This window comes from Aeromonas sp. s7(2024) (assembly GCF_040907825.1).
GTDB classification, from domain to species: Bacteria; Pseudomonadota; Gammaproteobacteria; order Enterobacterales; family Aeromonadaceae; genus Aeromonas; species Aeromonas veronii.
Genome location: NZ_JBFOCM010000016.1, coordinates 57,036 through 171,486 on the forward strand (window position 1 = coordinate 57,036; position 114,451 = coordinate 171,486).

The window sequence follows — 114,451 nt, forward strand, 5'->3', positions numbered from 1 at the left end:
GTCGTGGGCCTGCACCGATGCCTGATACCAGAGCTCGACGGCGACATCCAGATCGGTTGTTAATAATGGGCGGATCATAGTGGCCTTAATAACAAAGAGTGGAAGTAACGCAGGCTCGATAAGCGCAGCGTAATCGGGCATTCGCGGTAGGGAGAGGGGGGAGAGTTCTGCGCCACTCCCGGTTCGCCACCTTGGCCAAAATGGCAAGGCTGTGATTTATGCAATCCCAGTTACCGTATAGTGTCGCTCGACATTGACGGTTATTTTCCTCCAGCGAGAGGATTTGACTCTGGCTTGGTGCGCTTGAAAAGCCGCCTGATCAACAAACTCTTCATAGACATCGAATCGGCAGGGATTGAGAGGGTCTTGAGTCACCTTAAAGATCAGGCAGCCTGTTTCAGCGCGTGTGAGCTGGATATGGTTATCAAGCTCATCCTTGACCGCAGCCAAATCGTTGGAGGGGACGATAATAAATCCTTTTAATATTACTCTGCTCATTATTCACCTTGAAGGTTGAGAGGCGCCATTACTTCATGTTGAATATTTTATTAGCATTCATTTCGGCAAACTGTCCTGATAAAGTCTGCGCCAAACTTTGTTAAAGTAAGTTCTTTTCTCTCTAGTCTTGTTGATGTTTGCTTGTCTTTTATAATTGTATTTTTCAGCGTTTGAATGTCATTTATTAAATCCACCATTACTCTTGGATAGTCTTCAAATCTACGAGGGACAGAGTAATGTTTTTTCCCCACAAACTTTACTAGATCTTCATTAGTGTAATCTCGATCTTGCCATGTTATTAACCCCAGGCGAATAAGGCTAGAATATGCTTTTTCCTTTGTGGAACTTTCAAGAATTTCTTGCTTACAGAAATCACCAAACTCAGTGTAAAGCACCTTTGCATCCAGTGCCGTCATTTCACTAATCACTGAAGCATAGCTTGGGTGAACATCAGATTCATATTGCGTATCCGATGCGGACAATAAAAGCTGTGCGAATAGTTTTTGAATTTCAGGTTCTTCGGCAGAGTAGGCTACATTTTTTAATATGTTGCAGCCAAGGCGAAGTGTTGGCTCTATACGCTGTTTAAGAGGTATTTTTTCGTACCCTTCAGCATAAGTATCTCGAAATGTTTTTAAATGAAAATTTAAAAAATCTGCAGGTAAACCAACAAGGTTGTCAACAACCTTCAATATCGTGTCTGCAGTTTTGCACATGGTTGAAATAGGTGCTGAAACAGCATCAACAATATCGCCTTTAAGTACAAGACCATCAGTTGTAATACTTATCTCTTTTTCACCCATTGAGTTTACCATCCTTGAACTAAGTCTTTTATAAATTATTGTCTGTTGGGCTTCATGGGTATCAGCACCGACAAGTAAATAAGGTGTATCGCCAAGTTAATCAAGCCAACGCTACCGCGCCACCATGATACCGATTGAAGCCGGTGGTGGAAGGGCTGAGGGGCGATAATCAGTGCCGGATCAAAAACAACTTGGGTGGCAAAAACCACAAGGCCCCCGAGGTCGGGGGCCTTGTGATAGGGCCATTACTGGCGAGGTTGAGCAGGGCAATGCCGATCAGGGCAGGTCTAGCGTAAAGCGGGCGCCGCCGAGGGGGGATTCATCGACCCGGATCTGGCCGCCATAGCTGTGGACGATTTCAGTCACCACCGCCAGACCTATACCCTGACCGGGTGAACTGTCTGCCCGCACGCCGCGTTGGAAGATCTGCTCCGATTTGGCCGGGTCGATTCCCGGGCCATCATCTTCCACTTCGATACGCAGCCGCTCGAGATGGCGGCGCACCGTCACCTTCACTTCGCTGATGGCAAACTTGCAGGCGTTGTCGAGCAGGTTGCCCATCAGCTCCATCAGGTCGCCCTGTTCGCCGTGGAAGAGGGCGTCATCATCGAACTTGAAGTGGGTTTGCAGCTTCTTGTGGCGATAGACCTTGGTCAGGCTGGCCAGCAGTTTTTCAATCAGCGGCACCGGCTCGGTACCCTTGCTGGCAAGGCGCTGGCGGCCGGTCACGGCTCGTCTGAGCTGATACTGGATCATCTGATCCATGGTGAGGATCTGCTCGTTGATGTTGTCGTGGATCTCCCGCCCCAGCTTCACTTCGCGGGTGGTGATCTGGATCAGCGCCAGCCGGGTTTTCAGGCTGTGGGCGAGATCGTTGAGGGCGTGCTGGTAGCGCTGGGTCTGCTGGCGTTCGTTTTCCAGCAGCTGGTTGATGGAGTCGGTCAGCGGGGCCAGCTCCCGCTCAAAATCGCTCGAGAGGTCATCGCGCTTGCCGGCCCGGATATCGTCGATCTGACGGGCGATGGTGCGCAGGGAGCTGAGGCTCCAGAAGGTGGTGAGCAGCAGCAGCCCGGCCAGCAGCATATAGGCGAGCAGCGCCTGTTTGGCGGTCTGGTAGAGGTAGGTGCGGGACTCTTCGTGGTAGCGTTTGGCCGAGTCGATCATCACCACGTAGTAGGCGGTGGTGCCGCTGCCGGGATTGCGGATAAACCGCAGGCTGTAGACGAAGTAGCTCTCGCCGTTCTTGATGGTGTGCTTCTTGAAGAAGTAGTCGAGATCCATCCCCCCCAGATACTTCATCAGATCGCCGCAAATGGTCTGTTTGGCCTTGATCACCTCCGGCATATGGAGGCTCGACCAGACCAGATCGCCATCGGCGCGGCAGATCAGGGTATCGAGGTTGCGATCCCCTGCACCACGGGATATCCGCCCCAGCTCGACGTTCGACCCCTTGTCATCCGGCTCGGTGGAGGAAAACAGCTTGGCCAGGTTCTCCTGCATCCGGGCGCTGGCCTTCTGGGTCTGCTCCTCGACGTGGCCGAGGTAGAGGGCGTAGACGGCAAACCCCATGATCAGCGCGATGACCAGCAGCGAGCTGAGCAGCAGTTTGATGTGCAGTGAGCTGCGGATCATCTTGATGGGGCGCGGCAGATGAAACTGCATCAGTTACAGGAGAGGTTGAAGATGTAACCCTGACGCCGGATGGTGGAGATGGGTTGAATCGTCCCTTCCGGATCCAGCTTCTTGCGCAGGCGGCTCACCATTACCTCGATGGTGTTGGGATCCCCTTCGCCGTCGCCGTAGAGCTGGTCGAGCAGTTGCTGCTTGGAGACCACCTGACGGGCGTTGCGCATCAGGTACTCCAGAATGAGGTATTCAAAGCTGGTGAGCACCGCCACTTCACCGGCGATAGTCAGCTCCTTGCGGGAGAGATCCAGCTCGTAATCACCGGCCTTCACCTTCGGCGAGATAAAACCGGCGCTGCGGCGCACCAGCGCATTGAGTCGGGCCAGCAGCTCATCTTTCTGGAACGGTTTGACCAGATAGTCATCAGCACCTGCTTCCAGTCCTTCGACCTTGTCCTGCCAGTTGCCACGGGCGGTCAGCACAATGATGGGGAAGGGGATCTGCCGTTCACGCAGTTGCCGGATCAGTTGCAGGCCGTCCATATCGGGCAGACCGAGGTCGATGATGGCCACATCAATGGGATAGTCGGCGGCGTAGTGCAGTGCAATCCCGGCCTGGTCGGTGCTGTAGACCTGATTGTCGGCTTCGGTCAGCAGAGAGGAGAGGTGGTGATTGAGCAGCTTGTCGTCTTCGACCAACAGAATTTTCATGATGTGAGCGGTCATAGGGATCCAGGCTGTCAATTAGAAAGTGTATGTCGCTTCGAGTCAATTCGAATCCTAATGCATCCCGGCTGTATCGGGACTGAATCAGCGGGACTTCAGAGTTCGCGCCAACTGGTCGTTTAACCATGGTCCGGGTTGTCGATGGCCTGCTGGTCGGCAGTCATGTTGCGAAAGGTTTGATGCGATGAGAGAGATGGCCGGAAGGCTGCTGGCGCGACTGCAACAGCGTGAGCGCAGCGACCTCCTCTATATTGTCTGGCTCTGCTGGGGGGCAGCCTTGCTGCTCTACGTGCTGGGGTCGCCCTGTTTTCTGTGGCCAGTGGCGCCGATGCCGCTGGTTCTGCTTGTGTGGTTTGTGGAGAGAGTACGGATGTTTGGAAGAAACAAAGGTGGTGCGGCTACTGCGTCGGCGGGAGCCACCGTGATTGCAGCCGGTGCCCGCTTCAAGGGGGAGTTGCAGGTGGAGGGGGATCTGGAGGTGCGCGGTCAGATCAACGGCACCATCCAGCTCATCGGTGGTGTGCTGCGCATCATGCAGGGCGGCAGTGTTGAGGGGGATGTGAGTGCGCCCCAAGTGATCATCAATGGTCTGCTGGAAGGCACCTGTACCTCCGCCGAGGTGGAGATCCTGGAGAGCGGCAAGATGCAGGGGATCTTCAAGGGGGGCAGTCTTTCCATCTGCAAGGGCGGCAACTTTGTTGGCCAGTCCCAGCCCACCGTGGCCGGCAAGGCTGATCCTGTGTTGCAAGCCTTGTCTGAAAACAGTTCGTCCGGGAGCAAGCAGCCGGAGAGCAAGAGCAATGTGAAAAAGCTGCCGCACGAGCCGAAAGGCAAGCCGGCTGAGGAGCTGGCCAAGCAGGAGTGATGCCGTTTGCCAGCGGTGCAGATAACGGTTGTTAAGGAAAACAGAGAGGGGGCCACGATGGCCCCCTCTGCATTTCCCCGTTACCCGTTAGCTGCGGCGCGGCGGCAGCATATTGGTGAGGGTGTTGTCTTTGAGAATATGGTGGTGATAGAGGGCCGCCACCGTGTGCAGGCCGATCAGGGCGTAACCGATATTACCCAGCGTCTCGTGCACCTCCTTGATCAGCCCCTTGAGATCCGGACTGGGGGAGAGCAGGGCAGGCAGCTCAAGCCCGAAGAAGGGGATGGGCTTGCCCGCGGCGCTCAGCAGCAGCCAGCCAAACAGCGGGGTGAGAATCAGAAAACCGTAGAGGGCGAGGTGGGCCAGTTTTGCCAGCTTGTGCATGATCGGGGAGAGCTCGGGCACGATACGCGGCGTCGGGCTCATCCAGCGCAGGGCCAGTCTGACAAAGACCAGGGCGAAGATAAGCAGCCCCAGCATAAAGTGCCACTCCTTCATCAAATCACGGCCAGGGTCCCCTTTAGGGAAAATATCGCGAAATTCGATCAGGGCGTAGACGGCGATCATGGCCCACAGGGTCAGCCAGTGCAGCCCGATATTCAGGGTGCCATAACGTTGTTCACTGTTCATCAGCATAGGTTTGTTCCTTCGAAGTGCTGTCACATCCGTTTGGCATCCCCGCACTCAAACGTGTCGGGGCGAGGCCAGATCCTTTGGCGGCAATAGCAGAGCTACCATGCTTGCCATACATCGATAGCCTGCTTCTGACATCAGTCAGAGAGGAGATGCCCTCTGCTGTCTGCATGGTATCACTGGCAACCGGGTGGATAGTCTGATCAATGCCACACAATTTACAGGCTCATTAAGCCCCTTGTGACGTGAAGAAGGCGTGAAATAGCATCAGCGATGTCAGCCCCCCCAGGTTCAGGCAGGCTCGATGGCCAGCACCAAGCAATCCGGCTCGCTGATGCGAAAACGGACGTTGCAGTCAAACAGCCGCACCCCGTACTCCTTCTCATCGGGCTTGCCCTTCTTGTAGGCGGGGCGCGGATCTTGTGCCAGCACTTCGCTCACCAGCTGGCGCAGCTCGGGATGGGCCTTGAGCCAGGGTTGCAACTGCTGCTCGGCCTCGGCACTGAAGTTCACCGCCAGCGGCGGGGTGGGTGCGTCGGGGGCAAAGCCACCACGGGCATCCGGCAGGCTGTCGGCATAGGGAATATAGGGTTTGATATCGACGATGGGGGTGCCATCGAGCAGATCCACCGCCCCCAGCTCCAGCCACAGCTTGCCCCGCTCGCGACCGACCCCGTGCAGCTCGACCACCGAGAGCCCTAGCGGATTGGGGCGGAAGGTGGAGCGAGTGGCAAAGACGCCGACCCGTTCGTTGCCGCCAAGGCGCGGCGGGCGCACCGTTGGGTGCCAGCCCTGCGCCATGGTCTGGTGAAAGACGAAGCTGAGCCACAGATGGGAGAACTGCTCGATGCCGCGCAGCACATCCGGCTGATCGTAAGGGGGGAGCAGCTCGAGGCGGGCGCGGGCCGATTTGACCAGTCCGGGCTGGCGGGGGATGGCGAACTTCTCCTTGTAGGGAGAGCGGATGATCCCGAGGGTGTCGATTTCGAACTTCATGGCGGATCCTGACTGAAAACCCCGGCAATTTAGCACAGACGGCCCCAAAACGCAGGCTTGGCCTCATTACGCCCTTTTCTGCGGCGCTGCCGTGATCCCTGTCCCATCCCGGCCAGTCGGGGGCTGTGCCCGCGCGCCGAGTTGCGTAGGGTGGAGGCAACAGGCGTGTCAGGATGAAATGTGCGCACTCGCGCCGAAGGGGGAGGGAGAGGGATGAAACTGCTGATTATCGGTGGCACCGGCTTTTTGGGGCGTCACCTCACCGCGCTGGCGTTGGATTGGGGCCATGAAGTGACGCTGTTCAATCGCGGCCTGCACCAGCATCCGGATTGGCGCGATCTGGTGCAGCTCACCGGCGACAGGGACAAGAGCCTGAGCGCCCTGCAAGGGGCCGGGTTGCAGTGGGATCTCGTCATCGATACCTGCTGCTATCGCCCCGAGCAGGCGGCGAGCCTCTCGGCAGCTTTACTCGGGCGCTGCGCGCGGCTCATCTTTATCTCCACCATCAGCGTCTATCGCGATTTCTCAATGCCCGGGATGGATGAGTCGGCGCCGCTGCATGCTATCCCCGAAGGGGAAATGCCCACTGACTATGGCCCCCTCAAGGTGTTGTGCGAGCAGGAGTATCGCGCCCGCTGGGGCGAGCGGCTTTGCATCCTGCGCCCGGGCGTGCTGTGCGGCCCCCATGATCCTACCGGGCGCATGGCCTGGTGGATTAAGCGGGTGCAGCAGGGCGGGCCCTGGTTGCTGCCGGGCAGTGGCGAGGATCGCTTGCAGTATCTCGATGTGCGCGACTGCGCCGAGTTTGTACTGCGGGCCGCCGAGCAGCAGTTGGGGGGCATATTCAACCTGCTCAAACCCGGTATTACCTTGAGTGACTGGCTGGAGCGGCTGAGCGCTAGGTTGCAGCCAGCTCGCTCCATCCAGCCCGAGTGGCTGCCTTGGTCGACCCTGATGGCGGCCGGAATCGAGCCCTGGCAGAGCTATCCCACCCTGCTGCCCTGCGCGCAGGCGGAGTTTGCCGGTTACGGCTCTATAAGCGCCGAGGCGGCCATCGTCCACGGGTTGAACTTCCGGCCGCTGGAGGAGACCGCCGCCGACCTTGCCCACTGGCTGGCCATCGAGCCTGCCGCCGGGGTGGCGGAACATGCCATGACTCAGGCCGAGGAGACCTCGCTACGGCAGCAGCTGCTGGAGCCCAGTCTGCAATAGGCGAGGTGCATCGAGCCGCTGCTGCCGAGCGTGGCGCGGCAGGTGTGAATACAACGAGAGAGGGCATCCCGCGGGATGCCCTCTCTGTCTATCCAATGTCTGATGGTTGCCGAATACAGGCTGACGCGATTCCCCATCCCATCGCTGTCGCTCACCGAGTTAGCGGATGGCGGCGCCTGCGGCTACCAGCAGCTCTTTCAAGATAGCGCGATGGCAGCGGGACTCCTGCTCGCAGTAGCAACCGACCGAGAGGTTGGTGGTATGAGAGAGGGCGGCCAGCAGAGCCAGATCGTGCCTGGCGGCAGGTTGCGCCATCTCGGCCTTGTACTGTTTGCCAAACGCTGCCCACTGGGCGGGTGTCTCGGCTGCCTGCCCCAGCTTCATGGTCTCGCTGCTGGGGGCCAGGATGGGAAACCAGACATCGTACCAATGCTGGCTGGCAAATTCGCTCTTGGGGACGCCGCGGGGCGGGCGGCGCACCGTGCCGATCCGCAGCCCCTCATCGGGCAGGCGCGGGCTGCCAAGGCGAACGATAGCGAGGGCCATGACAGTGAGTTACTTCTCTTCGGCCACTTTCAGCGCCTGCCCGTAGCAGATCACCTGTTTCAGGCAGCCCGGGGTGTCGCTGAACTCGGCGCACTTGTCGATGGTGACGCCGTTGCCACCCATGTCGGCGGCACGGCGGCGGGCCAGGGTGCGCGCTTCACCGGCGTTGGGCACCGGCTGGTTGGCATCGGCCTGGCAGGATTCACCCTCGATGGTGCCGAGGTAGAGGTAGTTGAGGTCAGCCAGCTCATCCTGTTCATAGATGCGCACGCTACCGGGTTTGAAGTATTCGTCGAAGTTCTCTTTATCCAGATTGCTGTTGAAGGCGTAGTTGGCACAGCCGGAGGCAATCAGGGGCATCATCAGGATCAGGCGTTTCATCGTCTCGTATCTTGTGTCGGTGATGAGGACAGTAGAAATGCGCAGGCGCTCCATGTCGGCATCTTGTTGAATAATGAGGGGGACATTATAGGGGCCAGCCGCCTGCGGCGACCAGCCCCGTTTTGCGCCCGTTTGTCAGGGTGTGACCCCCATCAGCCTGATATCAAACAGGAGCCAGCCGCTGATAGAGGCTGCGGTAGTAATCATCCGCCAGCAGCTCGTTGTGAGGGGCGCAGAGGCGGATCTGTCCCTCTTCCATCAGGGCAATCCGGTCCATCTGTTCCATCCCCAGCAGGCGGTGGGAGATGAGCAGCAAGGTGCGATCTGCCCCGAGCCGGAACAGCAGATCCATGATCTCCCGCTCTGTCTGACTGTCGAGCCCTTCGGTCGGCTCGTCCAGCAGCCAGAGCGGCGCATCGTGCAGCAGGGCGCGGGCGATGCCGATACGGCGACGCTCACCACCGGAGAGGGGGCGGCCGCCGTCACCGAGCCAGGCGTCGAGGCCCGCCTCATCTTCCAGCAGATTGGCCAGTCCGACCTGGGTCAGCACCTCGACCAGCTGCTCGTCAGTGGCAGTCGGCGCTGCCAGTTTGAGGTTACCGCGCAGGTTATCGGCAAACAGATGCACCCGCTGGCTCACCACCGAGATGGAGGCGCGCAGCGCCCCTTCGCTGTAGTCGGTGAGCGGCTTGCCATCGAGCAGGATCTTGCCTGCTTGCGGGCTCCACTCCCGGGTCAGCAGCCCCATCAGGGTCGATTTGCCGCAGCCGGTCTGGCCCAGCAGCGCCAGCTTCTCACCGGCGTGCTGTTGCAGGGTGCAGCCACGCAGCACCGGCTGGAGGTTGCCGGGGTAGCCAAAATAGAGGTCATTGATCTGCAGCGCGCCAGCGGTGGCATGGGTCTGCTCGTCGCCCCACACGGGGGCTTTGGCCTCTTGCAGGATCTCGTTCAGGCGGCGTGCCGAGGTAAGGCTGGTGGAGAGGTGCTGGAAAGCCCCCGCCAGCGGCATCAGTGCCTCGAAGCTTGCCAGGGTGGCAAAGACCATCAATGCGGTAATGGGGTCGGGCACCGCACCCGCTACCCCATGACCGGCCAGCCAGAGCATCAGGGTCAGGGTCCAGCCGCTCAGCAGTTGCACCGAGAAGTTGGCCAGCCCGCTCACCTTGGCCATCCGGGCCTGCGCGGCGAGCAGCGCCTGTTCGGCTTGTTGCAGCTCAACCAGCGCCTTGGGGGCGGCGGCAAACATCTGCAGCTCGGCCTGACCATCCAGATAGTCCACCATCCGGGTACGCAGGGTTGATTTTTCGGCAATCAGCGCCTGACCGGGGCGACGGCCGAGGAAGTAGAACACCAGCGGCAGGGCAATCATGCCAAACAGCAGAATGGCACCCAGGGTGAGGGCGAGACGGCTGTCGAAAAACGACAGGAAGAAGACCAGTCCGGCGGTGCTGAGCAGGGCCGCGCCTATGGGGGTGATCAGCCGCAGATAGACGTGGTCCATCGCATCGATGTCGGCCACCAGTCGGTTGAGCAGATCCGCCTGACGGAAACCGGCCAGGGTACCGGTGGAGAGCGGCGAGAGTTTCTGCCAGAACCAGACCCGTAGTCGGGTCAGTACCCTGAAGGTGGCGTCGTGGCTCACTACCCGCTCACCCCAGCGACCGGCTGTGCGGACGATGGAGAAGAAGCGCACCCCGCCCGCGGGGGTCATGTAGTTAAAGGCATGGGTCGTCGCAACGGTCATTCCCGCCACGGCGGCGGCGGAGAGGAACCAGCCGGAGAGGGAGAGCAGCCCCATGCCGGCGGCCAGGGTCACCAGCGCTAGCAGCAAACCAATGGTGAGGCTGAGCCAGTGTTGGCGATAGAGGCGCAGAAACGGCAACAGATCACTCATCGAGAGAACCTCCGGAACGTTGGGAGAGCAGGCGGGCAAAATGCCCCTGCCCAGAACTAAGTTGCTGGAAGCTGCCTTGCTCCACCAGCTGGCCGCGGGCCAGCACCATTATCTTGTCCATCTTGGTAAGCTGGTCGAGGCGGTGGGTGATCATCAGCAGGGTCTGGCCAGCCATCGCCTGCTCAAGGGTGGTCATGATGGCGCGTTCGGAGTGGCGATCCAGACTGGCGGTCGGTTCATCGAGCACCATCAGCTGGGTTGATTTGAGCAGGGTGCGCGCCAGGGCGAGGCGCTGGGCCTGACCGACCGAGAGGCCGCCTGCCTGATCGCCGACCGGATAGTCGAGCCCCTTCTCCATGGCAAATTCCCACGCTTGCGCCCGTTTCAGGGCATCTTCCAGCTCGGCGTCGCTGGCCGTTGGTTTGGCCAGCAGCAGGTTGTCGCGCAAGGAGGCGTGGAACAGCTGCGGGTTTTGCGAGAGCCAGCCCAGCTGCAGGCGCCACTGGCTCATGTCGAGGGTGGCAAGCTCCTGCCCGTTGACCTTGAGCTCACCGCGATAGGGGGCAAAGCCGAGCAGGGCGTTGACCAGCGAGCTCTTGCCTGCGCCGCTGACGCCGATGAGGGCGGTACGCGAACCGGCTTCCAAAGTGAAGTCGATAGGGCCGACCAGCACCTTCCCTTCGGCGCTCAGTACTTCAAGACCTCTGGCCTCTACCTTGACCGGGCTGTCGGCATGGAACGGCGCCGTGCCTGCGGCCGGTTCGCTCACCTCGGCTTCTAGAAATTCAAGCAGCTGCTCGGCAGCGCCGATAGCCTGTGCCTTGGCGTGGTAGTGGGCACCCAGTTCCCGCAGCGGGGCGTAGAACTCGGGGGCGAGAAACAGCACGAACAGGCCGGTAAAGAGGGTGACCTTTACCCCATAGCTACCAAAGTTCAGATGGTCGATATAAGAGAAGCCAAAGTAGACGGCAACCAGAGCCACTGAAATGGCTGCGAAGAACTCCAGCACGGCGGTGCTCAAAAACGCCAGGCGCAGCACCTCCATGGTGCGCTCGCGAAAATCTTCCGAGGCGTCGCGAATCGCGTCACCTTCCGCCTGGGTACGCATAAAGAGTTGCAGGGTACGCAGCCCCTTCAGGCGATCGAGGAAGTGGCCGGAGAGACGGGCCAGCGCCTGAAAATTGCGGCGGTTGGCATCAGCGGCGCCCACACCCACCAGGATCATAAAGATGGGGATGAGGGGCGCAGTGCCCAGCAGGATCAGACCCGCCGCCCAGTTGACCGGGAACACGGCCACCAGAATGACCACTGGAATAAAGACGGCGATGGCCATCTGCGGCAGATAGCGGGAGAAGAAATCCTGCATGTTTTCAATCTGTTCCAGCAACAGGCTGGCCCAGCTACCGGCCGGACGGCGCTGGATATAGGCAGGGCCGAGGCGACTCAAGCGAGTGAGCACCAGCTGGCGGATGGTCTGGCGCACCGCGCTGCCCGCCTTGAAGCTGGCCACTTCGCGGCCGTAGGCCAGCGCCGCTTTGCCTAGCGTCACCAGCAGCAGGGTAATAAAGAGCGTGATGGATTGCTCAGGCGTTGAGCCTTCGATGATAAAGCCGTGCAACAGGGTCGCCAGCAGCCAAGCTTGCGCCACCATCAGAATGCCCTGGCCAAGGCCAAAAGCGATGGATATCGTGATCCAGCGGCGACCGTGACTCGATTGCTTGCGCAACCAGCCATAGAGACGTTTTTGCGTTTTTTTATCCATTACCACCATCCTCGCGTCGAGTGACGCAAGACTATCCTTGCCGTTTGGCCTTGGCAACCTTGTAAATTATCTGTGTTGAAAATGTTTGATTGAAAAAGCAACCGTCTGTTCAATCCTTGTCCGAACAGGTTGATTTATTGAAAAAAGTGGCAAAGGCGCCATTGCGCTCAGCGGCAAAATGCATATAGTAGGAGCCCTGACGCGGGTGTAGTTCAATGGTAGAACGGTAGCTTCCCAAGCTGCATACGTGGGTTCGATTCCCATCACCCGCTCCAAATTTCAGATGCCAGGCGGGCATCGTATAATGGCTATTACCTCAGCCTTCCAAGCTGATGATGCGGGTTCGATTCCCGCTGCCCGCTCCAGCTTAAAAACAAAAAGCCCACTCCTGCGAGTGGGCTTTTTGTTTTTCATCTGCCTTGTGCGGCGTTCGACGTCACGCTCACCGTTTCTCAGCTTTAAGGCAAACCGCAGAGACAGAAAAGGCGCCCGAGGCGCCTTTTCAGATCAACAGCGTCGCGGGAGCTTATTCCTGCTCCAGCTCACCACAGAAACGGTAGCCTTCACCGTGGATGGTGGCGATGATCTCCGGAGTATCGTTGACGCTTTCGAAGTGCTTGCGAATGCGACGGATGGTCACATCGACGGTACGGTCGTGGGGTTTGAGCTCACGGCCGGTCATCTTCTTCAGCAGCTCGGCACGGGTCTGGATCTGGCCCGGGTTTTCGCAGAAGTGCAGCATGGCGCGGAACTCGGAGCGCGGCAGCTTGAACATGTCGCCAGTGGGGCTGACCAGGGCGCGGCTGTTGATATCCAGCGCCCAGCCGTTGAACAGGTAGCGCTCAACCAGCTTCTTCTCTTCGCCACCGGCAGCCACGTTCATGGTGCGGCTCAGCAGGTTGCGGGCACGGATGGTCAGCTCGCGCGGGTTGAACGGCTTGGTGATGTAATCATCGGCGCCGATCTCCAGACCCAGGATCTTGTCCACTTCGTTGTCACGACCGGTCAGGAACATCAGGGCGATGTTGTCGTTCTCACGCAGCTCACGGGCCAGCAGCAGGCCGTTCTTGCCTGGCAGGTTGATGTCCATGATCACCAGATTGATGGTGTGGGAAGTGAGGGCCTGGTGCATTTCGTCGCCGTTGTTGGCTTCGAGCACGATGTAGCCTTCGGCTTCAAAAATGCTTTTCAGGGTATTGCGTGTGACCAGCTCGTCTTCGACGATCAGAATGTGTGGTGTTTGCATGAGTATTCCCAGATTCTTATCAGTTAATTATCTTAAATTTAACACTCTTTGGCGTTTCAAACCGATTTCCTGACTGATCCTGAAAATTTATTACGTCATCCTGGGTATGAGAGTCAGGTCGGAATATCGCGAATTAGGCATCAGTACCGGCAAGTATCCCTGTGCCACTTATAGGTTCCCGACAAGTCTGGTCGAGCAGAGCCTGGAAAGGTCGTCCATTACGAAAGTGGCCGCATTTTATCAGTTAACAGGAGCATAACAACACTCTTTGCCGTCAGATAGCAACTTTTTAACTCTGATTTGATATAGGTCAAACCCTGGTACAGCTGCATCATACTTGGCCTGAACCGGGTTTTCGCCCCTACAAAATGTAATGGAATGTAACATGTGATTGACATGAATTTGTGGGAAAACTACAAGAAAATCTGCTTTATCGCGCCATTTGAGCCACTAGACTGGTCTGCTTTTGCCATCATCACAGCCTGGAATCCGGCCAGCCAGTGGGTCACACAACGACGCAATATACGGCGGGAACGGGCACTGTGGCGCCATCTGACCGTGGATTTGCAGGTACCCGTGGTGGGGCCGTTTTGGGGATCTGACCCGGACGAACGCTGGCAGGAGTCATCGCTGGCGGTGGCGCTATCCCTGCCACAAGCTCGTCAGCTGGCAGCGAGTTTTGGCCAGAACGCCATCTACTGGGTGGAGGATGGCCAGCTCTGGCTGACACCAGTATTGATGGATAAATCAGCAGTTTGTCTGGGCAATATTGAATCCTTCTGGATTGCCAGAAACCTTGCCTGATGAAAGAATGAACACCTTCATGTATCTGAAAGGAATCAAATCATGCTGGATCTCCTGCCCGACCTCTGCGATCAACATGGCGACTTGCTGCAAGTGGCCGACCCGGTGTTTCAGGATTTTGGCGGCAAGGCCCTCTTTTATGGTCGCGCCGTAACGCTCTCCTGTTATGAAGACAACAGTCTGGTGCGGGATCTGGTGACCCGCCCCGGTCACGGCAAGGTGATGGTGATCGACGGCGGCGGCTCGCTGCGCCGTGCGCTGCTTGGCGATCAACTGGCGGTCAAGGCGGTGGAGCAGGGGTGGGAGGGGATCCTGATCCACGGCGCGGCGCGGGATGTGGGCACCCTGGCGACATTGGCGCTCGGGGTCAAGGCGCTGGCGGCCTGTCCGGTCAAGACCGAGAAGCGGGGATTGGGAGAGCTGGGGGCTGTGGTCAGCTTTGCCGGGGTGACCATCCACGAAGGGGATTATGTCTATGCGGATCGCAACGGCGTGGTGGTGAGCGCCACGCCGCTGTTGTGATCATCAGAAATTGAAGCCGACGCCCAGGCTCAGCGCCTGATCGGCAGTGATGGCGCTGACGCCGTAGTTGGCGGTGAGGGAGAGTCTGGGGGTCAGCAGCAGGCTGGAGTTGAGCTCCAGCAGGGTGCTGGCCTTGTCGAGATCGAGATGCTTGATCTGGCTGCCGATATTGAATGCCGGAGAGAGCTGGTAGCGTACCCCCGAACTCATATTGAAACCGGATGTGCGATTCTGATCCGCCACCGCCGGGCCCGCTTCCATAAAGAGGGTCACATCATCCACCACCGGATATTGATAGCCGCTATTGACCAGCCAGAGATCAAAACTGTCGCTGTGATGGCTATGGCCATTGAGCAGCACACCCGAGTAACTTTTGACATAGAGAGACGGGTTGGATTGCGGCTGAACCACTGCCCAGTCGGCGGCCTGTGCGGCCATGCTGGCGCAGGTTGCAAGCAGTGTGATGATGAGCGATTTGACCATTCGTTTCCCCTCCCTGGGTCCGGAACTGAGCCTAAGCATGGCACATGCCAGCTGGTAGTAAAGTGAAGGGAGATCACAATAAAATCCTTTGGCATGGGCGTCAGCCATGTTAAACAGGCTGCCGTATTGATGGCTCTAATCATTAAGAGGTGAATCCATGAACAAGAAACTGACTCTGCTGGCCGCGCTGGCACTGGGAGGCTGCGCAATGGCAACAGGTTCCAGCATGGCTCAACTGCAAGCATCCAGCTGGCAGCTGCAAGGCGCCACCGGCGATACCTTCACCCTGCAAGTGGTCGACGGCAAGGTGGCGGGCAAGGGCGGCTGCAACCGCTATTTTGGCGGTATTACCAAGCAGGGTGACGGTGTCTTGACGCTGGGCGCCATGGGCTCCACTCGCATGATGTGCATCGGCGACGCCATGAACAAAGAGACCGAGTTCCTGCAAAAGCTGGAGAAGGTGGCAACCTACTCCATCAACGGCAACCAGCTGACTCTGAGCGATGCCAACAAGGCGGCCCTGCTCACCTTCAACGCTGTGCCAGCTGCCAAATAAGGCACGCGTTCGTCTGATTGCCCCGGCAGCGCTGACTGTGCTGCCGGTCAAATACTCTGATACGCCCTCCCTCTGGAGGGCGTCTGTTTATCTGCGATGACCCCTGTGTGGTCGTCCTCAACGGTTGTTCACTCGTCGATTCTCCAGTCAGCCTGGTTTGATACCAGCACCTCGTATCTTCGCTTCGGTACGTATCTTGATCATTTCAATAATTCTTGTATAGTTGAAATAAAAGGTCACACCAAGGGGAGTGAAGATGAACAAAGAGATGGCCACCAAGGTCTTTGAATCGCTGGCATCCGGCATCCGGCTCGATGTATGGCGGCTGCTGGTGAAGGCCGGGCTGGAGGGGCGGGTCGCCGGTGAACTGGCCAGCGAGCTCGATATTGCCCCCAATACCCTCTCGTTTCACCTCAAGGCGATGCTCAACACCGGTCTGCTGTCGGTGGAGCAGGAGGGGCGCTTTCTGCGCTACCGCGCCAATATTCCCCTGATGCTGAATGTGATCGCCTACCTCACCGAGGAGTGCTGCGCCGGTCATCCCGAGGCGTGCGGCGTGATGCGTGCCGAGTCAGCCTGCTCCCCTCATGTTCTGCCTGCGCAGCCCTGCTGCAACAAGGAGTAATGCCATGTCCTCCATTCAGATTTTTGATCCCGCCCTCTGCTGCTCCAGCGGTGTCTGCGGTACCGAGGTTGATCAGGCACTGGTCACCTTCGCAGCCGACCTTGCCTGGGCCAAAGAGCAGGGAGTGGCCATCGAGCGTTTCAATCTGGCCCAGCAGCCGATGCAATTTGCCGAGACACCTGCCGTCAGCGCTTTTCTGACCCACGCCGGGGAGGAGGGGTTGCCGCTGGTGCTGGTGGAAGGGCAGGTGGTGTTGACCGGCCGTTACCCGAGCCGCAGCGAGTTGGCTCGTTATGCCGGGCTGCCAGCGCCGCAAGCGGCCATCAAGGGGATCGTCAAGGGCGGCTGCTGCTCTGGCAGCGGTTGCTGCTGAGTCGTGATGCACCATTCGGGAGAGGCTATGTACTATTTTCTGACCAATCCACCGCCGTTTCTCTTTTTCACCGGCAAGGGCGGGGTGGGCAAGACCTCGCTGGCCTGCGCCAGTGCGGTGGCGCTGTGTGATATTGGCAAGCGGGTGCTGCTGGTGAGCACAGACCCTGCCTCCAACGTGGGGCAGGTGTTTGCCACCGAGATCGGCAATCGCGTCACCGTCATCGCCGCTGTGCCCGGTTTGTCGGCGCTGGAGATAGATCCCCCCGCGGCGGCCAAAGCCTATCGGGAGCGGATTGTCGGGCCGGTGCGCGGCAAGTTGCCCGAGAGCGTGGTGCGCAGCATCGAGGAGCAGCTCTCCGGCGCCTGCACCACCGAGATCGCCGCCTTTGACGAGTTCACCGCGCTGCTGACCGACCCGGCGCTGCTGGCCGAGTATGACCATATCGTCTTTGATACGGCCCCAACCGGCCACACCATCCGGCTGCTGCAACTGCCGGGAGCCTGGAGCGAATTTCTGGAGCAGGGCAAGGGGGATGCCTCCTGCCTTGGCCCGCTGGCGGGGCTGGAGAAGCAGCGCAGCCAGTATGGCGAGGCGGTCGCCGCCCTGGCAGATGCTGCCCGCACCCGTCTGGTGCTGGTGGCGCGCGCCCAGCAATCCACTCTGCGGGAAGTGGCCCGCACCCATGAGGAGCTGGCCGCCATCGGCTTGTTGAATCAGCAACTGGTGATCAATGGCCTCTTCCCCGAAGGCGCCATTGCCGGAGATCCGCTGGCAATGGCGCTCTGGCAGCGTGAGCAACAGGCTCTTGTACAGATGCCGCAGGGGATAAAGGGGCTGGCGCAGGATCATATCCCGCTGCTGGCCACCAATCTGGTGGGGGTCGACAGTTTGCGCCAGCTGCTGCAATCAGAGGGAACCGCCGCTCAATCTCCGGCAGTAGAGTCCACTGTCAAGCAAGCCCAGCCCGAGTTGAGTTCGCTGGTAGACGAGCTGGCCGCCGACGGTCACGGCCTCATCATGCTGATGGGCAAGGGCGGGGTAGGCAAAACCACGCTGGCGGCCGCCGTGGCGGTGGAGCTGGCCAGCCGCGGTTTGCCGGTGCACCTCACCACCTCGGATCCCGCCGCGCACCTGAGCGAGACGCTGGCAGGTAGCCTGCATCATCTGGAGGTGAGCCGCATCGACCCCCACGCCGAGACCGAGCGTTACCGCGCCCAGGTGCTGGCCACCAAGGGAGCAGCCCTGGATGAGCAGGGGCGGGCACTGCTGGAGGAGGACTTGCGCTCCCCCTGTACCGAGGAGATCGCCGTGTTTCAGGCCTTCTCGCGCATTATTCGCGAGGCGGGCAAGCGCTTCGTGGTAATGGATACTGCCCCCACCGGCCACACCCTGCTGCTGCTCGACGCCACCGGCGCCTACCACAGGGAGATCGCTCGCCAGATGGGAAGCAAGGGGCTGCACTTCACCACCCCCATGATGCAGTTGCAGGATCCCAAGCAGACCAAGGTGTTGATTGTGACGCTGCCCGAGCCGACCCCGGTGCAGGAGGCGGCCAATCTGCAAGCCGACCTGCGCCGGGCCGGTATCGAGCCCTGGGGCTGGCTTATCAACCACAGCTTGCAGCAAGCCGCGGTCAGCTCACCGCTGCTGCAACTGCGGGCCGAGCGCCAGTTGCCCCATATCGAGGCGGTCGAGCAGCAACACGCCAGCCGCTACGCCGTGGTGCCGCTGCTCGCCGAGGAGCCGGTGGGGCCCGATGCCCTGCGCCGCCTCTGCCAGCATCATTGAGTCGTCGCCCCGGCCTGCTGCCGGGGCGGCTTGAATATGCCGTTACTTGTTATAAACCCGTGTTTTGAACCAATAGAAGATGCGAAATTGCGCCGCATCGGGAGCTGTGATGTCTGCAACATGTGATGCCAAGGCCGTGCCTGCCATCGGCTTTTTTGAACGTTATCTGACCGCCTGGGTCGCCCTCTGCATTCTGGTGGGGATTGGTCTGGGGCAGGGTTTGCCGGATCTTTTCAAGGCGATCGGCGCCATGGAGGTGGCCAAGGTCAACCTGCCGGTGGGGCTGCTGATCTGGGTGATGATCATCCCCATGCTGCTCAAGATCGACTTTGGCGCCTTGCATCAGGTGAAGGGCCACATGAAGGGCATTGGGGTCACCCTCTTTATCAACTGGCTGGTCAAGCCCTTCTCCATGGCCTTCCTCGGCTGGCTCTTTATTCGCGTGCTGTTTGCCGACTGGCTGCCGGCGGATCAACTCGACAGTTACGTAGCGGGCCTGATCCTGCTGGCGGCGGCCCCCTGCACCGCCATGGTGTTTGTCTGGAGTCGCCTCACCAACGGCGATCCCTACTTCACCCTGTCGCAGGTGGCGGTGAATGACCTCATCATGGTCTTTGCCTTCGCGCCGCTGGTGGCGCTGCTGCTCGGGGTCTCCAGCATCATAGTGCCGTGGGATACCCTGCTCACCTCTGTGGTGCTCTATATCGTCATCCCGGTCATCATTGCCCAGCTGCTGCGCAAGGCTTTGCTGAAAAAGGGAGAGGCCCATTTTGACGGCGTCATGACCCGCATCCAGCCCTGGTCGGTGGCGGCCCTGCTGCTCACTCTGGTACTGCTGTTCGCCTTTCAGGGCAACGCCATCATTGAGCAGCCGCTGGTTATCGCCCTCTTGGCGGTGCCGATCCTGATCCAGGTGCTGTTCAACTCTGGCTTGGCTTACTGGCTTAATCGCAAGGTGGGGGAGAAGCACTCGGTTGCCTGCCCTTCCGCCCTGATCGGCGCCTCCAACTTCTTCGAGTTGGCGGTGGCCGCCGCCATCAGCCTGTTCGGCTTTCACTCCGGCGCGGCGCTCGCCACCGTGGTCGGGGTGCTGATCGAGGTGCCGGTCATGCTGCTGGTGGTGCGGGTGGTTAACGCCAGCAAACCCTGGTACGAAGCTGGGCTAAGCCGCTAACTGATGACCGCTAACAGCTGGCCGCGAACTGATGCTATCGATTTTCTATTCACTTGATTAATGAGAGACACGCAAATGAGTGCAATCACCATCTATCACAATCCGGAATGTGGTACCTCCCGCAACACCCTGGAGCTGATCCGCAACAGTGGCGTGGAACCCACTGTCATCCACTATCTGGAGACGCCACCCTCCCGTGACCAGCTGGTGGCGCTGATCGCCGCCATGGCCATGCCGGTGCGCGACCTGCTGCGCAAGAACGTGCCCCCCTACGAGGCGCTCGGGCTGGCGGAAGATCGTTTCAGCGATGATGAACTGATCGATGCCATGCTGGCCCACCCCATCCTCATCAACCGGCCTATCGTGGTCACGCCTCTTGGCACCAAGCTGTGCCGTCCGTCGGAAGTGGTGCTCGATATTCTGCCCGATCAGCAAAAAGGGGCCTTCGCCAAGGAGGATGGCGAGCAGGTGGTGGATGCGAGCGGCAAGCGCCTCAAGTAATCATCTGAACGCTCAAGTACGGATTGAAACAGGGCCAGCGTCACGCTGGCCCTGTTTCGTTGTGTGAACAAGTTGAAAAAGTTACTCCGGCCAATCGTTTTACCGCTTTTTCTGTGACGATGATCACTGTACCATCGCCGCCCGACCTGCCACCCGGCCGCATCTCCCCCTGCGACGGCGCTGGCGTCACCCGATACATGCTGTCACCCGGAACGTGAATGACCCCAGGATGGGACCCGCCACTAACCTGTAGGTTTGTGGTCTGCGTGTCGCGTGGGTCGGCACCTTTTCCGCCGGATCTCCCGCGACGCCTGTCTGCAGACTTGCCATATGAAACTCCTCTCTTCATAGGTGCAAGATGACACTGTTATTGAGTCTGGTCGGTATGCTGGCCCTGATGTTTATCGCCTGGCTGGCGAGTGAAAACCGCCGAGCCATCCGCTGGCGAACCGTGCTGGGTGCGCTCGCCCTGCAAACCGGTTTTGCTGCGCTGGTGCTCTATTTCCCCCCCGGACAAATCATGCTCGGTGCCATGAGCAATGGCGTCTCCGCCCTGCTCGGCTTTGCCGACAGCGGCATCCGTTTCGTGTTTGGCGATCTGGCCAGCAACGGCTTTATCTTCGCCGTGCGGGTGCTGCCGCTGGTGATCTTTATCAGCGCGTTGATCGCCGTGCTCTACCACTTCGGCATCATGCAGTGGGTGATCCGGGTGCTGGGCGGCGCCATTCACCGCCTGCTCGGCACCAGCCGCGCCGAATCCCTGGTGGCCACTGGCAATATCTTCCTGTCGCAAGGGGAGTCGCCGCTGCTTATTCGCCCCTTCCTCGCCGGTATGACCCGCTCCGAACTCTTTGCGGTGATGACCTGCGGCATGGCCTCGGTGGCGGGCTCGGTGCTGGGCGGTTACGCAGGTCTGGGTGTGGATCTGAAATACCTCATCGCCGCCTCCTTTATGGCGGCGCCGGGTGGCCTGCTGATGGCCAAACTGCTGGTGCCGGAGCAGCAGCAGGTGAGCGATCAGACCGAGATCACCCTCGACAAGAGTGACTACAGCAACGCCATCGACGCACTGGCGGGCGGCGCCATGGGCGGCATGAAGATCGCCGTGGCCATCGGTACTATCCTGCTGGCCTTTGTCAGCGTGATCACCATGATCAACGCCGGTCTCACCACCGTCGGCGAGTGGTTCGGCTGGGCAGACCTCTCCCTGCAGCAGCTGCTGGGTTATCTGTTTGCCCCGGTGGCCTGGCTGATTGGCGTGCCCGCCAGCGAGATGATGGCGGCAGGCTCCCTGATTGGTCAGAAGGTGATCATGAACGAATTCGTCGCATATCTGGATTTTGCCAATATCAAGGCAGACCTGAGTGCCCACACCCAGATCATCATCACTTTCGCGCTGTGCGGTTTTGCCAATCTGGGCTCCATTGCGGTGCAGCTCGGCTCCATCGGTACCATGGCACCGGAGCGTCGTCACGATGTGGCCAATATGGGCTTCAAGGCGGTGCTGGCGGCGACCCTGGCCAACCTGATGAGCGCCACCCTGGCCGGGATCTTTGTTTCCCTCTGATGAGATAAAACGAGGCTGCGCCAGTAAAAAAGCGCCCGCCCCATGTGGGGCGGGCGCTTTGTTTTATGGGCTGGGTGCTAGCGAGTGTTTGCTTCCCCCAGACGTGGGTTGAGGGAGAGAATGCGGGTCTTGCTGACCCGGTGGCGATAGATCTCCCGCAGATAGAGCAGCGCCTTTTTCACCGATTCGCGACTCAGGCGAATATCGTTGATGGAGACGAACTTCTCCTTCTCGCGGATAAGCTCCCGATATTTCTTCTCATACATGGGTTTGATGGCGTACCAGTTGGTATCGAGGATCTTGGCCGGGTTCTCGAACTCGTTGAGCATGCTGTCGAGCAGTGTGTCGTTCCACTCCTCATTGCTGATCATCTCGATCACCGCCTTGTCCAGATGCTCATCGAAGCGATAGTGATCCTTGGCAAAGCAGCGTTTGATAAAGGCCACAATCAGGGTCAGGAAGTCATCGCTCAGGCAGGGGCTCTTGACGATCAGGGTGGTGAGGGAGATGTTGGCCGACGCCCCGATGACCAGCGCATAGCGCTTTAGGGTGGTGTTGGGGAAGAGCCCGTTGAGGTGAGACTTGAGCCGGTTGAGATCCATATAGGAGAGCTTGTACTCCTTGGGCAGGGAGATGATCGACACCACGGAGGAGCAGTTCTTGAAGAAGTGCAGCTCGTTGAGGTGGGCCGGGTCATGGCCGCTTTTCACATAGTCGTCCAGATACTCCCGATAGTTGCCCGCCTCGATGGGCAGCAGACTGATCCCCTCGATGGCCTGGGTCATCTTGTTGAAGTGAGGCAGCTCGATGGAACGGGTGAAGAGATCGTCCACATTGAGCCCGCCCTCCTTGTCAAACAGGCCGCCGGGGGGCGAGATGGACTCGGCATATGCCACCGCCACCGGCCCCGCCAGACTCATAAAGAGGTCGTTGGCATCGAGCCGAATGGTCTCGCTGATATCGATGCCCGCCCGGCGAAAGTAGTTCTCGTCGTAGTCGGTGGTGACGGCCTGGGCGGTAAGAATGTTGAAGATCTGCTGGGAGATGTACTGGTTGGCGTACTTCTCCATGGTGTTGACATCAACGTGCTGGATCTCGCCATCGTCGCTCTCTTCGGCGTAGCGCATGATGTCGTTGGAGATCAGCATCATGGCATTCCAGGGCCTGATCCGCTTGAGCATGCTGGCATCGCACGCCTGCTCGTTGTCGAAGTGATAGGAGAAGTCCCATTCCTCGGCCAGATACTTGCACAGCAGGCGCCCCGCGTTGATGTGCAGCGCTTCCGAGATCTCGATACCCCGATCACAGATATTGGGCAGGATGCAGATGCCGCTGGTGAAGATGGGATCGAACATGAAGTGCTCCCCGAGGGAGAGGTGCTCCTCCTCTTCTGACGGGGGTGAAAAGGTCTTGCTCATGTAGGAGTACTGCTGGGCCAGCCCGAACTCGGAGGCCATGCCGGAGCCGGTGCCGCCCCCGGCACTGAAGATGTAGAAATAGAGGCGGGACTGGTTGGCCTTGATGCCGCAGGAGTCCACCAGATAGGTATGAATGGCCTGCCACTCGGAGTTGGCGAAGTAGTGGGGGCTCTTGTTGAGGATGATCTTGGCCAGATACTGGCCCAGGATGGGGGCGTTACCCGCGCCTCCCGCGTGGATCTCCGACAAGTCCATCACCCGCATCTTGGCGTAGTCACGCAAGGAGCCACCTTCGCCGCTGCGATTGGAGTGGCGGATGCGGCCATCGATGTCCTTGTCCAGATCCCCCAGCATCACCATGGGCTCGATCAGAAAGACCGGCCGGGCCCCGTTGTTTGGTAGCCGCAGATTGCGCCGGATCCAGCTTACCGGACCAAACTCCTTCTCCCGCTTGCGTTGCTCTTCACTGTTGAACTCATTGAGATAAAAGCTGCGGGCGTTGTAGACCAGCGAGGCCACATCCTGCGCGATGTTCGAGCCGCAGCGTCCCAGCCCCACCAGACAGACGGACGGAAAGTTGTGGGGCACGGTGGCGCCCGTTTCGCTCTCTCCGATGGCGGCCGGAAACACCGCGTGGCGCAGATGTTCCAGATTGGCAAGAATGCGGGCCAGATCCCCTTCGGTGTAGTAGAGGTAACGGTTGCCTGCGTCCTGCTCATCATCCGTGCTGATAGGTAGCAGATCGATATGCTCGGTCATGAAAAAAGATCCCTCTTGGCGGCGAATGTATATAAATCAGCAGCTTTTGGACTGCCCGCTAACTCTAGATGATAAAAAGCGGGGGCGCGGTGAGAGGAGGGCGAGAGTTGTGACTGTGTGATCATGGGCACAGCAACACCCCGGAAATCTGCCGGTACCCCGCCCTGGACGGATTGGGCAACGGTGCCCCATTCCCCTGAAAAGGGGGGCGACCACACTCAACAACGTGTTGACCCCGTGCCGGATCATCCCGCTCTGAGCGGTCTGTTTCCCTTGCACTGGCGTGGTGGCGCACACATGAAAAAGAATTTTTAGATTGGTTTTAGCACTTCCAATCGATTATTTGATTGGGCAGTAACGGCATTAGCGGTGTCAGATTAGGGGAGCAGGTTGGCCAACGCGCCGTCAGCCAGTCTTTACGCGGTCACACAAGGAGACACTCTGATGGAAACACTTGACCAGAAAATCGACACCATGCGAGAAGCATTTATGCAGCAGGAGCGCAAACAGGCCCACGACAAGTGGCAAGCCAGGGTCGAAGAGCTGCTACAGATACGGGGTGAGGAGAGACAACCGGAGGAGCAGGAAGAGTAGTGCTCGTTCCCGGGCGAAAGTTGAGGTAGCGAACCCTTCGTATCGGCTACCCGTTATCTACCACCGATAAAAAACCACCGACCTTTTGCAGGTCGGTGGTTTTTTATTATGGATTGTTGCTGATTGGCAGCCCTCACTTCCGGGCCGAGCAATGGGGTCACATCCAGGGGCGTAGGGGCGCGACTACTTCGAATGGGTGACGGGCTCTTCGGAGAGCAACTCGTTAACGAGTCCTGCAGCCAGATGAATATTCGACTCCATCTTGTCGCCGTTCACCGCGTTCGCTTGCCATGATTCGGGGGCTTCGGGGTGTGGCCCGGAAACGGCCACCTTGCCTTTCCCGTATGAGCTGATCAGCGCGGCAATATGATGGTTTTGAAAATGGGCGATGACCTTGACCTGCTCGGGGCTTGGCACCGGCGTAAATTGCGGGCCGGCCTGGTAATACATCTGGCGCGCTTCACCAAGCCAGCTGATCGGGAAGATCCTGGCGCTAAAGTCGCCGTCATAATCATCGGATGTGGCAGGAACAAGGCCCAGCGCCGGCACAAAGCCCTCTTCTTCAGACCAGCCGGTGGATGCCACAAAGGCACCCCCACAGATCCCGAGGTAGCGGCCGCCGTTCTGCAAATAGGTTTTTAACGCCGAACGAGCGTCCGCGGTGAAGGCGTTGAGGAGCGGCTCAACATCGTCCTCAGTGCCGCCAACGATAAACACCCTGGCATTATCGAGCTCTGCAGGCAGCGCCTCGATATTGGAGAGATACCTGACTGGCAAGCCCACCTGCCTGACCACATCCGCAATCGCTTTGGTGCTATCCCTATCAGAAACCGGCCCGTTATAGATCAGCGCGTACGGCTCTTGCTGCGGCTGCGCAGAGGCGGTCTCTGCCATGCATCCAGTCACTAACCAAAGGCTGATAACGTTCGCAATCAGCCTGATGCCTTTTGATACATTCATCGCTGCCACTGTCCCTGTGATGTGAATCGAAGAGACTACTTATCACGATCCCGTTCTGCATGTCAGCCGCAGTTAAATGAACATTTCAAGTTAACGCACCAACGCTGATGGGGCCTGCGTTCGACACACAACGAACGAGCCAATACAGAGGGACAAACCACAGAATTTCGGCCCCTGCTTCGGAGCGCGTGCAACAGCTTTCCTGTGTGACGCCTCTTCTGGCTGATGGCTAAGGATTTGAGTGGGAATACAGCAATATAAGAGGGGGCACTTCACCTTCACTTCACCGAGCGGGGATAAGGTAGGCGAACGTTTTCAGTTGGAGCTTTATCCTATGCCCACCATAGTCACTCACGCCGCCGTTCCTCTCTGCCTTGGACTCGGGCTTGGCAGCCGGATTATCCCGCCGCGCCTGCTGCTGGCGGGGGTCGCCATCGCCATGCTGCCCGATGCCGATGTGCTCGCCTTTAAACTGGGGGTCGCCTACGGCCATGTCTTTGGTCACCGCGGCTTTACTCACTCCCTGTTGTTCGCCTTTGCCCTGCCCACACTGGCCATGCTGTTTTATCGCCAATTTCGGGCGAGCGCCGCCACCGTCTGGTCGTTTCTGCTGGTCTCGCTACTCTCCCACAGCCTGCTCGATTCACTTACCACCGGCGGCAAGGGGGTTGGCTGGCTCTGGCCTTGGCGTGATGAGCGCTTCTTCGCTCCCTGGCAGGTGATCCGGGTCGCCCCCTTCAAGTTGGAGGCCTACCTCACAGCCCGAGGTGAAGCGGTGATCCTCTCCGAGCTCTACTGGGTCTGGCTGCCGGGGGTTGTATTGATGCTGGTATTGATGGGGTGGCGGGGGTGGAGCAGGGGGCCCTAGGGGATGCTGAGACTGGCGGCCAAGTGATGAAGATAGTCATAGCTGTGCCACTGTATGGCACAGAGAGCGAGCAGGGCTGATGCCCCCAAGGCACCCTGATCCCGGTGTCGGAGCAATACACGCAATGCATGTATTATGCAGAGACCCAAGATCGTCAGGTAAATGATGGCTAACGCCACTTCAATCAAATCAGATATACCGTAGGGGTCATTCGGATTGTGATAAAGCTGGTCATAGCCAAAGGCGCGAAATCCGAGTCTGATCAGAAACAGAGAAAAGCAGAGGGTGGCCAGTTGTTTTGTTTTTTGGCGGATTTCTGTCATGCAACTTATCAAGTATTCCAACACTAACTTTTGGGCTGAGATACAGCTGAGCGGGGACACCCATATTTTGGAATGTTGGATATGCAAAGCCCGGCTAAGAAACGTGAGGGCCCTAATTTTCTTTTGCATTATAAGCGTGATAGCTTTGGCGCAAAACTCATAGCGACATTAATTCACTAACGATAGTAACTTCTTCTTCAGAAAGGTTGAAAAACTCCGTATACCCTCCAAAAGTGATATCACTTCCATTAATTTGAGCTTGTTTATCATAAATCATCTTGTGAATATCTTGCTCTAAAGCGAAGCAATCAAATAATGTGCCGTTTGATGTTTTGATAACGTCATAACTACCATCAATACGAGTGGATACATTATTCTTCGTAATGCCTATCTTGTGATATAGAACACCATCAATCACCTTAGACACTAGGTATATCTCAGCGGGTGAATTTGCTAACTCAGGGTCACGACGGAGGATTGTCTCATTGTAACGACCTGCGTTAACCACTTTGTCAGTTCCAAGATCAATCGCTTCACGGATTGTCATACCCTGACTCACGCGACTGTTCAGCATGCTTACTCCCATACCGAAATTTTCAGCTATAGCTTTCATTGATGGATAGTAGCTACCCTCAAATTCGATGTTCTTATCTGATGGTGATAACTCTAGTCCTACGGCTTGTTCCGATGTCCACCCGTTAGCCAATCTAGCTAGAATAACTGTATTGCTTATACCAAACTTTTCAGCTGCTTCAACAATAGTTTTGTACACAATCCCATTAACTAGGATAGGTTTACCTTTACCAAGTTCTGGGTTAACTGCATCTTCAGGTGACCAACCATAATGTGTTATACGCGAATTAACCACATGATATGGCATGTCATATGCCTCAGCTAGTGCTTTGTATGACCGATACACCACACCGCCTACTTCAAGATTTACAGCTTTACGCCTGTTCACAGACTTGCGCTGCTTAAAAAGTGAGCGCTGGACTTCTTTACTAATAGCTTGCTCTACAGTAGCGCCTCGATTTAGGCGGTCTCTTATCGTAGAAACTGATGAACCCGAGATTTCTGATATCTCAGATAGAGTCATCATTTTTCCTTGGTATTCATACTTATCCCGACGCTTACGACGACCATCTTCAATTGGATCAATACCTAGTGCTTCGCGTTTCGAATAGCCTTTATTTAGGCGTGAACGGTAAGTTACACGCTTGACACCAAATGCATCACATAGCTCATTAAGATTACGGTAAGTCACACCTTCAAACTCAACCTTAAATGAGTTTTTCTTCTCAGGCTTAACAACTTCTTCCGCCTCCACATAATTCTTAATCTCTTTCGGCATCAAGAGGCTATCACCACGACAGCCGCGCTCATATCTCTTATACATGGTGTTGTAGTTAACAGCATAAGCATCAGAAATTTGACGTAGGCTGTGATATTCAACCCCCTCAACCACCTGTTTGAAACCATTAGCTTCTCTAGTTTTAACTGCGGTTTGTTTTGGGGTGGTAAGAGCTTCTTCAATAGTCATACCATCTTTCAGCCGATAACGGACAGTAGCAAGACCAACCACTGCTATGTCTTGATTTTCATTAAACAGCTTAGATAGTGTCGTGTAGCCTTTACCATTGAAAGAAAACTTTCTCATCGCTTTAACCTGTATAGAAATTAAGTCTACTGGCAATTGTTAAACTCTATCTTGATTATGAAAATGTGGTCAAATAAAACAAGTAAGATCGAATCAAACGTTGCTCTAACTCACAATGGGGTAAAACTGAGTTAGCCACAACCAGTTATCGCGTATATTGGGCTAAAAATCGTAGGTTGGTGCTTCACGAAGTGAAGCCAAACATTTACCGCGAAATATATCTGTAAATCTGTTTTACCGATCTACCACATCCTTGTTTATCCCGCTCTGATGGGGGTAATAAGGCTCGCCTGTTGGGCTTCGCTCTGCTCTGCGCCAACCTACAAAAAACCACGCTACCGCTCCTGAGTGACAGCCCCCAGTTCGCTGCTGTTAACCTGCGAGATAGCAACGATCGCTTTCATGGCGTCCTTCCGAGAGGTTGATTGTCGTTTGGCTATCTTAAGGGCGAGGGCTGAGTGTTGAGAAGCGGGTTTTGGCGGGAATCTGTGTTGGATCAATAAATTAGTCATCAGTAGTATTCAATTTGAGCAAATTCGGTTGCCGTAGCTTCCCCTCACCCCAACCCTCTCCCAAGGGGAGAGGGTGTAAAAGAAAAGGGAGCCGGTCAGGCTCCCTTTTACATGGTTATGCGAACTGGCATATCAGGGCCACAGACAGCCTACCCCATACCCGACCTTATCGATTGGTCGCCGCCTTCATCCCTTCCACAAATTCCTTCAGACGGGTGAGCATATGTTCCGGGTTATGGTGGTGGGTCTCGATGATCTTCACCACGGCGGAGCCGGAGATGGCACCGGCGGCGCCAGCGGCGATGGCCTCACGCACCTGAGCCGGTTCGCTGATGCCAAAGCCGAGCAGGGCGGGGGGGGCGTTGAACTCGCGCAGGGTATTGATGAGACCTTCCACCGGCATGCCGGCCTTGGTCTCGGCACCGGTGACGCCGGCACGGCTCACCAGATAGGTGTAACCATTACCCAGCTCCGCCACCTGTTTCAGGGTCTCGGCATCGCCATTGGGCGGGGCGATAAAGATGCTGTCGATGCCGAACTTGTCGGCGGCCGCCTTGTAGGGGGCGCACATTTGCACCGGCACATCGGCAACCAGCACCGAATCCACGCCCGCCTGCTGGCACTTCTCGTAGAAGCCGTCGATTTTACGCACATAGACCAGGTTGGCGTAGACCAGTAGGCCAATGGGCAGTTGCGGGTACTTGGCGCGGATGCGGCCAAGCAGCTCGAAACAGTCATCCGGGGTGGTGTGGCTGGCAAACGCACGCAGGGCGGCGCCCTGAATGGTGGGGCCGTCTGCCACCGGATCGGAGAAGGGAATGCCGAGCTCGAGGGCATCGGCGCCCCCTGCGACCAGCGCATCGACGATGGCCAGCGACAATTCGGGAGTCGGGTCACCCAGCATCACGAACGGCACAAAGGCGCCCTGATTGGCCGCGTCCAGACGGGAGAAGAGTTGTGCGTAACGGTTCATGACAAGGTTCCTTCTTTCTCGAAAATGTCGGCAACGGTGAAGATATCTTTGTCGCCACGGCCGGAGAGGTTGACGATGAGCACCTGCTCTTTTTCCGGTTCACTGCGGGCCATCTTGAGGGCGTGGGCCAGCGCGTGGGAGGACTCCAGCGCCGGGATGATGCCTTCGGATTTGGCCAGCTCCTGGAAGGCGTCCAGCGCCTCCTTGTCGGTTACCGAGGGGTACTCGGCGCGGCCGATGGCGGCCAGATGGGCGTGCTGCGGGCCGACGGAGGGGAAGTCGAGCCCTGCCGAGACGGAGTAGGACTCCTGGATCTGGCCCTGAGTGTCCTGCATCAGGTAGGAGTGCATGCCAAAGAAGACCCCTTTGCTGCCGTGACCGAGCGGCGCACCGTGCTCGCCGCTCTCGATGCCGTGACCACCCGGCTCGACCCCGATGAGACGCACCGACGGCTCATCGATAAAGTCGGCAAACATGCCGATAGCGTTCGACCCACCGCCGACGCAGGCGATCACCGCATCGGGCAAGCGCTCTTCTTTCTCGAAGCACTGGGCCTTGGCCTCTTCGCCGATCATCTTCTGGAACTCCCGCACGATGGTGGGGAAGGGGTGCGGGCCGGCGGCGGTACCCAGCAGGTAGTGGGCCGACTCGTAGTTGGCGGCCCAGTCGCGCAGCGCCTCGTTGCAGGCATCTTTCAGGGTGCTGGAGCCGGAGTGCACCGGAATGACGGTGGCGCCCATCAGCTTCATGCGAAATACGTTGGGTTTCTGGCGCTCGCAATCCTTGGCACCCATATAGACCCGGCACTTGAGGCCGAGCAGGGCGCAGGCCAGCGCGGTGGCAACGCCATGCTGACCGGCACCGGTCTCGGCGATGATCTCGCTCTTGCCCATCCGCTTGGCCAGCAGCGCCTGACCCAGCACCTGGTTGGTCTTGTGGGCGCCGCCGTGCAGCAGATCTTCACGTTTCAGATAGAGGCGGGTCTTGGTGCCCTTGGTCAGATTGCGGGTCAGGGTGAGCGGAGTCGGGCGACCGGCATACTCGGTCAGCAGGGACTGAAACTCGGCGATAAAGGCGGGATCATCCTTGGCATCGACGAAGGCTTTCTCCAGCTGGAGCAGGGCCGGGATAAGGATTTGGGGTACGTACATACCGCCAAATTCACCGAAAAACGGGTTGAGCAGGGTCATGGCTTCTTCCTTGTATTAGCTAAATCGAAATATCAAAAAGGGTTGCGTTACAGGTTGCGCAGTGCGCCGAAGGCGGCTGCTATCTTGTGTGCATCCTTCTGGCCCGGGGCACTCTCCACCCCGGAGTTGAAATCAAGGCCGAGGCAGCCCACTTGTGCCGCCTGCAGGGCGTTGTCGGGATTAAGGCCCCCCGCCAGCATCAGTTTGCTCTTGTCGAGCGTGGCCAGCATGGCCCAGTCGAACGCCTGACCGGTGCCGCCGCTCTGGCTGCCCACTTTGGTATCGAGCAGCAGGCGATCTGCCGGGTAGTCGAGGGCAGGCAGCGGCTCGCCGCTTTCTTTGCCGAGAGAGACGCCTACGGCCTTCCAGATCTGGCAGCCAGAGGGCAGCAGCGGCCGCAGTTCCTCGATATAGGCGGCATCCTCATCCCCATGCAGCTGCACTGCGGAGAGCCCCAGCGCATCTACCGTCTTGGCGATAGTGGCAGGCTGGGCGTTGCGAAATACCCCGACATAGGCGAGCGGCGCCCCTGCCATCACCGCGCGGGCGGCAGGGATGTCCACATAGCGCGGGCTTTTCGCCACAAAGATAAGACCCCCGAATACCGCCCCCGCCTGATGGGCGGCGGCGGCATCCTCGGCGCGGGTGAGGCCGCACACCTTGTTCTGGCCCAGTACCAGCTTGCGCACCGCAGCCTCCAGATCCGGCTCGGCCATCAGAGATGAGCCCACCAGAAAGCCCTTGGCGTGGTGGCGCAGATCCGCCACCTGAGCGCGGTGGTTGATGCCGGACTCGCTGATCACCACCCGCTCGCTCGGAATATCTTTGGCCAGCTGTTTGGTGCGGTTGAGATCCACGCTCAAATCCCGCAGATCCCGGTTGTTGATGCCAATGACCGGCGCGCCAAGGGCGATGGCACGGGTCAGCTCCTCCTCGTTGCTCACCTCGGTGAGCACGCCAAGGCCTAGCTCCTTGGCGGCCGCGAACAGGGCGCGATACCCCTCGTCGGTGAGCACCGAGAGCATCAAGAGGATGGCATCCGCCTGATAGTGGCGGGCCAGATAGACCTGATAGGGGTCAATCATGAAATCCTTGCAGAGTACCGGCTGGCTGACGCGGCTGCGTACCCGCGGCAGGAAGGCGAAATCCCCCTGAAAGAACTTCTCGTCGGTCAGTACCGAGATGGCGGTGGCGTATTTGCCATAGATGTCGGCGATGGCCTCCGGGCTGAAATCGTCGCGGATCAAGCCCTTGGAGGGGGAGGCCTTCTTGCACTCCAGAATAAAGCGGGTGGAGCCCGCCTTGAGCGCCCCGACGAAATCCCGATCGCTCGGGGTCAGCGCACTCTGGAAGCTCGCCAGTGGCTGGGCCAGTTTGCGGGCGGCAACCCACTCCTGTTTGGCCGCCACGATCTTGCCGAGAATGGTCTGGCTGATGGAGGCCATGTTCAGAAATGCATGGGGGGCAATAAGGTCTGACATCTCGTTATCCTTGCGAAACTGGCTCTTGCCCTGTGGGCGTTCTGAATGACTGCTGTGCGACATGGTGGCTGACATCATGCCTCCTGATGACCCGCTTCCTGATGGCTCAGAGTAGCCAGCCGAGCAGCCAGATCCGCTGCCTTGCCGCTAGCCAGCACCGCCAGCACCTCGGCGGCCGCGCTCTTGAGATCCTTCGCCTTGCCCGCCATCAGCAGCAGTGGCGCCACGTTGGCGGCGATGGCGGCGTTGTGGGCCGGGGTGCCGCGCCCTTCCAGAATGGCGGCGGTGATGGCGCGGTTCTCTTCCGGTTCCCCGCCCTGAATGGCGCTGACCGGATAGGTCTCGAGGCCAAAGTCAGCCGGGGTGATCATAAATTCGCGGATCTCGCCGTCACGGATCTGGGCCACCTGGGTCGGGCCGTGGATGGCGATTTCATCCAGCCCGGCACCGTGCACCACCATACCGGTTTTCAGCCCCAGTGCCAGCAGGGTTTCTGCGATGGGACGCACCAGCTCGGGGGCATAGACCCCCATCAGCTGATAGGTGGGGCGGGCGGGGTTGATAAGCGGCCCCAGCACATTGAACAGGGTGCGAGTCTTGAGGGCTTGACGCACCGGCATGGCGTGGCGCACGCCAGCGTGGTACTGGGGGGCGAACAGGAAGCAGATGCCGAGTTCATCCAGACAATGGCGCGCCTGCGCCGGGCTCATGTCGAGCTTGATGCCCATTTTGTCGAGCAGATCGCTCGAACCCGACTTGCTCGAAACCGAGCGGTTGCCATGCTTGGCCACTTTTAGGCCGCAGGCGGCGGCGACCAGCGCCGAGGTGGTGGAGACGTTGATGGTGTTGAGGCCATCGCCACCGGTACCGACGATGTCGCAGAACTCATAATCCGGACGCGGGAAGTCGCGCGCTTCCGCCAAGAGGGCCTCGGCGGCACCGGCGATCTCCTCCGGGGTCTCCCCCTTGATCTTGAGGGCAGTCAGCAGGCTTGCGAGCACGATGGGGTCCACTTCGCCACGTACCACCTGGCCGAAGGCATCGCGGGTACTTTCACGGCTCAGAGACTGACCCTGATAGAGGGTGTTGAGATGTTGATGCATGTTGGTCTCCTTACCTTAACGCACGCTGCTTTCTGGACGGGTGATGTGGGCGAGCGCCTGAGTCAGCAGACGGGCCCCTTCCGAAGTCATGATGGATTCGGGGTGGAACTGGAAGCCCAGTACCCGCTCATCCTGCTGCTCGATGGCCATGGGCATCCCCTGATAGTGGGCAATCACCGTCAGCTCTTCCGGTACATAGGTAGCGACCAGCGAGTGGTAGCGGGCCACCGGCAGCGGGCTCGGCAGACCAGCGAAGGCGCCGTGGCCGTTGTGCTCAATCAGGGAGCGCTTGCCGTGGACGATCTCGCCCGCCGCGCCGACGGTGCCGCCGTAGGCTTCGCACAGAGCCTGATGGCCGAGGCAGATACCGAGGATGGGCACCTGACCGCGGGCCAGTTTGATCAGATCAATCAGGCAACCCGCTTCGTGGGGGGCACCCGGGCCCGGTGAGAGCACCAGCACGGCGTCCCCTTCGCAGGCGGCGATCTCGCTCATGATGCGGCTGGCCGGCAGGCTGTTGCGGTAGATCCGCACCGGATAACCGAGGGAGCGGAACTGGTCGACGAGGTTGTAGGTAAACGAATCGAAGTTATCGAGCAGGAAGATATTAGTCATGGCTCACGTCCTTATGTTGCTCCTGCTGGGCGCTCAGGGCTTGCAGAGAGGTGCCATGGCTGGCAGCGATGGCGGCCAGCACGGCGGCCGCCTTGGCGCGGGTTTCGTCCGCTTCTGCTTGCGGCTTGGAGTCATAGACCACCCCGGCACCGGCCTGCACATGGGCCACGCCATCTTTGACAAATGCCGAGCGGATGACGATGCAGGTATCCATCTCGCCGGCGCCGTTAATGTAGCCGACCGCGCCGCCGTAGCTGCCGCGGCGCTTGCCTTCCACCATGCGAATAAGCTCGCTGGCGCGGATTTTGGGGGCGCCGGTGAGGGTGCCCATGTTCATGCAGGCCTGATAGGCGTGCAGGGCGTCAAGGTCGGAACGCAAGGTGCCGACCACCTTGGAGACCAGATGCATCACGTGGCTGTAGCGATCCACTTTCAGCAGCTCCTTGACGTAGCGGGTGCCGGGCTCCGAGATGCGGGCGATGTCGTTGCGGCCCAGATCCACCAGCATCAGGTGCTCGGCCACCTCTTTCTCATCCTGACGCAGCTCCAGCTCGATGCGGCCGTCGAGATCCCGGTTGATGCTGCCATCGGGGTTGAAGCCGCGGCGGCGGGTACCGGCGATGGGGTACATCTCCACATCGCGGCTGGCGGCGCAGAATTTCACCGCGCTCTCCGGCGAGGCGCCAAACAGGGTGAAGCCCTCATCCTGCACGTAGAACATGTAGGGGCTGGGGTTGGTCTGTTTGAGGCGGCGATAGGCGGCCAGGGGGCTCGGGCAGGGCAGGGAGAAGCAGCGGGACGGCACCACCTGAAAGATGTCGCCACGGCGGATAAAGCCCTTGAGCTTCTCTACCTCGGCGCAGAACTGTTTGTCGCTCTTGTCCACGCTGATGCCGCCGGTGAGGGCCGGGGTTGCCGGCTCCTGTTGCGGCGCCTGCTGGCAGGCTTGCTTGAACTGGCCGAGACGCTCGCTCAGGCGGTGGTATCTGTCCTCCACCCGGCTCTCGTCGCTGTCGCCGCCAAAGATGCAGGCCAGCAGTTGAGTGGTGCGCTCGATATGGTCGATGGTGATCAGGGTTTCGGCCACATAGAAGCAGTAGTCGGGGCAGTCGTTGCTCCCTTCCGGCACTTCGGGCAGATCTTCAAAAGAGGCGATCAGGTCGTAGGCGAAGCTGCCCGCCATAAAGAGCGCCTCTTTACCCAACTGGCAATCGAGCTCCCGCTGCAGGGTGCGCAGCACGTCCAGCACGCTGCTCCCCTTGAGGCGGGAATCTTCGTCCTGCTCCCGATCGGAGGCCGGGAAGTCGAGCTGCAATTCGCCATCTACCAGCGAGCGGGCCACCACCACGGGCAGCCGTTCGGCCAGCAGGCTTTGCAACTGGGCGCCGTTGTCGTTCAGGCTGCGCACCCGCACGGTGCGGCCACGGCACTCGATGCGCAGGCAGGCATCCACCAGCAGCAGGCTCTGTTTGCCTGCCTTGGAGTCGATCTCCACCGATTCCAGCAGCAGGTTGTTGGGGCGACCCTGACAGAGGCGGGTATAGAGCGCCAGCGGGTCGGCCACATAGGGGGCGTTGAGCTTGAGGGTATCGAATTCACCCAGAGGAAGGCGATGTGTGGCTGTCATAGTGCGTTCCCTTGCGTGTGATGCGTGTTACCGATGTTCATGACTTTGAATTCCTTAGAAATTTAATTGGTCCGGGGTGGCTGGTTCAGGGGCGCCATCGCCAGGTCAGCTTGCTTGTCTGAATTCTCGGTTTCATCACAGGTCCATTTGCCGGATAATAAAAAAGCCCGCTGGGGTCAGCGGGCTTTTTCTTTGGGTTCTTAATTTGCTGTCAGATTACAGGTACAGCAACGACCACACGCCCGCATGTCAGGGAGTGTGCCACCACCAGATGGTCAGGATGGAAGTCGTTTGCATGATAAAGTCCTGTAAAAAGATGTTTGCAATGAAGTGCCTACAGAAAACGATAAAGCCGCGGCCAAGTCAAGTCGCTTTTTAGCCTTCTTTCACCGATTTGCCATGAATGGTGACCTGACCACGAGAGCGGAATAACCTGATGAGATTCGATCTTCACTGCCATACCACTGCCTCCGACGGGGTGCTTAGCCCAGCCGAACTGGTGCGCCGCGCTGCCGAAAAACAGGTCGAGGTGTTAGCAGTTACTGACCACGATACCCTCGCCGGGCTTGATGAGGTGCGCCGCACTATCGAAGCCGAGCAACTGCCGCTGCGACTGGTGAGCGGGGTCGAGATCTCCACCGGCTGGGAACATCACGAAATTCATATCGTGGCGCTGGGGGTGGATGAAAAAAATCCGCAGCTGACTGACTTTCTGGCCGGTCAGCTGGCTCGCCGTGAGGCGCGCGCGCTGGAAATCGGGCGTCGTCTGGAGAAGTGCCTCATCCCCGGCACCTATGAAGAGGCCAAACAGCTCGCCGGTGATGCTGCCGTGACCCGCGCCCACTTTGCCCGGGTGCTGGTGGCTCGCGGGGTGGCCGACAACATGCAGAAGGTATTCAAAAAGTACCTGAGCCGTGGCAATAAAGGATATGCCCCGGCCGAGTGGCCCGAGATGAGCGAAGCCATCGCGGCCATTCACGCCGCCGGTGGGCTGGCGGTGCTGGCCCACCCCAGCCGCTACGATCTCACCGCCAAGTGGATCAAGCGGCTGCTGGTGGCCTTCAAGGCGGCCGGTGGCGATGCCATGGAGGTCTCATTGCCTCAGCAGAGCCCGCAGGAGCGGGCCAATCTGGGCCAGTGGGCCAAGGATCACGACCTCTATATCTCGGTGGGATCGGATTTTCACTTCCCCTCCAACTGGACCGAGCTGGGCCGCCACCTCTGGCTGCCCAAAGAGGGGATGCCCGTCTGGTTGGCCTATCCAAGTCACTTTGGGCTCACCACCGAGCAACAAGCCGAGCTGCTGGCGAGCCGCTAACGGCGTCAGCGAAATAGGGAACAAACTGGCAAGAGGGAATGGCCATATTGTGGTTGGCCTATCCCGGTCACTTTGGGCTCACCACCGAGCAACATGCCGAGCTGCTGGCGAGTCGCTAACGGCGCCAGCGAAGCAGCCACAAACAGGTTAAGGTAGTGTCATGGGTCTTTGACCCGTGACCATACGAGCGGGCAGGTATTGCTGCCCCCATTGCGAGAACAAGCTATGAGTCAGCATTTTTACGTACATCCGGAAAACCCCCAGGCCCGACTGATCGGTCAGGCGGTACAGATCATCCAGAACGGCGGCGTCATCGTCTATCCGACAGACTCCGGCTATGCGCTGGGTTGCCAGATGGGTGACAAGGGCGCGCTGGAGCGCATCTGCCGCATCCGTCGCCTCGACGCCAACCACGATTTCACCTTGGTGTGCCGCGATCTCTCCGAGATCTCCACCTACGCCAAGGTCGACAACAGCGCGTTTCGCCTGATCAAGAACAACACCCCGGGCGCCTACACCTTCATCTTCAAGGCGACCAAAGAGGTGCCGCGCCGCCTGATGAACGAGAAGAAGAAGAGCATCGGCATCCGGGTGCCGGACAACAAGATTGCCCAGGCGCTCTTGGAAGCCCTCGGCGAGCCGCTGCTCTCCACCACTCTGATCCTCCCGGACTCCGAGATGGCCGAGTTTGACCCGGAAGAGATCTTCGACAAGCTGGGCAAGCAGATCGATCTGGTGGTCAACGGCGGTTATCTGGGTGAGCAGCCCACCACTGTGGTCGATTTCTCTGACGACGAGCCGGTATTGCGTCGTCGCGGCGCCGGGGACCCGACCCCGTTTGAGTGATGTCGCTGAACCGGTGACAGTCCCCGCTGCCGAGATGGGGGCTGGCTCCGCACTACCCATCGCGAAAGTCCTGGGGCAGCCCTATCACGAGCTGCCCCAGGATCTGTTCATCCCGCCCGATGCGCTGGAGGTGTTCCTCGATACCTTCGAGGGGCCGCTCGATCTGCTGCTCTATCTGATCCGGCGCCAGCAGCTCGATATTCTCAACCTGCCGATCCTGCAGATCACCGCCCAGTACATGGAGTACGTGGAGCTGATGCAGGGGCTCAACCTTGAGCTGGCGGCTGAGTATCTGCTGATGGCAGCCTGGCTCGCGGAGATAAAATCCCGCCTGCTGCTGCCCAAGGCGCCGGAGCTGGAGGATGAAGATGAGGGAGAAGACCCGCGGGTGACCCTGATCCGCCGCCTGCAGGAGTACGAGCGCTACAAGGTAGGTGCAGAGAAGGTCAATGAGCTGCCACGGGTAGAGCGGGAGATTTATATCGCCGCCGCCTTGCCCCCCGATTTTGGCGCCCTCAAGCCACTGGCGCCCGATGTTTCGCTGGTTGAGCTCGCCCTTTACATGCAAAGTGTGGTAAAACGCGCGACTCATTTCGAACATCACCAGATCCGCCGCGAACAGATCCCGACCCGGGTGCGCATGGCGGAGATCCTTGCCATGCTCACGCTGGGGCAGACCCTGCGCCTTGAGCAGGTGCTGCGTGCCGAAGAGGGACGCATGGGGGTACTGGTGACGTTTCTGGCCCTGCTGGAGCTGTGCAAGGAGCAACTGATCTGGATCCTGCAGGCAGAACCGCTGGGACCAATTCATTTCGCATTGGCCGAGCAGAGCGAGGAGGGCAACCGTGGCGCTGCCCACTGAACGACTCAAGACCCTGATCGAAGCGGCGCTGTTCGTGGCAGGTCGTCCGCTCAATGTCAGCGAGCTGAAAAGCAGCGTGCTGGCGGATTATCCGGTGACCAGTCGTTATGTTCAGCTGCTGTTGGCCGAGATCAGGCAAGATTACAGCTCGCGAGGCGTCGAACTCAAAGAGGTCGCCTCCGGCTGGCGCTTTCAGGCGCGTCAGGAGTATGCCGAAGAGCTCTCGCGGCTCTGGAGCGAGCGGGCTCCGCGTTATTCCCGCGCCGTGATGGAGACACTGACCCTGATCGCCTATCGCCAACCCATCACCCGGGCCGAGATCGAAGCGATCCGCGGAGTGGCGGTGTCGAGCCAGATAGTGAATACCCTGAAAGAACGTGGCTGGGTGCGCAGCATCGGCCACAAAGAGGTGGCCGGTCGCCCCGAGTTGCTCGCCACCACCAGAGAGTTTCTGGATTACTTTAATCTGCAGAGTCTGGAGCAGCTCCCCGAGCTGGATCCGGAGCTGCAACCCCTGTTGCCCTCTGCGGTGGACGGGGAGAGCGATGCCCGGTGAATGGCGCCCAAGCGTGCCGATGTCACCGAGATATACATTTTTCAACTGTGGCGAGTGCTCCAACCGGCGTTTGTTACAGTTAACCCCGTTGCCTCTTTTACCAGTGGGCAGCGATCAACAATCAGGTAACCCCGATGAGTGAAAAACTGCAAAAAGTGTTGGCCCGCGCGGGTCACGGCTCCCGTCGTGAGATGGAGGCCCTGATCACCGCAGGTCGGGTCAGTGTGGATGGCAAGGTCGCCACACTGGGGGATCGCGTCGAAGTGAACGCCGTGATCCGGGTGGATGGTCACCAGGTCAAGACCCGTGCCGCAGAGGAAGTGATCTGCCGCGTACTGGCTTACCACAAGCCGGAAGGGGAGATGTGTACCCGTCACGATCCGGAAGGTCGTCCCACCGTGTTTGATCGTCTGCCCAAGATGGAAGGTGCCCGCTGGATCGCGGTCGGCCGCCTCGACGTCAACACCTCCGGTCTGCTGCTGTTCACCACCGACGGTGAGCTGGCCAACCGTCTGATGCACCCGAGCCACGAAGTGGAGCGGGAATACGCGGTACGTGTCTTTGGCGAAATCACCGAAGCCATGCTGCAGCGTCTGCGCAAGGGCGTGCAGCTGGAAGATGGCACCGCCAAGTTCAACAAGATCAAACCGGCTGGCGGTGAGGGTCTGAACCAGTGGTTCAACGTCACCCTGACCGAAGGTCGCAACCGTGAAGTGCGCCGCCTGTGGGAATCCCAGGAAGTGCAGGTGAGCCGCCTGATGCGGATCCGCTACGGTGACGTCAAGCTGGACCGCGGTATCCCGCGCGGCGGCTGGCAAGAGCTGAAACTGCCGGAAGTGAACTACCTGCGCGGTCTGGTCAACCTGCCGCCGGAGACCGAATCCAAGGTCGATCTGCAGCAGGATGGCAAAACCAGCCGTCACAAGCAGGCCGCCCAGATCCGTCGCGCCGTGCAGCGTCACAAAGAGATGCAGGGCAAAGAGCCGCGCGCTCGCGCCACCACCGCCCGTCGCAAGCCGCAAGCCTCTACCCGTAACTCCGGTACCGGCAGCAAGTAAGCCGATAGCCCGTTGCGAACTGCGCGCCGTTCAAGTGCGCAGTCGGCCAAGCAAAGGCCCGCACCAACTGGTGCGGGCCTTTTTCATCTCTAGCGGGTGACCTCCAGCTGCCGGCTGGCTCCGGTCATATGGCAATGATTGCTCTCACACTCCTCAGTTGGCCGGTGTAATCCACTCTTTGTTGAAGTCGCGGATAAACATCTCTCCCTCTTCATTGCGGGCGGTGACCAGATAGAAGGTGACGTTCTGGCGAAACAGCGAGAGGCGGTAGAGGGCGGCGTTGTCCTCCTCCGAGAGGTTCTTTTTTGAGGTGTCGTTGATGGGCACCAGATCGACTTTGCCCTTTTTCAACAGCTCGACACACTGGTTGAGGCGGTTGGTGGTTCTGACGATCAGCTTCTGCTCGATGGTCACCCGCTCGATGGCATCGGAGAACCACCCCTTGGGCACGCAGGCGGTTTTCTGCTGCCAGGGCGGGGATTCCAGTCCCTTCTTGTCGGGCGTGGTGTACCAGGACTGGATATCGAAGGCGATGGGGGTACTGAACAGCAGGGTGTTGCTGCGCTCGTTGGTCCAGGTAAAGGGGAAGGCGGCGATAGCGTTGCCCAGCTCGATGTTTTTAAGTCCTCTCGGCCAGGGCTGGTAGGAGACCCTCAGATCCGGGTGGCCTGCCGCTTTGAGAGTGGTGAGCACCTTGCTTGCCAGCTCGCCGCCATTGGCCAGCGTCGCTGAAGAGTAGGGGGGCAATTCGCCGGTGATAATCACCGCGCTCTGCACCGTGGCGGCCGGGAGCAGCGAAAGAGCAAACAGGGTGGCAAGAAGGCGAAGGGACGAGCGGGGGCGATAAGTGGCAGAGGGCGTGACCGGATAACGGATGTGCATGGCGGGTGATCTCACCTCTATCGATTGCTGACAGCGTAGCGGTTTCGGCAGGGAAAAAACAGACTCGATAAATGCTGCTGGTCGCGGTGTATGGCCCTTGGCGTTCCCTTTGGCGGGCGGAAGGGGCTGTGGCGGTTGCTCTGCTCCGGTGAGCTTGTTAGCCTGTGCGGCTCTGATAGAGGAGTGAACGATGAGCAAGGTACTTGATGAGCTGCTGGCGTTGCTGGCGCTGGAAAAAATCGAGGAGGGCCTGTTTCGGGGCCAGAGCCAGGATCTCGGTCTGCGGGCCGTGTTTGGCGGACAGGTAATGGGGCAGGCCTTGTCAGCTGCCAAGCAGACGGTCGAGACCGGTCGTCAGGTTCACAGTTTTCACTCCTACTTCCTGCGTCCGGGGGATGTGACCCGTCCCATCGTCTATGACGTGGAGAATATCCGTGACGGCCAGACCGTCTCCACCCGCCGGGTCAAGGCGATTCAGGGTGGCAAGCCCATCTTCTATCTCAACGCCTCGTTTCAGGTGCCCGCCGATGGTTTCGAGCATCAGGCGCAGATGCCCACCGGCATCACTCCGCCGGAGGAGCTCAAGAGCGAGCTGGAGCTGGTGCGCCCCTACGAGAACCTGATCCCGGCCTCTCTGCGGGACAAGATCCTCTGCGAGCAGCCCATCGAGATGCGCCCTGTGACCCTGGTCGACCCTATTCGGCCGACGGTGCAGGATCCGGTGCGCCATGTCTGGTTCAAGGCCAATGGCCAGATGCCGGACGATCTGCGGGTGCATAAATACCTGCTGGCCTACGCCTCCGACTTCAACTTCCTGCTCACCTCGCTGCAGCCCCACGGGGTGTCCTACTGGGAGCCGGATATGCAGGTGGCTACCATCGATCACTCCATGTGGTTCCACCGGGATTTCCGCTTCGACGACTGGCTGCTCTACGTGGTAGACAGCCCGAGCGCCAGCAGCGGTCGTGGTCTGGTGCGCGGCCAGTTCTTTACCCGTGACGGGGTGCTGGTGGCGAGCACCATGCAGGAGGGGGTGATCCGCCGTCGCGGCAGTTAAGGCGCAAAGCGGATAGCAAAACGGGGTGGCTTGGGTCACCCCGTTTTCGTTGCTGCCATTCGCGCTGGGCCAGCGGGATCAGCCGCCGCGTTGGTACTTGAAGCGTTTCTTGCGCCGGTAGGGGTAGACATCCTCGAACACCCCCACCTTGATGTTGCTCTGCAGCATCTTCCAGTAGTTGGCGTCGAACATCTCCTTGTGCAGTTGCAGCATGATCTCCCGCACCTGCGGCTTTTGCAGCAGGAAGGTGGCGAACTCCTCTGGGAAGATGTCGTTGGGGGCGACCGAGTACCAAGGCTCGGCGCTCCACTCATCCTCGGGGTAGCGGGGCGGCGGGATCTGGCGGAAGTTGCACTCCGTCATGTAGCAGATCTCGTCGTAGTCGTAGAAGACCACCCGGCCGTGACGGGTGACGCCAAAGTTCTTGAACAGCATGTCCCCCGGGAAGATGTTGGCCGCCGCCAGCTGCTTGATGGCGTTGCCGTACTCCTCCAGTGCGAGCCGGGTCTGCTGCTCGTCCGCCTTGTCCAGATAGAGGTTGAGGGGGATCATCTTACGCTCGGTATAGAGGTGCTTGATCACCAGCTTGTCGTCGCTGATGGTGAGCGCCGACGGTGCCACCGTCTTGAGCTCGGCAAGGAGCTCCGGCGAGATGCGATCGAGCGGAAACTCGAAGTTGGTGAACTCCTGGGTATCGGCCATCCGGCCAACCCGGTCGTGCTGTTTTACCAGCCGGTATTTCGCCTTCACCTGCTCGTGACTCACATCTTTGGGCGGCGTGAACTCGTCTTTTATCACCTTGAACACCACGTCGTAGGAGGGGAGGGTGAACACGCTCATCACCATCCCCTTGATGCCCGGCGCGATGATGAACTGATCCCGACTCTGGGCCAGATGGTGGCGGTAGTGGCGATAGAGCTCGGTCTTGCCGTGCTTTTGGCAGCCGATGGCGTTGTAGATCTCGTAATCGGGCTTGTGGGGCATGATCTGGCGCAGGAAGGCGACAAACAGTGCCGGTTCGCGGGCATAAACCATAAAGTAGGCACGGGCGAAGCCAAACACGATGGAGGCGAGATCCGGCTCGAAGATGACGGTATCCACATAGATGCTGTGGCCGGTGCTGAGCAGGGGCAGGATAAAGGGGAAGACCTGATCCCGGGCCCGGATCAGCCCCACCAGATAGGCCCCTTTGTTGCGGTAGAACACCTCTTTCAATAGCTCGATGGCAAAGGGCTCGTCATGGATGATTTGCGGGCCATTCTCGGCAAGATGACGGTGGATGTCGACAATATCCCGCTGCTTGTCCTCGTAGGGGAGGGTGAAGCTGTAATCCCCCAAAAGCTGGCTCAAGGTCTGCGGCAAGTGGGCCAGATCGGTGCGATAGATCCGCAGCAGGGCGCTCAGGTCCGGTTTTTCGCCACGGCTGACAAAGGGGTGGATATAGAGGTTCTCGTCGCGGATATTGCGATGACGAAAGATCCGGCGATAGACGGAGTTGAAGAAGGACTCCGCCACCTCGAAGTTGTCACAACGGGGCAGCAGATCGCTGAAAGCGCTTTTGACCCGTTTGAGCAGCTCCTGAGTGGCGTGGTGCTCCCCCATCATCTGGCGGATGGAGCTGGCGGTGGCCCCCACATGGTGGTCATAGAGGCGAATACGCTCCCGTCCGGCGAGCTGCACCCCCAGCCAGTCACTGTTCTCGAAGCGGCTCTTGCTGCCCTGGGTTATCTCGAGAAACCGGCTGTAAAACGACTCGAAGCGTTGCAAGATAGTCTCGGCGACGGCCTGTTCCAATGGCTGCTGCATCTCTCTCTTCCTTGTGATCTGTCGGGCCGATAGCGCGAAGGATTGGGTGTAATTTGTTCACACGTCAGGCCACTATCGCAACATTCAAACGTCTGTTCAAGTGGCAATTTTCGGGGATAAACGGTAGATTGCGCCCCTGTTTTGGTGATGGTTTAGCGACTGTTTGCTGTCTGTTTGAGAGGCTGTCCGGCCTGTGAGGAAACCCGATGAAGCTCTATTTTGTCCTGGTGGCACCTGCCCGACCTGCAAATGTGGGGGCGGCTGCCCGCGCCATGAAAACCATGGGATTCGATGCCATGCGACTGGTGGCGAGCCGGGTACACGAAGAGGAGGAGGCGAGCTGGGTGGCCCACGGTGCCCAGGATATCCTGACTCAGGCCGAAGCGTTCGATACCCTGCCCGAGGCGCTGGCCGACATGGATCTGGTGATCGCCACCACCGCCCGTGAGCGCGGCCGTTACCAGCACTACCTCACGCCGGGGGAGATCCGCGAGCAGATCCGCAGCAAGCCTTCCCTCAACAAGGTCGCCATCGTCTTTGGCTGCGAGGAGTCGGGGCTCTCCAACGAGCAGCTGGCCGAGGTCGATCTCATCAGCTATCTGCCCCTCAAGGTGAGCTACCCGTCTCTCAATCTGGGGCAGGCGATCATGCTCTACGCCTACGAGATGAGTCAGCTGATGGATGAGCTGAACGCCGACGGCGCCGCTGCGGTAGCAGAAAATTTTGATAACGCCGGGCAGGTTCGGGTGCTGAAAAGCAAAACAGCAGAATTGCTGGGTGAACTCGGAGTTTCGCAGGATGAAAAACTGCATCAATGGGTGATGGACCGGGTACCCATGCTGCCGCAGCGGGATTTGAACATGCTCCACCTGCTCTGCAAAGACCTTGCGCGCCGATTTGGGCGTGAGTAGCGAAGAGGTTTAAGTTGACAGCCCATCGCCCGCCGCGGTATTGCTAAAAGCCAGCTTCGTCAACGAGTGTTCGTCATGCAGTTATTCACCAACGTCATCACCACCACCATTATTACCGGTACCACCACAGGTGGCACTGGGGCCGGTTGATGCGCTGACGAACAAGCACAGAAATCAGAAAAGGCCCGTACCCACCCAGTACGGGCCTTTTTGTTGGATTGGTTTTTAGATTGAATTTCATAGATTTACAGGGAGAGAAAGCGATGAGAGTGTTGAAATTTGGCGGGTCTTCACTGGCCGATGCAGAGCGTTTTTTACGGGTGGCCGATATCGCGGTCAACACCCACGGCCAATCTCAGGTAGCCCTGGTGCTCTCTGCACCTGCCAAGGTGACCAATCATCTGGTGGCGCTGGTGGAGCAGACCAGTCGCGGCATGGATGCCAGTTCCACCCTGTTTGAAGTCAATGGCATCTTCTCCCGCCTGCTGGCCGGGTTGAAGGCGGCCTATCCGGCGCTCGATGACAAGGCGCTGCTGGCCCGTCTCACCGCCGAGCTGGATCAGGTGGAGCGGCTGATGCAGGGCATCCGTCTGCTGGGCCTCTGCCCGGACAACGTGCAGGCGCGCATTCTGAGCCGTGGCGAGAACCTCTCCATCGCCTTTATGCACGAGCTGCTGCGGGTACGCGGTCTGGATCTGGAGCTGATCGTACCGGAAGAGCTGCTGGTCACCGATGGCGGTTATCTGGAAGCCCACGTCGATATCGAAGCGTCCCGCCTGCGCTTTGCCGCCAAGGGGCTGCGTAGCGATTGCCTCTACCTGATGCCGGGCTTTACCGGTGGTAGCGACAAGGGCGAGACCGTGCTGCTGGGTCGCAACGGCTCCGACTACTCGGCCGCCGTCTTGGCTGCCTGCGTCGATGCCGAGTGCTGCGAGATCTGGACTGACGTCGAAGGCTGCTACAGCTGTGACCCCCGTCTGGTACCGGATGCCTATTTGCTCAAAACCCTCTCCTACAAGGAGGCGATGGAGCTCTCCTACTTCGGCGCCAAGGTGCTGCACCCGAAAACCATCGCGCCGGTGGCCCAGTTCCATATTCCCTGCCTCATCAAGAACAGCTTCAACCCGCAAGGGCCGGGCACCCTGATCGGCCCCGAGAGCGGCGACGATGACCTGAAAGTGAAGGCCATCTCCGACTTGTCCGGCATGTGCATGTTCAACGTCTCCGGCCCCGGCATGAAGGGGATGGTCGGCATGGCCGGTCGCATCTTCTCCGCCGTCTCCCGCGCCGGGGTCAGTATCGTGCTGATCACTCAGTCATCTTCCGAGTACAGCGTCAGCTTCTGTATCCACAGCTACGACAGTGAGAAGACCCGCAAGGTGCTGGAGCGCGAGTTCGAGCTGGAATTCAAAAACCAGCTGCTGGAGCCGCTGGATATCATCAGCGATCTGGCGATCATCTCCCTCATCGGTGACGGCATGCGTACCAGCAAGGGGATGGCGGCCCGCTTCTTCACCTCGCTGGCGCAAGCCTCCATCAACATCGTCGCCATCGCGCAGGGCTCCAGCGAGCGCTCCATTTCGGCGGTGGTGCGGGATCGCAAGGTGGCGGAAGCCATCAAGGCATGCCACCAGAACTTCTTTGGCAGCCAGCAGTTTATCGATCTCTTTGTGGTCGGTGTCGGTGGCGTCGGTGCCGCGCTGGTGGATCAGATCGCCCGCCAGCAACCGGTGCTGGCCGAGCAGGGCACTGGCCTGCGGGTGGTCGGCATCGCCAACAGCCGCCAGATGGCGGTCAACAAGGATGGCCTGAACCTCGCCAACTGGCGTGAACAGCTGGTGGAAGCCCGCGACAGCTTCTCGCTGGAAGGGGTGAAAAAGCTGGTGGAAGATAGCCACATCATCAACCCGGTGATCGTCGACTGTACCTCCTCCGAGGCGGTGGCCGTCCAGTACGCCGACTTCCTCGCCGCCGGTTTCCATGTGGTCACTCCCAACAAGAAGGCCAACACCGGTTCGCTCGATTACTACAAGGCGCTGCGCCGCACCGCCCGTCAGACTCGCCGCAAGTTCCTGTACGAGACCAACGTCGGCGCCGGTCTGCCGGTTATCGAGAACTTGCAGAACCTCATCATGGCCGGTGACAAGCTGCGCGCCTTCGACGGCATCCTCTCCGGTTCGCTCTCCTTTATCTTCGGCAAGCTGGACGAGGGGATGGCCTTCTCCGAGGCGACCAAGATCGCCCGTGGCAACGGCTTTACCGAGCCGGATCCCCGCGACGATCTCAACGGCATGGATGTGGCGCGCAAGCTCTTGATCTTGGCTCGCGAGGCCGGCATGGCGCTGGAGCTCTCCGATGTCGAGGTGGAGCAGGCGCTGCCGCCCGGATTTGACGCCAGCGGCGACGTGGAAGCCTTTATGGCCCGCCTGCCGGAGGCGGACGGCTGGTTCCGCGACCAGTTCGCCGCGGCCCAGCGTGAAGGCAAGGTGCTGCGCTATGTGGGCTCCATTGAAGGTGGCAAGTGCAAGGTCGCCATCAAGGTGGTCGGGGCCGACGAGCCGCTGTTCAAGGTCAAAGACGGGGAGAACGCGCTCGCCTTCTTCTCCACCTACTACCAGCCGATCCCGCTGGTGCTGCGCGGCTATGGCGCCGGTACCGAAGTGACTGCGGCGGGCGTCTTTGCCGACGTGCTGCGCACCCAGAACTGGAAGCAGGAGCTATAAGCATGAGTTCAGACATGTACCCCTCTTATATGACGGAAGGCGGCAGTGTCGTTGCCTACGCGCCCGCCTCCAGCGCCAACCTGAGCGTGGGATTCGATGTACTGGGGGCGGCGCTCGCCCCCGTGGATGGCTCTCTGCTCGGCGATCGGGTGCAGGTAAAAGCGGCTGACGTGCCGTTCGCCCTCTCCGCCGTGGGCCGTTACGCTCACAAGCTGCCGGACGATCCGAAAAAGAATATCCTCCATGACTGCTGGATCGCCTATGGCGAGGCACTGGAGAAGCGCGGCCTTAAACTCAAGCCGCTCGAAATGGTGCTGGAGAAGAATCTGCCGGTCGGCTCGGGTCTGGGTTCCAGCGCCTGCAGCGTGGTGGCGGCGCTGGAGGGGCTCAACGCCTTTCACGGCGAGCCGCTTGATGAGCACGACATGCTGCTGCTGATGGGGGAGATGGAAGGCAAGATCTCCGGCTCCGTTCACTACGACAACGTGGCCCCCTGTTATCTGGGCGGCATGCAGCTGGTGCTGGAAGAGCACGGCGTTATCAGCCAGGGCATTCCGGTGTTCGATCAGTGGTACTGGGTGGTCTGCTATCCGGGTACCGTGGTCTCTACCGCCGCGGCCCGCGCCATTTTGCCGGCCCAATATCGCCGTCAGGATTGCCTCACCTATGGCCGCCGCCTGGCTGCCTTTGTGCACGCCAGCTACACCGGGCAGGAGGGATTGGCTGCCAGCGTATTGAAAGACGTGATTGCCGAACCCTACCGCGCGGCGCTGATCGAAGGCTTCGCCGAGGTGCGGGCGCAGGCGGCCCAGAACGGGGCGCTCGCCACTGGCATCTCCGGCTCCGGCCCCACCGTGTTTGTGGTGATGAAGGATCTGGCGCAGGCCGAGCGGATGAAGGATTGGATGGAAGCACATTTCGTGCAGAACGAAGATGGATTTGCCCGGGTCTGCAAACTGGACATGGCCGGGGCACGGGTAACAGGAAGCGAGCTATGAATCTCTACAACATCAAGGACAACAGCGAACAGGTGAGCTTCGCGCAGGCGGTGCGTCAGGGCTTGGGTCGCGAACAGGGGCTCTTCTTCCCCGAACAACTCGAACCGCTCGCCGATGTGGATGCCCTGCTCGATCTGCCGCTGGCCGACCGCTCTGCCCGCATCCTGAGCCACCTGCTGGGGGACGAAGTGCCCGCCGCCAAGGTGAGCGAGCTTATCAACGCCGCCTTCACCTTCCCGGCACCGCTGGTGAAACTCAAGGATGGCACCTATGCCCTTGAGCTGTTCCACGGCCCGACTCTGGCGTTCAAAGACTTCGGCGGTCGCTTTATGGCCCAGTGCCTCGCCGCCTTTAGAACCAACGACAAGATCACCATCCTCACCGCCACCTCCGGCGACACCGGCGCCGCCGTGGCCCACGCCTTCTACGGGCTGGAGGGGATCGAAGTGGTGATCCTCTATCCCAAGGGCAAGATCAGCCCCTTGCAGGAGAAGCTCTTCTGCACCCTCGGCGGCAATATCCGCACCATCGCCATCGATGGCGACTTCGATGCCTGTCAGGCGCTGGTGAAACAGGCCTTTGACGACGAGGCGCTGAAAAAGGCCATTGGCCTCAACTCCGCCAACTCCATCAATATCAGCCGTCTGCTGGCGCAGGTTTGCTACTACTTCGAGGCGGTGGCCCAGTTGCCCAAGGCCGATCGCGCCAAGGCGGTGATCAGCGTGCCGTCCGGCAACTTTGGCAACCTCACCGCAGGCTTGATTGCCAAGGCGCTGGGGCTGCCGGTGAAGCGCTTTATCGCCGCCACCAACGCCAACGATACCGTGCCGCGCTACCTGAAAACCGGCCAGTGGGAGCCGCACCAGACAGTGGCAACCCTGTCGAACGCCATGGATGTGAGCCGCCCCAACAACTGGCCACGAGTGGAAGAGCTCTGCCGTCGCAAGGGCTGGGCGCTGGAGACCTTAGGGTCAGGCATGCGCAGTGATGCCCAAACTCGCGATGCGCTGAAACGCCTGCATGAGCTGGATTACCTCTGTGAACCCCACGGCGCCATTGCCTGGGATCTGCTGGGGGAACAGCTAGCCGAGGATGAAGTGGGGGTGTTCCTCTGCACCGCCCATCCCGCCAAGTTCAAGGAGTCGGTAGACGAGATCCTGAGTCTGGATGTACCGCTGCCCGGCCCGCTGGCCAAGCATGCCGAGCTGCCGCTGCTCTCTGTTAATTTGCCAGCGGAGTTTGCCCGGTTAAGGGCGTTTCTGATTGAGTAAAACTGGTTGAGCAAGATAGCCGGGTGCTGAATGGCAGCCATAAAAAATCCCCCGATATCGGGGGATTTTTGTTTTCTGCGTTGAGGTCGACAGCAACCAGAAATCGGGAGCAAGTTATTCCACGGCCGTTTTTTCACAGCTCGGGTTGCCCAGATCATCGTGAACACTGCAATCCCAGTTGTGCTCCCCATCGCTGAGCTGGTCGTATTCCACTTTGGCTGTGGCCAGGTTGACCCCTTCCAGCTCAGTCGGCTGGACGTTCACATACCACACGCGTGTGCCGTCGGTGACGAAGTTCTCCTGTAGCGGTTTGATAAGGGCGCTGTCGACCCCTTTTGGCAGAGGAGCGATCCGCTGGTTGCCGCTATAGAAGCCGTCCTTGGTCACGGCCGAAGAGAAGTTCAGGCAGTGGAAGCTGGTGGCATCCACCTCTTGTTGGGGTTCACCCTCGAAATAGAGGGTGCCATCAATGTTGGCCCACCCTTGGCAGGTATCGTACAACGCCACTTGTCCTTTGTGAGGGATGACCTTGGTCTGGTCGGCCACATAGTAGTAGTGATGTGGGTCGGCTGCCTGACCATGGACCGTCTTCAGGTGCTTGGGATCTGCCCCCTCGAGTAGTTCACCGGTGACGAGAAATACATGGCGCCCGTCACTGGCGAAAGGGTGGTCGAGTAATGCAAAGGCGTCGGTATTCACAGGCACATTGATTTGCTCGCAATAGGCATAGGCCTGCTGCCCGCTTAGCAGGAAACTGCCAAGCGCCTTGGCCGTGTTGATATCAAAGCTTGCGGGCAATCGCTGGTCGTTACAGAAATAACGACCTTGTGAGAGGGCAATGCTGAAATCATCGTTGCGATATGTGACATCAAAGTCTGTCGGCGATGCATCTGCAAGGGGTTTGCCTGGCTGATTGCCATAAGGTTTGAAGACTACCTTGCCAGCTTCAAGTTGATAGGGAGCAGTGACTTCGGCATTGGTCATTAGCGGCAGACAGCACACTAGCAGGGGGCAGTAGCGAACGTTCATAAGGACTCACTGTTTATTAAATAGGTGGGTGATGATGCAAAACGGCAGCCTGGGTCTCGAGAAAAGAGCACGCCCTAAAGTGGTGCCGTTTGGAGTCATATGTCGATGAGTTTCCATATGGAAATCATGAAGCGCCGTTAGGGCAGTGATCTGAGGGAGGATAGGTGGTTGACTCTGATGACATGTGCCACCTAATTGCTATTCAGGTGGATGCCTGAGTCCCTTCCTCCGCTGGCAGAGCTCCCTTTTGGAGGGCGACAACAATAAGAAGAGCCCTGCCGGGCTCTTCTTTTGGATTGATAGCAGGCTGCTTAATTGGCTTTGCCAATCACCTGAGGGCTCGCTTCACAGAAGTCGTAACCGTCGCAGTACTGCACCTGATAGACATACTCCTTGCCGGGGATCAGAGGATTCTGGTCGGCATTGATGTCGATATAGCGGTCGTCGTTGATGCCGAGTCTGGCCAGCTCGACAAACTTCTGATCTTGCTGCTTGTCGAGTTTCTCGGCGCGGGAGATGCGGGTGTATTTATGCTGACGTGGCGTGATGGCGCTGTTGTCGGCATTGTTCCAGGCGAGTTGAATTTCGCTGACCAGATCATTGCTGGCTTTGATCCCGGCAGGCTGGTTGAATCTTGGGTACTGTACCTTGATGGTGGCGCTGGCGATGCCCAGTCTAAGGTTGGTCAATGAGTCGAAGGAGGCAATATTGTTGCCGCACAGCGAGAGATATTTCGGCATCGCCTTGTCATATTTCGGCTGATCTTGCCCATCGTAGAAATGCATCGAGAGCTGGGTATTGCCGCTGGAGTAAGAGGTCGCCCGCTCGATGTTCTTGCGCTGATACAACATGAAGTTGTCGGGTGAGCTGCTGGCCCCAACGGAGAGGGTCATAAAGGTATAAGAGTCGCTGGTGGAGGGCTGATAGAGATTATTGGTGCCCTGCAGGGAATAGCTGCGATATTTCGGATCGGAATACATGTAGGAGTAGAGATCCATGGTACCGGCAGAGGCACCTCCCTCCGCATTGACGCCGGTGTCATTGAAGTTGTGCCCGAACAGCAGGGTGGCGCCTTGCGGGGTATTGAGGCGATACATCTGGCAGCCAGCGATGATCTGCTGGTATGTCAGTGTGGCGAAGTGGTGGGCAACAGTCTGCTCGGCCATGGCGGGGGCAGTCAGCATGGTCAGAGCGGCGAAGAATGCGCGTTTCATATAATCGAATCCTGAATGAAAAAAGAGCGCACATTCTAGATCATGTCATCGATTAATAATACTCCATATGAGTACCTTGTTGCTCATGTTCAGCAGTCATTGCGAACCATACTGTTCTTAGAAAAATCTGGGACACCCACCTTTTACAAGATCACCATCCTCACCGCCACCTCCGCCACCTCCGCCACCTCCGCCACCTCCATCAATATCAGCTGTCTGCTGGCGCAGGTTTGCTACTACTGCGAGGCGGTGGCCCAGTTGCCGAAAGCCTCCCGCGCCAAGGCGGTGATCAGCGTGCCGTCCGGCAACTTTGGCAACCTCACTGCGGGCCTTATCGCCAAGGCGCTGGGGCTGCCGGTGAAGCGCTTTATCGCCGCCACCAACACCAACGATACCGTGCCGCGCTACCTGAAAACCGGTCAGTGGGAGCCGCACTAGACAGTGGCAACCCTGTCGAACGCCATGGATGTCAGCCGCCCCAACAACTGGCCACGGGTAGAAGAGCTCTGCCGTCGCAAGGGTTGGGCGCTGGAGATCCTGGGTTCCGGCATGCGTGACGACGCCCAGACTCGCGCTGCCCTTAAACGGCTTCACCAGCTGGATTACTTGTGCGAACCCCACGGCGCCATTGCTTGGGATCTGCTGGGGGAACAGCTGGCCGAGGATGAAGTGGGGGTGTTCCTCTGCACCGCTCATCCCGCCAAGTTCAAGGAGTCGGTGGACGAGATCCTGCATCTGGATGTGCCGCTGCCCGGCCCGCTCGCCAAACACGCCGAGCTGCCGCTGCTCTCTGTTAATTTGCCAGCGGAGTTTGCCCGGTTAAGGGCGTTTTTGGTGGGTTAAGCCGCCGAGCTGAGGTAACCGATAGAAATAAAAATCCCCCGATAACGGGGGATTTTTATTTGCATAGGAGGTGGTCGTTCAAGTTCGATGATATGCGTGATGAAGTCAGATAACAATTTATATTATTCCTCGCTTAAGCTGCTTTGGCCGACTACCTAGGCACTTTACTACTGGTCTCCCACAATTCCGAGTTTGTGGTCGGGGTAGAGGGTGAAAAGGAGCATTGGTTGGTGGGCGAGGGGTCATAAGCCTGCCGAGTAGTAACTGGATAATTCACAATGAGCACAGTACAAACTAAAACTGCACAGGTCTCGTATGTAAATTTAAGTAAGGCTATTTCTATGGTTGTTTATCTAGCATTTCCATTAATTTTTTTACTGATTTTTTTAATTCATGGTTTTCTGAAAAAGTTTCGAACCACATATTACATGTTACTGCTGCGCCATGGAGGTCTGGATATACTGTTGAACCTAATATATTCATAGTTCGCAAATCATTTATTGCCTCTAATCGATATTCATCTTCGACATTTATCTTTGTAATGTAGCTACTTAAGTTGTTCCTCTTAAGCCAGCCAATTAAATCCTCACCTGTAGGTAGTTTTGTGAACAAGCCAGCCTGAGATACGACACGCTCATTATCATCTTGAATTGGTTCAAAAAACTCCATTTCAGTTAAAGATTTAAATTTTTCATCACATTCTAATCCATACCTATTCAAAGCATAAATACTTCTAAATCCGGTTGAGCTTTCCTCTGACTGTTCAAAAGCAAAGTATGCAGCAATGAAAGCAGATTCAGACCAATCAATTAAAGGAGTGCAAAGACCATAATGTTGACCAAGTGACCACATTTCATTTGGTTGCAGACTTGGTGGGTTTTTTCCTCTAAGTCCTCTTATCTTGAATTTAAATAATTCTAGTTGCTTGATTTCCAAATGAGCAGCTGTGATGTCTTGCGATATACGTTTACTAAGTCTAGTTAACGTGCTTTCTATTTTCCAACTGCTATCTCTTTGTCCACGAAAAACGTACCCGACCTCGCTAGCATAATTTGATGCTATGTACTCTTTAAAATGTTCCCAGTCTCTTAATTGTTCTTCTTTCACAAAAACCTCAAATTGTTGAGAATGAAGTGGCAGGTTTAAATGAATTTCATAACTATTGTATTATCAAGCATATAGTTGAGTAAAAACAGCATAGGTGTGACACTTCTACATCATAGTAGAGCGATAAATTGGTCTATGTTTCCTATGGAAATAGAGTTTGAATATTCTTTATTACATCCTAACGTTATTTCCTTCTAGCTCCATTAATTTAGCAAATTTCTCCCAGGATAACCTATATTTGTTAACGTGATTGTTGGATGGTAGCCACTCAATATTTCCTTTGCTAATTAGTAATGTTCCCAGTTTTTGATTATCTGATTTCACCTCAATCTCAACATCTTTGTGTGACACAACCTTTGTATGAATATTTAGACTTACTTCATGTGTAGGCATATTTCTACCTATATATTTATGTATTTCAGAGTGATATCTACGCTAATTATTATTAGTAGTCTTTGGCCATTACGCTTTATCCAGTCGGTTGGCGCGGAGCAAGGAGTGTTTAACCCCTGGCCCACGCTACCGCCCGTGGATTACAGCTTCCAAAATGCTCCATTAACCAGCGAGGGCAGCAGCCCATCGCAGATGAATAGGCACCGGATGGCTATGTTAAGCCAATCGAATCTGGTCGTGCCAGTCAAAAAATGACGTAACTATCGGAAAATTCACGTTTTATGCGCTGGCTCAACAAATCGCCCTGACCGGGAACTGGATTCCCATGGCCCTTGATTTTATTGGGGTTGGCAGGTGTGGGTTGGAATAGGGTGGCGGGTTTGCCGCTGAGGAGGGCTGGCTGGGGGCAATCCAGCTCTGCCAATCGGCGCTATAGTGCGGGCGATGGTTACCCTCTGCGCCGTCTCCCAAGCTGGCGAGGCGGGGGATCTGCGGCAACAATCAGCTGTTGCAATCACAGCCATTTGCAACACATCGTCATGCAAATATGACCATGCAAACACATCACCTGATAGAGAGGATATCTCCCATGAAGCGTACCATCCTGTTCGGCCTGCTCTGCGGCAGCGTGCTGCTGGCCAATCCGGTCTTTGCCAACGACACAGCCCAGTTACAGTGCGAGGCGCAGGCCGCAGCCAAAAAGCTTAACGGCGCCGCCAAAACCAGCTTTGTCGGCAAGTGTGTGAAAGATGCCGCTGGCGCCGCGACCGGCGAGTGCGAGAAGGCGGCCGCCGACAAGAAGCTGGCCGGTGCGGCCAAAAACAGCTTTATCCAGAAGTGCGTGAAGACGGGCGCGGCGATGGATCCGGCGGCCAAGTGCGAGAAGGCGGCGGCCGACAAGAAGCTGGCTGGCGCGGCCAAGAACAGCTTTGTCCAGAAGTGCGTGAAGGATAGCGCCGCCAAGTAAGGCATTTTCTCATCCGGTGTGTTTGCGGGGGGCCATCAGGCCCCCCGCGCTTTTTGGGGCGCACTGATGGCGCAACGCACAAGCCTTGTATCGGGGCGGCAATAGCGACACTATTGACTCCTTTTATAGGTTCCGCAGAAGCGCAGCCATTACCTGCCGTGACCGGACGAGGGGTTGGCGAGCCCCATTTTTGCGGGATTACGCGCGATAAGGGAGCAAAGCAGGAATGATGGAAGGGATGGAATGGCGCTGGCTCAATGAACCGGCCCAATGGCACCAGACAGACGATGGTTTGCAGGTAGTCACGGACCAGCAGACCGATTTTTGGCGCAGCACCTGGTATGGCTTCGAGCGCCATAGCGGGCATCTCTATGGCTGCGAGGTGGCAGGGGAGTTTACCTTTCAGGTCTGCGTCGAGGGGGAGTTCACCACCCTCTACGATCAGGCGGGGCTGATGCTGCTGCAAGACGACGAGCACTGGCTGAAAGCGGGCATCGAGTACAACGATGCCCAGCCGATGATCGGCAGCGTGCTGACCAATCCGCGCTCTGACTGGGCCACCGGCATCTTCACCGGCAATCCGCGCCGCTTCTGGCTGCGGATTACCCGGCTGGCCGATTGCCTGCGTTTGCAATACTCCACCGATGGCAAGGTATGGCCGCTGCTGCGCCTCGCCCCGTTCCCGCCAAGCGAGCGCTGCTTTATCGGGGTGATGTGCTGCACGCCGGAGCGGCAGGGGTTGGCGGTGCGCTTCTCTGACCTGCGCCTCACGCCGCCTCTTGGCAAGGCGCTCCATGATTTGAGCTAGGCCAGCGGTTTTGCCTGCGATATTGAGCCAATAAAAAAGCGCCCGCAGGCGCTTTTTTTCATTTGGCTGGTAAGGCCTCAATTAGCTGATCAGGCTGGCCCACAGGTCATATTCGTCGGATTCGTCGATCCGCACCTTGACCATGTCCCCCGGTTTGAGGTTGGTTTCGCCGTTGAGGTAGACCAGACCGTCGATCTCCGGCGCATCGGCAAAGGAGCGGCCGGTGGCGCCCTCTTCATCCACTTCGTCGATGATGACGGTCATCTCCTGACCCACTTTACGGGCCAGCTTGCGGATGGAGACCTGCTGTTGCAGCTCCATAAAGCGCTGGAAGCGCTCTTCCTGAATCTCTTCCGGTACCGGATCCGGCAGCTCGTTGGCCAGCGCCCCTTCGACCGGGCTGTATTTGAAGCAGCCGACGCGATCCAGCTCCGCCTTGTCGATAAAGTCCAGCAGCATCTGGAAATCTTCCTCGGTCTCGCCCGGGAAGCCGACGATAAAGGTGGAGCGCAGGGTGATCTGCGGGCAGATCTCGCGCCACTTCTGGATCCGCTCCAGGGTGCGCTCGACCGTACCCGGGCGCTTCATCAGTTTGAGGATGCGCGGGCTGGCGTGCTGCAGCGGAATATCGAGGTAGGGCAGTACCTTGCCATCGCGCATCAGCGGGATGACGTCATCTACGTGCGGGTAGGGGTAGACGTAGTGCAGGCGTACCCAGATGTCGAGCTTGGCCAGCTCTTCGCACAGGGCGACCATGCTGGTCTTGACCGGCATGCCGTCGTAGAAACCGGTGCGGTGCTTCACATCGACGCCGTAGGCGGAGGTGTCCTGGGAGATCACCAGCAGCTCCTTCACGCCCGCCTCTTTCAGACGCTTGGCTTCTGCCAGCACGTCGCCGATGGGGCGGCTCACCAGATCCCCGCGCATGGAGGGGATGATGCAGAAGGTGCAGCGGTGGTTGCACCCTTCGGAAATCTTCAGATAGGCGTAGTGGCGCGGGGTCAGCTTGACGCCGTGGGCCGGTACCAGACTGGTGAAGGGGTTGTGCTGCGGCTTCTCCACATATTTGTGGACGTGACCCAGCACCTCTTCATAGGCGTGGGGGCCGGTGATCTCGAGTACCTTGGGGTGGATCTCGCGGATCTGATTCTCTTTGGCGCCGAGGCAACCGGTGACGATCACCTTGCCGTTCTCGGCCAGCGCTTCGCCGATCGCTTCCAGCGACTCTTGCACCGCGCTGTCGATAAAGCCGCAGGTGTTGACGACGACCAGCTCGGCATCGTCATAGCTGGGCACCACATCGTACCCTTCGGTACGCAGCTGGGTCAGGATGCGTTCTGAATCGACCAGGTTTTTGGGGCAACCCAAGGAGACGAATCCTACTTTGGGGGCCTGTTTTGTGTTGGACATCGCTCAATCACTCTTAGGTGGCTCTTCTTTAAGGGCGCGGATTTTACCGGAATGGTTAACCAAAAACTATACAGCCAGCATGGCAGAACCGAACAATATCTCCGACCAGGCAAGATTGGGCTGCACCAGCAGTCGCTGATGACGTGCCCTTTGTAGGGCTATTGCCTCTGCCGTGCGGGCTTGTTGTGGGGATGTTGCTTTGTTGATTTTCCTCTCAATATTGATTTGGTGACAGAGAGGAGAGCACCGGGAGTCACTATACTCCCGGTACGGGAACCCGTTGGAGAAGGCGATGGAAAGTTCATTTGGCGAAAAAATGCAGAGCGTACATGCCACGCTCAGGCAGCGCTTTGACAAGCTGAGTCGGGTAGCCATCGCGATTTACGATCCCCATACCGATCAGCTCAAGACCTTTGCCCATAGCACCGAGGGGCCCTCGCCACTGGTGCAGTATGAGGTGAAGTTGAGCGATGTCCCCTCCCTGAGTTATCTGGCGGAGCACAAGCAGTCCCGGGTGCTCGGCAATCTTGATGCCCTGCGTGGCTCTGCGTCGGAGCACAGCCGCAAGGTGCTGGAGGCGGGTTATGCCTCCAGCTATACCGAGCCGCTGCTGTTCAACAGCAAGCTGTTTGGCTTTCTGTTTTGTGATGCCATGGAGCCGGGATACTTCGAGGAGCCGATCCGCAGCGAGCTGTCGGCCTATGCCCAGGCGCTGTCGGCCATCATTGCGGTTGAGTTTTTCTCCATCCAGACCCTTGGCGGCGCGCTGACCACGGCGCGGGAGTTTAGCCGCTATCGGGATGAGGAGACCGCCAACCATCTGCACCGGATGTCAGCCTACTCCCGGCTGATTGCCAAGACGCTGGCCCCGACTTGCGGGCTGAGCGATGAGGAGGTGGAGTTTATCTACCTCTTCTCCGAGCTGCACGACATCGGCAAGATCGCGGTGCCGGACGCCATTTTACTCAAGCCGGGCAAGCTGACCCCGGAAGAGTTCGAGATCATGAAGATCCACCCCGGCAAGGGGCGGGAGATGATCAGCCTGATGATCAACGAGTTTGGTCTCGATGGCATTCACCACACTGACATGCTGACCAATATCATCGCCAGCCATCACGAGCGTTTCGACGGCACCGGCTATCCGCTGGGGCTGGCGGGGGAGGCGATCCCGCTGGCGGCACGCATCGTGACGGTGGCCGATGTGTTTGATGCCCTTACCAGCGAGCGCCCCTACAAGAAGGCCTGGCCGTTCGAGACGGCGTTTGCCTATCTGGAGGAGCATGCCGGCAGCCAGTTTGATCCCGCCTGTGTCGCCGCAGCCCTGCACAACAAGGCCGAGTTTTATGCCATCTATCAGCAGTATCAGGATCCGGCCTGCTCTACGAGTGTGGCGACCAGCGGCGCAGAGCCTTGTTGAGCACGTGTGCTGTGCGTAAGGAGCAAAGTGGCGGTTCAAGCATGGCGAGGAGTAAATAGAGAGGGGGCACCAGCAGGTGCCCCCTCTCTCTTATGCGTCTTTCTATTAAATGCGCCTTTAGTTTGCCGACCTTATCTCTGTGGCTATGGCGTTTGCGCTCAGGTTACTTTTTGGGCGCCGGCTCGCTGATCTGATAGAGGTGATCCGCGCAGGCGCTGGAGCAGCCACAGGGGCGTACCTCTTTATCTTCCCGTTTCTGGGCAAGCTGGTATTGGCGCCACCAGATGATGGTGCCCATGGCCAGAATCAGCACGAACGAGGCGAGCAGGCTCAACAACCAGATGGACATGATCTCTTCTCCTTGATGGTGATGACATGCACGGTGATGGCATCAGTGATGATGGCAGCAACCGCCCTGTTGGCCTGCGCCCTCACTGCCTTGACAACAAGTATGGCCTTGTCGTGGGCTCTCTGCCTGATGGCCACCACTGGCGCAACAGTGATCGGAGCTGCTGTTGCAACCACCGTGACAATTCGCATGGCTGTGGCTTGCGCCGACGGGCTGGATGGCACGGATAGTCGCCTTGCTCTGATGACGGCGAGACGGACGCCCCTGACTGGCCTCGGTTAGAGGTTGCAGATTGGCGGGGGCCAGCAGCGCGGGCAGCGGCAGGCGGGCCGTGCGGCACTGCAGCACCCGGATATTGACCGCCAGCAGGCGACCCAGCATCCGCTCGCCGATATTGCGCACCACCACCTGACCCACGTGATGATGGGTGAGGGCGTCGAGCAGCGCTTGCTTGCCGTGGCAGCCTTCGGCGGCGGCCGGGTTAGCCAGGGTGGTGATAACGTTCCCTTCGGGATTAAGAATTTGCAGCTGCTCGGCACGGGTAAAGTGGCCAGCCAGCAACCCCTGACTCAGCATCAGGGCGCTGTTGCAGAGGGTGGTGGTCATGGTTGTGACAGCATTCATGTCGGCTCTTCTCCACTGGTTGGGTGGTCGGGCTCGGCGGGTTGCATCATCAATGCCTTGCCCAGACTCAGACACTCCACCACCTTGTAGCGCCCTTTTTTCAGGATATTGGCCAGGGTCTGGCGGGAGACCCCCATCACCAGGGCGGCCTCCTGCTGCTGCATTCCTTGAAGGTCGACGAGGCGCAGTGCCTCGAACTCGTCAGGGGCCAGCGTGACCTGTTCCAGCTGATGCATGGGGCGGCCGTTGGGTTTGAAGCAGCTGTTGGCGGGGCGGCCACAGATCTGGCGGGCAATCTTGGGTCTTGGCATGGTGGCTCCTAATTGGCATAAGCCATTTATACGCTCATATGTGGCATATGCCAATAATTTTGTCGGGTGTAGAGAGCTGCGCGAATGCTGTTTACGGCAGAGAGGGGTAAAGAGGGGGAGGAGGAATACGTACAAACGCTGTGAAGGTGGCAGAAACGACGCAGGCCCGAACATGGTTCGGGCCTGCGGTTTTGCAGAGGATGGTCGGGCTATCTCGGCGAGTTTACGCCTGTTCGGCCTCGGCCACGGGGGCTGCACTTGCTGCGCTCTCGCTACCGTTGGCGAAGCGATCCGCCCACAGGGCAATCACGCCGTCACCAGTGACGTTGCAGGCGGTGCCGAAGCTGTCCTGCGCCAGATAGAGGGCGATCATCAGGGCGATGGAGGCTTCACCAAAGCCGAGCATGGAGGTGAGCAGGCCCAGCGCCGACATCACGCCACCACCCGGCGCGCCCGGGGCGGCGATCATGATGACACCCAGCATCATGATGAAGGGCAGCATGGTGTCGATGCCCGGAATGGCCAGATGCTCGGAGAGGAACATCACCGCGGTGGCACAGGTGACCAGGGTAATGGTGGAGCCACAGAGGTGAATGGTGGCGCACAGCGGCACGGTGAAGTTGGCGATGCCGTCGCTCACGCCGTTGTTCTTGCTCGATTGCAGGGCGACCGGAATGGTGGCGGCGCTCGACATGGTCCCCAGCGCGGTGAAGTAGGCGGGCAGCATGTTCTTGATGAGCTGGGCCGGTGAGCGGCCAAGGGCCAGACCGGTACCCACGAACAGCACGGAGAGCCAGATCCAGTGCATCAGGATCGCCATCACCAGCACCACGCCGAAGGTTTTCAGAGTGGCGAATACGGTGCCTTCTACCGTCATTTCGACAAAGACGCCGGCGATATAGAACGGCAGCAGCGGGATGATCACCTTGGCCAGCAGGCGGTCGATGATGTCACGACCCTGATCGGCGACCCGGCGCAGATCGGTGGCTTGGGTGGCGCTGATCCCGATGCCGAACACGAAAGCGGCAGCCAGTGCCGACATCACGCCAAACAGCGGCGGGATCTCCAGATTGACGTAGGAGGCAAGTTTGATAGCCGTGGCCGTGGTGGGCTCGGCGGCGGTGGTGAACTGCGGGATAAGGTGGCTCGCCACGGTAAAGGCGAACAGCCCCGCCAGAATGGTGGAGCAGTAGGAGAGGGCCACGGTTTTGCCCAGCAGCTTGCCGGAGTTTTTCGGCAGGCTGGCGATGCCGCTCATGATAAAGAACAGAATGATGAGCGGAATGGTGAAGGTGATGAGCTGACCTATCACTGTCTTGGCCGTAAACAGCACGCGCGCCACCCACTCAGGGGCGTATAGACCGAGCAAGAGACCGGCAAGGATGCCAGCAATGAGTTTCAGGACAAGTTTCATAAGGAAATCCGGAGTTGGTTGTATTGTCTGTTTTGTTATTAAATTTTGATATTAATCACACTTTTTAACACGTAAGCCGTGTTATGTCTGCCTTTTCTGCGTTAATGCCGAGTTAAATATTGTCGAAGATCAAGATCGCCGACTAGCTGTCGGCTTGGCGTTGAACAGGAAAATCCGTGATGAATTAGCCCGTTAGGTGGCCTGATGATCGCCACGCAGTAACATGACGTACTGGCTGGCGTGTTGACTTGAGGAATCTGATGTACTGGCTGATACGGCTTCCATCGGCGCCAGTTGCAGCGCTATCCCGGATGTGGTGACCAGTTGCTGTAGCTGAGCGTCAGTTATCTTGCCGCTTGGCGGCAGGGGGAAGCAGATCGGAGCGCCCGCTTTGAGCAGGGTCGCCAGCTGTTGCAACAGGGGAACAAGGGTGGCTGCGTCGCCATCAAGCGGGCGGCTTAGCCAGATGCCATCGTAAGGGAGCACCGAGTGCATCTTCGCCAGTGGGCAGACCCGCACTGCTTGTCCGGATTGCTGTGAGGCGACTTTGGCGTCGACCAGTACCGCTTCACAGGCGGTGACCACATACCCTTCTGCACGCAGCCAGCACAGTTCCTCCCCCGTACCGCACTGACCATTGAGCAGGTGAGCGCCGGGTTTGAGGCGCGCCACAAAGGCAGCCCGAGCGTGGGCGTGCTGGTCGTTAAATGGCCGGGAAGCGGGGATGGCGACAGAGTGTGGCACAGGGGTTACCTCAAGCAGGGGGCGCACAGGGTAACAAATCGGGGCCTGACTGCCAAAGCGTGCGGTCAGGCCCCGATTTGGATGGGTGGGAGTTGCCGGAGCCGGTTAGCGGCCGCAGGCAGGCCCGTGGGGCTGGGCCAGCATGATGAACATGCTCTCTATCAGGAAGGCGGATTCGCCCTGCAGGTCTATCCGCCCCGGAAAGTGGAGCCAGTTGATGATGTAGCCATCCAGGGTGCAGTGGAGCAGGGTGGCGGCGCGCTGCAGGTTGAGGTTGGCGGGCAGTTGGCCCCGCCGTACCGCATTGGCCAGGGTGGTCTCCAGATCCCGGAAGAAGTTGGCGGACTGGCTGCGGATATGCTCGCGCAGTGAGATGGCTTCCCCCTCCAGCGATTCGAGATTGAACAGTATGGTAAACATTTGCCGCTGGGCCGGATTGTGAATGAAGCTGTGGAGCACCCCTTCGAAGAAGAGGCGCAGTTGCCCCAGCGGATCCGGCTCATCTGGATTGAGGCAGGCATCGAGCTGGTGGGCGAGGGGACTGCAGAGCTCCTGCCAGAGCGAAATGAAGAGTTCATCCTTGTTCTTGAAGTGCCAATAGATGGCCCCGCGGGTCAGGTCTGCCGCCCTGGCGATGTCGGTCAGGCTGGTCTTGGCCAAGCCCTGGGAGCAGAACAGATCCAGCGCCGTGCTCATGATGTGGCAGCGTGTTTGCTGCGCCTCTTCTTTGGTTCGTCTGGCCATCGAAATTTGTGCCTCATGCAAGCAAAAAGTCACTTACATACATTTATGAATGTATGTATATTGCCTCATCTTTCGACTATTTACCAACAGGGCCCATGCGGCCCTGATTGTTCATTGACTGGCAAAGGCTCAGGTGTTTCATGCATAAACATATTCTTGCTCGTTCGGTAGGTCTTGCCCTGCTGGCTACAGGCTTGCTGGCAGGTTGTGGTGACAAGGGGGGCGCACCCCAGGGACAGGGCGGCATGCCCCCTGCGGCGGTCAACGTGGTGACCCTGCAGAGCGGTCCGCTGATGTTGACCACCGAGTTGACCGGCCGCAGCGCCCCGTTGCGGGTGGCCGAAGTGCGTCCGCAGGTGAGCGGCATCATCCTCAAGCGCCTCTTTACCGAGGGGAGCGATGTGAAGGCGGGCGATCTGCTCTATCAGATCGATCCGGCTGTCTATCAGGCGGCGGTTGCCAGCGCCAAGGCCAATCTGGCCAAGGCCGAGGCCAACGAGCAGAGTGCCCGCCTCAAGGCGCAGCGCTATCAGGAGCTGCTCAAGGTCAAATCCATCAGCCGTCAGGACTATGACGACGCCGATGCGAGCTGGAAGCAGGCCAAGGCGGAGATCATGGCAAGCAAGGCGGCCCTGCGCACTGCCGAGATCAATCTCGGTTACACCCGCATCACCGCCCCCATTAGCGGCCGTATCGGTAAATCCGCGGTGACCGAGGGGGCGCTGGTGACTGCCCAGCAGGCTGATAGCTTGACAGCCATTCAGCAGCTCGATCCCATGTATGTGGATGTGCGTCAGTCCACCGCCGATCTGCTGCGCCTCAAGCGACTGGTCGCCGAGGGCAAGCTGACCCAGGACGAGCAGAAGGGAGCCAAGGTGACCTTCCAGCTGGAAGATGGCTCCACTTATGGCGAAGAGGGCTCGCTGCAGTTCTCTGATGTGACCGTGGATGAGACCTCCGGCATGGTGACCCTGCGGGTGATTGTGCCCAACCCTCATCAGCTGCTGCTGCCCGGCATGTTTATGCGCGCCACCCTGCAAGAGGGGGAACGGGCGCAAGGACTGCTGGTGCCGCAAACTGCCGTGACTCGCACTCCCAATGGTGGCGCCACCGTGATGGTGGTAACCGCTGACAACAAGGTGGCGCTGCGCAACGTGCAGTTGAGCCGTATCGTCGGCAGCAACTGGGTGGTGGAGTCAGGGCTCACCTCCGGCGAGCGGGTTATCGTGGCTGGCTTGCAGAAAGTACGACCGGGCGCCGTGGTCAATCCCGCCGAGCAGGGTGCTGATGCACCGTCTGCTCAAGCCGCGTCCAACACCCCGGCCAACAAGTAGGATGGAGTAGTCGCTTCATGGCTCGATTTTTTATAGACAGACCCATTTTTGCCTGGGTGATCGCGCTGGTGATCATGCTGGCGGGCAGCCTGGCCATCATCAAATTGCCGGTCGCCCAGTATCCGAGCATTGCGCCGCCCGCTGTCGGTATTTCCGCCAGCTATCCGGGCGCATCCGCCAAAACGGTGGAAGACTCGGTAACCCAGATCATCGAACAGAACATGACCGGGCTGGATCACCTGCTCTACATGTCCTCCCAGTCTGACTCCGCGGGTCGGGTGTCGGTGACCCTCACCTTCCAGCCGGGTACCGATCCCGATATCGCCCAGGTGCAGGTGCAGAACAAGCTGCAGCAGGCGATGTCGCTGCTGCCACAAGAGGTTCAGCAGCAGGGGATCCGGGTTCAGAAGACCTCCAGCAGCTTCCTGATGGTCGCGGCCTTCATCTCTAGCGATGGCTCGATGAACAACGACGATCTGGCGGACTATGTGGTCTCCAACATCAAGGAGCCTCTGAGCCGTCTGGACGGGGTAGGGGATATCACCTTGTTCGGCAGCCAGTACTCCATGCGGGTCTGGCTCGATCCCAACAAGCTCAACCGGGTGCAGATGACCCCGGGTGATGTGCAGGCGGCCATCAAGGCGCAGAACGCCCAGGTGGCGTTCGGTAAGCTGGGTGGCACCCCGTCGGTGGAAGATCAGCAGTTCACCGCCACCATCATGGGGCAGACCCGGCTCTCTACCGTGGAGCAGTTCAACGATATCCTGCTGCGGGTGAATCAGGATGGCTCCAAGGTACGGCTGAAAGATGTGGCCCGGGTCGAGCTGGCGGGCGAAAGCTATGACGCCGATGCGCTCTACAACGGCCAGTCTACCGCCGCGGTTGCCATCAAGCTGGCGACCGGTGCCAACGCGCTGGATACCGCCGAGAAGGTGCGTGCCAAGCTCAACGAGCTGTCGGATTACTTCCCGGCCAACATGGAGATCGTCTACCCCTACGACACTACGCCGTTTGTGAAGATCTCCATCGAGGAGGTGGTGCAGACCCTGATCGAGGCGATCTTCCTGGTGTTCTGCGTCATGTATCTGTTCTTGCAGAACTTCCGCGCCACTCTGATCCCGACCATCGCGGTGCCTGTGGTGCTGCTCGGTACCTTCGGGGTGATGGCGGCGTTTGGTTTCTCCATCAATACCCTCACCATGTTCGGTATGGTGCTGGCCATCGGCCTGCTGGTGGATGATGCCATCGTGGTGGTGGAGAACGTGGAGCGGCTGATGAGCGAGGAGGATCTCTCCCCGCTGGAAGCGACCCGCAAGTCGATGACCCAGATCACCGGCGCGCTGGTGGGGATCGCCCTGGTGCTCTCCGCCGTGTTCGTGCCGATGGCTTTCTTCGGCGGCTCGACCGGTGCCATCTATCGCCAGTTCTCGCTGACCATCGTCTCGGCCATGGTGCTGTCGGTGCTGGTGGCGTTGATCCTGACTCCGGCCCTTTGTGCCACCCTGCTCAAGCCGATGAAACATGGCGAGTTTGGGGCCAAGCGCGGCTTCTTTGGCTGGTTCAACCGCGCCTTTGATGCGGGTACCAATCGCTATCAGAGCGGCGTGCGCAAGGTGATCAAGCAGGGCGTGCGCTACAGCCTGATCTACGGTGCCATGCTGGCGGTGCTGGCAGTGCTCTTTGTGCGGATGCCCACCTCCTTCCTGCCGGAAGAGGATCAGGGGGTCATCATGTCCATGGTCCAACTGCCGGTGGGGGCCACCAAGCAGCGCACCGAGGTGGTGCTGGCGGACATGCGCGACTACTTCCTGAAAAACGAGAAGGATAACGTCGATTCCGTCCTGACCGTATCCGGTTTCAGCTTCGCCGGTAGTGGCCAGAACGCGGGTATGGCCTTTATCAAGCTCAAGGACTGGAGCGAGCGCAAGAGCCCGGATCGCAGCGCCAATGCCATTATCGGTCGTGCCATGGGCTATCTGTTCAGCATCAAGGAGGCGCAAGTGTTCGCCTTTAACCTGCCTCCGATCCCGGAGCTCGGGACGGCGACCGGTTTTGACTTCTTCCTGCAGGATCGCGGCGGTATCGGTCACGACAAGCTGATGGCGGCGCGTAACCAGCTGCTCGGCATGGCGGCGCAGGATCCCACTCTGGTACGGGTACGCCCGAACGGGATGGAAGATACGCCGCAGCTCGATATCAAGATCGACTACGAGAAGGCGCTGGCGCAGGGGCTATCCATCGCGGATATCAACAACACCCTGGCTACTGCCTGGGGTTCTTCCTACGTCAATGACTTCGTCGACCGTGGCCGGATCAAGAAGGTCTACATGCAGGCGGATGCCCCCTTCCGGATGAACCCGGAAGATCTGAAACTCTGGTATGTGCGCAACAGTGCCGGTCAGATGGTGCCCTTCTCCGCCTTTGCCAGCACCGAGTGGAGCTTCGGCTCGCCGCGTCTGGAGCGTTATAACGGCGTGCCGGCGATGGAGATCGTCGGTGAAGCTGCGCCTGGCAAGAGTACCGGTGATGCGATGGCCGCCATCGAGCAGATGGTGAAACAGCTACCGGAAGGGGTGGGCATCGAGTGGACTGGGCTCTCCTTCCAGGAGCGTCAGGCCGGTTCACAGGCACCCGCGCTCTACGTCATCTCCTTGCTGGTGGTGTTCCTCTGCCTGGCGGCCCTCTACGAGAGCTGGAGCATTCCGTTCTCGGTGATGCTGGTAGTACCGCTCGGGGTTCTGGGGGCCATTGTGGCTGCCACCCTTCGCGGGCTGGAGAACGACGTCTACTTCCAGGTCGGTCTGCTCACCACCATAGGCTTGTCGGCGAAAAACGCGATTTTGATCGTGGAATTTGCCAAAGAGCTCTACGACAAAGGGATGGGCTTGGGTGAGGCTGTGGTGGAGGCGGCACGCCTGCGTCTGCGTCCGATCCTGATGACTTCGCTCGCCTTTATCCTCGGGGTGCTGCCGCTGGTGATCAGCTCCGGCGCCGGTGCCAGCAGCCGTAACGCCATCGGTACCGGCGTGATGGGGGGGATGATCAGTGCCACCGTGCTGGCCATCTTCTTCGTACCGCTCTTCTTTGTGCTGGTGATGCGCTATTTCACTAGCCACAAAAGTAAAGAGGCGCGCATGGCTGCAGCAGTTGAGTCAAAAGGTGACTGATGACATGCAGGTTGAGCTAATTTGAACGGAGTTCAATAAATCGCCAACTTGTTTTGGGCTGGCTGACAATCAAACAGGGCAACCCCATGGGTTGCCCTGTTTTTTTGTGAAAAATGTAAGCAAAAATTGCGTGGTTGTAATTGAAAAAGCGAGGTATGAGTAGGCGTTTCGCGCTCTTGATGTTGTGATGAGCCTCAAGTTGCCCCCATCACAAATTACTTTCAACTGTTCATCCTTGGGAAAAACGGGATAGAATTCCCTATAAAATCGGGCTGGTGCAGTGTGCTAACTCGCGGCGTGTCAGTGAGAGAGTGTTGCGATCAACGCTGCCAAGACATAACGATGCTGGAGGTATGATGACCAAAGGCGTGAGCAATTTGGTAAAGAGCAGCAAGCTGGGGGCTGTAACCCAGGGGCGGTAGCCATGATGTTTACCTGTCATCAATGTAATTTTTGCTTTGTCTAAAATGTCAGTCCTCGGATCTCGGATGTTGAGTGAATTTTAGACATTTCTTCTGCTCTTCAGCGTTTTACTCCATTTCAGTCCGCACCTATCACATATCAACTCTTCGTAAGAGATAACATATCTATGAAAATTCTCGTTACCGGTGGCGCAGGCTTTATCGGTTCTGCTGTTGTGCGCCATATCATCCGTGATACCCAGGATGTCGTTATCAATCTTGATAAACTTACCTATGCCGGCAATCTGGAATCCTTGGCCGATGTATCGTCAAGCGATCGTTATGCGTTTGAGCAGGTGGATATCTGCAATCGCGCCGAGCTGGATCGGGTGTTTGCCCTGCACCAGCCGGATGCCGTGATGCATCTGGCCGCCGAGAGCCATGTTGACCGCTCCATCACAGGGCCGGCTGACTTTATCGAGACCAATATCGTCGGCACCTATATGTTGCTGGAAGCAGCTCGTGCCTACTGGAACGGTCTGAACGAGGTACGCAAAGCGGCCTTCCGCTTCCACCATATCTCCACCGATGAGGTGTATGGGGATCTGCCCCATCCGGATGAAGTCGCCACCGGTGAGCCATTGCAACTCTTTACCGAGACAACCCCCTACGCCCCCAGCAGCCCCTATTCTGCCTCCAAGGCTTCCAGTGACCACTTGGTACGCGCCTGGCGCCGTACCTACGGCCTGCCGACCATCGTCACCAACTGCTCCAACAACTACGGCCCTTATCACTTCCCCGAGAAGCTGATCCCGCTGGTGATCCTCAATGCACTGGATGGCAAGCCGCTGCCGGTCTATGGCAAGGGCGACCAGATCCGTGACTGGCTCTATGTAGAAGATCATGCGCGCGCGCTCTACAAGGTGGTGACCACGGGCTTGGTCGGGGAGACCTACAACATCGGCGGTCACAACGAGAAGCAGAATCTGGAGGTGGTACACACCATCTGCGATCTGCTGGACGAGATGGTGCCGAAGGCGGGTTCTTACCGCGATCAAATCACCTATGTGGCGGATCGTCCCGGTCACGATCGCCGCTATGCCATCGATGCGACCAAGATGAGCGCCGAGCTTGCTTGGCAACCGCAAGAAACTTTCGAGTCTGGCATTCGCAAAACCGTGCAGTGGTATCTGGATAACCAGCAGTGGGTCAGCAACGTCAAGAGCGGTGCCTACAAGTCTTGGATTGAGCAGAATTACGGGGAGCGTGCCTGATGCATATCCTGCTGTTTGGCAAGAACGGCCAGGTAGGCTGGGAGCTGCAACGCGCACTGGCGCCGCTGGGCCGTATCACTGCCGTTGATTTTGACTCCACTGACTATTGCGGTGATTTCAGCAATCCGGCAGGGGTGGCCGAAACCGTACGTCTGGTCAAGCCGGACGTGATTGTCAACGCCGCAGCCCACACCGCAGTCGACAAGGCCGAAAGCGAGCGTGAGTTTGCCGAGCTGCTCAACGCAACCAGCGTGGCCGCTATCGCCAAAGAAGCGGAAGCATTGGGTGCCTGGCTGGTGCATTACTCCACCGACTATGTGTTTGATGGCAGCGGTGAGCGCCCCTGGGTGGAAGCCGATGCGACCGCCCCGCTTAACGTCTACGGCGAAACCAAGCTGGCAGGGGAACAAGGCGCCGCTATTTGCTCCCGTCACCTGATCTTCCGCACCAGCTGGGTCTACGCCGCCCGCGGCGCCAACTTTGCCAAGACCATGCTGCGCTTTGGCAAAGAGCGTAGCGAGATGTCGGTTATCAATGACCAGTTCGGCGCTCCGACCGGGGCCGAGTTGCTGGCCGATTGTACTGCCCATGCTCTCCGCGTGGCGCAGTGCAAACCCGAGGTCGCCGGGCTGTACCATCTGATTGCCTCCGGTACCACCACCTGGTTTGACTACGCCCAGCTGGTGTTTGCCAAAGCCAGAGAGGCTGGCGTTGAACTGGCGGTGACGCAGCTCAATGCAGTTCCGACCAGCGCCTTCCCGACTCCGGCCAAACGCCCCCATAACTCCCGCCTTGATACCGGCAAATTCCAGCGTACCTTCGATCTGGTGCTGCCGGACTGGACCGTCGGTGTAGAGCGGATGTTGACCGAGATTCTGGGCAAATAAGTCACTGGTCAGGGATGATTGAACTCGTCCCTGGCTGGCAGGGATAAAACGTAAAAGGTATGGCCACAAGCCACCCTTTTCTTTTGCAATTTAAAAATAAGAAACAAGTATCATGACCAAACGTAAAGGCATCATCCTGGCCGGTGGCTCAGGCACCCGTCTCTATCCGGTGACCATGGCGGTGAGCAAGCAGCTGCTGCCCATCTATGACAAGCCGATGATCTACTACCCGCTCAGCACCCTGATGCTGGCGGGGATTCGCGATATTTTGATCATCAGCACGCCGCAAGATACTCCCCGCTTTGAGCAATTGCTGGGTGATGGCAGCCAGTGGGGTCTGAACTTGCAGTACAAGGTTCAGTCAAGCCCGGACGGGTTGGCACAAGCCTTTATTCTGGGTGAAGAGTTTATCGGGTCAGACCCCTGTGCGCTGGTGCTGGGGGACAACATCTTCTACGGCCACGACCTGCAGAAACAGTTGGCGGCGGCAGCGGCCAAAGAGAGTGGCGCTACCGTCTTTGCCTATCATGTGCATGACCCCGAGCGTTATGGGGTGGTTGAATTTGATAAAGAGGGTACCGCTATCTCTCTGGAGGAGAAGCCACTGGAGCCCAAGAGCAACTATGCGGTGACCGGCCTCTATTTCTATGACAACAGCGTGGTGGAGATCGCCAAGAGTCTGAAGCCGTCGCCCCGTGGTGAACTGGAGATCACCGATGTGAACCGTATCTACTTGGAGCAAGGTAATCTGTCGGTGGCCATGATGGGTCGTGGTTATGCCTGGCTTGATACCGGTACCCATGAAAGCATGATAGAAGCGAGCAACTTTATTCAGACCATCGAGACGCGCCAGGGGTTGAAAGTTGCGTGTCCGGAAGAGATTGCCTATCGCCAGAAATTCATTACTGCAGAGCAGGTTCGTGAACTTGCTCTGCCGCTGGCAAAGAATGCCTATGGCCAATATTTGTTAAGAATGGTTGCCAAAGTCTGATGTGATATAGGGGGAGGGAAGATGCTCCCCCCATAAAAATTGAATCAAATGTGGATAGACAGATGAATGTAATCAAGACAGCGATTCCTGATGTGCTTATCTTTGAACCAAAAGTATTTGGTGATGAGCGTGGTTTTTTCTTTGAGAGTTTCAACCACAAGTTATTTGAAGAGGCCGTCGGATATCAGGTTAACTTTGTGCAGGATAATCACTCCAAATCGTCGAAAGGGGTATTGCGTGGCTTGCATTATCAATTGCCTCCCCATGCCCAGGGCAAGCTGGTGCGCTGTGTGGTGGGTGAAGTGTTTGATGTGGCGGTAGATATCCGCAAAAGCTCGCCGACCTTCGGGCAGTGGGTTGGGGTTCACCTGTCAGGTGAAAACAAGCGACAGTTGTGGATCCCGGAAGGGTTGGCCCATGGTTTTCTAACCTTGAGTGAACACGCAGAGTTTATCTACAAGACCACCGATTACTATCAACCCGCCGCTGAACGCAGCATCGTGTGGAACGATGCCACCTTGGCTATTGTGTGGCCTGAAATGATAACCTCTCCAACCTTGTCGCCCAAAGATGCGCTTGCTGCAGCGTTCAATGACGCAGAGCACTGCTGATAATTGTGCTCTTCAAATTCTCTCTTGAACACAAATCGTTTATTCTTAATTTGGTGATAAAATAAGGCGCTTGTGTGTTATATGGAAAACAGATTAAAGAATGTTGGGTTAAGCCATTTTGGCAAATATAATAAAAAATATATATTCAATCTGTTAAATTTTTTAATCCATGTCTATCACTTGCTTAGAATGATTTGGATTCAAAAGAGTTTATTGTGCATGATGAGAGCTGTAATAGATCCGAGGCCGGATTTGCCGATGTTTTGTAGGACGAGTCATGAAGATTGGTGAGATACTGATCGCCAAAGGTGCGATCGGGCGCGAAGACTTAGAGCGAGCCTTGGAAGTACAACGTCAGGCCGGTGGACGCTTGGGCTCCATTCTGGTCAGAATGGGGGCTGTATCTGAAGATGCGGTATTGAGAGCCCTGTCAGAGCAGTTGGGCTATCCCTGTGTCGAGCCTGCCCACATGCCTGCTCCCTTGGATATCTATAAGTGCCTGCTGCCTCTGCCGGTCAGGTTGGAGTGGTGGCTCGATAACGATGCTCTGTTGTGGGAGGTGGATGGTCAGCTACATCTGGTTGCAAAAGACCCGCTAGAGACGCAGCTGCAGGATCTCATTGCCTACCTGTTTGCGGGGTGCCCGGTGCAGTTCTGGCTGGCTCGAACCCAGGACATCGACACACTGGTGGACCAAGTCAGGCGTGAGAGTGCCGTCACCGACCTGTTCAGTAACAGCGAGCATTCGCTACAGGCGTTGATCGAAGAGGCTCCGGTCGTGGAGCTGGTCAATAACTTGCTGGCACAAGCGGTCGACAGTGGTGCGTCAGACATTCATGTGGAACCCGAAGAGCTTCGTTTCACGGTACGCATGCGGGTAGATGGTGTGCTTCACACTCATATGGTGCAACCGGCAGAGCGTTACCCGGCGATAGGGTCACGGATCAAGCTGATTGCCGGATTGGATATTGCCGAGAAGCGCTTGCCACAGGATGGCCGTATCACCTTGCGCCTTAGTGGTCAGGATATGGATATCCGTGTCTCGACGGCACCGGGTGTTCATGGTGAGTCGATCGTGATGCGTCTGCTGCCCAAGAACAGGGGAACGTTGTCGCTGGAAAAACTCGGGTTTGAGCCTGACCATCTCAGTTTGCTGCACAGCTGGTTGGCGTGTCCCAATGGGATCGTGTTGGTCACAGGCCCGACGGGCTCCGGTAAATCCACCACGCTCTATGCCGCGCTCGAAGCCATGCGTGATGGCAGCAACAAGATTATCACGGTAGAAGATCCTGTTGAGTATCAAGTCTCGGGTGTGACCCAGATCCAGGCGCACAACGAGATTGGTTACACCTTTTCCCGTGCACTGCGTGCCATCTTGCGTCAAGACCCCGACACCATCATGATCGGTGAGATCCGGGACTTGGATACGGCGCAGATAGCCATTCAGTCAGCCCTTACCGGTCACTTGGTGCTCTCAACGTTGCACACCAACGATGCTGCCTCAGCTTTTACCCGCCTAGTTGACATGGGGCTTGAGCCCTTCCTGGTGGCGGCGTCGGTCCGCGGTGTTCAGGCACAGAGGTTGGTTCGTCGCCTCTGTGAGCAGTGTGCCGTTGATGACGACCATCCGCTCTTGCCACAAGGGTGGTCAATCAGCCAACCAGCGTTTGCTGCCGCTAATTGGAAGAAAGCGATGGGATGCTCGCACTGTCATCATACTGGTTATCGTGGGCGATTGGGGATTTATGAGCTTGTTGCCCTAGATGGTGCATTGCAACAGCTGGTCAATCGACAAGCTCCCCTTCAGGAGATCAAGTCGCTGATCCGGCAACAAGGCCAGCGGACACTGTTTGAAGATGGCCTGATCAAGGCCAGCAGGGGATTAACCAGTATTGAAGAGGTGATGCGGGTCGCCTATGTGGAACATGACTGATGATTTTTCAATATGAAGGCGTAGACGCGCAGGGTAACAGTCTGAAGGGAGAGCTGGAGGCAGTCCATCATCATGCTGCATTACGCCAGCTCAGGGACAAGGGGATCATCGTCATTGAGCTAACTGAACAGGCGGTAGTGGCTCGTGCTCCCTGGTTTACTCCGCGCTTGACCCGTGCCCAGTTGCTGCAGGCACTACATGAGTTGACCACCCTGATCATTTCCGGGGTGACGCTCTCAGAGGGAATCGATGCCCTGATTGAGGGGGGACACCATCCTCAAATTGAGCAGGCATTTCGCACCATGGGCAGGGCTTTACAGCAGGGGGAGAGTTTTTCCGCAGCTCTTGCCCAAAGCAAGTTACCGCTTCCCGACTACCTGTTTCATCTGGTGAGAGCGGGTGAGGCCACCGGTGAGTTGGGTGAGGCGCTCAGTCGCGCTTTGGAGAAAATGCAGTTTGATCAACGAACCGGCAATGAACTGCGCAATGCTTTGACCTATCCCATCGTATTGGTGCTCGCAGGTTTGTCTGCGGTTGTGCTGATGTTTGCCGTGGTGGTGCCTAAATTCACCGGTATGTTGGGCCACGGTAAGGTGACGTTGCCCTGGTTGGCCGAAATGGTGCTCTCGACAGGGGAGTGGTTTAACGCCAACTGGGATCTGCTGCTTATAGCACTCATCCTCTGTATCGCTGGCATGGCCCTGGCGCTGCGCTCGCGCGATGTGCGGCAGCGTCTGCTCAACGGTGTGTCACGCCTGCCAGTAGTGGGGGAATGGCTCTACCAGAGCGATGTTGCCAGCTGGTCTTACACCCTGGCAGCCATGCTGGGATCCCGGGTCGAGTTACTACAGGCGCTAGAGCTATCGCGCGGCTCTTTTCGCATTCCGTTTCGTCAGCGCGGGATGGGAGAGGTGATCCGTCTGGTGCGCTCGGGCAAGAGCCTGTCGGACTCTCTTGCCGAGACGCGATTGATCGCTCGCTCCGGGGTCAATCTGGTGCGGGTCGGCGAGAAGAGTGGCCGCCTTGCCGAGATGTTCTCTTCGCTGGCCGCCATGTATGAAGAGAACAGTAAGAACCGCGTCAAGAAGGTGCTTGCGTTGATCGAACCCCTTGCCATTCTGCTGATTGGCTCTATCATCGGCGTCATTATTCTTGGCATCATCCTGGCCATCACCAGTGTGAACGAAATGGCCGTATAGTAACTCTGAGGACTCTTCATGCAATTGCAACGTTTCGCCCGCCATCAAGGCGGTTTTACCCTGATCGAGCTCCTGGTCGTGCTGGTCATTCTGGGCATGCTGGCCGGTTTGGTCGGCCCGCGCCTCTTCTCCAACGTGGATAAATCAAAAGTCAAAACGGCAGAGACTCAGGTCAAGATGCTGCGCGGGGCCTTGCAAACCTATCGCCTGGATGTGGGGAGCTATCCCACTACAGAGCAGGGGCTATCGGCTTTGATGAAAGCGCCGGCTGATGTGCCAAGCTGGCAGGGGCCCTATCTGGAAGATCAACTACCTAAAGACCCTTGGGGTAAAGATTATGTCTACAAAAGCCCGGTGAGTAACTTGCAAGGTTTTTCTCTCTATTCGCTTGGCGCAGATGGTAAGGAGGGCGGCGAAGGGCTGGATGCCGAGGTAGGTATACTGGAGAAGTAAGCATGCAACAACGGGGTTTTACTCTGCTTGAGCTGCTTGTGGTGTTGACTTTGATTGGTATGATCGCGGCGGTTGTAGGTCCACGTTTTCTCGAGATGGCAGATAAACTGCGCCATCGCAACGATTGGCAAACTGTTCAACAAGCCATCAATGAGTTGCCTTTTACAGTACGCCAGAGGGGAGTTCAAGTGGTGCTGGGGTCACACACCGACGATATTCCCTTACCGCAAGGCTGGCAGCTTAAGGCCCCTCAACCGATATACTACCTTGCCAACGGGATCTGTCTGGGTGGTGAATTACAGATACTAGCAGGTGGGGTCATCAAGCAGAGCATTCAGCTGGAATCTCCATATTGCCAATGGCAAGGAATACCATAATGCGTCAACAAGGCTTTTCGTTATTGGAGGCCATAGTAGCATTAACCATATTGGCGGGTGCCACTATGGCTCTATTTGGCTGGATAGGTGGTAGCTTGGCCCAACTGACAAGAGCCGAGAGCTATATTGACGCTGCTCCCACCTTGCAAAGTGCGGTGAATTATCTCAAGCTGAAGGATTTGGGCAATAACCCACAAGGTACTTTCGAGAGTGGTAACATATCTATAAGCTGGCATGCGACACCTATAGAGAAAGAACGTAATGGCGTGATGGGCAGTAATTTCATCCTCTCGCTTTATCAGGTTGAGCTTACCATCATTCATAAGAACCGCACTTTACCTCCCCTGACCACTCGAGTCGTTAACTATCACCTCAAGCCCGGAGTGCAAGAGCGCCGTGAAATCTATTAACCGCCAGCAAGGGATGACCCTTCTCGAATTGCTGGTCGTCATGGTTCTGCTCTCCGTGATAACAGCTTTATTAATGCAAGGATTATCCCAGTCGTTAGCAATTTATGAACGTGTGCAAAGGCGACAATATGAAGGTGTGCCACAACTATTGGTCATGCAATGGTTGAATGATAGTGTCGCGTCCATGCAGGCAGAGCTAGATGCTCCTCGCCAGCTCCGTGGTGACAGTTTCTATTTTGAGGGGAGCAGTCAGCAGCCACTGGTTGCCCAGAATGGTGAAGTACAGCCGGTACGCTGGTCAATTAATCAGCGAGGAGCCGGTGGCGTGACCCTCGATTATCGCCAGCCTGGTAGAAATTGGACCCTTTTTCGCTGGCCTGAAGGGACTCAAGTTACGTTCAGCTATCTGGATGAGCAGGGTAACACCCATAATCAATGGCCACCGGAGCAAACCCTTATCTCTCTCCGGCCAGATGGAAGAATGCCAGTAGCAATCCAGTTGATGGTGAGTTCACCTGCGATGAAACCATTGAACTGGTATATAGCCCTAAAGGGACGAACTTATCCTCGAAATGATTATCGTGATCTATGAGTGTAACCAGAGTCAGAAATAGAGGTATCTCATTATTGAGTGTGCCGCCCCCCCATCAAGGGGGGTTCGTTCTTATAGCCGTGTTAGGATTGATCGCGGTTATCTCCTTGGTTGCCGCCTTTATTGGTAGCTATGCCGAAGGCCGCTTGCAACAGGCTGTCGAACTTCGTAGCAGCTGGCAGCAGCAGCTGGATCAGCAGGCGACCCTGGCAACGTTACTCCATTTAGTGGCCACGCGCCCCCGTGGTAATCAGGGGTTCGAGCTGACGTCGGCTAATGATCAAGAACGTAGTTCGGTTAGCTCTTTGGCAGAGTTAGATCGACAACTTGCAGCAGATGGCAGAGCTTATCACGGAATAGGGACAATAGATTTCTCGATTCAAGATGAGGGGCCATTGCTCAGTGTGCTTGATGCTGATCCAGTGCGTTGGCAGCCGCTGCTAGCGCGTTTTGGGCTTACTCCTGTTCAAATAGATAGAGTTGTTGATCTAGTGAATGACTACACGGATCAAGATGATCTATCTCGCTTGAATGGAGCAAATGATGCGCAATACCTTGCTCGTGGCCTGACACTGCCTCGCCACCGCTTTATGGTTGGTCCTGGTGAGCTAAATAATCTTCTGGATGCACCAACTTGGCAGAGCTGGTTGCCTGACCTTATGCCTTTGGTCACCGCTCGTTCAGGCATGCTACTTAATTTGAATACCATGCCGGAGCCATTACTAGCGAGCCGGTTTGATGAACGAACAGCTGCTGAGCTGGTGCGACTAAGGTGGATGGAGCCATTTGATTCACTCCAAGATGCCAATCAGAGGCTGGGACAACTCCTACCCATAGCCGAGGAACAAATTCCGTCGATAGTATCTGCTTTTCATCGCATCATCCTTTGGAGCGATGCGAGCGCCGCAGGATGCAGACAGGCTCAGTGGATTGGGATATCATTGTCGCCCTCTTCGTTTCGGGCGCCTTGGGAATTTGATTATGCCTTTACCTATAACCATAACCGCGCTTGCCAATCAGCTGAGCAAATGGTGGTGGAGCCGCTATTCCCAGCCCCAATGGCTGATTGAGCGCCAACAAATCACCTCTGACAGTTACCCTGGTTGGCGTCCCAGGGTGATTGTTGCTCGCTCCCTTTGCATTTTTATTTCCTGCGATCTTGGCGCTGTACCCAAGGCTCGTCGTGAGCAGGCGCTGAAGCAACAGGTCAGCCTACATACTCCATTTACTGAACCGGGATATTATGTCAACTGGCATCGGGGCAGGGCGGCAGTCTGGATATGGGATCAGGCTGCGTTGGTTGCTCGGGTCGCTGAAGCAAAACGCTATCAGGTAGTGCCGGAAAGCGCGTTAGCACCATCACCACTGCCGGAGCAAGTACAGTCAGCAGATTGGCAGCGCTATCTATCCGGACTGCACGGTTATGAGTGGCAACGTTGGCAAAATGGCATATTAATCGATAGCCGTTGGTTGCCTGTACTTCAGACTGATGCCTCAACAGTGATTCAACTCTCATTTAAGCAAGCCAGTCCCTTGGCTCCGAGGGATCGGCAGTTACTTGGCCATCTTGCCTGTGGCGTAGTAGCGTTACTGTTAGTCGCCTGCATGTCTTGGCAGTTGGGGTCTTGGTTCAGACTTGAGCAACAGACAAATACGCTTTTGGTTGAGCTCGACTCCGCTGACGAAGGGCTTATTACTGCCCGTCATGCGAGATTGCGGGCCGAGGGCTTGCGTAGCCAGTATGAAGCTCGACTCACTTTACTTGGGCAGGGACAATCTCGCACTCTGCCCCAGTTAATCGCGCTTCTGCCTGCCAGTGTCAACACACTTCAGCAATACGACTATCAACCCCTGCGTTTGCAATTGTTGTTACAGGATAAAGCGCCAGATCCAAGGGAGTATGTCAGGCGGTTGGAGGGGATAACCCTCAATGGCCAACGACTGCACAATGTCCAAGTAAAGCTGGAAGGCAACGGTACCTTGGTGCGCTTGCAAGCAGATATAGAAGTACTGCCTCGGATTGTCCAAAGGACAACCGGCAAGGAGTCATAAACGGGATATGAATGCTCTGATCGACAATCTTCAGCCGCATTGGCAACAAGCTCGCCAACAATGGCAAGCCAACCCTCGCCTGCAATGGGGGGCGTGGCTTATCATTATCATTCTGTTGTTCTGGGTTAACTTGCTTTGCCAAGAACAGCGCCAGCAGCTGAGTGAACAACTACAAGAGCTCTCCTGGCAGCAACAGGATCAACAAAGTCTGCTGCAAGGAGAGAGTTGGCAGCAGCGACTAACCCAAGCTCGGGCTGCGAACAAAGCCCTCGATAAGTACTTTGGCATGGCCCCCAATGAAGCACTTGCTCGTGCTGAAGTACAGAGCAGGGTCTCAGCCCTTTTCACTCGCTTTGCTGTCGGCCAGCCCCAAGTTGAGGTATCAAAATCGCCACAACAGCTTGATCAGAATGGTCTGATCCCCCTGCAGTTGCGGGTGACTGGGCGCACCAATGGGGATGGTGTTATCGGTCTGGTCAACGAGCTGGAAAAACATTCACCCCGGCTCATCGTTAACGCACTGACTGTCAATAATCAGATGAACGACAAACTCAATTTCACGCTGCAGGCTACGGTTTGGTATCACCCCTTTGGAGAAAAAAAGGAGAGAATAAGTGATGGTCCCTAAGCTGAGTTTGCAGCGCCGGGGGATCACGATCGGGGTACCCCTTTTGTCCATCCTCTCTTTAATGCTACTTGGTTACTTCTGTAGCCACCCTTCTTTGACGGAGCGCCCTGCCAACACCCGAGATTGGTACTGGCCAGATCTGCCATTGGCGCAAGATCTGCCGCCCATGCCGGCAAGGATCGCTAGCCTATGGCCGATGGCACCAAAGCAGCTAAAAGATACTGATTCAGTCACCATGGACGCAGCTCGCAAAGAGGCTGCAAGGCAAGCCATGCAACAGAACGGCATCCTGATCGCCATTATTACCCAAGGTAGGGGGCGTCAGGCGTTGCTGCTGGGCCCTGATGCTGAACCTCTTGCTCTGCGTCCCGGTATGGCCCTGCCGGATGGACGTGATGTGTTGGCTATAAATACCGACAGCCTGCAGTGGCGTGATGCGCAAGGAAAAGAAGGCATACTCTATCTCTACCCCTCGCCCGAACAGGGTGATTTTTCGTCAACATCTTCCATCTCAACCTTATCGCCCACTCGGCCATAAAGAAGCGAGTTATGAACCACACTGTAACGACCATGATCCATCGGCAGCTTCCTCGTCTGACCCTGCTGGCCAGTGCCTTGGGCCTGCTGGCTGGCTGTGCTATCAACACCAATCCCACCCCGCTGCCCGGGCCACTGCGTGCCCCGTTAGTCCAGACCGAGCAGGATGAAACGCTGCAGGCGGGCAGTGCCGAACCTGATGCCCGTCAAGGCTTGGCTCAGCGCTTTAACCGTACCCCAAGCCAGCGTCAACAAGTGCGTGTAGTGGAACCGGATGGCCAGCCCTTGGGGCAGGGGCTGCAGGGCGATGCCGTCAGCCTCAACGTCAACAACTTTCCCTTACCTGCATTTATTAACGAGGTATTTGGCAAGCAGCTCGGACTCTCCTTTACCTTGAGTCCGGAGCTACAGAAAAAAACGGATCTGGTGACCTTGCGAATGAGCGAGCCGCAACCGCCGGCTGCTCTCTTCAATACCGCCCGTAATGTGCTGGCGGACTATGGTGTTGAGGTCAAGCTGCGCGATGGACTCTATAACTTTGCCGTCAGCAACACAGTTGCCAATGATGCCTTGCCATTAATGGTAAGCGGCGATGCCCTGCCTGAAGTACCTATGTCCCATAGGCCAGTGTTCCAGATAGTGCCGATGCGAGTTGTTAATAGCAACCAGATGGAAATCTGGATTAAAGAGATGTTTGCCAATAACACTGAGCTAAAAGTCACGGCTGATTATATTGCGAATACCATCATGTTAAGAGGGGGGGTGGAGCAGGTGAAGCAGGCCGTTGCCGCTATTCGTCTGTTTGATCAACCTACCCTTAAAAGTAGCAATAGCATGAGTATTACCCCGGTTTACTCCGATGCCGATCAGCTTGGCAATGCCTTGATCAAGGTGTTGCAATCAGAGGGCTATAACGTCTCCGATACCCCTCCCATGGGGTCGGTGATGGTACTAAAGCTTAAGGAGCTGCAGCGGTTAATCATTTTTGCCGCCGATGGCACCACGCTCAGTCATGTCCGCGACTGGGTGGAGATCCTGGATCGAGAGTCCCAGGAAAAAGTCGAAAACGGCCTCTTTATCTATCAGGTTAAAAATACCCAGGCGGCGGCCATCGCTACTATGCTTGGCTCCCTCGGGTACAGTTCCACAGTGCCTGCCAGCGGCATCGATAGTAGCAATACCCGCAGTGCCGGCGATAACGGTTTGGCCAAGGGAATTGGTAATACCACCAGTGGTACGCAGCGTGCGGCAGCGAGTGCCACCAGCAGTACAACTACCAGCGGTAGTGGTGAGGCGGGCGCTGTGGTAGTGGATGCCAACCGCAATGCGCTGATTTTTAAAGGCAGCGGCAAGGAGTGGATCAAGTTGCGCCCGTTGCTCGATCAGCTGGATAAGGCCGTCCCTTCCGTGATGATCGATGTGCTGCTGGCCGAAGTGACCCTCAATGATAAAGAGGGATTGGGGGTTGATTGGAAAAATATCCGCACTGACTTGGGGGCCAGAGATCTGGTCATGGGCACTGCCAACGGCCTGGGCAGCTCGGGTCTCAATATGGCGCTCAATAGTGCGGGTCAGACGCGTGCGACGCTCAATGCCTTCTATGACAACAAGCAAGCCGTGATCCGCTCCAGCCCCAAGCTGATGGTGCGCAGCGGTGAAGAGGCACGGATCGAGGTCGGTAACGAAATACCTGTGGTCACGGGAACTAGCCAGGCCAGCGATAACCCCGATGCGCCCATTAATAAAACCGTGCAGTACCGCAAGACAGGGGTGATCTTGTCGATTAAGCCCACGGTGCAAGCCAGTGGTGTGGTGGATCTGCTGGTCAGTCAAGAACTTTCTGAGCAGGCCGATACCTCCTCCAGCAGTGAGGCGTTAAGCCCCACCATTATGAACCGCAAGGTGGAGACCGCACTCACCCTGCGCGATGGTGGCTCGGTGATGCTGGCGGGTCTAATCTCCAGTTCAAAAGGCGAAGGGGATACCGGGGTGCCATTGTTGGGGGACATCCCCTGGTTGGGTAACTTCTTCAAGTCAAAGAGCAACAGCGAAAACCGCACCGAGCTGGTGGTGATGATCATCCCCTATGTGATGCGCGATTTTAGCGAGGCGCAAAGTTTGACCGAACGCTATCAACAGCAGTTGCAGCTAAATAACGCCCCGACCCTTAAGCGCCGTTTTTTGCCGGGCATGGCCCCCGAAAAGCCGAGCGAGAGCTTGGAACTGCGCCAGTAACGCCTTTGCGATAATGACTTATCTGCGCTGACCCTATTCGGCTGCTAATCTGCCGTGACAACCCCGCCTGGCTAACGTTGCCGGGCGGTTTCTTTTTGGCGCGTTCCTACTGGTTGGTGCAAGGTGAAATCGGCTATTACTTAAGGTCTAGCATCAGATATCCCTGCTTTTTTATACCTGCTGTCTCTCTTTTGATCGCTTTTCCGTGACCCTCTGCGCCCTGTTCCGCCCTTACGCCATAGCCCGGTGACAGTGTGAGCACAGTCCACCTTGCTGATATTGGCGCTCTGTTTGTTCAGGGCGCTCCATTTCTGCTTCACCCCAACTGAAACCGGTTTGGCAACGCTCGATAAATGTCAATTATGTTAATTAATGTGTCCGGGCGGGGGCAGATTATCTTGAACCATACGGGGCTCTTTTGCGGGCGTGTCAAAGTAAGGTAGGGGTAAAAAACAGCCTGTTATCGCGAATTGGTGTCAAGTGGTGCTTTTTATTTATGTGATTTTTCCCACAAGATGGTGCGTATGGCGCTTTTTTGGGCGATTAGCCTGACAGAGTCCTTGATTATTTTATGGCGACAGATATGATCACTTACGCTTTTAAGCGATAGAGCCTCATCTTTTCAAGTGACTGCGATCTTGTCCGGAATAAGAGGCAGTCGGCGGGAAAAGCAGGTTGGTAGTATGACCTGAGGGTGCTCGGGTTAAACTAGTTTAATTTTTTGGAGAATAACACTAATGAAAAAGTCACTGATTGCACTGGCTGTTGCTGGCCTGAGCTTCAATGCAGCCGCAGTTGATCTTTCTGCTGCTAACCAAGCAGCTATTGATGCATCTGCACAAAACTATGCATCTGAAATCATCGTATCCCCGACTGCTACCCTGAAAGCTGTTTCCATCCAAAATGCAGTTGCTACTGCTGAAAAAGTCAACGCCACTCCGGCTGAGACTGCTGACAAGACTTTCTTCGCCCGTGTTGACGTGGCTGGAGCCAAGATTGCCGGTATCACTCTGGGGCAAGTGATCGGCGGTTGGACTGTCATCAACGTCCAAGATAATTCTATTGTTGCTAAAACAACAGCTGCTGCGACTTATACCGCAGCAGCCGGCGCGGTACCAGCACACTTTGTAATGCCTGCAGCTTTGACTTTTACTGCTGATGCTGTTGTTGCAGACAAAGCTGGTGCCACTGTCAAAGTTCGTGTTTTCAACGATCAGAACAACGCTGTATCCGGCCAAGCTGGTTTCGATGTAGTTGCTAACGCCAAGTCCGGTAAGCTGTTTGGCTTTACTCAGGGTTTCAAAGTGGGCATCACTGTCCCAGGTAACCCCGCCAAGATCGCTGTTGAAAAAGATGCGCTGGAATTCAATTCTGGCACATCAGCTCAGCTGTTTACTGTCAATTCAGACGTAGCTGCTGCTGGCACTACTGTGCTGGATATCACCGGTTCTGCCATTACCAATGCAACTCTGCTTGGCAAGTGGGAAGTTAAAGGTCCGTTCTTGGTAGGTTCTACTGTTAACGGCGGTGCTGCACTGACTGCTGAAACTGCAGCTAAAGCTGTAACCGTTACTGCTAATAACGCAGTAACCTATGCTCTGCCAGCCAAAAACAACACCCCTATCACTGAAGGCGTGTTCACTGCTACCTACACCCCGGATGCAACTCAGGCCAATATCTATGCTCTGACCAAGCAAGATTTCACTTTCGACCTGACCAAGAACGGTTCTTCTGCCGATCAAGACTTGGTATTCTCTGCCGATTCTTCTTACAAGACTTTCGTGCGGGTTTCCAACCTTGGTGGTCAGGCTGGCAAAATCAGCTTCACCGTGTACGGTGATGATGGTTCTTCTGCTACCTTCCCGCTGAGTGCTGTTGCTGGCCAAGAAACAGCAACCCTGAATGCACAAGCCTCTACCAGCCAGATCGCTCTGAAAGACCTGCACGCTGCTGCTGTCGCAGCTGGTCTTGCCGAGAAAGCCGGTAAACTGCGTATTGTTGCCAGTGGTGATGTATCTAAGCTGTCTCTGCAGACCTATGTTCTGTCTACCGACGGTACCACTTTCTCCCGTTTCTAATCGGTTGAAGTGTTGTAAAAAGGGTGGCATTAGCCACCCTTTTTTATCCAAGTCTTAGCATATGAGCCAATTATAGCGAGCGATTAATAAACATGCGGCTTGCCGGCATAGTTTGTTCCGCTGTTGCCAATCATCCCCTTTCCGGTTTATTCACCCTGTTCACTTATACTTTTTTATCGCGATGCAGCATAAGCAGATACTGACACGTATCCGGTTAATGATTGTCTATCACGTAAATGCATATTCAATATTAGGCAATCACTCTTCCATCCTCTGAGAGATGTTATCTCGACTGGATGTTGTTGTTGCCTCAATGATGTTGTGGCGTGGTAGTCTACCAACGATGGCGCCTGTGACTATTTCGTGATGCTGGTAGCGGCCTGGATGGCGTTACTGATGCAACGCGATATGCTATATGGCTTTCCTATCTATAGTTTTTCAGTCCAATAATGGCTCGTTTTCTATCTGCTGGCCTTCAACGGGTGCCAGCAAGCATTAGCTGTGCTCGCTCTCCTGTGATTACTTGTCGTGTCGTTTTATCGAACAGCCTTGCATCCGGTTTGGAAAGCGGTTCCAGCCTGAGCCGACAGCTTCTGGCTAAGCCGGGGTCAAGCAGGCGAAGGCAAGGGCAGTCAACAGCAGTGAGCTGTGTTATTATCCCCGCGTTTTCTGCTAGGTTACCTGTTGTTTGAGGAGTGTTGATGCTCAATGTTGCCATTCTGTTTCCTTCTGCTGCCCAGCGTCATCTGATTGTCACCCTGGTGCGCCGTGAAGTGGCCGCCCGTTACCGTGGTGCCATGTTGGGTAATCTCTGGGCGCTGTTTACCCCACTCTTTATGCTGGCTGTTTACACCTTTATTTTTAGTGTGGTGTTCAAGGCGCGCTGGAGTGGTGGTAGCGATTCGCGCAGTGAGTTTGCCCTGGTGCTGTTTGCCGGTTTGATGGTGTTTAACCTCTTCGCTGAATGTTTTAACCGTGCGCCACGCCTGATCCTGGATAATGTCAATTACGTCAAGAAGGTGGTATTTCCTCTCGAGATCTTGCCTTGGGTGGCGCTCGGTAGTGCTCTGGTCAATCTTGGCATCAGCCTCTTGGTATGGCTTGCATTTTATGGGGTGGCCTTCGGAGTGCCGCCAGTGACTGTGCTGCTTTTCCCACTGATGATATTGCCACTCCTGCTGCTGGTGCTAGGTCTTTCATGGGCACTCGCTGCGCTGGGGGTCTACTTGCGCGACCTGTCACAATTGGTGGGTGTTATCAGCACTGTCTTGATGTTTCTCTCGCCCATCTTCTATCCCGTAGAGGCACTCCCTGAACAATACCGTCACTGGTTGAATGTGAATCCGCTGACGCCTGTGATTGCCCAGGTTCGTGATGTGCTCTATTGGGGCAAGTTCCCCTCTTGGGGGCAATACGGTGCCTCCTTGTTGGCTGGTGCGTTGGTGATGTATGCAGGATTTATATTGTTCCAGAAAACACGTAAGGGGTTTGCCGATGTGCTCTGACAAAGTCGCGATTGACGTGCGTGGTTTGAGCAAGTGTTATCAGGTTTATGAGCAACCGGTCGATCGACTCAAGCAGTTTATTATTCCTCGCTTATCCCGCTTGTGTAGCGGTGCTGCTAGACAATATTTTCGTGAATTCTGGGCGCTCCGGGACATTGATTTCGCGATTAAAAAGGGTGAAACCGTCGGTATTATCGGCCATAACGGGGCCGGTAAATCCACCCTGCTTCAGCTTATTTGCGGCACCCTTAATCCTTCTCATGGTGACGTTAACGTCAATGGCCGTATTGCCGCTTTGCTTGAGCTGGGGGCTGGTTTTAATCCGGAGTTCAGTGGGCGTGATAATGTCTATCTCAATGCCAGTGTCTTGGGGTTGAGTAAAGAGGATATTGACGCAAGGTTTGATGAGATTGCCCATTTCGCTGATATTGGCGATTTTATGGAGCAACCGGTCAAGACCTATTCCAGTGGTATGTATGTGCGTCTTGCGTTTGCAGTACAGGCCTGTATTGATCCTGAAATTTTGATAGTCGATGAGGCGCTGGCAGTTGGCGATATCGGTTTCCAATACAAGTGTTTCAAGCGTATGGAAGCCCTGAAAGCGAAGGGAGTAACCATTTTGATGGTGACCCACTCGACCGGCAGTATTCTGGAATACGCGGATCGTTGTCTGGTGATGGAAGGGGGGCGCCTGATTGCTGATACCACAGATGTGCTGGCTGCGGTGATGGCGTATGAAAAAGGCATGATCCTGTCGCAGGAGCAAGCCGATACCTTGGCATTGCCAGAAGTTGAAAGTGATGGCGATTGCCCATCACAGCAAGTTCTACTTGAAAAGCAAAAGAATGAGGCCAATCTGGCGCTGGGTGAGAAGCGATTTGGTTCTGCCCGCGCGATTATCGCCAGCCTGACCATTGTCAAGGCAGATGGTACACCTTTTCATGAAGAGCCCCTGGTCAAATCAGGTGAAACGGTGACGCTACGCTTTGAACTTATCTCTAGCGAGACAATTGAGGATATCGCTCTCGGACTGTCTTTGAGCCGTGCCCAAGGTGGTGATATTTGGGGCGATAGCAATATTGCAGCCGGTCACCCCATAGTATTGAAACCAGGTCGCCAGTTTGTGACGTATCAAGTGACCTTACCCATCAATAGTGGCGATTATTTATTGCACTGTGGTTTGGCCTCTCTCAAGGGGGGAGAGCGTGAAGAACTTGATCAGCGTCGGCCGATGCAGGCGATCAAGTTCTGGTCTTCCAGAGAGCTGGGCGGTGTCGTACATGCGCCTATTACCGTTCAGGCCTGAATATCTCGGAGTTATCAATGCTGGCTGCTTTTCTACCTCCTTATCCTTTTCGTGCTCAAGTTGCGCCTTATCTTTGGTGCTATTACCGTTTGCTGGGTGAGTGGGCGGATGAATCTGCTTTTTTTATCACCGGGCGCGATTATGTCCGCGCTGCTTGTGATTGGGATGGTCGCTGGGAATGTGACCCCGCGGTACAGGCTCGGTTAGGTTACTCCTTGCCTGTTAACGCCCAGCCTGAGCAACATCATTACGCATGGCTGGATGAGAATAGATTTGATGATTGGCTCAATAAACTCAATGGCAATCCGATAGAGGCGTTTCGGCGCTTCTTGTGTGAGCGCGATGCAGCGTTTGAGCGTGAACTTGAGGCGTTACTGGATGCAGCTCCTGCTCAACTTGAAGCCATCGTCACTATTTGTAATGTTGCGTCACTGGAGGCGGTATGTGCTGCCCGTGGTATTCCCGTCATCCATATTGAATTGGGCCCACTGCGTGGCCCCTTGTATCGCGAGACCGGCTATGTCGATTTTCGCGGTGTCAATGGCAACACTGAGTCAGCACAACGTTATTCCCTCTGCCATGATTGGCAATGGTCACTCACGACACGAGAGCTATTGCGGTTTTTCTTGACTCATCCCGAAACTTGCCAGAGTTTACCTGCTCAAACCACTTATGAATGTGGGGCTGTGTTGCAAGTCGAGGACGACTCTAATCTGGTTGCTTATGGCAATGGAATGAGCAATCTCGCACTGCTGGCTGCCGCACGGCAGCAAGTGGCAGCAGCTGATCTGCTGGTACGAGCTCATCCAGGTAGCCCATTTGCACTTAAAGCTGCGCAGATTAATCTCGATAACTCACCTAATAGTCTATATTTTGTTGCCTTGTGTCGGCAGATCTTCACTATTAATTCCAGTGTTGGCCTGGAGGCGTTGTTACTGGACAAACCATTAACGGTCTGGGGCGATAACTCTTACAATTTTATACTGGAAGCCCATGATGAGGCTGAACGTCTAAGACGGCTCAGTTTCTATCTGTTTGGCTATTTGGTGCCCTTCTCATTGCAATTAAAACCTGCCTATTTACGCTTTCGATTGGGCCAACCTGAACAGCACGATATAATCCTTTGTCATGTGAGCGAATACATGCAACAAGATCAGCTTGATCCTAACATATTTGATGGTCTCCCTGCTGCGGTGCAAGCGGCTGTTACTATAAAGTTTGCCAATCTTGCTCGCGAGCATCAAGTTGATGCGAGGGCTTGGCAAGCGCGTAATACTGAACAGACAACCTATATTGCCGAACAGGCAGCATTACATGCCCGCCAAGTGGCTGATTACGAAGTTGAAATATCACGGCAACATCAAGAGTATCTTGCAAGTATTGAGTCACTGCACAAGCAGGCGAAGATCGCAGCTGACCGAGTCACTATCATTGAGCAGCAAATACAGCGCATCACGAACAGTTTGTCATGGCGGATCACAATGCCGTTACGAATAGTTGGCCGTCTGTTGCGCGGTGATATCGTTGCATTACAGCATGGCTGGCGGCAAGTATGCAGTGAAGGCGGCCGGCGTGGTAAAATGGCGCGAGCGATCCGTCCGTTACTGCGTCCTATGGTTATTCTTGCCAGAGATCCCTCTTTGCTAATGAAAGGGTGGCGCAGTTTGCGACAGCAAGGTGTCAGAGCAACGTTACATCGAGTTAGCCATGTATTGGGTAACCAGTCTCATCATGCAATGCATGAGGTCATTTCACTGGGAGATAAAGAGACTGCTGAGTTAGTTATTCTGACTACTGCACACTGTGGTTATCTGGCTGAATTGATGTGTGCAAGCTTGCAGAAAGTGAATATTAATGCCATGGTGCAATATCAGCAGCCTGAAGATGGCTATCTGGATGTTTTGCACATTGTGATTTGTCCACAAATGTTTGATGTTTTACCTGGGCAGTATATCGCTTATCAACTTGAACAATCGGTTAGTTCTAGATGGTTTACAGAGGATTACCTTGCCCGTCTGCAAAACGCGTTAGCTGTTTTTGACTACTCATTAAAAAACATTGCTTTTTTGCAAGAGAAAGGCTTGAGTTATCGCCAGATATATCATTTGCCAGTCGGTTTTCTGCCGCGCGACCTTGCCAATCCAGTCTCTGAGACGGTGGATGTGCTATTTTATGGTGATATTAATAATGATAGACGTAGAGCTTATATTACTGAGCTAAAAAAACATTTTTCAGTGAAAATCATCAATGATCTCTTTGGTGATGCGTTGTATGCTGAAATGTCAAAAGCAAAGGTGATTGTTAACATTCATTATTATGAAGGCGCGCTACTGGAGACAACCAGAATATACGAGTGTTTGTCGCAAAATAAAATCATTGTATCTGAAGAAAGTGCAGATATGGATGAGCATTCGGCATTGTTGCCTCTTGTCGATTTTGTACCAATCAATGATATTGATGAAATGGTAGAGCGAGTTCGCTATTGGGTTAGTGATGATGTTAGACGGAGTGAGCGCAGCGTTCAATTAAGACAGGCATGTGTCGAGACTCCTGATATGTTTTCATATTATTTTCTGAGAGCATTTTTAGCTCACGATCTTATTACTTATGAGCAATTTTATACTGCAGTAGCAGACGCCATTAATTTTGATTCAGATAGGGTATGTTTAGGACTGCCGGAAACAGTCTCCCGACGTGCTGATTTTGATAATGACAATCATTATGGCATTCAATACTTTCCTGGTCTAAGGCATCGTCTTGGATGGGTTGGGTGTGGTTTGAGCTATAAATTTCTATTGCATCGCGCAAAAGACCTAGAGCTTGAACGTATAATGATTTGCGAAGATGATATTGAATTTCCTGAGCATTTTTTATCTCGTCTGGAAAGTGTAAATGAGTATCTCCATGAACGAAAAGATTGGGATCTTTTTTCGGGACTGATAGCTAATTTGCATCAAGATACTAATATCTTGGCGTGTACCGACTATAATGGCCAAAAATATGTCACGATCGACAAAATGACTAGTACGGTAATGAATATCTATTCCAGCGCTTTCTATGAAAAGCTCTTGGGCTGGAATGACCGAAATCATGATGCAAAAACCAATACAATAGATCGTTATATTGAAAGCCGCAGTGATCTACATGTCATTACTACACCAAAATTTTTAGTAGGGCATAAAGAAGAGTTAGATTCCACACTGTGGGGCTTTAATAACAGCACATACCGTGAAATGATCGCGGAAAGTGAAAGGCTTTTGGGGCTAAAGTTAGATGAATTCAGCTCTAAATAATCGTGATAGTATGAAAAACAATCACTGGCTCGACATTTGTCGAGCCAGTGCCATCTTGCTGGTTTTGTTATCGCATGGCAGGCGTCTGTTACTTCCTGTCTTTCCAGATGCTCAACTTTTCAAGTTTGGCGGATTTCTCGGTGTCGAGATTTTCTTCGTATTATCTGGGTTTTTAATCGGTTCAATAATTATCGAGAAAAGTTCCCGTAGTAATAATAAATGGTGTTGGATCCCCAATTTCTTGGGTCGCCGTTTTTTGCGAACTTATCCTAATTATTTATTGTTCTTATTATTAAATTGGTTTGTTATCGATTCTTGGCGACCTGAGGCGATGCCGGAGTTATGGCGCTATATGACATTTACGCAAAGTCTGTTGTCACCCCATCCTGGATTTTTTGGGGAGGCGTGGAGTTTAGTCATTGAAGAGATTTTCTATTTATTTATACCTGTGATCATGTTCTTTACTTGGCGTTCTTCAGCTATACAGTCATTGTTGGTTACTCTTTTTATATTGCTAGGGTTTTCGTTTACGATGCGAATAATGAGTGTGTATTCATATCCTGAGTTAACATTCAATCAAGTCAGATCGACAGCATTACTACGCCTTGATTCCATTATGATTGGGGTGTTAACGTCTTACCTCTATTATCATGGTCAATTGTGGCGAGATAGGATAATCAAGGCATCGCCTTTCTTATCGTTATTGTTAATTCCTGTTGTCATTATTTCGATGCAACCAGATGCAGTGATGGACAAAAGTCAATTCCTTAAGATATTCTTATTTACAATCGCGAATGTCGCTGCTGCCGGTCTGCTCGTTTTGGGTATGGATTTTAGAGTTAATAATTTATTCTATAGATTTGTAAAGTCAGTAGCTAGATGGTCATATTCTGCGTATCTCGTGAACTTGGTAGTGTTAAGTGCTATGGGGTTCTATTTGCCAAATGTGACTGAGGATACTGCTATTTTATATTGGTTTGGTTTTATTCTTACTACGTTAATTGTCTCTGCGGTTATTTATAACGTTTTTGAACGCAATATTTTACTGTTGCGTGATCACTGGATTAAATAGCATGTGCCAATCTTATTTATCTATTTCAGTGGTTACTTATTGCACTGAAAAGTCAATGATAACAAGTGCTTTCAAAAAATTACAGCGAGCAGTCACTGATGCTGGAATTGTGAGTTTTTTGATGGTTGTGGATCACTCTCCATCCAATGACCTGGCTATTAAAAATGAAGATATAAACAAGTGTTTTACAGGTGAGTATGACTTGATTGTTGCACAGTCAAATCCTGGGTTTGGTGTCGGTCATAACCGTGCATTACAGACTGATGCTAAATATCATCTTATCCTGAATCCAGATCTTGAAGTTGCTCCAGATGCACTGAACAATGCCCTCGAATTTATGGAGCAACATCCGGATTGCGGATTGTTGACGCCTTTCGCTACATGGGAAGATGGTGAGGTACAACGGCTTTGTAAACGCTATCCCACCGTATTTGATTTACTGTTGCGTGGTTTTGCACCCGATTTTGTGAAGAAGTTATTCCAGACGCGTTTGGCGAAATATGAGATGGCAGATCAGCTCAACAATCTTGACGTGCTGTGGGACCCACCCATTGTCAGTGGTTGTTTTATGCTGTTTCGCACAGATGTTCTGCAGCAGCTAGGAGGGTTTGACCCCCGCTTTTTCCTCTATTTTGAAGATTTTGACATCAGTTTGCGGGCTGGAAAGATCAGCCGTATTGCTTATGTCCCTCAGGTGAAGGTCGTTCATCATGGTGGGCATGCATCCCGCAAAGGTTGGCGCCATATCTGGATGTTTGGGCGTTCCATGGTGACTTTCTTCAATATTCACGGTTGGCGTTGGTGGTAATGGCAGATATCAAAAGTACAGTCTTGGTCACAGGAGCCAGCGGATTTGTAGGCAAGGCGGTCTGTGAACACTTGCTGGCGCTGGGGGCGAATGTTAAAGGAGCTGTCCGAAGTCACCCGCTGGCTTATTACCATGTTCAGGCTCCCTCTTTGACTGCGGATGCCAACTGGACAGCCCAATTGCAACAGGTAGATGTGGTTGTTCACTGTGCTGCCAGAGTGCATGTGATGTTGGATACCGCGACAGATCCCCTGGCAGCATTTCGAGCGGTGAATACAGAGGGTACCCTCGCTTTTGCCCGGCAGGCTGCTGAGGCAGGGGTGAAGCGCTTCATCTTTATCAGTTCGATCAAAGTGAATGGCGAGCAGACCGAGCCAGGCAAGCCATTTGATGAGCATGTGCAAAGTCCGCCAGAAGATCCCTATGGACGCTCGAAGTATGAGGCGGAGCAGGGGCTGATGGAAATTGCGAAAGAGTATGGTATGGCTGTAACCATCATTCGTCCTCCTCTTATCTATGGAGAAGGAGTGAAGGCTAACTTTGCCAGTATGATGACGTGGGTGCGCAAAGGGATCCCGCTCCCTTTTGCCCGTTTGACCAATGCGCGTAGCCTGTTGGCGTTACCTAATCTGTGTGACTTCATTGCCCATGCGATGGCGCACCCTGCTGCAGTGAATCAGGTCTTTTTAGTCGCAGATCCTGTCGCAGTCTCGACGTCGCAGTTATTGGCGGCGATTGCAGAAGCAGAAGGGGTTCGCTGTCGGCTCTTTTATCTCCCACCACGAGTAATAAGAGTGCTTGGACGCTGTTTGGGGATTGATGCCAAGCTACAACGGATTTATGGCTCTCTGGAAATGGATACCCGCAAGGCTCAGAGCCGATTACAATGGTCGGCACCCTATTCGCTCTCTCAGACCCTATCTCTGATGGCGTCAATCCATAGTGAGTCGTCTTGATGCTGGCATTTGTTTTGTTGTCGATATTTTGTCTTTTTCTTTCAATCACCATGACCGGCCTGCTCAGGCGCTACGCCCAGACCCGCTTGCTTGACCAACCCAATCATCGCAGTTCGCATCAGGTGCCTACCCCGAGAGGCGGTGGCATGGCTATCGTGGCGACCTTTCTGCTGGCAGCCCCGTTGTTTGTCACCCTGATCCCACTTCCCGCCGGCATATCCCAGAGCAGCTTCGCATTGATATGGGCTGCGGCGCTGGGCATTGCATTGGTTGGTTTTATCGATGACCACATCTCTCTCAAGCCTCGAACCCGCCTGATTGTGCAGAGCATGGCGGCAGCTTTGGTGGTTTCTGCTGTTGATGGTTTGCCAGCGCTGACCTTCTTTGGTTGGCAGCTGGATCTTGCCTGGTTTGGTTACCTGCTGGCCTGGCTGGGGGTGATCTGGTTTATCAACCTGTACAACTTTATGGATGGCATCGATGGCTTGGCAGCAGGTGAAGCCGTTGTCGTCTGTCTGTTCATGGGGTTATTTCACTATCTGGTTGGGGGGGAGTGGTCGTCTGCCAGTTTGAGCCTGCTACTGGGGATTTCGGCGGCGGGCTTCTTGTGCTGGAATTTTCCGCCCGCTAGGATCTTTATGGGGGATGGTGGCAGCGGATTTCTTGGTTTGATGCTGGCTTCCCTGATGCTGCTGGATGCTGTTTCTGCGCCTCAATTCCTGTGGGCATGGCTCGTCATGCTCGGAGTCTTTGTGGTTGATGCGACCTGGACGTTACTAAATCGCTATCGTCTGAAATGTCGTCTGAGCGAGGCTCATCGTACTCATGGCTATCAATATCTGGCGAGACGTTGGCAAAGTCATCGAAACGTGACATTGGCTGTGCTTCTTATAAATAGCCTATGGCTTGCGCCGATCGCTGTCATGATTGTATTGGGCCAGCTCGATGGTGTGATCGGTCTGGTCATTGCCTACTTGCCGTTAGCCTTTCTTGCGTATCACCTGAATGCAGGAGTACCAGAATGAAAAATGAGCTTTTACCCGGAGGGGGCTGGCTACTGACTTGTCTGGGCTCCCTATCACGATCCAGTAAGCGTGTCATCTCTGTCGCCGTTGATATGCTCTTGATCACCATGACCTATTGGGGAGCGTACTGGATCCGGCTTGAACATAACTGGCCCATCGATAGCCCTCATCACTGGGCACTCCTTGGCGCAATTATTGTTGTCAGCATCAGTTTGTTTGTACGGCTGGGGCTCTATCGCGCAGTACTCCGATATGTCAGCTTTAGGGTCTTATGGACAATCTCGCTAGGGGCATTTCTTTCAACCTGTTTCTTTGTTCTCTCTGCGTTTTACTTTGATATCTTTCTGCCCAGAACGGTATCTGTTATCTATCTCTCCTTTTTGGTGTTGCTGGTCGGTGGTGTGCGGCTGTTTTTCCGAGCGCTGCTCAATACCACCCGTCTGGCTCGTACCCAGGTGTTGATCTATGGAGCGGGTTCTTCGGGTCGACAGCTGCAAATGGCCTTGTTGCAAGGTAATGAGTTTTATCCCGTCGCCTTTATTGATGACGATCCCGCCAAACAGGGATGCGTGATCCAGGGCTGTACCGTTTATCACAGTGCTCAATTGCCAGCCCTGATTGACCACCATGGGGTACAGAAGATTTTGCTGGCCATGCCGAGCAGCACTAGAGCGCGTCGTCAGGAGGTGATCAATGCACTTGAGCCCCTCTCTTGCGAAGTGCTTTCCATCCCGGGGATGGCCGATCTTGTCAATGGCTCGGCTCGCATAGATCAGCTCAATGAGGTTTCCATCGACGATCTGTTGGGCAGAGACCCGGTAGAGCCGGTGACAAAATTAATGGAAGCCAATATCACAGGCAAAGCGGTTATGGTGACAGGTGCCGGTGGCTCTATTGGTTCTGAGCTCTGCCGCCAGATTTTGCGGTGTCGGCCATCCACCCTGGTACTGTTCGAACTATCCGAATACGCCCTCTATGTCCTGCACAAAAACCTGCGGGAGCAGTGTCATCGTGAAGAAATCGAAACGGATCTGGTGCCGTTACTGGGGTCAGTGCAGCGCCAGCATCGCCTCAAGACGGTGATGCAGAGTTTTCGGATCCAGACGGTCTACCATGCAGCAGCTTATAAACATGTCCCGCTAGTCGAGTTCAACATCATTGAAGGAGTGCGCAACAACGTATTTGGAACACTGTATGCTGCACAGGCTGCCATTGAGGCTGGGGTCGAGACATTCGTGCTGATCTCCACCGACAAAGCCGTGCGGCCGACCAATACCATGGGCGCCAGCAAGCGTATGGCCGAGTTGATCTTGCAAGCCTTGACCCGTGAAAAGCATCAAACCCGTTTTTGTATGGTGCGTTTTGGCAATGTGCTTGGATCTTCGGGTTCTGTGGTACCGTTATTCAGACAGCAGATAGATAAAGGAGGGCCCATTACCCTGACTCATCCCGACATCATCCGTTACTTCATGACAATACCTGAGGCTGCCCAGCTAGTGATCCAGGCTGGCGCAATGGGGGAGGGGGGCGACGTATTTGTTCTCGATATGGGGCAACCGGTACGGATCATGGAGCTGGCGAAGCGCATGATACGCCTGAGTGGTCTGACATTGCGTGATGAGCAGCGGCCCGATGGTGATATCGCCATCGAGGTGACGGGGTTGCGGCCGGGTGAAAAGCTTTACGAAGAGTTACTGATTGGTGATGATGCCAGAGGAACCGAACACCCCAGGATCATGGTGGCACAAGAGAGCTGGCTACCATGGTCTCGGCTGCGACCCTTGCTAGCTTCGCTGGATGAGGCCTGTCACCGTTTTGATCACCAACAAGTACGTGACATTCTTATGTATGCCCCTGCGGCCTTTGAGCCAACTGATGGGATTTGTGATCTTGTGTGGCTAGCGAAGCAGCAGCATACAATAACGGAGAACATCGTGAAGCTACCAGTACACAATGTTAATTTTTTGCTGGCTAGAAATTGAGTTACCTGTTTCTATAATGAGGCAACTTGGATGCGATTAGGCCTGGTTGTGGCATTTTATCGAGAATATGCCGCAATTATTACTAATGTTAGTATTCTATTATTTGAAAAAATGGTGACCATTGGGTTGGTTTTTTTTTGCGAGGGGGTAATTAGTCATCTACTCGGTGTGTCATTATATGGGAAATGGCTATATTCGCTCAATGCCGTCATTTTATTGTCATCAGTTACATTGATTGCCGGCTCGGAAGTTGTTGTTCCGGCATTAGTTCGGCATCCTCATTTGCGTTGGAAGATACTATCTTCAGTATTTGTTTTTCGTCTACTTTTCGCTTTGGTTGCTTTGCTTGTCACATTAGTCTACGCAAATTTTATTGTCGCAGATCAAGATGTAAGATTAATGCTGATGCTATTGGCACTGGCGCTCATTTTTAATGAACCATTTTCAGTAATAGCCAACTACTATCAAGCCACCACAAATATAGGTGTTGTTGTAGCGATTCGTCTTGCAATTTTATTATTAAGGGTGCTTTTGGTAAGCCTCGCTTTTATATTTTCATCTTATTTCATCATCTATTCAAGCAGGGCAATAGAAGCAATGTTTTTAGCTATGTCACTGAGTTGTGTTATTTATTTTAGAGGTGGCATTTGGGACTGGCATAAAAAAGTGGCAGTGATAATGTTAAGTCGAGGTGGGGCGCTCTGGGTACCATTAATGCTGATGCTGATTTATATGAGGATTGATCGCTTTTTCATCGAGCATTACTTAGGGTATGAACAACTAGCCATGTATGGTGTAGCTAGTCAAATGCTAGAGCAGGGCGTACTTGTACTTGGTATAGTTGTGCAGTCTATAGCGCCAATGATGTTATATGGGCGCAGAGTAAAGAAAATACATACGGTCTGTTTAGGGCTGTTATTAGTTGCATGTATCTTGCAATTAATGGGGGGGTTATGGCTACATGAAATTGTCTATTTTATATTTGGAAAAGATTATGATTTAGCAGCAGAATTAGCCATTATGATGTTGCCTGCGCTTTCTTTTTTCGCTGTGGATAGCATTTTAATGCAACGATTATACCGTGACAAAAAATATTTTTTGATAATGTGCAAGTGGTTCTTTCTATTAATTATAAGTATATTCAACCATTGGCTGTTGCTAAAAGTATTTCGTTCAGGTGACATTTACATCGTTTACATAACTAATGCTTTTTTGATGATGGCTGCGACGATGTCGATATACTTCATTCATCAATATCAAGGTTGCGTGTGTAAGGTCGTGCAATGATAACAATAATGACGCCAACTTATAACAGAGCATATGTTTTACCAAGGTTGTATGACAGTTTGTGTCAGCAGACAAGGCAGGACTTTGAATGGCTCGTAATCGATGACGGTAGCACTGATGGTACCGCCGAGCTTATTTTTGATTATAGAGTTAAATCTGACTTTTCAATCAATTATTATTATAAAGAAAATGGAGGGAAGCATCGCGCTATAAATGAAGGTGTGGTTCATGCGACCGGTGATTGGATTATCATTGTTGATAGTGATGACTTATTAACTGGTGATGCTGTTGCCAAGCTATATGATGTTATGAATCATATTGGCTCGGAATTTGTTGGGATGTGTTTTAGAAGAACAACATTATCTGGTCACATAATTGGTATCTCCGACCCCGCATGGATCAAGTCAATAGTAATGCAGCCCATCATGGCAGGACATGTATTAAAAGGTGACTTGGCTTATGTTTTTCGCACTAATGTTATGCGTGAGTGTCCTTTTCCTGAGTTCCCGGGCGAAAAGTTTGTACCAGAGTTATATATATGGAATAAAATTGCCGATATAGGTAAGATAGTTTTTTATGTAGACCAAGTAATATACTTGTGTGAATATCTTCCTGATGGCTACACCTCAAATTTTAAAAAAAATCTAAGAAGTAATCCATGTGGTTTCGGTTTGTTTTATCGAGACCAGGTGATCCGAGATACTCGATTGTTCGGCAAGGTCAAAGCATGTGTCAGAAGTCTCCAGTGTATTCTTTACTGTTGGTTGAAGAAATAGCATGAAAATTGCGATGGTAATCACAGGCCTTGGTATGGGGGGCGCTGAACGACAAGTGTGCGATTTGGCAGATCAATTTATTAGGTTGGGCCACCATATATTAATTATCTCGATGACCGGTGAAATTAGAAATCGCCCACATTCGACTGCAGCAGACATCGTTTCACTGCAGATGAGGAAAACTCCATTTAGTGTTTTCAAAGCATACTGGCAGGCGATCAGGTTACTTAATCAATATAAACCGGATGTGGTGCATAGCCATATGGTGCATGCAAATATTTTTGCTCGGTTATTACGATTGTTTGTATCATTTCCGAAGCTTATCTGCTCTGCACATAGTGTTAATGAGGGGAGAGGGTGGCGGATATTAGCATACCGGCTTACCGAAAGGTTATGTGATCTTAACACAAACGTAAGCCAAGAAGCAGTTGAGGCTTTTATTAAACAAGGTGCGGTATCTGCCGGGCGAATGAAAGTCATGTATAATGGTATTGATACGGAGCGTTTTTATTTTAACTCCACAGTCAGAAATAAATTACGCTCTCAGCTTGGGATTGATGACAATAACATATTGTTAATTTCAGTAGGCAGACTGACCGCTGCCAAGGGCTATACAAATTTGCTTGTTGCATTTGCGATGTTATCTTCGAGATTCAATAATATTAAGTTGGTCATTATAGGTGAGGGTGAGCAAAAAGAATACTTAACCACAATCGCTAGCGCACAAGGGATTAGTGAGCGAGTTCATTTCTTGGGGCTGCGCTATGATGTTGAAGATTGGATGAGTGCAGCAGATATATTTGTGTTGTCATCCGCTTGGGAGGGGTTTGGTTTAGTTGTGGCTGAGGCTATGGCTACTGAGCGGGTAGTGGTTGCCACCGATTGTGGTGGAGTGAGGGAAGTGGTTGGCTCTGCTGGATTGCTTGTCCTCTCTAAAAATAGTCAGCAGCTATTTACCGCGATTGAGCAGGCTATGATGCTCTCGCCGCTTGAGAGAGAGGTGATGACCAAGGAGGCTCGGACTCGGGTTATTAACCATTATTCAATAGAGACTATCTGTCTGCGTTGGTTAAATTTTTACCAGGACTACACATGAGCAAACATCTTTGTATGGTGAGCAATACAGCGTGGTCAATGTGGAATTTTCGCCGCGGATTATTATCTGCACTTATACAACATGGATATCGCATAACGATTGTTGCTCCACCTGATAATACAGTTTTTTCGCTCTGTAATTTGGGGTGTTCATTTATTCCGTTGGCACTATCCCTTAAGGGAGTCAACCCAATTGTTGAACTAAAATTAATATTTGATTTCGTAAGAATATATAGAAGAGTTAATGCGGATTTAATTATCCATTATACGGTAAAACCAAATGTATATGGTTCTTTTGCTGCACATCTTTGTCGCACACCTGCCTTGGCTATAACCACTGGGTTAGGATATGCCTTTATGAATGATGGTTGGGTCCCTAAAGTAGTAAGATTGCTTTATAAATTCGCTTTTAAATATCCTAAGCTAGTCATTTTCTTAAATGAAGATGATCGCCTTGAATTTGTATCAAGACAGTTGGTAGATGAAAGAAAGACTCTGTTACTGCCTGGCGAGGGCGTTGATTTGAGTTTTTTTTATCCTTCAGAAAAATTTGCTGAAGATGACTCGGTTAGTTTTTTGCTCATTGCGCGGTTGTTATGGGATAAGGGGATTGGAGAATATGTATCAGCCGCAAAGCAGATTCACATTAGTCATCCAAACATAAAGTTTAAATTGCTAGGCGATGTTCAGGCTGATAACCCACGAGCGATCGGATATGCACAGTTGCATGAATGGATCAATGAAGGTGTGCTGGAATATCTCGGTACTACACATGATGTTAGGCCTATCATAATGGAAAGTGATTGTATTGTGTTACCTTCTTATCGCGAAGGATTGCCAAGAACTATGATCGAAGCTGCTGCAATGGCAAAGCCAATTATTGTTACCGATGTTCCTGGATGTAGAGATGTACTGCTACATGAGAAAACCGGGTTACTCTGTCAAGCTAGAAATGTTTCATCATTGGCTGATGCGATGATGACATTCATACGAATGACTACAGCTCAAAGAACCTTGATGGGTCATGCTGGGAGGCAATTAGTCAGTGCCAGATTCGATGAGAAAAAAATCATTGGCATATATTTTGACATATTGGCTCAGCATATCGATGGCGCTCACCCCTGTGGTTGATAACTAAATGAGTTTTTCATGATAAATAATAGCTATTATCCATATGGTGGTCGTTGGTATGACCTTGTACGGTTTAATTATACAATAATGTTCTTTTTTACATCCTTGGTATCAACATTACTACCTGCATTTTTGTTTTGGGGCGGGGACTTTTGGAATTTCCTTGATGATGTTAAAATAAATTCACTTTTAGGCATCTTTATAACATGTATTACTACTGGTTTTTTCCTAAGTCGAGTGCTTTGCTATCCTGGAGTTAATGCTTTATCTTATATGATTCCAACAGTAACCGCAGTGTATGGAATATTATTCGGTGTGTTGCTGCTGTTTCGTCTTGAGTATAGTAGGCCAGTAATTATAAGCTCGTATATATTAGCTTTAGTATCTTGCTGGCTTATTTATTACTTAGGGACACGATCTGGCAAGGTTAAGTATTCTATCATCTCGGTTGGTAATTATCAGAAACTGTGTGCCTTGACTGCTGTTGAATGGAATATTCTTCACAAACCTGATTTTTCTCTGTTTTGTGGTAATGCCGTAGTTGCTGACTTTCACTCATCTGATTTGACGAGTGAATGGCAAAAGTTATTAACTGATTTCGTTTTGTTAGGGATACCAATCTATCACAGCAAAACTATATATGCATCATTAACAGGCCGAGTGAGCGTTGAGCAATTATATGAAAATGACTTGGGTTCTGCTATTCCCTCATTGTTTTATTTCTATTTAAAAAGACTTGCGGATCTTTTGATTGTTATAATTGCACTCCCCTTTTTTATGCCGGTGTTACTTATAGCGGTAATATTAATAAAGCTAGAAAGCCCTGGCCCTGTTTTCTTTAAGCAAAAGAGAGTTGGGCTGGGCAATAAAGATTTTGTAATATATAAGTTTCGTAGTATGCATGACAGTTCATCATTAGACAATGCATATTTTGCTCAGGAGGTTGATAAGCGGATTACTCGTGTTGGTCATTTTATTCGTAAATATAGAATTGATGAGCTCCCGCAATTCTTTAATGTTCTTAAAGGGGATATGAGCTTGATTGGTCCACGGCCTGAACAGCGTTTTTTTGTGGAGAGGTTTGAGTCTGAATTACCATTCTATATGTATCGTCATATGGTCCGTCCTGGTATAAGTGGATGGGCTCAGGTGATGCATGGCTACTCAGCTGATACAGATAGTACTCGTATAAAATTAGAATATGATTTTTATTATATTAGAAACGTTTCGCTTTGGCTGGATCTATTAATAGTAATCAAAACTATTAAAACAATGCTGACAGGGTTTGGGGCTCGTTGAGTATACGGAAATAAGATATGAGCAGCTTGTATTGGATTTTATCTTCATTATACTGGTTATTTGGAGTGCATTTTTTTATGCACAACCCCGGAGGAGCCGGGCTGTATTTGCCCTTTAACTCGTGGGGATGGGTGTTTGCCTCGTTGGCTATTGGATTGGGATTGTGGCAGGTGACGTTACGTCAGCGCCTGCTCTTCTCTCCATTACAAGCGGGTTTATGGATAGGGTCACTCTTGCTGTTGCTCCCGATGCTCTATCCTGGTTTTGCATTCAAGGATTATGCTATTCCCCGATTGCTGGGACTTTTTGCTGGCCTACTGTTTTTGTTTGGACTCTATCAATGGCGTTTTGATAAGGCGCAGCGTGATCGCTTGCTCTATCTCATCCTGATTGCGATCGCGATGGAGGCAGTGCTGGGGCTGGTGCAGTTCTACCTGTTAACGCCAGGTAACTGGATTGGCTATGACACCAAGGCCAATCGCCCTTACGGGATCTTTCAACAGCCAAACGTGATGGCGACGTTTATGGCAACTGGCCTTGCCCTTGCTATCTGGCTGGAATTACGCCGAGAGGGTGGTCGATTGCTGATGGCGTTGCGCTATGGCGTCATTCTATCTGCGGCACTTCTGCTCGTTGTTTTGCAATCCCGAGTGGGGCAGTTAGGCGGCCTGCTAGCCCTGTTCTTACTGATGCCTCAGCTTTATCGACAGCGGCTGCTATGGCGGATATTGGGTCTGGTTATTTTGGCTGTAGCGATTGGCCTGTTATCACAATATTGGCTGGCTGGAGCAAAACGAGGATTAGAGATCTATCAGTCCGGTGGTATGCGCTCTATTTACTGGCCTTATGCGGTAAAACTGATTGCACAGGCTCCTTGGAGTGGATGGGGATACGGCAGTTTTGAATCTGTTTTTCTCCATCACTACATGGCTGATAAAGCACTGAATCCGTCCATGGTGCAGATTGAGTACAATCTTGACCACCCCCACAACGAGTTTCTCTATTGGGCTGTTGAGGGCGGTATTGCACCCATGGTCGGCATGGTGATCATGGGAGGTGCATTATTATGGCGTCTGGCGAGTGTGCGCTGGGTGCATGCCATGGGGCTGCTTGCCTTGGTTACCCCAATATTGCTTCATACCCAGACGGAATACCCTCTCTACCATGCGATCGTGTTATGGTGGCTGTTGCTGACGCTGATTTATATCATCGATACCGAAATTGAGGAGACCAACCTGGCGAGTCAGGGTTTCTCATCATGGTGGGATATGGAGTGCCGCCTATGGCTGTTACTGCGATTTATGGCGATCGCTATCCCGCTGCTGGTCGTTCCCTTTATGCTCACAGCAATTCACACCGCATGGGTAGTCACCAAATATGAACGGGGTGGGTATAAAGAGCCGACCTTGCTACTTGATATCGTCAATCCCATGGCTTGGTTGACCCGAGTCGAGTTTGATGTGAACTCAGTTCGTCTGATGGTGGGCTTGCAGACAAATAACAAGACCGAACTGGAAGCTTATCTGGAGTGGGGGCAGGCATTCATACGCCATACACCGCGTGCCAACATATACGCCAATATGGTGATCGCGCTTAATGCATTGGGTCGTACAGAGGAAGCCAATGCGATGCGAGCTGAAGCACTTAAGCTCTATCCAACCGAGCCCCTTTTAACTGGGTCTGCTTCACAGGCAGTGATTACCGGTGTTGACCAATCAGGCAAAAATATAACCAAAAATAAATAGTGCTATTTGGATACATAGAAAGCCAGCCCTTAAAAACGGCTGGCTTTTTTATTTTTTCCCTTCTGGACAACCAGTATCTGAACAGTCTGTTTTCGGACGCATGCGTCTGTCAAACGGGCTATGAAAGGCATATTTGAAATGTCATGTGGCGATTCCAACCAATTGATTAATATGTAATTTTGTCGATGGCGTTGAAGGGGTTGATAGTCAATTGGGAGTATTCCCTTCATCATCGGGTGAAGGGACAGGTTCTAGACGTGTTCATTGCTAAACAGATAGGCATAGTCTTGTCACGTGATGTTGAACGTATGGTAGAAATGTTCGCTCAGGCTTATAAAGCAGGTTACCGAGTTAGTTTTGTTGGATGCTGAACTGGAAATTAATGAGTCTTGAAATACCGATGTTTCTTGAACACAAGATGGTAATCACCTCTCTACCCAGAAGATCTGCATTCCAGCCAGTTTGTTATTGATAGTGGCAAGCATTCGATCTTGATGGTGAAATTTAAGAAAAAAAGAACGTTAATATAGAAAAACTGTATGTTCTCGCGAATTGTCCATGCTATTCTGAAACGGTATCCCTGTAACCGACTTTTTTGTGAGGAAATAATGAACGAGTTTCTGAAAGTTCTGCTGAACATTCGCAGTCTGCGTGCGGCTATTCGTGAGCTGCCGTTTGAGCAACTGCTGGAAGCTAAAGAGAAGTTTGACCTGGTTTACCAAGAGCGCGCCGATTCTGTTGAACAGGAGCGTGCTGAACAGGAAGAGCGTCAGCGCAAGCTTAATGAATTCACCGAAATGCTGCAGCAGGCGGGTATTGACCCTCGCGAGCTGTTGGCGACTGCCGCAGCTCCGGCTGCTGCGACTGGCGCTGCCAAGAGCAAGCGTGCTCCGCGTCCGGCTAAATACAAGTACGAAGAAGATGGCCAGGAAAAAACCTGGACCGGTCAAGGCCGTATGCCGAAAGCCATTGCTGCTCAAGTAGCACTGGGTAAAGACCTGAACGATTTCCTGATCTAATTCGTCAGGTTCAGAGATTGAATAATGCCGCCTTTGAGCGGCATTATTTTTGCCGTTTTACTCGTGGTTATCCAATCTGCCCCTTCGCCCCATTGTTATCTACATCCTCGCTTGTATCCTTTTTACCGTCGTTTCACTTCACTGTTACTTTGCTCAATATCACTCGTTGTTTGCGATTAATTTTGTCGTGCAGAATTAACTGCGTGATATCGCTTTTTGTATGCGTCGTGCAGATATGCGCTTCGGATATGTCTGTCACGATTCACGGGGCGCCGCTCGGCGAGAGTCGAGCTCTCTGCTGATGGAATATCCGGTAATCGTTATCTCCGTTCAGGGAGCGTGAGGGATAGAGAGAGTCGCAAAGTATGGCCGGGATATTCTGGGTCACCGATGCATGTAATTGGCTGCGCTGCCATAACTGCCCCTGATGATGAGCAATGGCGTTCGTCTGCCGTGTGGGCGAGGGAATTCGGTGCGGTCGATGGCGATGGTATTCCCCACTCTACAGGCAGAGTGGGGAATATTGGGGGGAGGCGTTATCGGGGCGCCACGCTATCGCTGCCACCCAGGGCGCGATAGATTTTGGCAGTGGTGGTGAGCTGCTCTTTTTGCTGGGCCAGCAGGCTCTGCTGGGCATCCCACAGTCGGTTCTGCTCATCGAGCCAGGCTTGCACGCCGGTCGCACCCGCCTGGAAGCGAGCCTTTGCCAGGCGTTCGGCCTCCCGGGCATAACTCAGCTGTTCCTGCAGATAATCGAGTCGCTGCTGGCCATAGTGGCGGGCGGCCAGATTGTCTTCCACCTCCACCAGTGCGGTGTAGAGCTGTTTGCGAAACTCGGTTTCAGCGATCTGGTAATCCAGCTCTGAGCTTTCGATGGCAAGCTGGGTGCGGTTGTATTCAAGGAAGGGGAGGGCGAGGCTGGCTCCCAGCGTACCGACCGGATTTTGCAGCACCTGCGCCAATCTATCGGATGCGGTGCTGGCGCTGCCGGTCAGGGTCAGGCTGGGGTAGAAGCTGGTGCGGATCTCGTCCCCCTTTGCCAGCGTCTTGCGCAGCCGCAATTCGGCCGCTTTGACATCGGGGCGGCGAGCCAGCACATCGGCTGGAATACCCACCGCAAGTTCAGGAATGGTCTGCTTTGCAAGGGACGCGGGTGCATACTCCAGCGGTCCGCTGCTACGGCCCAGCAGCAGACGCAGGGCATTGCGGGCCTGCTCCTGCTGCGCCTTGAGGGAGGCCAGCTCAGCCTGCTTGCCTGCCAGTTGCTGGCGTGCCTGCGCCAGATCGAGTCGGGTAATGGCGCCAGCCTGGTATTTGGTCTGGGTCAGCTGCTCGGTACGGGTCAGGTTGGCCAGCTGCTGTTCCCCAAGGGTGATGGCAGAGCCGAGATAGCCGAGCTGCCAATACTGCTCCAGGGTATTGCCGATCAGCAGCAGTCGGGTGCTGGCGAGATCCTGCTCGCTTGCCGCCGCTTCCCAGCTTGCCTGATCTCGCACCGAGGCGAGCTTGCCCCACAAATCCACTTCGTAACTGAGGCTCAGCGAGGGGCCCAGACTGTTGGTGTCTTTGCCGGTTTTCAGATCCTTGTTGCCACTGGCTGCGATAGTGCCATTGACCGAGGGGGTGAGGTTGGTATCGGCCTGCTCGGCCCCCAGTCGGGCGCTTTTGAGCTTGAGGGCCGCCACACGCATGTCCGGGTTGGCGGCCAGAACCGCCTCGACCAATTTGTCGAGCTGGGGATCATGAAATTCCCGCCACCAGGGGCCAGCCTGCGTAGCCAGTTGGGTGCCCTCTGCCTGTTGCCATGTGGGGGCAATCGTCAGCTCGGGTCTTTGATAGGTGCTGTGCTGACTGCAGCCGCTGAGGGCCATGCAGAGAGCCAGCCAGGAGAGTTTGTGCATTGTTATTCCCTCGCCAGTGCGACAACAGGGTCGAGCCGCGCCGCATTGCGTGCCGGCAGGTAACCAAACAGGCTCCCGATGAGTGACGAGCAGCCAAAGGCCATCAGGATGGAGAAGAGCGAGAACTGCATCTTGATGGAGTCCACCAGCAGTGAAAAGAGGGCGCCAATGCCGAGCGAGAGGCCGACGCCGAAGATCCCCCCCAGCAGGCTCACCATCACAGCCTCAATCAGGAATTGCTGCAGAATATCCGACTGGCGGGCGCCCACGGCCATGCGAATGCCGATCTCGCGGGTGCGCTCCACCACCGACACCAGCATGATGTTCATCACGCCCACCCCGCCGACGATCAGCGAGATCACTGCGATGGCCGAGACCATCAGGGTCATGGTGGCGGTGGTTTTCTCCACCGATTTGATGATGCTGTCGCTGCTGAAGGTGAAGAAATCCTTCACCCCGTGGCGCTTGGTGATCAGCTCGATCACCGCCTGCTCGGCGAGTGCCGGTTGTACCCCGTCTTTGACCCGGATGGTGATCTGGCTGAAGTGGTGCTGCGAGATGAGACGACTCATCACCGCGCTGTAGGGCAGCCAGATATTGACCGACTGGCTGGTGGGGCCGAAGCCGGTCTCCTGCGAAACCACACCGACAATCCGCACCGGCAAGGTGCCGACCAGTACCACCTTGCCGACCGGCTCCTCCTTGCCAAGCAGGCTGGTGATACTCTTCTTGTCCACCACGGCAACGGCGGCACGCTGCTGGATATCTTGCCACTCCAGTAAGCGACCACTGACCAGCGTCATCCCTTTCACCTTGAAATAGTCGTTACCGACCCCGGTCACGTTGCCGCTGTTGGTCTTGTTGCGGTAGCGCAACTGCCCTGAGCTGCCGATCTCGGGACTGGCGCCCGCAAGATAGGGTTGCCCCAACAGTGCATCGAGATCCCCCTTGTTGAGGGTCTGGATGCTGGCCATCTTCTCATCGCCCCATCCCTTGCCCGGGAAGATTTCGATGGTGTTGGTGCCCATCGCATTGATCTGGTCGATCACCTTGGCGCGCGCCCCTTGACCAAGGGCGACCACGCTCACCACGGCGGCGATGCCGATGATGATGCCGAGCATGGTGAGGAAGGTGCGCATCCGGTGGGCTAGCATGGCATGCATCGCCATCCGTCCCGCTTCCCGATAACGATCCCAGTCGTGGCCCATGGCACCTTTAGTGGGCACTATTTTTTGAGGGGCTACGGCGGTGGCTGGAGCCAACACGGCCGTTTGGCAGGGGCCGCTATCTTGTTCAATCCGACCATCCTTGAGAGTGATGATCCGGTCGGCATGGCTGGCCACGTTCATATCGTGGGTGACCAGAATGATGGTATGGCCTTGAGCGTGCAGCTCCTTGAGGATCGCCATCACCTCCTTGCCGCTCTGGCTATCCAGTGCGCCGGTCGGTTCATCGGCGAGGATCACTTCGCCGCCATTGGCCAGCGCCCGGGCGATACTGACCCGCTGCTGCTGACCGCCGGAGAGCTGACCCGGTGTATGGTGGCTGCGATCGGCCAGCCCCAGTCTGCTCAGTAGCTGACGCGCGCGCGTCTGGCGATCCAGGCGGCTGGTGCCGGCATAGACGGCCGGGATCTCCACGTTGGCGGCGGCATCGAGGTGGGGCAGCAGGTGGTAGCGCTGAAAGATAAAACCGAAGTGGTGGCAGCGCAGCCGGGCCAGCGCCAACGCATCCATGGTGGCGGTGTCCTGACCGCGAAACAGATACTGGCCGCCGCTCGGGCTATCGAGACAACCCAGCAGGTTCATCAGGGTCGACTTGCCGGAGCCGGACGCGCCGACAATGGCGATCATCTCTCCTGCCGTGATGGTTAGGTCAAGAGGGTGGAGCACTGTGACTTCGCTGTCGCCGCTCTGGTAGCGTCGCTCGACCCCTTTCAGCTGGATCAACGGCAGCTGGTTCAGGGGCTCACTCATAGCATCACCGCCATCTCATCATTGTCGGCGGGGGCACCGTGATTGAGCTGCACCTCCTCCTTCTCACTCAGCCCGCTGATCACCTCAATGCGGATCTCATCCTTCATACCAGTCTTGATATGGCGGGTTTCGGTCGTCTCATCGTCCTTAATCACGGTGACTTCATACTCGTTGTCACCCAGCGACTTGCCGAGGGCAGTTTGCGGCACAGTGAGCACCTGCTTGCGCTCGCCGAGCACAATGGTCACCTGGGTGGTCATTGCGACCCGCAGGGTATGGTCGGGATTGGGTACATCGAACAGGGCGTAGTAGTAGACAGCCGCATTGCTGGTGGTGGTACCTGTGGTGGCCTGATCGTTGATGTTGGTAGGCGCTAACTCCACGGCGCGAAGCGTACCCTGATAGCGGGTATCCGGATCGCCGATCAGGGTGAAATAGACCGGCATGCCGGCTTTGACTTTGGTGACATCGGCTTCGGAGATCTGCGCCTTGACCGTCATGGTCTCGAGGTTGGCCAGCTTGAGCACGGTCGGCACCGTCTGGCTGGCAGCCAGGGTCTGGCCCTGACGGGTCACAATGCTGATGACGGTGCCATCCATCGGCGCCAGGATCTTGGTGTAGCCCAGCTCGGTCTTGGCCCGATCAACCTTGATCAGGGCGTTGTCGATATTGGCTTGGCTATTTTGCAGTTCGGCGCGGGTGACCGCCAGCAGGGCCTCGGCACTCTCCAGATCGGCCCGTGAGCTCGCCTCCTGCTTGAACATCTGCTGCTGGCGCCGCCAGGCGAGCTCGTTCTGTTTGAGTTGTGCCTGCTTGATCTTGAGCTGGGCGCGGTTGCTGGCAAGTTCCGCCTTGGCCGTTTTGAGGTTGTTCTGGGCAATCAGGGGATCGATCTCGGCCAGCAGGTCTCCCTGCTTGACCTGATCACCTGCCTCGACGGCCAGCTTGGTGACTTGACCGGAGACCTGAGCCCCCACATCTACCTGCTCTACGGCCTGCAGCACACCACTGGCCAGCACGGTTTGGGCGATATCCTCGCGGGTCACCTGAGCGGTCAGCATCGCCTTGGGTGGTTGACTGGGCCAGAGCAGCCAGCCGAGGAGCACCACGGCGATCAGCATGGTGATGGCCAGGGTTCTCTGCTTGGGGGTTATGTTCATCGATCACCTGAATGGAAACGGAAAAGGTTGTGCGCGGCGATTATCCTGCAGCAAAGCCCTGATAAATAACAGCCGCAAATATGTAAGCAAAGTTATGGCGTTAACTGTCAATAAGCCGTGAAAGGAGTAAGCGAGAGACCGCAGTGGTGAGCAAGATGGTCAGCAAGAGGGGGGAGTGCGACTGGTGGTGGCGATGAAAAAGCCCTGCGCAGAGGCAGGGCTTTGGAATAGGTGATGGCGAGGGAGGATCAGGCCTTGGCCAGCAGATCCATTACCCAGGGCAGACCCTGCTTCTTGCGGCTGACAAAGCCCGGATGGTAGCTGGACTCTGCCGGTACTTTAGCGTGTTCGGTAAAGTAGATACGGCTGGCTGCGGCCGTCAGGTCAGTCACCATCAGCACGAAGAAGTCGAGCCCTTCGCTCGCCACGCGCTGGACCATCTCCTGCTGCAGGGCTGGCAAGTGCTCGGCCAGCTGCTGTTCGCTGCCCACTTCGATCTGGCTCATGATGAAGCTGCAACCTTCCGCCTGGAACGCTTTCTCATCTTGCAGCAGCAGTTGAGCCGGAGTCAGGCCGCTCAGGTCGGTTTTCGCCATCAGCAGCTGTTGGCCGAATTCGGCCAGCGATACTTCGGCCAGCGGTGCCAGACGCTCACAAGCGATCTTGTCCTGCTCGGTGGTGGTCGGCGAGGTGAGACAGAGGGTGTCGCTCATGATGGCACCCAGCATCAGGCGAGCCTGGCTGCGGGTCACAGTGCCTTGCTGACTCAGCAGATCGAAGGCGATGGTGCAGGTGCAGCCGACGGCCCGGATCCAGGCATCCAGCGGAGACTGGGTGACCAGAGTACCGAGACGGTGGTGATCCACCAGGCCCAGTACATTGGCTTGTGCCAGTGTGGCAGGGCCCTGTTCCAGATCACTGAAATCCACCAGCCAGACATCTTCACCGGTCAGATCTTTGGTCAGCAACTCGGGTTCGCTGACGCCAGCCTGCTCCAGAATAAAACGGGTTTCGGTGCGCAGGTCACCCAGACGCCATGGGGTGGCCTGACGGCCCTGGCCATTGAGCCAGTCGGTGATAACCAGCGCACTGCAGATACTGTCGCTATCAGGATTCTTGTGACCAAAAACGTGGATCATAGACAAAGCCTCACAATTGGATACCCATAAAGGGGGGCAACACTATGCGAAATCCGCCACATGAAGGCAACCGGATCCACGCCCATGTTGCTGCCAGCTTCGCCTAACTCGCCATTTTATTGATCTGGGTCGGTAATCCTGACGCGAGTTTAGTTATCACAGTTGGCTATTGGCTATTGGCTATTGGCTATTGGCTATTGGCTATTGGCTATTGGCTATTGGCTATTGCGGACTGCGCAGGTTATGGCACTCGTCCGTGCCTGCGAAGTCAGCATGTTTTGTCAGCGCTATCAGTCGCCATCGCTGCAAATCGGCTTTATTGCCTGATTCAATGACGCAGCAGCTCGCGGGCGTTGGCCAAAGTGTTGTCAGTGATCTGGTCGCCACCGAGCAGGCGTGCCAATTCATTGAGACGGGCAGCCTCATCAAGGGCACTCATTTGGGTTTCGGTGGTTTTGCCGTCGGTATGCTTGCTCACCACCATATGCTGGTGGCCGTTGCCTGCCACCTGAGGCAAGTGAGTGACCACCATCACCTGAGTGGACTCGCCGAGCTGGCGCAGCAGGCGACCCACCACGGCGGCAGTCGGGCCGCTGATCCCCACATCCACTTCGTCGAAAATCAGGGTCGGGGTTGAGACCTTGCGGGCGCTGATCACCACGATGGCGAGGCTGATACGTGACAGTTCACCGCCTGAGGCCACCTTGCCAAGCGGCTGGATCGGTTGGCCAGGGTTAGTGGTGACCATAAATTCCACCCGATCTATACCCAGCGGAGAGAGGCTGCTCTGGGCATCGGGGCGCACTTCGATGGCAAAGCGGCCATCGGGCATCGCCAGTTCGTGCATGCTGCTGGTCACTTTAGCGCCCAGCTCCTGGGCGTAACGCTGACGGCTCTGGCTCAGGGCCTCGGCGGACTGCACAAACGCCTGACGGGCCTCGGCCAGCTCATCTTCCATCCCCTCTAACCGCTCTTCGTCAGAGTTGAGGCGAGCGAGATCAGAGGCCAGCTCCTGATGGTACTGAGCCAGATCTGCCGGTTTGACATGGTGCTTGCGGGCCAGATTGATCGCCTTGGAGAGGCGGGCCTCCAGCTCGTTAAAACGCTCGGGATCCAGTTCCAGCCGATCGAGGTAGCTGCGCAGTTCGCTGTGGCTCTCCTGCACCCCGATCAGCGCTTCGTTCAGCATCTCCAGTACCGGAGTGAGGCAGCTGTCCATGCTGACCAGCCCCTCGGCCCGATCGACGGCCGATTGCAGCAGCCCTGCGATAGTGGTCTCTTCGTTGTCATAGAGCAGATCGAGGCAAGCCCCGCACTCTTGCATCAGTTCTGTGCCGTTGGCCAGACGCTGGTGCTCCTCCTCTATCTCTTCGAACTCCCCCGGCTGCAGGGCAAATTCGTCAAGCTCCTGCACCTGATACTCGATAAGCTGGCGGCGGGCCTCCCGCTGCTGCTGCTCGGCCTTGAGCCGGTTCAGCTCGTTTTGCAGTTGGCGCCACTGCTGATAGTGCTGGCGCACCTCGTCGAGCAGCAGATGGTGACCGGCATAACCGTCGAGCAGAGTGAGCTGGTAGTCGGGTTTGAGCAGCATTTGGTGGGCATGCTGACCGTGTACGTTGACCAGCAGTTGGCCCAGATTCTTGAGCTGGGTAAGAGGGACAGGCACGCCGTTGATATAGCTGCGTGAGCGCCCCTCGGCGGAGATGACTCGCCGGACGATACACTCACCTTCGTTTTCCAGCTCGTTGGTGGCGAGCCAGGCGCGGGCGGCCGGGTTGTTGTCGAGCAGGAAGCGGGCGCTGACCTCGCTTTTGTCGCTATCGGGTCGCACCATGCCGGCTTCGGCCCGCTCTCCGAGACAGAGACCGAGAGCATCGATGGCGATGGATTTACCGGCACCGGTCTCACCTGTGATACAGGTCATGCCCGGTTGCAGATCGAGTTCGAGAAACTTGACGATAGCGAAGTTGTTGACGGTCAGCTGGGTCAGCATGGTCTCATCCTGTATAGGTCAACATTACTGTGTATGCATCCAGTATATACTGGTCTTATATACAGTAAAGAGGGCACCGTCATTTTTAACAAAGGAAAGCCGCGCCAGTGCGGTATGGCTATGAAAATGCGGTACTGATATGAGAGTGCGGGGGACGTTGCTACGACAGAAATGAGAAAGGCGCCAATTCAGGCGCCCTCTCTGGCAATGCCGTTGTCGGTCAGCGCCGATTAAAACAGCTTGCTGCCCCAGCCGAGCTTGTTGCGCAGCACGTGGAAGTAGCTGTAGTCGAGGGGATGCACCAGATGAAGCTGGTGGTGGCTCTTCTTGATCAGGATCTCGTCCCCCGGGTGGACCGCTAGCGTCACCTGGCCATCACAGCTCACCTGCATGGCATCGTCCTGATTATCCGGCGAGACCAGCAGCCGTACTTCGCTGTCGGCATCGAGTACGATGGGGCGACTGCTGAGGGTATGCGGGAACATGGGCACCAGCGTGATGGCGTTGAGCTTGGGAGTGAGGATGGCGCCACCTGCCGACAGGGAGTAGGCGGTCGAGCCGGTCGGGGTGGCCACTATGATGCCGTCCGAACGCTGGCTATACATAAAGCTGCCATCGATATAGACCTCGAACTCGATCATGTGGGCGATCTTGCCCGGGTGCAGCACTGCTTCATTCACCGCCAGATTGCTCGACTTGCGCTCGCCGTGGCGATAGACCGAAGCCTCCAGCAGGAAGCGGTGTTCGCTCTTGTAGTGACCGGAAAGCACCTGCTCCAGTGGAAGCAGGTAATCCTGCGGCGAGAGGTCGGTCAGAAAGCCGAGGTTGCCCCGGTTCACCCCGATCACCGCCACATCGAAGCGCGACAGCACTCGCGCCGCCCCCAGCATGTTGCCGTCACCGCCGACCACGATGGCGAGATCGGCCTGCTGGCCCAGTTGCACCAGATCCATCACGTTTTCATCGAGGATGCTCAGGGTCTGGGCGACCCGGCTCTCCACCAGTACCCGAAAGCCGCGGGCGGTCAGGTATTGATGCAGGCCGGTCAGCGTCTGGTTGGCCCCCTCATGGTGGGGTTTGCCAATCAGGGCGATGGTTTTGAACGGAGAATCCATAGTCAGTCAGATCTGGGATGGGTATTGCGGGCCAGTATACAGTGCTTTGCTCCGCTTGTGACGCTCTCCCGTGTGACGGGGCCGGCTATCCCCTTGAGGCTACTGGTTAAACGGTGAGCGGTAACCCGGATAAACCGACGGTTGCGGCTATTCAGCAACCCAGATTGCCCTTTACCCCTTGAAAGCCGGGGATGCATCCCCATAATAGCGCCAACATAGTCGGTCTGTTGTCGTCCGGTCGCTCAACCAGACGTCAGGGCCCTCATAAGTAACCCCGGAATTGGAGATGTCATGAACCACGAAGAGCAAAAGGTTGAAGCGATGGAGCAAGTGGAAGCCCAGCCAGTCGAGCCGACCGATGTAGACAGTGAAGTGACAGCCGAG

The 114,451-nt window shown here is 55.6% G+C and carries 101 protein-coding genes, 2 tRNA genes and 1 pseudogene (2 of these 104 only partly in view); 63 read left to right on the forward strand and 41 right to left on the reverse strand.

The genetic code is table 11. The features are described from left to right. The 5 genes from AB5Y73_RS05315 to AB5Y73_RS05335 all read right to left on the reverse strand — a co-directional run. A protein-coding gene (locus AB5Y73_RS05315; protein ID WP_118854788.1) for an N-acetyltransferase crosses the window boundary here: on the reverse strand, window positions 1-78 show its start. 351 nt of this gene lie to the left of the window's left edge; 78 of the gene's 429 nt are visible here — the first part of the coding sequence; the start codon lies at window positions 76-78; the stop codon falls past the left edge of the window. 138 nt (window positions 79-216) lie between these two features. Next, the gene (locus AB5Y73_RS05320; protein ID WP_118854126.1) at window positions 217-498 is read right to left on the reverse strand and encodes a putative quinol monooxygenase; all 282 of its coding nucleotides are present in this window, start codon (window positions 496-498) and stop codon (window positions 217-219) included. A 50-nt stretch (window positions 499-548) separates the two neighbouring features. Next, window positions 549-1,301 (reverse strand): Abi-alpha family protein, encoded by a 753-nt coding sequence (locus AB5Y73_RS05325; RefSeq protein WP_181497507.1) that lies wholly within the window; start codon window positions 1,299-1,301, stop codon window positions 549-551. Window positions 1,302-1,577: 276 nt separating this feature from the next. Then, window positions 1,578-2,963 carry an ATP-binding protein gene (locus AB5Y73_RS05330; protein WP_005338217.1) on the reverse strand — a complete coding sequence of 462 codons (1,386 nt, stop codon included), beginning with the start codon at window positions 2,961-2,963 and terminating at the stop codon, window positions 1,578-1,580. Next, on the reverse strand, window positions 2,963-3,637 hold the full coding sequence (locus tag AB5Y73_RS05335) for a response regulator transcription factor (protein ID WP_040066247.1): 675 nt from the start codon (window positions 3,635-3,637) through the stop codon (window positions 2,963-2,965). Before AB5Y73_RS05335 ends, AB5Y73_RS05330 begins: the two co-directional genes overlap by 1 nt. A 199-nt stretch (window positions 3,638-3,836) precedes the next feature. On the opposite strand from AB5Y73_RS05335, the gene AB5Y73_RS05340 reads away from it, so the two are divergent. Next, entirely contained in the window at window positions 3,837-4,517 is a 681-nt protein-coding gene (locus tag AB5Y73_RS05340; protein ID WP_118854124.1) for a polymer-forming cytoskeletal protein, read from the forward strand. An 87-nt stretch (window positions 4,518-4,604) separates the two neighbouring features. Here AB5Y73_RS05340 and AB5Y73_RS05345 read toward each other — a convergent pair whose 3' ends face one another. Together AB5Y73_RS05345 and tsaA are read right to left on the reverse strand one after the other, a co-directional pair. Continuing rightward, window positions 4,605-5,153, reverse strand: a complete 549-nt coding sequence (locus AB5Y73_RS05345) for a cytochrome b (protein ID WP_005350133.1) — start codon at window positions 5,151-5,153, stop codon at window positions 4,605-4,607. Window positions 5,154-5,441: 288 nt separating this feature from the next. After that, window positions 5,442-6,146, reverse strand: a complete 705-nt coding sequence (gene tsaA, locus AB5Y73_RS05350; protein ID WP_058058316.1) for a tRNA (N6-threonylcarbamoyladenosine(37)-N6)-methyltransferase TrmO — start codon at window positions 6,144-6,146, stop codon at window positions 5,442-5,444. Window positions 6,147-6,359: 213 nt separating this feature from the next. On the opposite strand from tsaA, the gene AB5Y73_RS05355 reads away from it, so the two are divergent. Next, on the forward strand, window positions 6,360-7,358 hold the full coding sequence (locus tag AB5Y73_RS05355; RefSeq protein WP_118854123.1) for an NAD-dependent epimerase/dehydratase family protein: 999 nt from the start codon (window positions 6,360-6,362) through the stop codon (window positions 7,356-7,358). A gap of 159 nt (window positions 7,359-7,517) precedes the next feature. On the opposite strand, the gene AB5Y73_RS05360 is transcribed toward AB5Y73_RS05355, so the two are convergent. The 4 genes from AB5Y73_RS05360 to cydD form a co-directional block, all read right to left on the reverse strand. Further along, window positions 7,518-7,904 carry a DUF488 domain-containing protein gene (locus tag AB5Y73_RS05360; protein ID WP_118854122.1) on the reverse strand — a complete coding sequence of 129 codons (387 nt, stop codon included), beginning with the start codon at window positions 7,902-7,904 and terminating at the stop codon, window positions 7,518-7,520. A gap of 9 nt (window positions 7,905-7,913) precedes the next feature. Beyond that, window positions 7,914-8,285 (reverse strand): Rcs stress response system protein RcsF, encoded by a 372-nt coding sequence (gene rcsF, locus AB5Y73_RS05365; protein ID WP_013723982.1) that lies wholly within the window; start codon window positions 8,283-8,285, stop codon window positions 7,914-7,916. A 163-nt stretch (window positions 8,286-8,448) separates the two neighbouring features. Next, window positions 8,449-10,179: a cysteine/glutathione ABC transporter ATP-binding protein/permease CydC gene (cydC, locus tag AB5Y73_RS05370; RefSeq protein ID WP_181497506.1), complete on the reverse strand. Its 1,731-nt coding sequence runs from the start codon at window positions 10,177-10,179 to the stop codon at window positions 8,449-8,451. Beyond that, the gene (gene cydD, locus AB5Y73_RS05375; protein WP_118854120.1) at window positions 10,172-11,941 is read right to left on the reverse strand and encodes a cysteine/glutathione ABC transporter permease/ATP-binding protein CydD; all 1,770 of its coding nucleotides are present in this window, start codon (window positions 11,939-11,941) and stop codon (window positions 10,172-10,174) included. Before cydD ends, cydC begins: the two co-directional genes overlap by 8 nt. A 201-nt stretch (window positions 11,942-12,142) precedes the next feature. On the opposite strand from cydD, the gene AB5Y73_RS05380 reads away from it, so the two are divergent. Both AB5Y73_RS05380 and AB5Y73_RS05385 read left to right on the forward strand, forming a co-directional pair. Then, window positions 12,143-12,216, forward strand: a tRNA-Gly gene (locus tag AB5Y73_RS05380). Between the two features lie 15 nt (window positions 12,217-12,231). Next, window positions 12,232-12,306: transfer RNA gene (locus tag AB5Y73_RS05385), tRNA-Gly, on the forward strand. A 161-nt stretch (window positions 12,307-12,467) separates the two neighbouring features. On the opposite strand, the gene arcA is transcribed toward AB5Y73_RS05385, so the two are convergent. Next, window positions 12,468-13,187 (reverse strand): two-component system response regulator ArcA, encoded by a 720-nt coding sequence (gene arcA, locus AB5Y73_RS05390; protein WP_005338193.1) that lies wholly within the window; start codon window positions 13,185-13,187, stop codon window positions 12,468-12,470. Between the two features lie 396 nt (window positions 13,188-13,583). Here arcA and AB5Y73_RS05395 point away from each other — a divergent pair, with 396 nt between their 5' ends. Together AB5Y73_RS05395 and AB5Y73_RS05400 are read left to right on the forward strand one after the other, a co-directional pair. After that, window positions 13,584-13,991 (forward strand): DUF3293 domain-containing protein, encoded by a 408-nt coding sequence (locus AB5Y73_RS05395; protein ID WP_118854787.1) that lies wholly within the window; start codon window positions 13,584-13,586, stop codon window positions 13,989-13,991. Window positions 13,992-14,033: 42 nt separating this feature from the next. After that, on the forward strand, window positions 14,034-14,513 hold the full coding sequence (locus AB5Y73_RS05400; RefSeq protein ID WP_118854119.1) for a putative 4-hydroxy-4-methyl-2-oxoglutarate aldolase: 480 nt from the start codon (window positions 14,034-14,036) through the stop codon (window positions 14,511-14,513). 3 nt (window positions 14,514-14,516) lie between these two features. Here AB5Y73_RS05400 and AB5Y73_RS05405 read toward each other — a convergent pair whose 3' ends face one another. Beyond that, window positions 14,517-14,996 (reverse strand): hypothetical protein, encoded by a 480-nt coding sequence (locus AB5Y73_RS05405; RefSeq protein WP_118854118.1) that lies wholly within the window; start codon window positions 14,994-14,996, stop codon window positions 14,517-14,519. Window positions 14,997-15,153: 157 nt separating this feature from the next. Between AB5Y73_RS05405 and AB5Y73_RS05410 the strand changes: the two genes are divergently transcribed. From AB5Y73_RS05410 to AB5Y73_RS05440, 7 genes are all read left to right on the forward strand, one after another. Then, window positions 15,154-15,552 (forward strand): META domain-containing protein, encoded by a 399-nt coding sequence (locus AB5Y73_RS05410; protein ID WP_005359119.1) that lies wholly within the window; start codon window positions 15,154-15,156, stop codon window positions 15,550-15,552. A gap of 256 nt (window positions 15,553-15,808) precedes the next feature. After that, window positions 15,809-16,177, forward strand: a complete 369-nt coding sequence (locus AB5Y73_RS05415; RefSeq protein ID WP_021230487.1) for a helix-turn-helix transcriptional regulator — start codon at window positions 15,809-15,811, stop codon at window positions 16,175-16,177. Window positions 16,178-16,181: 4 nt separating this feature from the next. After that, on the forward strand, window positions 16,182-16,550 hold the full coding sequence (arsD, locus tag AB5Y73_RS05420; RefSeq protein WP_005347398.1) for an arsenite efflux transporter metallochaperone ArsD: 369 nt from the start codon (window positions 16,182-16,184) through the stop codon (window positions 16,548-16,550). A 27-nt stretch (window positions 16,551-16,577) separates the two neighbouring features. Then, window positions 16,578-18,341: an arsenical pump-driving ATPase gene (gene arsA / locus AB5Y73_RS05425; RefSeq protein WP_118854117.1), complete on the forward strand. Its 1,764-nt coding sequence runs from the start codon at window positions 16,578-16,580 to the stop codon at window positions 18,339-18,341. A 109-nt stretch (window positions 18,342-18,450) separates the two neighbouring features. Continuing rightward, window positions 18,451-19,515 (forward strand): ACR3 family arsenite efflux transporter, encoded by a 1,065-nt coding sequence (arsB, locus tag AB5Y73_RS05430; RefSeq protein ID WP_005338173.1) that lies wholly within the window; start codon window positions 18,451-18,453, stop codon window positions 19,513-19,515. A 75-nt stretch (window positions 19,516-19,590) separates the two neighbouring features. Then, window positions 19,591-20,016 carry a glutaredoxin-dependent arsenate reductase gene (arsC, locus tag AB5Y73_RS05435; protein ID WP_005338171.1) on the forward strand — a complete coding sequence of 142 codons (426 nt, stop codon included), beginning with the start codon at window positions 19,591-19,593 and terminating at the stop codon, window positions 20,014-20,016. 358 nt (window positions 20,017-20,374) lie between these two features. Next, entirely contained in the window at window positions 20,375-21,583 is a 1,209-nt protein-coding gene (locus AB5Y73_RS05440) for a NupC/NupG family nucleoside CNT transporter (RefSeq protein ID WP_021230483.1), read from the forward strand. 77 nt (window positions 21,584-21,660) lie between these two features. Here the strand turns inward: AB5Y73_RS05440 and AB5Y73_RS05445 are convergent, their stop codons facing one another. Then, the gene (locus AB5Y73_RS05445) at window positions 21,661-23,760 is read right to left on the reverse strand and encodes a hypothetical protein (RefSeq protein WP_118854116.1); all 2,100 of its coding nucleotides are present in this window, start codon (window positions 23,758-23,760) and stop codon (window positions 21,661-21,663) included. A gap of 444 nt (window positions 23,761-24,204) precedes the next feature. On the opposite strand from AB5Y73_RS05445, the gene AB5Y73_RS05450 reads away from it, so the two are divergent. Continuing rightward, entirely contained in the window at window positions 24,205-24,354 is a 150-nt protein-coding gene (locus tag AB5Y73_RS05450; RefSeq protein ID WP_005338159.1) for a hypothetical protein, read from the forward strand. A 183-nt stretch (window positions 24,355-24,537) separates the two neighbouring features. Here AB5Y73_RS05450 and AB5Y73_RS05455 read toward each other — a convergent pair whose 3' ends face one another. Then, window positions 24,538-25,314 (reverse strand): BPL-N domain-containing protein, encoded by a 777-nt coding sequence (locus AB5Y73_RS05455; protein ID WP_118854115.1) that lies wholly within the window; start codon window positions 25,312-25,314, stop codon window positions 24,538-24,540. A gap of 334 nt (window positions 25,315-25,648) precedes the next feature. Between AB5Y73_RS05455 and AB5Y73_RS05460 the strand changes: the two genes are divergently transcribed. Beyond that, window positions 25,649-26,182 carry a metal-dependent hydrolase gene (locus AB5Y73_RS05460; protein ID WP_113738850.1) on the forward strand — a complete coding sequence of 178 codons (534 nt, stop codon included), beginning with the start codon at window positions 25,649-25,651 and terminating at the stop codon, window positions 26,180-26,182. Here the strand turns inward: AB5Y73_RS05460 and AB5Y73_RS05465 are convergent. From AB5Y73_RS05465 to AB5Y73_RS05500, 8 genes are all read right to left on the reverse strand, one after another. Then, window positions 26,179-26,505, reverse strand: coding sequence for a hypothetical protein (locus tag AB5Y73_RS05465; protein ID WP_113739103.1), 327 nt, complete (start codon window positions 26,503-26,505; stop codon window positions 26,179-26,181). The two genes, AB5Y73_RS05460 and AB5Y73_RS05465, sit on opposite strands and share 4 nt — an antisense overlap. Before the next feature lie 157 nt (window positions 26,506-26,662). Continuing rightward, window positions 26,663-28,162, reverse strand: coding sequence for a GIY-YIG nuclease family protein (locus tag AB5Y73_RS05470; RefSeq protein ID WP_113738849.1), 1,500 nt, complete (start codon window positions 28,160-28,162; stop codon window positions 26,663-26,665). 678 nt (window positions 28,163-28,840) lie between these two features. After that, the gene (gene trpA, locus AB5Y73_RS05475; protein ID WP_113738848.1) at window positions 28,841-29,647 is read right to left on the reverse strand and encodes a tryptophan synthase subunit alpha; all 807 of its coding nucleotides are present in this window, start codon (window positions 29,645-29,647) and stop codon (window positions 28,841-28,843) included. Continuing rightward, window positions 29,644-30,837 carry a tryptophan synthase subunit beta gene (gene trpB / locus AB5Y73_RS05480; RefSeq protein WP_106552996.1) on the reverse strand — a complete coding sequence of 398 codons (1,194 nt, stop codon included), beginning with the start codon at window positions 30,835-30,837 and terminating at the stop codon, window positions 29,644-29,646. Before trpB ends, trpA begins: the two co-directional genes overlap by 4 nt. 47 nt (window positions 30,838-30,884) lie before the next feature. Further along, window positions 30,885-32,393 carry a bifunctional indole-3-glycerol-phosphate synthase TrpC/phosphoribosylanthranilate isomerase TrpF gene (gene trpCF / locus AB5Y73_RS05485; protein WP_162628358.1) on the reverse strand — a complete coding sequence of 503 codons (1,509 nt, stop codon included), beginning with the start codon at window positions 32,391-32,393 and terminating at the stop codon, window positions 30,885-30,887. Then, entirely contained in the window at window positions 32,393-33,421 is a 1,029-nt protein-coding gene (gene trpD / locus AB5Y73_RS05490) for an anthranilate phosphoribosyltransferase (RefSeq protein ID WP_181497503.1), read from the reverse strand. The genes trpCF and trpD overlap by 1 nt, the downstream gene beginning before the upstream one ends. Before the next feature lie 15 nt (window positions 33,422-33,436). Then, window positions 33,437-34,036, reverse strand: a complete 600-nt coding sequence (locus tag AB5Y73_RS05495) for an aminodeoxychorismate/anthranilate synthase component II (protein WP_005359135.1) — start codon at window positions 34,034-34,036, stop codon at window positions 33,437-33,439. After that, window positions 34,029-35,663, reverse strand: a complete 1,635-nt coding sequence (locus AB5Y73_RS05500; protein ID WP_118854112.1) for an anthranilate synthase component 1 — start codon at window positions 35,661-35,663, stop codon at window positions 34,029-34,031. The genes AB5Y73_RS05495 and AB5Y73_RS05500 overlap by 8 nt, the downstream gene beginning before the upstream one ends. 436 nt (window positions 35,664-36,099) lie before the next feature. Here AB5Y73_RS05500 and AB5Y73_RS05505 point away from each other — a divergent pair, with 436 nt between their 5' ends. From AB5Y73_RS05505 to rluB, 5 genes are all read left to right on the forward strand, one after another. Next, window positions 36,100-36,981 carry a PHP domain-containing protein gene (locus tag AB5Y73_RS05505; RefSeq protein ID WP_118854111.1) on the forward strand — a complete coding sequence of 294 codons (882 nt, stop codon included), beginning with the start codon at window positions 36,100-36,102 and terminating at the stop codon, window positions 36,979-36,981. Window positions 36,982-37,206: 225 nt separating this feature from the next. Next, window positions 37,207-37,827 carry an L-threonylcarbamoyladenylate synthase gene (locus AB5Y73_RS05510; protein WP_005338129.1) on the forward strand — a complete coding sequence of 207 codons (621 nt, stop codon included), beginning with the start codon at window positions 37,207-37,209 and terminating at the stop codon, window positions 37,825-37,827. Continuing rightward, window positions 37,820-38,689, forward strand: a complete 870-nt coding sequence (locus tag AB5Y73_RS05515) for a ScpA family protein (RefSeq protein ID WP_041235018.1) — start codon at window positions 37,820-37,822, stop codon at window positions 38,687-38,689. Before AB5Y73_RS05510 ends, AB5Y73_RS05515 begins: the two co-directional genes overlap by 8 nt. Next, window positions 38,673-39,245, forward strand: a complete 573-nt coding sequence (gene scpB, locus AB5Y73_RS05520; RefSeq protein WP_005350230.1) for an SMC-Scp complex subunit ScpB — start codon at window positions 38,673-38,675, stop codon at window positions 39,243-39,245. Before AB5Y73_RS05515 ends, scpB begins: the two co-directional genes overlap by 17 nt. A 134-nt stretch (window positions 39,246-39,379) precedes the next feature. Next, window positions 39,380-40,303 (forward strand): 23S rRNA pseudouridine(2605) synthase RluB, encoded by a 924-nt coding sequence (gene rluB / locus AB5Y73_RS05525; RefSeq protein ID WP_005347347.1) that lies wholly within the window; start codon window positions 39,380-39,382, stop codon window positions 40,301-40,303. A gap of 153 nt (window positions 40,304-40,456) precedes the next feature. Here the strand turns inward: rluB and AB5Y73_RS05530 are convergent, their stop codons facing one another. Beyond that, window positions 40,457-41,185: a transporter substrate-binding domain-containing protein gene (locus tag AB5Y73_RS05530; RefSeq protein ID WP_118854110.1), complete on the reverse strand. Its 729-nt coding sequence runs from the start codon at window positions 41,183-41,185 to the stop codon at window positions 40,457-40,459. A gap of 190 nt (window positions 41,186-41,375) precedes the next feature. Between AB5Y73_RS05530 and tesB the strand changes: the two genes are divergently transcribed. After that, complete coding sequence (gene tesB, locus AB5Y73_RS05535; protein WP_005338122.1) at window positions 41,376-42,242, forward strand: acyl-CoA thioesterase II; 867 nt, start codon at window positions 41,376-41,378, stop codon at window positions 42,240-42,242. 78 nt (window positions 42,243-42,320) lie between these two features. Here the strand turns inward: tesB and aceK are convergent, their stop codons facing one another. Next, window positions 42,321-44,048, reverse strand: coding sequence for a bifunctional isocitrate dehydrogenase kinase/phosphatase (gene aceK / locus AB5Y73_RS05540; RefSeq protein WP_040065923.1), 1,728 nt, complete (start codon window positions 44,046-44,048; stop codon window positions 42,321-42,323). 206 nt (window positions 44,049-44,254) lie between these two features. Here aceK and AB5Y73_RS05545 point away from each other — a divergent pair, with 206 nt between their 5' ends. From AB5Y73_RS05545 to thrC, 4 genes are all read left to right on the forward strand, one after another. Further along, window positions 44,255-44,959, forward strand: a complete 705-nt coding sequence (locus AB5Y73_RS05545; protein WP_118854109.1) for a tRNA/rRNA methyltransferase — start codon at window positions 44,255-44,257, stop codon at window positions 44,957-44,959. 263 nt (window positions 44,960-45,222) lie between these two features. Next, window positions 45,223-47,682 carry a bifunctional aspartate kinase/homoserine dehydrogenase I gene (gene thrA, locus AB5Y73_RS05550; protein WP_118854108.1) on the forward strand — a complete coding sequence of 820 codons (2,460 nt, stop codon included), beginning with the start codon at window positions 45,223-45,225 and terminating at the stop codon, window positions 47,680-47,682. Window positions 47,683-47,684: 2 nt separating this feature from the next. Then, window positions 47,685-48,680, forward strand: a complete 996-nt coding sequence (thrB, locus tag AB5Y73_RS05555) for a homoserine kinase (protein ID WP_118854107.1) — start codon at window positions 47,685-47,687, stop codon at window positions 48,678-48,680. Beyond that, window positions 48,677-49,951 carry a threonine synthase gene (thrC, locus tag AB5Y73_RS05560; protein ID WP_118854106.1) on the forward strand — a complete coding sequence of 425 codons (1,275 nt, stop codon included), beginning with the start codon at window positions 48,677-48,679 and terminating at the stop codon, window positions 49,949-49,951. Before thrB ends, thrC begins: the two co-directional genes overlap by 4 nt. Before the next feature lie 114 nt (window positions 49,952-50,065). Here the strand turns inward: thrC and AB5Y73_RS05565 are convergent, their stop codons facing one another. Both AB5Y73_RS05565 and AB5Y73_RS05570 read right to left on the reverse strand, forming a co-directional pair. Continuing rightward, window positions 50,066-50,980 (reverse strand): hypothetical protein, encoded by a 915-nt coding sequence (locus AB5Y73_RS05565; protein ID WP_181497501.1) that lies wholly within the window; start codon window positions 50,978-50,980, stop codon window positions 50,066-50,068. Window positions 50,981-51,291: 311 nt separating this feature from the next. After that, on the reverse strand, window positions 51,292-52,194 hold the full coding sequence (locus AB5Y73_RS05570; protein WP_118854104.1) for a hypothetical protein: 903 nt from the start codon (window positions 52,192-52,194) through the stop codon (window positions 51,292-51,294). Window positions 52,195-52,383: 189 nt separating this feature from the next. Here AB5Y73_RS05570 and AB5Y73_RS05575 point away from each other — a divergent pair. Further along, window positions 52,384-53,037 (forward strand): annotated as a pseudogene (locus tag AB5Y73_RS05575) (threonine synthase); the annotation flags it as partial. Window positions 53,038-53,376: 339 nt separating this feature from the next. On the opposite strand, the gene AB5Y73_RS05580 reads toward AB5Y73_RS05575, so the two are convergent. Beyond that, window positions 53,377-54,144, reverse strand: a complete 768-nt coding sequence (locus AB5Y73_RS05580) for an FRG domain-containing protein (RefSeq protein ID WP_162895390.1) — start codon at window positions 54,142-54,144, stop codon at window positions 53,377-53,379. Between the two features lie 982 nt (window positions 54,145-55,126). Between AB5Y73_RS05580 and AB5Y73_RS05585 the strand changes: the two genes are divergently transcribed. Then, window positions 55,127-55,504 (forward strand): hypothetical protein, encoded by a 378-nt coding sequence (locus AB5Y73_RS05585; RefSeq protein WP_162517401.1) that lies wholly within the window; start codon window positions 55,127-55,129, stop codon window positions 55,502-55,504. Window positions 55,505-55,730: 226 nt separating this feature from the next. Next, complete coding sequence (locus AB5Y73_RS05590) at window positions 55,731-56,312, forward strand: DUF1349 domain-containing protein (RefSeq protein WP_118854101.1); 582 nt, start codon at window positions 55,731-55,733, stop codon at window positions 56,310-56,312. A gap of 81 nt (window positions 56,313-56,393) precedes the next feature. On the opposite strand, the gene rimO is transcribed toward AB5Y73_RS05590, so the two are convergent. Then, a complete protein-coding gene (rimO, locus tag AB5Y73_RS05595; RefSeq protein ID WP_088869804.1) occupies window positions 56,394-57,722 on the reverse strand; it encodes a 30S ribosomal protein S12 methylthiotransferase RimO in 1,329 nt (442 codons plus the stop codon). Window positions 57,723-58,014: 292 nt separating this feature from the next. On the opposite strand from rimO, the gene AB5Y73_RS05600 reads away from it, so the two are divergent. After that, window positions 58,015-59,139 (forward strand): HD-GYP domain-containing protein, encoded by a 1,125-nt coding sequence (locus AB5Y73_RS05600; RefSeq protein WP_118854095.1) that lies wholly within the window; start codon window positions 58,015-58,017, stop codon window positions 59,137-59,139. A 163-nt stretch (window positions 59,140-59,302) separates the two neighbouring features. On the opposite strand, the gene AB5Y73_RS05605 is transcribed toward AB5Y73_RS05600, so the two are convergent. The 6 genes from AB5Y73_RS05605 to AB5Y73_RS05630 form a co-directional block, all read right to left on the reverse strand. Further along, window positions 59,303-59,488: a hypothetical protein gene (locus AB5Y73_RS05605; protein WP_005350263.1), complete on the reverse strand. Its 186-nt coding sequence runs from the start codon at window positions 59,486-59,488 to the stop codon at window positions 59,303-59,305. Between the two features lie 42 nt (window positions 59,489-59,530). Continuing rightward, window positions 59,531-60,112 carry a NifB/NifX family molybdenum-iron cluster-binding protein gene (locus AB5Y73_RS05610; RefSeq protein WP_181497489.1) on the reverse strand — a complete coding sequence of 194 codons (582 nt, stop codon included), beginning with the start codon at window positions 60,110-60,112 and terminating at the stop codon, window positions 59,531-59,533. Next, entirely contained in the window at window positions 60,109-60,423 is a 315-nt protein-coding gene (locus AB5Y73_RS05615) for a DUF134 domain-containing protein (protein WP_005338107.1), read from the reverse strand. Before AB5Y73_RS05615 ends, AB5Y73_RS05610 begins: the two co-directional genes overlap by 4 nt. A 223-nt stretch (window positions 60,424-60,646) precedes the next feature. Further along, entirely contained in the window at window positions 60,647-61,837 is a 1,191-nt protein-coding gene (locus AB5Y73_RS05620; RefSeq protein ID WP_181497488.1) for a dicarboxylate/amino acid:cation symporter, read from the reverse strand. Between the two features lie 192 nt (window positions 61,838-62,029). Next, window positions 62,030-62,581, reverse strand: coding sequence for a hypothetical protein (locus AB5Y73_RS05625; RefSeq protein ID WP_158113164.1), 552 nt, complete (start codon window positions 62,579-62,581; stop codon window positions 62,030-62,032). A 105-nt stretch (window positions 62,582-62,686) separates the two neighbouring features. Next, window positions 62,687-63,325, reverse strand: coding sequence for a TetR family transcriptional regulator (locus AB5Y73_RS05630; RefSeq protein WP_181497487.1), 639 nt, complete (start codon window positions 63,323-63,325; stop codon window positions 62,687-62,689). Between the two features lie 140 nt (window positions 63,326-63,465). Here AB5Y73_RS05630 and AB5Y73_RS05635 point away from each other — a divergent pair, with 140 nt between their 5' ends. From AB5Y73_RS05635 to AB5Y73_RS05795, 33 genes are all read left to right on the forward strand, one after another. After that, a complete protein-coding gene (locus tag AB5Y73_RS05635) occupies window positions 63,466-64,659 on the forward strand; it encodes an efflux RND transporter periplasmic adaptor subunit (RefSeq protein WP_181497486.1) in 1,194 nt (397 codons plus the stop codon). 17 nt (window positions 64,660-64,676) lie between these two features. Next, a complete protein-coding gene (locus tag AB5Y73_RS05640) occupies window positions 64,677-67,826 on the forward strand; it encodes an efflux RND transporter permease subunit (protein WP_118854089.1) in 3,150 nt (1,049 codons plus the stop codon). A gap of 589 nt (window positions 67,827-68,415) precedes the next feature. Beyond that, window positions 68,416-69,501 (forward strand): dTDP-glucose 4,6-dehydratase, encoded by a 1,086-nt coding sequence (rfbB, locus tag AB5Y73_RS05645; protein ID WP_118854088.1) that lies wholly within the window; start codon window positions 68,416-68,418, stop codon window positions 69,499-69,501. After that, a complete protein-coding gene (rfbD, locus tag AB5Y73_RS05650; RefSeq protein WP_064336935.1) occupies window positions 69,501-70,388 on the forward strand; it encodes a dTDP-4-dehydrorhamnose reductase in 888 nt (295 codons plus the stop codon). The genes rfbB and rfbD overlap by 1 nt, the downstream gene beginning before the upstream one ends. Before the next feature lie 112 nt (window positions 70,389-70,500). Further along, window positions 70,501-71,379 (forward strand): glucose-1-phosphate thymidylyltransferase RfbA, encoded by an 879-nt coding sequence (gene rfbA / locus AB5Y73_RS05655; RefSeq protein WP_118854087.1) that lies wholly within the window; start codon window positions 70,501-70,503, stop codon window positions 71,377-71,379. Window positions 71,380-71,441: 62 nt separating this feature from the next. Beyond that, window positions 71,442-71,990, forward strand: a complete 549-nt coding sequence (rfbC, locus tag AB5Y73_RS05660; protein ID WP_005338097.1) for a dTDP-4-dehydrorhamnose 3,5-epimerase — start codon at window positions 71,442-71,444, stop codon at window positions 71,988-71,990. A 277-nt stretch (window positions 71,991-72,267) separates the two neighbouring features. Further along, window positions 72,268-73,923: a GspE/PulE family protein gene (locus tag AB5Y73_RS05665; RefSeq protein WP_064336933.1), complete on the forward strand. Its 1,656-nt coding sequence runs from the start codon at window positions 72,268-72,270 to the stop codon at window positions 73,921-73,923. Continuing rightward, a complete protein-coding gene (locus AB5Y73_RS05670; protein ID WP_005338095.1) occupies window positions 73,923-75,122 on the forward strand; it encodes a type II secretion system F family protein in 1,200 nt (399 codons plus the stop codon). The genes AB5Y73_RS05665 and AB5Y73_RS05670 overlap by 1 nt, the downstream gene beginning before the upstream one ends. 18 nt (window positions 75,123-75,140) lie before the next feature. Next, window positions 75,141-75,575 carry a type II secretion system major pseudopilin GspG gene (gene gspG / locus AB5Y73_RS05675; protein ID WP_005338094.1) on the forward strand — a complete coding sequence of 145 codons (435 nt, stop codon included), beginning with the start codon at window positions 75,141-75,143 and terminating at the stop codon, window positions 75,573-75,575. 2 nt (window positions 75,576-75,577) lie between these two features. Further along, window positions 75,578-75,952 carry a prepilin-type N-terminal cleavage/methylation domain-containing protein gene (locus tag AB5Y73_RS05680; protein WP_005338093.1) on the forward strand — a complete coding sequence of 125 codons (375 nt, stop codon included), beginning with the start codon at window positions 75,578-75,580 and terminating at the stop codon, window positions 75,950-75,952. Then, window positions 75,952-76,362 carry a type II secretion system protein gene (locus tag AB5Y73_RS05685; protein ID WP_005338091.1) on the forward strand — a complete coding sequence of 137 codons (411 nt, stop codon included), beginning with the start codon at window positions 75,952-75,954 and terminating at the stop codon, window positions 76,360-76,362. Before AB5Y73_RS05680 ends, AB5Y73_RS05685 begins: the two co-directional genes overlap by 1 nt. Next, window positions 76,349-76,954, forward strand: coding sequence for a prepilin-type N-terminal cleavage/methylation domain-containing protein (locus tag AB5Y73_RS05690; protein WP_005338090.1), 606 nt, complete (start codon window positions 76,349-76,351; stop codon window positions 76,952-76,954). Before AB5Y73_RS05685 ends, AB5Y73_RS05690 begins: the two co-directional genes overlap by 14 nt. Further along, window positions 76,951-78,024, forward strand: a complete 1,074-nt coding sequence (locus AB5Y73_RS05695; RefSeq protein ID WP_064336931.1) for a general secretion pathway protein GspK — start codon at window positions 76,951-76,953, stop codon at window positions 78,022-78,024. Before AB5Y73_RS05690 ends, AB5Y73_RS05695 begins: the two co-directional genes overlap by 4 nt. A gap of 46 nt (window positions 78,025-78,070) precedes the next feature. Beyond that, window positions 78,071-79,006, forward strand: a complete 936-nt coding sequence (locus tag AB5Y73_RS05700; RefSeq protein ID WP_162895387.1) for a hypothetical protein — start codon at window positions 78,071-78,073, stop codon at window positions 79,004-79,006. A 7-nt stretch (window positions 79,007-79,013) separates the two neighbouring features. Then, complete coding sequence (locus AB5Y73_RS05705; RefSeq protein ID WP_118854084.1) at window positions 79,014-79,634, forward strand: GspMb/PilO family protein; 621 nt, start codon at window positions 79,014-79,016, stop codon at window positions 79,632-79,634. After that, window positions 79,624-80,172 carry a hypothetical protein gene (locus tag AB5Y73_RS05710; protein ID WP_118854083.1) on the forward strand — a complete coding sequence of 183 codons (549 nt, stop codon included), beginning with the start codon at window positions 79,624-79,626 and terminating at the stop codon, window positions 80,170-80,172. Before AB5Y73_RS05705 ends, AB5Y73_RS05710 begins: the two co-directional genes overlap by 11 nt. Before the next feature lie 11 nt (window positions 80,173-80,183). Beyond that, entirely contained in the window at window positions 80,184-82,406 is a 2,223-nt protein-coding gene (locus AB5Y73_RS05715; protein WP_118854082.1) for a secretin N-terminal domain-containing protein, read from the forward strand. 737 nt (window positions 82,407-83,143) lie between these two features. Beyond that, the gene (locus AB5Y73_RS05720) at window positions 83,144-84,484 is read left to right on the forward strand and encodes a hypothetical protein (protein WP_139441254.1); all 1,341 of its coding nucleotides are present in this window, start codon (window positions 83,144-83,146) and stop codon (window positions 84,482-84,484) included. A 701-nt stretch (window positions 84,485-85,185) separates the two neighbouring features. Further along, complete coding sequence (locus AB5Y73_RS05725; RefSeq protein WP_139441255.1) at window positions 85,186-85,989, forward strand: ABC transporter permease; 804 nt, start codon at window positions 85,186-85,188, stop codon at window positions 85,987-85,989. Further along, complete coding sequence (locus AB5Y73_RS05730; protein ID WP_139441256.1) at window positions 85,979-87,295, forward strand: ABC transporter ATP-binding protein; 1,317 nt, start codon at window positions 85,979-85,981, stop codon at window positions 87,293-87,295. The genes AB5Y73_RS05725 and AB5Y73_RS05730 overlap by 11 nt, the downstream gene beginning before the upstream one ends. Before the next feature lie 17 nt (window positions 87,296-87,312). Next, a complete protein-coding gene (locus tag AB5Y73_RS05735) occupies window positions 87,313-90,588 on the forward strand; it encodes a glycosyltransferase family 25 protein (RefSeq protein ID WP_118854078.1) in 3,276 nt (1,091 codons plus the stop codon). A 10-nt stretch (window positions 90,589-90,598) separates the two neighbouring features. Further along, entirely contained in the window at window positions 90,599-91,660 is a 1,062-nt protein-coding gene (locus AB5Y73_RS05740) for an acyltransferase (RefSeq protein ID WP_118854077.1), read from the forward strand. Window position 91,661: 1 nt separating this feature from the next. Further along, the gene (locus AB5Y73_RS05745) at window positions 91,662-92,468 is read left to right on the forward strand and encodes a glycosyltransferase (RefSeq protein WP_118854076.1); all 807 of its coding nucleotides are present in this window, start codon (window positions 91,662-91,664) and stop codon (window positions 92,466-92,468) included. Continuing rightward, window positions 92,468-93,424: an SDR family oxidoreductase gene (locus AB5Y73_RS05750; RefSeq protein WP_181497482.1), complete on the forward strand. Its 957-nt coding sequence runs from the start codon at window positions 92,468-92,470 to the stop codon at window positions 93,422-93,424. The genes AB5Y73_RS05745 and AB5Y73_RS05750 overlap by 1 nt, the downstream gene beginning before the upstream one ends. Continuing rightward, the gene (locus AB5Y73_RS05755; protein WP_118854074.1) at window positions 93,424-94,449 is read left to right on the forward strand and encodes a glycosyltransferase family 4 protein; all 1,026 of its coding nucleotides are present in this window, start codon (window positions 93,424-93,426) and stop codon (window positions 94,447-94,449) included. Before AB5Y73_RS05750 ends, AB5Y73_RS05755 begins: the two co-directional genes overlap by 1 nt. Then, a complete protein-coding gene (locus tag AB5Y73_RS05760) occupies window positions 94,446-96,431 on the forward strand; it encodes a nucleoside-diphosphate sugar epimerase/dehydratase (protein WP_118854073.1) in 1,986 nt (661 codons plus the stop codon). The genes AB5Y73_RS05755 and AB5Y73_RS05760 overlap by 4 nt, the downstream gene beginning before the upstream one ends. Window positions 96,432-96,461: 30 nt before the next feature. Next, window positions 96,462-97,718 (forward strand): oligosaccharide flippase family protein, encoded by a 1,257-nt coding sequence (locus AB5Y73_RS05765; RefSeq protein WP_279499276.1) that lies wholly within the window; start codon window positions 96,462-96,464, stop codon window positions 97,716-97,718. 8 nt (window positions 97,719-97,726) lie between these two features. Continuing rightward, the gene (locus tag AB5Y73_RS05770) at window positions 97,727-98,494 is read left to right on the forward strand and encodes a glycosyltransferase family A protein (RefSeq protein ID WP_234829677.1); all 768 of its coding nucleotides are present in this window, start codon (window positions 97,727-97,729) and stop codon (window positions 98,492-98,494) included. 1 nt (window position 98,495) lies between these two features. Then, window positions 98,496-99,590, forward strand: coding sequence for a glycosyltransferase (locus AB5Y73_RS05775; RefSeq protein WP_162850472.1), 1,095 nt, complete (start codon window positions 98,496-98,498; stop codon window positions 99,588-99,590). Next, the gene (locus tag AB5Y73_RS05780; protein ID WP_118854070.1) at window positions 99,587-100,720 is read left to right on the forward strand and encodes a glycosyltransferase family 4 protein; all 1,134 of its coding nucleotides are present in this window, start codon (window positions 99,587-99,589) and stop codon (window positions 100,718-100,720) included. The genes AB5Y73_RS05775 and AB5Y73_RS05780 overlap by 4 nt, the downstream gene beginning before the upstream one ends. An 18-nt stretch (window positions 100,721-100,738) precedes the next feature. Next, on the forward strand, window positions 100,739-102,019 hold the full coding sequence (locus AB5Y73_RS05785; protein WP_118854069.1) for a sugar transferase: 1,281 nt from the start codon (window positions 100,739-100,741) through the stop codon (window positions 102,017-102,019). A gap of 17 nt (window positions 102,020-102,036) precedes the next feature. After that, window positions 102,037-103,764, forward strand: coding sequence for a PglL family O-oligosaccharyltransferase (locus tag AB5Y73_RS05790; RefSeq protein ID WP_139441259.1), 1,728 nt, complete (start codon window positions 102,037-102,039; stop codon window positions 103,762-103,764). A gap of 608 nt (window positions 103,765-104,372) precedes the next feature. Beyond that, window positions 104,373-104,783, forward strand: a complete 411-nt coding sequence (locus AB5Y73_RS05795; protein WP_005344269.1) for an H-NS family nucleoid-associated regulatory protein — start codon at window positions 104,373-104,375, stop codon at window positions 104,781-104,783. Between the two features lie 536 nt (window positions 104,784-105,319). On the opposite strand, the gene AB5Y73_RS05800 is transcribed toward AB5Y73_RS05795, so the two are convergent. From AB5Y73_RS05800 to nadK, 6 genes are all read right to left on the reverse strand, one after another. Next, on the reverse strand, window positions 105,320-106,684 hold the full coding sequence (locus AB5Y73_RS05800; protein ID WP_118854068.1) for an efflux transporter outer membrane subunit: 1,365 nt from the start codon (window positions 106,682-106,684) through the stop codon (window positions 105,320-105,322). Window positions 106,685-106,686: 2 nt separating this feature from the next. Further along, window positions 106,687-108,660, reverse strand: coding sequence for a MacB family efflux pump subunit (locus AB5Y73_RS05805; protein WP_181497480.1), 1,974 nt, complete (start codon window positions 108,658-108,660; stop codon window positions 106,687-106,689). Beyond that, window positions 108,657-109,820 carry a macrolide transporter subunit MacA gene (gene macA / locus AB5Y73_RS05810; RefSeq protein ID WP_107684180.1) on the reverse strand — a complete coding sequence of 388 codons (1,164 nt, stop codon included), beginning with the start codon at window positions 109,818-109,820 and terminating at the stop codon, window positions 108,657-108,659. Before macA ends, AB5Y73_RS05805 begins: the two co-directional genes overlap by 4 nt. Before the next feature lie 248 nt (window positions 109,821-110,068). Further along, a complete protein-coding gene (locus tag AB5Y73_RS05815) occupies window positions 110,069-110,959 on the reverse strand; it encodes a manganese-dependent inorganic pyrophosphatase (protein ID WP_107684179.1) in 891 nt (296 codons plus the stop codon). Window positions 110,960-111,287: 328 nt separating this feature from the next. Continuing rightward, the gene (recN, locus tag AB5Y73_RS05820) at window positions 111,288-112,952 is read right to left on the reverse strand and encodes a DNA repair protein RecN (protein WP_279499275.1); all 1,665 of its coding nucleotides are present in this window, start codon (window positions 112,950-112,952) and stop codon (window positions 111,288-111,290) included. 230 nt (window positions 112,953-113,182) lie between these two features. Further along, complete coding sequence (gene nadK / locus AB5Y73_RS05825; protein ID WP_005338038.1) at window positions 113,183-114,067, reverse strand: NAD(+) kinase; 885 nt, start codon at window positions 114,065-114,067, stop codon at window positions 113,183-113,185. 291 nt (window positions 114,068-114,358) lie between these two features. Here nadK and grpE point away from each other — a divergent pair, with 291 nt between their 5' ends. Next, window positions 114,359-114,451 carry the beginning of a nucleotide exchange factor GrpE gene (gene grpE / locus AB5Y73_RS05830; RefSeq protein WP_005338036.1) on the forward strand. Its footprint extends 483 nt past the window's final position, so the window shows 93 of its 576 coding nt (coding positions 1-93); its start codon is at window positions 114,359-114,361; its stop codon lies off the right edge, out of view.

What these genes read in the sequence shown, in the direction of transcription:
- trpCF (WP_162628358.1), bottom strand. Translation starts at nt 32,393, where the DNA reads ATGTCAGCCACCATGTCGCACAGCAGTCATTCAGAACGCCCACAGGGC.
- AB5Y73_RS05680 (WP_005338093.1), top strand. Translation starts at nt 75,578, where the DNA reads ATGCAACAACGGGGTTTTACTCTGCTTGAGCTGCTTGTGGTGTTGACT.
- AB5Y73_RS05585 (WP_162517401.1), top strand. Translation starts at nt 55,127, where the DNA reads ATGAAGCGTACCATCCTGTTCGGCCTGCTCTGCGGCAGCGTGCTGCTG.
- arsD (WP_005347398.1), top strand. Translation starts at nt 16,182, where the DNA reads ATGTCCTCCATTCAGATTTTTGATCCCGCCCTCTGCTGCTCCAGCGGT.
- AB5Y73_RS05605 (WP_005350263.1), bottom strand. Translation starts at nt 59,488, where the DNA reads ATGTCCATCTGGTTGTTGAGCCTGCTCGCCTCGTTCGTGCTGATTCTG.
- arsB (WP_005338173.1), top strand. Translation starts at nt 18,451, where the DNA reads ATGTCTGCAACATGTGATGCCAAGGCCGTGCCTGCCATCGGCTTTTTT.
- AB5Y73_RS05745 (WP_118854076.1), top strand. Translation starts at nt 91,662, where the DNA reads ATGTGCCAATCTTATTTATCTATTTCAGTGGTTACTTATTGCACTGAA.
- rfbC (WP_005338097.1), top strand. Translation starts at nt 71,442, where the DNA reads ATGAATGTAATCAAGACAGCGATTCCTGATGTGCTTATCTTTGAACCA.
- AB5Y73_RS05410 (WP_005359119.1), top strand. Translation starts at nt 15,154, where the DNA reads ATGAACAAGAAACTGACTCTGCTGGCCGCGCTGGCACTGGGAGGCTGC.
- AB5Y73_RS05405 (WP_118854118.1), bottom strand. Translation starts at nt 14,996, where the DNA reads ATGGTCAAATCGCTCATCATCACACTGCTTGCAACCTGCGCCAGCATG.
- AB5Y73_RS05740 (WP_118854077.1), top strand. Translation starts at nt 90,599, where the DNA reads ATGAAAAACAATCACTGGCTCGACATTTGTCGAGCCAGTGCCATCTTG.
- AB5Y73_RS05445 (WP_118854116.1), bottom strand. Translation starts at nt 23,760, where the DNA reads ATGACCGAGCATATCGATCTGCTACCTATCAGCACGGATGATGAGCAG.
- AB5Y73_RS05400 (WP_118854119.1), top strand. Translation starts at nt 14,034, where the DNA reads ATGCTGGATCTCCTGCCCGACCTCTGCGATCAACATGGCGACTTGCTG.
- thrB (WP_118854107.1), top strand. Translation starts at nt 47,685, where the DNA reads ATGAGTTCAGACATGTACCCCTCTTATATGACGGAAGGCGGCAGTGTC.
- AB5Y73_RS05360 (WP_118854122.1), bottom strand. Translation starts at nt 7,904, where the DNA reads ATGGCCCTCGCTATCGTTCGCCTTGGCAGCCCGCGCCTGCCCGATGAG.
- AB5Y73_RS05635 (WP_181497486.1), top strand. Translation starts at nt 63,466, where the DNA reads ATGCATAAACATATTCTTGCTCGTTCGGTAGGTCTTGCCCTGCTGGCT.
- AB5Y73_RS05565 (WP_181497501.1), bottom strand. Translation starts at nt 50,980, where the DNA reads ATGAACGTTCGCTACTGCCCCCTGCTAGTGTGCTGTCTGCCGCTAATG.
- rfbD (WP_064336935.1), top strand. Translation starts at nt 69,501, where the DNA reads ATGCATATCCTGCTGTTTGGCAAGAACGGCCAGGTAGGCTGGGAGCTG.
- AB5Y73_RS05450 (WP_005338159.1), top strand. Translation starts at nt 24,205, where the DNA reads ATGGAAACACTTGACCAGAAAATCGACACCATGCGAGAAGCATTTATG.
- AB5Y73_RS05790 (WP_139441259.1), top strand. Translation starts at nt 102,037, where the DNA reads ATGAGCAGCTTGTATTGGATTTTATCTTCATTATACTGGTTATTTGGA.
- AB5Y73_RS05590 (WP_118854101.1), top strand. Translation starts at nt 55,731, where the DNA reads ATGATGGAAGGGATGGAATGGCGCTGGCTCAATGAACCGGCCCAATGG.
- AB5Y73_RS05755 (WP_118854074.1), top strand. Translation starts at nt 93,424, where the DNA reads ATGCTGGCATTTGTTTTGTTGTCGATATTTTGTCTTTTTCTTTCAATC.
- AB5Y73_RS05335 (WP_040066247.1), bottom strand. Translation starts at nt 3,637, where the DNA reads ATGAAAATTCTGTTGGTCGAAGACGACAAGCTGCTCAATCACCACCTC.
- AB5Y73_RS05440 (WP_021230483.1), top strand. Translation starts at nt 20,375, where the DNA reads ATGACACTGTTATTGAGTCTGGTCGGTATGCTGGCCCTGATGTTTATC.
- AB5Y73_RS05415 (WP_021230487.1), top strand. Translation starts at nt 15,809, where the DNA reads ATGAACAAAGAGATGGCCACCAAGGTCTTTGAATCGCTGGCATCCGGC.
- AB5Y73_RS05780 (WP_118854070.1), top strand. Translation starts at nt 99,587, where the DNA reads ATGAGCAAACATCTTTGTATGGTGAGCAATACAGCGTGGTCAATGTGG.
- AB5Y73_RS05685 (WP_005338091.1), top strand. Translation starts at nt 75,952, where the DNA reads ATGCGTCAACAAGGCTTTTCGTTATTGGAGGCCATAGTAGCATTAACC.
- rcsF (WP_013723982.1), bottom strand. Translation starts at nt 8,285, where the DNA reads ATGAAACGCCTGATCCTGATGATGCCCCTGATTGCCTCCGGCTGTGCC.
- AB5Y73_RS05710 (WP_118854083.1), top strand. Translation starts at nt 79,624, where the DNA reads ATGGTCCCTAAGCTGAGTTTGCAGCGCCGGGGGATCACGATCGGGGTA.
- cydC (WP_181497506.1), bottom strand. Translation starts at nt 10,179, where the DNA reads ATGAGTGATCTGTTGCCGTTTCTGCGCCTCTATCGCCAACACTGGCTC.
- AB5Y73_RS05800 (WP_118854068.1), bottom strand. Translation starts at nt 106,684, where the DNA reads ATGCACAAACTCTCCTGGCTGGCTCTCTGCATGGCCCTCAGCGGCTGC.
- recN (WP_279499275.1), bottom strand. Translation starts at nt 112,952, where the DNA reads ATGCTGACCCAGCTGACCGTCAACAACTTCGCTATCGTCAAGTTTCTC.
- AB5Y73_RS05345 (WP_005350133.1), bottom strand. Translation starts at nt 5,153, where the DNA reads ATGCTGATGAACAGTGAACAACGTTATGGCACCCTGAATATCGGGCTG.
- AB5Y73_RS05395 (WP_118854787.1), top strand. Translation starts at nt 13,584, where the DNA reads ATGAATTTGTGGGAAAACTACAAGAAAATCTGCTTTATCGCGCCATTT.
- AB5Y73_RS05705 (WP_118854084.1), top strand. Translation starts at nt 79,014, where the DNA reads ATGAATGCTCTGATCGACAATCTTCAGCCGCATTGGCAACAAGCTCGC.
- AB5Y73_RS05695 (WP_064336931.1), top strand. Translation starts at nt 76,951, where the DNA reads ATGAGTGTAACCAGAGTCAGAAATAGAGGTATCTCATTATTGAGTGTG.
- AB5Y73_RS05630 (WP_181497487.1), bottom strand. Translation starts at nt 63,325, where the DNA reads ATGGCCAGACGAACCAAAGAAGAGGCGCAGCAAACACGCTGCCACATC.
- AB5Y73_RS05570 (WP_118854104.1), bottom strand. Translation starts at nt 52,194, where the DNA reads ATGAAACGCGCATTCTTCGCCGCTCTGACCATGCTGACTGCCCCCGCC.
- arsA (WP_118854117.1), top strand. Translation starts at nt 16,578, where the DNA reads ATGTACTATTTTCTGACCAATCCACCGCCGTTTCTCTTTTTCACCGGC.
- trpA (WP_113738848.1), bottom strand. Translation starts at nt 29,647, where the DNA reads ATGAACCGTTACGCACAACTCTTCTCCCGTCTGGACGCGGCCAATCAG.
- AB5Y73_RS05340 (WP_118854124.1), top strand. Translation starts at nt 3,837, where the DNA reads ATGAGAGAGATGGCCGGAAGGCTGCTGGCGCGACTGCAACAGCGTGAG.
- AB5Y73_RS05530 (WP_118854110.1), bottom strand. Translation starts at nt 41,185, where the DNA reads ATGCACATCCGTTATCCGGTCACGCCCTCTGCCACTTATCGCCCCCGC.
- trpB (WP_106552996.1), bottom strand. Translation starts at nt 30,837, where the DNA reads ATGACCCTGCTCAACCCGTTTTTCGGTGAATTTGGCGGTATGTACGTA.
- thrC (WP_118854106.1), top strand. Translation starts at nt 48,677, where the DNA reads ATGAATCTCTACAACATCAAGGACAACAGCGAACAGGTGAGCTTCGCG.
- AB5Y73_RS05770 (WP_234829677.1), top strand. Translation starts at nt 97,727, where the DNA reads ATGACGCCAACTTATAACAGAGCATATGTTTTACCAAGGTTGTATGAC.
- AB5Y73_RS05775 (WP_162850472.1), top strand. Translation starts at nt 98,496, where the DNA reads ATGAAAATTGCGATGGTAATCACAGGCCTTGGTATGGGGGGCGCTGAA.
- AB5Y73_RS05465 (WP_113739103.1), bottom strand. Translation starts at nt 26,505, where the DNA reads ATGACAGAAATCCGCCAAAAAACAAAACAACTGGCCACCCTCTGCTTT.
- arsC (WP_005338171.1), top strand. Translation starts at nt 19,591, where the DNA reads ATGAGTGCAATCACCATCTATCACAATCCGGAATGTGGTACCTCCCGC.
- AB5Y73_RS05495 (WP_005359135.1), bottom strand. Translation starts at nt 34,036, where the DNA reads ATGACTAATATCTTCCTGCTCGATAACTTCGATTCGTTTACCTACAAC.
- thrA (WP_118854108.1), top strand. Translation starts at nt 45,223, where the DNA reads ATGAGAGTGTTGAAATTTGGCGGGTCTTCACTGGCCGATGCAGAGCGT.
- AB5Y73_RS05640 (WP_118854089.1), top strand. Translation starts at nt 64,677, where the DNA reads ATGGCTCGATTTTTTATAGACAGACCCATTTTTGCCTGGGTGATCGCG.
- AB5Y73_RS05735 (WP_118854078.1), top strand. Translation starts at nt 87,313, where the DNA reads ATGCTGGCTGCTTTTCTACCTCCTTATCCTTTTCGTGCTCAAGTTGCG.
- AB5Y73_RS05460 (WP_113738850.1), top strand. Translation starts at nt 25,649, where the DNA reads ATGCCCACCATAGTCACTCACGCCGCCGTTCCTCTCTGCCTTGGACTC.
- AB5Y73_RS05325 (WP_181497507.1), bottom strand. Translation starts at nt 1,301, where the DNA reads ATGGGTGAAAAAGAGATAAGTATTACAACTGATGGTCTTGTACTTAAA.
- rfbB (WP_118854088.1), top strand. Translation starts at nt 68,416, where the DNA reads ATGAAAATTCTCGTTACCGGTGGCGCAGGCTTTATCGGTTCTGCTGTT.
- AB5Y73_RS05815 (WP_107684179.1), bottom strand. Translation starts at nt 110,959, where the DNA reads ATGATCCACGTTTTTGGTCACAAGAATCCTGATAGCGACAGTATCTGC.
- AB5Y73_RS05805 (WP_181497480.1), bottom strand. Translation starts at nt 108,660, where the DNA reads ATGAGTGAGCCCCTGAACCAGCTGCCGTTGATCCAGCTGAAAGGGGTC.
- AB5Y73_RS05610 (WP_181497489.1), bottom strand. Translation starts at nt 60,112, where the DNA reads ATGAATGCTGTCACAACCATGACCACCACCCTCTGCAACAGCGCCCTG.
- AB5Y73_RS05765 (WP_279499276.1), top strand. Translation starts at nt 96,462, where the DNA reads ATGCGATTAGGCCTGGTTGTGGCATTTTATCGAGAATATGCCGCAATT.
- trpD (WP_181497503.1), bottom strand. Translation starts at nt 33,421, where the DNA reads ATGCATCAACATCTCAACACCCTCTATCAGGGTCAGTCTCTGAGCCGT.
- AB5Y73_RS05670 (WP_005338095.1), top strand. Translation starts at nt 73,923, where the DNA reads ATGATTTTTCAATATGAAGGCGTAGACGCGCAGGGTAACAGTCTGAAG.
- AB5Y73_RS05620 (WP_181497488.1), bottom strand. Translation starts at nt 61,837, where the DNA reads ATGAAACTTGTCCTGAAACTCATTGCTGGCATCCTTGCCGGTCTCTTG.
- rimO (WP_088869804.1), bottom strand. Translation starts at nt 57,722, where the DNA reads ATGTCCAACACAAAACAGGCCCCCAAAGTAGGATTCGTCTCCTTGGGT.
- cydD (WP_118854120.1), bottom strand. Translation starts at nt 11,941, where the DNA reads ATGGATAAAAAAACGCAAAAACGTCTCTATGGCTGGTTGCGCAAGCAA.
- aceK (WP_040065923.1), bottom strand. Translation starts at nt 44,048, where the DNA reads ATGCAGCAGCCATTGGAACAGGCCGTCGCCGAGACTATCTTGCAACGC.
- AB5Y73_RS05760 (WP_118854073.1), top strand. Translation starts at nt 94,446, where the DNA reads ATGAAAAATGAGCTTTTACCCGGAGGGGGCTGGCTACTGACTTGTCTG.
- rfbA (WP_118854087.1), top strand. Translation starts at nt 70,501, where the DNA reads ATGACCAAACGTAAAGGCATCATCCTGGCCGGTGGCTCAGGCACCCGT.
- AB5Y73_RS05505 (WP_118854111.1), top strand. Translation starts at nt 36,100, where the DNA reads ATGAGATTCGATCTTCACTGCCATACCACTGCCTCCGACGGGGTGCTT.
- AB5Y73_RS05545 (WP_118854109.1), top strand. Translation starts at nt 44,255, where the DNA reads ATGAAGCTCTATTTTGTCCTGGTGGCACCTGCCCGACCTGCAAATGTG.
- nadK (WP_005338038.1), bottom strand. Translation starts at nt 114,067, where the DNA reads ATGGATTCTCCGTTCAAAACCATCGCCCTGATTGGCAAACCCCACCAT.
- AB5Y73_RS05600 (WP_118854095.1), top strand. Translation starts at nt 58,015, where the DNA reads ATGGAAAGTTCATTTGGCGAAAAAATGCAGAGCGTACATGCCACGCTC.
- AB5Y73_RS05470 (WP_113738849.1), bottom strand. Translation starts at nt 28,162, where the DNA reads ATGAGAAAGTTTTCTTTCAATGGTAAAGGCTACACGACACTATCTAAG.
- tsaA (WP_058058316.1), bottom strand. Translation starts at nt 6,146, where the DNA reads ATGAAGTTCGAAATCGACACCCTCGGGATCATCCGCTCTCCCTACAAG.
- AB5Y73_RS05355 (WP_118854123.1), top strand. Translation starts at nt 6,360, where the DNA reads ATGAAACTGCTGATTATCGGTGGCACCGGCTTTTTGGGGCGTCACCTC.
- gspG (WP_005338094.1), top strand. Translation starts at nt 75,141, where the DNA reads ATGCAATTGCAACGTTTCGCCCGCCATCAAGGCGGTTTTACCCTGATC.
- AB5Y73_RS05785 (WP_118854069.1), top strand. Translation starts at nt 100,739, where the DNA reads ATGATAAATAATAGCTATTATCCATATGGTGGTCGTTGGTATGACCTT.
- rluB (WP_005347347.1), top strand. Translation starts at nt 39,380, where the DNA reads ATGAGTGAAAAACTGCAAAAAGTGTTGGCCCGCGCGGGTCACGGCTCC.
- arcA (WP_005338193.1), bottom strand. Translation starts at nt 13,187, where the DNA reads ATGCAAACACCACACATTCTGATCGTCGAAGACGAGCTGGTCACACGC.
- AB5Y73_RS05750 (WP_181497482.1), top strand. Translation starts at nt 92,468, where the DNA reads ATGGCAGATATCAAAAGTACAGTCTTGGTCACAGGAGCCAGCGGATTT.
- macA (WP_107684180.1), bottom strand. Translation starts at nt 109,820, where the DNA reads ATGAACATAACCCCCAAGCAGAGAACCCTGGCCATCACCATGCTGATC.
- AB5Y73_RS05725 (WP_139441255.1), top strand. Translation starts at nt 85,186, where the DNA reads ATGCTCAATGTTGCCATTCTGTTTCCTTCTGCTGCCCAGCGTCATCTG.
- AB5Y73_RS05795 (WP_005344269.1), top strand. Translation starts at nt 104,373, where the DNA reads ATGAACGAGTTTCTGAAAGTTCTGCTGAACATTCGCAGTCTGCGTGCG.
- AB5Y73_RS05455 (WP_118854115.1), bottom strand. Translation starts at nt 25,314, where the DNA reads ATGAATGTATCAAAAGGCATCAGGCTGATTGCGAACGTTATCAGCCTT.
- AB5Y73_RS05665 (WP_064336933.1), top strand. Translation starts at nt 72,268, where the DNA reads ATGAAGATTGGTGAGATACTGATCGCCAAAGGTGCGATCGGGCGCGAA.
- AB5Y73_RS05720 (WP_139441254.1), top strand. Translation starts at nt 83,144, where the DNA reads ATGAAAAAGTCACTGATTGCACTGGCTGTTGCTGGCCTGAGCTTCAAT.
- AB5Y73_RS05330 (WP_005338217.1), bottom strand. Translation starts at nt 2,963, where the DNA reads ATGCAGTTTCATCTGCCGCGCCCCATCAAGATGATCCGCAGCTCACTG.
- AB5Y73_RS05500 (WP_118854112.1), bottom strand. Translation starts at nt 35,663, where the DNA reads ATGACAGCCACACATCGCCTTCCTCTGGGTGAATTCGATACCCTCAAG.
- AB5Y73_RS05715 (WP_118854082.1), top strand. Translation starts at nt 80,184, where the DNA reads ATGAACCACACTGTAACGACCATGATCCATCGGCAGCTTCCTCGTCTG.
- AB5Y73_RS05510 (WP_005338129.1), top strand. Translation starts at nt 37,207, where the DNA reads ATGAGTCAGCATTTTTACGTACATCCGGAAAACCCCCAGGCCCGACTG.
- AB5Y73_RS05320 (WP_118854126.1), bottom strand. Translation starts at nt 498, where the DNA reads ATGAGCAGAGTAATATTAAAAGGATTTATTATCGTCCCCTCCAACGAT.
- AB5Y73_RS05730 (WP_139441256.1), top strand. Translation starts at nt 85,979, where the DNA reads ATGTGCTCTGACAAAGTCGCGATTGACGTGCGTGGTTTGAGCAAGTGT.
- AB5Y73_RS05615 (WP_005338107.1), bottom strand. Translation starts at nt 60,423, where the DNA reads ATGCCAAGACCCAAGATTGCCCGCCAGATCTGTGGCCGCCCCGCCAAC.
- tesB (WP_005338122.1), top strand. Translation starts at nt 41,376, where the DNA reads ATGAGCAAGGTACTTGATGAGCTGCTGGCGTTGCTGGCGCTGGAAAAA.